Source organism: Candidatus Pseudothioglobus sp. Uisw_041 (genome assembly GCF_048087625.1).
Lineage (GTDB): Bacteria > Pseudomonadota > Gammaproteobacteria > PS1 > Pseudothioglobaceae > Pseudothioglobus.
In genome coordinates, this window is the sequence record NZ_CP159805.1 from 921,716 (window position 1) to 1,037,058 (window position 115,343).

Sequence of the window (115,343 nt, forward strand, 5' to 3'; positions counted from 1 at the left end):
TCTTAGGCGTTTTGATTGCAATGATTTTATTTAACAGAAAATCAAAGTTTTCTTTTTTTCAAACGACTGATTTTATTGCGCCACTTATACCACTAGGGCTTGCTTTTGGGAGGATAGGAAACTACATTAATGGAGAACTTTGGGGAAAAATAACAGAGAGCTCATGGGGGGTTTATGCGCCTGACCAAAGCGGCGTTTGGGCTCAAAGATATCCTACTCAATTATATGAAGCATTGCTAGAGGGAGTTGTTTTGTTTGTCATATTATGGTTTTTTAGCAAAAAAAATCCACCTATTAGATCCACTTCAGCTTTATTTTTGATTTTTTATGGCGCCTTTAGATTTATAATTGAATTTATAAGAGTGCCTGACTCGCATCTTGGCTACTTAGCTTTTGAGTGGTTGACAATGGGGCAAGCATTGAGCCTTCCGATGATTCTCATTGGCCTGTATATATTTTATAAATCCTATTATGTAAAAGGGAGAACATGAAACAATATCTAGATTTTTTAAGGCTTGTAAGAGATACTGGCGCTGACAAAACTGACAGGACTGGTACTGGAACTAAAAGTATTTTTGGTTATCAAATGCGATTTAATTTAAATGATGGATTTCCAATTGTTACCACTAAGAGGGTGCATGTTCCTTCAGTCATTCATGAGCTTTTATGGTTTTTAAAGGGTGATACAAATATCAAATACCTAAAAGAAAATAAAGTAAATATTTGGAATGAATGGGCAGATGAAAATGGCGACTTAGGGCCAGTATATGGCGCTCAATGGCGAAAATGGAAAAACTCTGAAGGTAAAGAAATTGATCAAATCAAAGAGGCAATTAATCTTATTAAAAGCTCTTCAGACTCAAGGCGAATTATTGTTTCAAGTTGGAATGTTGGAGAGTTAGACAAAATGGCGCTTGCCCCATGCCATGCGTTGTTTCAGTTTTATGTGGCGAATGGGAGGCTATCATGTCAGCTTTACCAACGAAGTGCTGACATATTTCTAGGAGTCCCTTTCAACATTGCCTCTTATGCATTACTTACTCATATAGTAGCTCAGCAGTGTGATCTTGAAGTTGGAGACTTTGTATGGAGTGGTGGAGATTGCCACGTTTATTCAAATCATTTTGAGCAAGTAGAAACTCAGCTAAAGCGCACTCCAAAAAAACTTCCAAAGATCTTAATTCATAGAAATCCAGATAGTATTTTTGACTATAAATATGAAGATTTTGAACTCTCTGAATATGAACATGATGATCCAATTAAAGCTCCAGTTGCAATCTAGCATATGCAAAAATTACAAAAAAATATTTCTTATCAATTTAAAGACATTAATCTCCTTAAGCAAGCCTTAACTCATCGAAGTGTTAGTAAAAAAAATAATGAAAGATTGGAGTTTCTGGGTGACAGCGTCTTAGGGTGTGTAATCTCTCTAGAGATTTATCAGCGCTTCCCATTAATTGATGAAGGACAACTATCAAGACTTCGATCTAATCTTGTCAGAGGTCAGACTTTAGCTAAGCTTGCCAAAACACTCAATATTTCTGAAAGCTTGTTGTTGGGTCAAGGAGAGTTAAAAAGTGGCGGATTTCGACGGGAATCAATCCAGGCAGATGCATTTGAAGCTATTTTAGGGGCTGTCTTCCTAGATTCTGATTATTCAACGGTTAGTGGGATCATTTTAAAACTCTATGATGACCTTTTAAATGAATCGGGACCAAAAGATTCATTGAAGGATTTTAAAACTCAACTTCAAGAGCTATTGCAAAAAAAAGGATACGCTTTGCCAGTTTACGAGCTTATTAAAACAGAAGGCAAAGATCATAACGCCATTTTTTACGTCAACTGCTCTATTAAGGAATATAGTCTTGGCGTTGAAGAGAGTGCAAAAAGTATTAAAAGAGCAGAACAGGCCTGTGCTGAATCAATTTTAAAAGGTATCTTAAATAAATGAATTTTCAATCAGGCTTCATTGCAGTAGTAGGGCGACCAAATGTTGGTAAATCAACCCTGGTTAATGAATTAATTGGGCAAAAGCTTTCAATCACATCACACCGTCCTCAAACAACTAGGCACCGAATTAACGCTATTGATACTCAGGAAAACTATCAGATGGTTTTTGTAGATACTCCTGGAATTCATATTGGAAACAATAAAGCAATCAATTCATATATGAATAAAGCTGCTAGTTCAAGCTTTGCTGATGTGGATATGATAATTTGGCTTGTTGAAATATTTAAATGGACAAAAGAGGATGCTCGCGTGTTAGAGCACCTAAGTAAGGTTGATTTACCCGTTATAATCTGCGTGAATAAGATTGATAAATCAAGCTCAGTGGATAAGATACTTCCTTACCTTGAAATGCTTGGTGAAAAATTTCAAGCTAATGAGGTCTATCCTTTGTCTGCCTTTGACCGGTCCCACACAAAGCAACTTAGAAGCTTGATTCTTAAATATTTGCCTGAGCAAGATCCTATTTATGATGATGATTACATAACAGATCGCTCTCAAAAATTTGTTGTATCCGAGTTCATTCGTGAGAAACTTATGAGAAACTTATCGAATGAGCTTCCATATGACATTACAGTAGAAATTGAGAAGTTTGAGCTTGATGGCAAAATGTATAGAATTGCTGCACGCATCTTTGTTGATAAGGCCTCTCAAAAAAGTATTGTAATAGGTCATAAAGGTGAAATGTTGAAAAAAATTGGGCAAGATTCACGTATAACAATTGAGGGTTTTTTAGAGGCAAAAGTATTCTTAGAGCTGTGGGTTAAGGTTAGACAAGGCTGGTCGGATGATAAAAGAGCCTTAGCATCTCTAGGCTATGACTAGGATTGAGAATTCTCCAGCATTTTTGATTCACAGAAGAATGTACCAAGGAAGCTCTCTGTTACTCGATTTCTTTACTAAAAACCATGGTAGAGTGCGCTTAATAGCCAGAGGTGCTAGAAGCAGTAAAACATCACTTCAAATGTTTCAATGCTTAAGTATTTCATTTAAGGGAAAGAGTGACCTAAAAAGCCTCTCCCAGTGGGAAATTTCTGATGAACCACGCAGGCTACTTGGTGATGATCTAATATTAGCTATCTATGTCAATGAGCTTCTTATTAGGCTTCTACCTGAAGGAGATGAATACAGTGAGGTTTTTAGTGCTTACTGGAATTTCATCAAAAAAATGGATCAAAAGTCTAGCTCTGAAAAAGAATACTCACTACGCATATTTGAAAATCAGTTGTTGCAAGAATTAGGTTATGGGCTTGACTTTAATGATGATATTGAGGGCAACCCAATCAAAACCAATGGCCTGTATGATTTTATTGAAGATCAGGGTTTTAGTGCGCAAACTGAAGGTAAAATTTTGGGTGAAATTCTATTGAATATTGTCAATCCTAATCAAGTAACTCCAAATTCAGAAGGGTTGAACACTTTAAAAAAATTGAATCGAAAAAGATTAAAACCTCTTTTAGGTGATAAACCACTTAAAAGTAAAGAGTTATTTTTTGTTAATTAGGCGTAATTATGAGTATTTTTCTTGGCGTTAATATAGACCATATAGCTACATTAAGACAGGCCAGAGGCACAAAATACCCCAGCTTGATTGATGCAGCGCTTATCTGTGAAAATTCTGGCGCTGATAGCATTACGCTTCATCTTAGAGAAGATAGGCGCCATATTCAAGACAATGATGTTATTGAGTTAAAGTCCAGGTTAAAAACTAAAATGAATTTAGAGATGGCAGCAACTGATGAAATGCTCAAAATTGCCTCTAATGTTTTGCCTGAAGACTGCTGCCTCGTCCCCGAAAAGAGACAGGAGCTGACAACAGAAGGTGGCCTAGATGTTGCTTCACAAATAGTTAGAATGAAAGAGGTTTGTTCTCAACTCAGTTCAAATAATATTAAAACATCTCTTTTCATTGATGCAGACAAAAGACAAATAGATGCCGCTGCTGAATGCGGCGTACCAATAATTGAGATTCATACAGGTCACTATGCAGATGCAGCCTCTAAAGCTGAGTCTGAATTAGAGCTTAAAAGAATATCTGATGCTTGCGAATATGCTGTAAGTCTTGGAATTCAAGTTAATGCAGGGCATGGTTTGACACTTTTAAATACTACTGCTGTAGCTAAAATTGAATCAATTGTTGAGCTAAATATTGGCCACTCAATTATTTCAAGAGCGCTATTTGTTGGTCTTGCTAATGCAACATCTGAAATGAAAGCTTTATTATTAGAAGCGAGGGCTATATGATCTATGGAATTGGAACTGACATAGTGAACATAGAAAGAGTCCAGACAATTATATTAAAAAATCGTGACGGCTTTATAAAGAGAATATTAACTGAACATGAGCAGGCTTTATTTGCGAATAAAGCTGATAGTGCTGCTTTTCTTGCTAAGCGTTTTGCTGCAAAAGAGGCTTTTTCAAAGGCTTTAGGCACAGGAATTGGAAGAGTAGTTAGCTTTCAAGATCTAACTATTCGAAACAATGAAAATGGAAAGCCTTATTTTTTACCTAGTGAAAAGCTAAGGCTATATTTATTAGAAAAAGGAATTAAGCAAGGGCACCTAAGCATATCAGATGAAAGTCAAAATGCAGTCGCTTTTGTAGTCCTTGAAAAACTAGATTCTGAGAGTCTAAGTTAAAAAAAAACTTAGGACGACTCTAGAAAGGAATATCATCCTCAAATTCATCTTGAGCAACCGGAGTAATACTTGGTGCTTGTTGAGTATTTTGAGCAGGCTGCGGCGTTGATTGAGGTTGTGATTGCATTGGAGAGTTGGAGTCATCACGGCGATCAAGCATCTGTAAGGTTCCACTAAATCCACTTATTACAACTTCAGTCGTATAGCGGTCCTGTCCACTTTGATCTTGCCATTTTCTAGTTTGCAATTTGCCCTCAACATAAACCTTAGAGCCTTTATCTAAATACTGGCCAGCTATTTCAGCAACTTTTCCAAACAAACTAACTCGATGCCATTCAGTTCTTTCTTGTTTTTGGCCAGTATTTTTATCAGTCCAAGACTCACTAGTTGCAACTGATAAATTACTTATTGCGTTTCCATTTGAAGCGTATTTAATTTCAGGTTTTGCGCCTAGATTACCAACCAATATTACTTTATTTATTCCGGCCATGCTAATATTTACTCCTGTTAAGTTTTAGTTTTAAGTGGTGAAAAAAGAACCATAAACCACCAGATAATTGCTACAAATATGGTGAATAAGAATACACTATTTAAATCGTAAATGTCATAAATCAAACCACCAATTGCACCGCCAATAAACGTTCCTAAAAACTGTGATGTTGAAAAAATACCCATAGCAAGACCCCTCTTAGAGGCGCTCGCAGTTTTAGATAATAAAGAAGGTAAAATTGCTTCAATAGTATTAAAGGCGACAAAGAATATGGTTAAAGTAATGAGAAAAACTGAGAAATTTAAGTTTGAAATATAAAAAATAATTTGACTAATAATTAGTAGAAAAATACTAAGCAACAATATGTACTTTGTTTTTTTAAATTTCTCTGAAATAATTATAAGAGGAATCATTCCAATGAATGATAGCAATACTGCTGGAAGGTAAAGCTGCCAGTTATCAATCATACTGACTATTTGGTTTTCCATAATAAGAAGTGGCATCACTATAAAACCGCTTGCAAGGATTAAATGTAATGAAAATACACTAAAATCTAAAGCAATTAACTCTCTACTTAAAGTTTCTCTAAAGGCACCAAAAGATAGCCGATAATAATTGATTGGCTTGGAGTGCTCAAGAGACAATACTATTAGCATAGCAATAATTGAGAGTAGGCCTATAACCCAAAACAATCCTGAAAGCCCAATCCTTGAGGTTATTATTGGCCCAATAATTAATGAAAGCATAAATGCCACACCAATTTGAAAGCCTACAAATGCATTAGCCTTTGCTCGATTATCTTCAGATATAGAGTCAGCTAAAAACGCCATTAAGACAGCTGATATTGCGCCGCCGCCTTGTAAAGCCCTCCCAATAACTACAAATATAATATTAGAAGCATTTGCTGCAACAACACTTCCTATCAAAAAAATTAAAAGCCCTATAATCAGGATAGGTTTTCTTCCAAATCGATCAGAAAGATAGCCAAAAGGTATTTGAAGTAGGGCTTGAGTAAGACCATAAATCCCAATTGCCATACCAATCAAGAAAGGGGTCGAGCGATCATAATCACCTGCATAAACACTCATGACAGGAAAAAGCATGAATAAACCCAGCATTCTAACAGACATAATTAGCGAAACTTTTAAAGCAAATAGCCTTTCAGTTGAGTTCATAACTAAAGATATTATATTTTGACGCTAATCAATTGAATAGTTTTTAGAGTAACCAGGATAACTAGAAGATAAAACTATTCTTATATCACTTGCGAGCTTTGTAGCATTTATTTGGTCATAATTGTATGCCATTAGATCAAGACTATCAGGAATAGAAGAGCTATTTGGATAATTCTCAATAATAAATTTTGAGCGATTTATTGCGGCAATGTGTGAGCCAATTTTGGTATAGTATATGGCAACATAAAGCTCATGCCTTGCAAGAGTATTCATAAGTTTAGCTAGCTTTTTACCCGCATCATTTGCGTATTTAGAGTTAGGAAAGGTATCAATTAAATCAACAAAGTAAGAATAAGCTTCAAGAATACTGTCAACATCTCTCTGTGCACTATCCGTTACAAAATCATCTAAAATTGAGCTAGATTTATCTTCTGCAACTACACCTTTTAAGTAGTAAGCATATGGGGTAGAAGGGAGGTCAGGATATTTTTCAATGAATTTATTTAATTCAACTATAGCTCTTGTGTATTTTTTACGCTTATATAGATTGAATGCAATATCAAGCCTAGCTTGAATAGCATATTTTGAGCCTGGATATGATGAAAGAATAATTTGATATTGATCAATAGCTTGATCTAAAGAGCCAGCATCAACCATATCTTCCGCCTTCTCATACAAAGTCTTAGGTGTCAGGCCATTTGCGACTAATTTCCTTGTTTCTTTACCTCCCCCAAAAGGGGAGCATCCAGCCAAAAAAATGAAAGATGTAAGTATAAGAATTAAGGATTTAGTCATTGTATGAGCTTGATATTTACTTTTAATCAGTAAATTATACTTATGTGCGTTTTTGAATGGAAAGGTTTACATAAAGAACTTCTAGTGAATAGTAACCTGCTTATAATTATACTAACCTTATTTTATTTCTATATTGATGGCAACAACTCTTTTTCAAAAGCATACTAAAATTGATGACTTGTGCTTAGTTTTAAATAGTTACTTACCTCATTCCGAGATCGAGCTAGTAAAGCTTGCTTATAGGACGGCTAATAAAGCACATTCTGGTCAATTTAGAAAGTCAGGTGAACCTTATATTCACCACCCACTTTCTGTTGCTTTAATACTTGCTGATCTAAAACTTGATTATTTTTGTGTTGTTGCCGCAATTCTCCATGACTGTATCGAAGATACTTCAGTAACTAAAGAAGATGTCCAAGCTCAATTTGGAGAGCAAGTAGCTCATATTGTTGAAGGAGTATCAAAGCTGACTAGCTTAGAATTCACTTCAAGCTCACAAAAACAAGCTGAAAACTTTCAAAAACTAATATTGGCGATGTCTAAAGATATGCGAGTTATGGTTATTAAATTAGCTGACAGACTTCATAATATGCGTACTTTAGACTCAATGAGTGACGAAAAAAAAATACAAAAAGCAAAGGAAACTTTTGAGCTTCACGCTCCAATTGCAAGGCGACTTGGACTCCATAGTATAAGGGTAGAGCTTGATGATTTATGCTTTAAGACACTGCACCCAAGAAAGTACTTAATAATTAAAAAGAAAATCAGTAAGCAGTATGGAAACCACAAGAAAACAATAAATCTAATTAAAACCGAAATTGAAAATAGGCTAAAGTTTGAAGGCATAAATGCAACTATAGAAGGGCGTCAAAAACAACCTTCTAGTGTTTACAATAAAATGAAATTTAAATCAAGAAAATTTTCAGAGGTTCTTGATATGCATGCCTTTAGAATTGTAGTAGAAAATACAAATACTTGCTATCAGGTATTAGGTCACATTCATAGCCTTTACAAACCTATTCCGCTTCAATTTAAAGATTATATCTCAGCTCCAAAACCTAATGGTTACCAGTCTATTCATACTGTAGTGCTTGGTCCTAGAAAAATGTTCATTGAAGTTCAAATTAGATCTCAGGAGATGGAATTCATATCTGAGTATGGAATCGCTGCACACTGGCACTATAAAAATACAGATAAGCCTACTGATAAATTAGCTCGGAACTGGATTGGATCTTTACTAGATATTCAACAAAATACTGATACATCAGCTGACTTCCTAGAGAACACAAAAGCCGACTTATTTTTTGATGAGGTATTTGTGTTTACTCCAGCTGGTAAGATAATTCAACTTCCTCTTAGAGCTACAGTGCTTGATTTTGCATATGCTGTTCATACAAATATTGGAAAAAAATCTCAAAAAGCCACTATTAATGGAACTGAAGCTGAGCTGTCAACAGGTCTTAAATCTGGCCAAACTGTTGAAATAATTACAAGTCGGTTTGTTAAGCCCAAGCCAAGCTGGCTAGACTTTGTTGTAACCTCAAAAGCTAAAACTGCTATTAAGGCTCATCTTAAAGACAACTCAAAGACTGAGCTGGCAAGACTAGGAAAACTTTTGATTTCTGATGCGCTTAATTATCAAAAAATTAAAATTAATGATGTACCTAAAGATAAATGGGATAAATGCTTAAAAGAACTCAATTGCTTTGATTTTCAAGACCTGTACATAAAGGTAGGATTGTCCGAAATATTTGTAGCTGTTGTTATTAATAAACTTCTCCAAGATATTAATAATGAAACAATTAATACAATTTCTATAAATAAAACAAAAGGAATGGCAATAAACTTTGCTCATTGTTGCTACCCAATACCTGGAGATGAAGTTACAGGGGTTTTAACAACACAAAAAGGACTGGTTATGCACCGCTCAATCTGTTCAAATCTGGAACATATTAAAGAAAAAAATGCACAATGGATGGAAATTGAATGGAACTCGAATGATGATGAAGTGTTTGAAGTTGCAATAAGCGCATTAGTTGAAAATAGAAGTGGCCGCTTAGCAGCAATAGCAAATACTATAGCTAATCTAGGTGTTAATATTGAAAATATTGAACAACAAGAGAGCCAGCATTCCACAAGGTTATTTCATATTGTTGTTGTCATTAAAAACATCATTCAACTAAATGACGTATTGGAACAACTTAACAAGCTCCCACATCTTGTTTCTGCTGAAAGAGTTTAATATTTATTAAAATGTACTAAGTTAACAATTGAATTGATTAAAATTACACCTTTATTAATTATTAATACTATTACATAATGCTTTGCTGGACTGACTCACTTGAAATAGCTATTTCATTGGAAGAAACCTCTCCTGATACTGATCCCAAAACTATTAACTTTGTTGATTTACGTCAGCTTGTTATGGATCTTGAGGATTTTGAAGAAGGACAAAGTAAGTGTGGTGAAAGGGTTCTTGAAGCTATTCAAATGAACTGGATTGAGGAGAAAGAGTGAAATATTTAAAGTTTATATTGTTATTCAATCTATTATTGTCATTTTCAGCTAATGCACTTTTAGAAGTAAATATTTTAAAATCTAAAGAGGCTGCTTTTCCTATAGTTATTGCTCCTTTTGAAATAATTGGCGATTCAAAAGAAAATGTAGACATCGCTAAAATTATTAGAGATAATTTAAATAGATCAGGCCAATTTAGTGCCTTAAGTACTGATGCATTGGTAACAAATCAAATTGATTTTAACTTTTGGAAAGAACGTAAAAAAGATGCTGTTGTTTTTGGAAAAGTTGAGCAAATAAGCCCAAAGGTTTACAACATATATATTTATATTTATGATGTCTTTTCTGAAAAAAGCTTATATCAAAAAAAGATTACTGTTAGTAACTCTGGCTTTAGAAGAATGGCTCATTTCCTAAGTGATAAAATTTATTATGTCCTTCTTGGACAAAAAGGCTCTTTTAACACTAGGCTGTCATATGTTACTGTGACTGATAATAATAGTGGTGGCCGAACATACAGGCTTCAAATATCCGATTCTGATGGAGAAAATCCTCAAACAATTGTAAGGCAATCAAATCCGATTTTATCTCCAGCCTGGTCAAAAGATCAGCAAAAACTTGCTTATGTTTCTTTTAAAAATAATAGATCTGAAGTTTTTGTTATGACTCCTTTTTTAAAAACAATTCCTATCAAGCTACCAAAATTTGATGGAATTGCATCTTCACCTACATTCCACCCAAGCGGAGATAGTATTGCGCTAACAATCTCGAAACAAGGCAATAAAGATATATATTTATACAACTTTAAATCAAAAAACCTTAAGAGGCTAACTAAAAACATATCAATTGATACAGAAGCTAGCTTTTCACCAGATGGCAATAGCATTGCGTTTACTTCAAATAGAACAGGGCAAGTTCAAGTTTATATAAAAGACCTTAACTCTGGCAAAATATCCCGAGCTACTTTTGAAGGTCGATACAATGCAAAACCAGTTTTTTCACCTGATGGCAAAGATTTGGCACTCATTCACAGAGTTGATAAAGATTACAGGGTAGCCCTATTAGATATCAAATCTAGAGATTTAACTGTAATGACTCGAAACAAATCAGATGAATCTCCTTACTTTTCTCCAAACGGCGGAATGATTATTTTTTCAACTAATAGAGACAACAAGGGAATTTTGTCTATAATTTCACTTCACAACAATCAAATTGTTGAATTAATGCAAAAAACCGGCGAAGTAAGGGAACCTACTTGGTCAAATTATTCAAACTAAGGAAAAAAAAATGTCAAAAAAAATTCTTCTTTTATCAAGTGTTATCTTTTTAAGTTCTTGTGGTGCTAATAGTATTTCTGAATTGGGCGATAAGTTTCTTGATTTAATTAACCCAAGTGATGCTGCAACTGAGCAAGCAGATCTTGGAGGTGATGCAACCCTAGTTGCTATGGATGAAGATGGTGGATTTACAATTGATGAACTTGAGCAATTATCTAATGATGAATTAATTGCAATTGCTAAAGAGAAGGGATTGGGAGATCTTATAGTTCTTGATGCAGATGGTAATCTTCAAAATAGAGATCAAATCATAAATGCTATTGTTGAAAGTGGAGACTTACTTGACGGAAAGACTGCAGAACTTGAATCACTGTCTGATGATGCACTTATCGAAATGATCAATTCTAAGGGTCTAAGTGACTTGATTGTACTTGATGCAGATGGAAATTTAGCTAATAGAGATGAGCTTATTCAGGCGTTAATGGATGATGCAGCAGCAATGTTAGCAATTATTGAAAATTTCAAAAATTCTAGTGACTCTTTTATTCTTTATTTTGATTATGACGATACTGAGATAGATGAAGTATCTACAAGAAAGATTATTGAGCATGCTAACTTTATGCAAGACAATCCTTCACTAAGCTTGAGATTAGAAGGTCATGCAGATGAGCGTGGAACCCGTGAATATAACCTAGCACTTGGTGAAAATCGTGCCTTAAGTGTAAAAGAGGTCTTAAGCCTTTACAACCTTGATGACAGAATTTTAGTTGTAAGCTATGGTGAAGAGTCTCCAATTCTAGTTGGAAGCAATGAAATGGCGTGGGAAGAGAACCGAAGAGTAGAATTCTCTTACTACTAGAGGTAAAGTTTTCTCAAATTTTTTTTAAGTAAATAGTTTTTGTCACTTGATGAAAAAGAATATTCTTCTATTTATGCTTTTCATAAACCCTATGTTATTTCAGCATGGGGTTTATGCTAACGAAGGCCTTGATTTAGACCTTGCAATCTTAAAAATCAACAAAGAAGTTAAATCCCTAAACAATGAAATCCTTTCATTAAAAGATGAGATTGAACTGATTAAAGAAGAACAAAGAATCAGCTCTGCCAAGATTGCAGAACTTCGTCAAATCATTGAATTAAATCTCTCTAATACTAAACAAGAAAAAAAATCAACAAAAAAAATTCAGTCTAACAGCGCTGAAAAGCTTTATTCAGATGGGAAAAATGAATTTCTTCTTGGGAATTATGAGAAAGCAATTACTCTATTCATAAGTTTTGCAAAAAGCTCTCCTAATTCATCAAGTATAAAAGATTCAAAGTTGTGGCTTGCAAGAGCTTATTTTGAACGTGAAAAATATTTAAAAGCCAAAGATTCATTATTAGATTATCAATCTAATAATAAAGGGCACCAAAAATATGCCGACTCTATGTTTGAATTAACAAGGGTCTTAATTAAGCTAAATGAAGTCAATGAAGCTAAGCTATTGTTATTAGATATGATTAAGCAATATCCAGACCACTCTTTGATAAACAAAGCAAACCAATTACTTTTAGACCTATAAGTTAGTGGAAATACTAGAAATACAAAAAGTTGATTTAACTTCTTTTTGTTATCTCAATAAAGAACGTTATCCTTTCTTACTTGAAAGCGTTAATCACAACGAAAACAATAGATACTCAATATTATTTGCCTTTCCTGGTGAGAATATTGTTCTTAAGAACTTTTCTGACTTTGATTTTTTAAAAGAACTTCAAGATAAAAGTAAATCAACTATGTTAGATTCTGATCTACCTTTTATTGGTGGTTGGTTTGTTTATTTTTCATATGAGCTGATAGGTCAAATTGAGCCAACTTTGACTTCTAAACTTCATAAATCAAAACTTCCAATTGCTTATGCAGTTCAAATTCCATCAGCAATAATTGTAGATCACAAACTAGACAAAACTTTCATTATTGATCAAGATAATAATCAATCCCGCATTAAGTCAATATTATCTGATATTAAGCTCCTAGATAAGACTCCAACACAAATAATCAAAGGTAGCCAATCTGAAGAGGTTGAAAATAAATTTATTGATGGCGTTAAAAGTAGCTTAGATTATATTGTTGCAGGTGATGTCTTTCAGGTCAACCTGTCAAGAAAATGGCAATATCAACTAATAGAAACTATAGATTCAGCAATAATCTATAATGCTCTAAAAAAGGCTAATCCAGCGCCTTTTTCTGCTCTCATTCAATATGAAAATTTCAGCATAATTTCCTCTTCTCCAGAAAGGCTTTTTAGTATTAATGACAAAACCCTTGAGACAAGGCCTATTGCAGGAACTCATCCTAGGGGAAAGGGTGATTTAGATAAAACTCAAAAAGATAACCTAATAAATCATCCTAAAGAAATTGCAGAGCATGTAATGCTTCTTGATTTAGAGAGAAATGACATGGGAAGGGTGTGTGAGTATGGAAGCGTTTTTGTTAACGAAATAATGACTCTAGAGACTTATCCATTTGTTCATCATATTGTCTCTAATATAAAAGGAAAACTTCGTGATAATGTTGGTATTAAAGGCATTGTTAGAGCTCTATTTCCAGGAGGGACTATTACAGGGTGTCCAAAAGTGCGTTGCATGGAAATCATCAATGAACTAGAGCAGATGCCGAGAGAGGCCTATACTGGTTCAGTAGGATATATAAGCCAGAATGGTAAGATGGATTTCAACATCCTTATTCGTAGCTTCATCCATGAAGGAGGTACTTTAAGTTTTAGAGCAGGGGCTGGAATAGTATATGACTCGATACCTGAAAAAGAATTAGCTGAAACAAGACACAAGGCAGCAGGGCTTTTAAAAGTTTTTGAGAATTAGAAAATTAAGGCTTAAACTTTGATGTCATTGGATACCTTCTTTCTTTACCAAATGCATTCCCACTTATCTTAGGTCCAGGAGCAGATTGACGCCTTTTGTATTCGTTTCTAAGAATCATCGAAGTGACCTTATTGACAACCTCAAAACTATGGCCTTGCTCTGTAATTTGAGCTACAGAATGCTTTAATTCAACAAATCTCTTTAAAATATCATCTAAAACATCATACGAAGGAAGTGTATCTTGATCAACTTGATTAGGCGCAAGCTCAGCAGAAGGGGGTCTTGTTATTACGCGATCAGGAATAACTTGAGAAATTGTATTTCTATATCTAGAAAGCTTATATACCATTGTTTTGGGAATATCTTTAAGTGGAGCAAAGCCACCACACATATCGCCATACAAAGTTGCATAACCAACTGCCATCTCTGATTTATTCCCAGTTGCAAGCACAATTTTATGATATTTGTTTGAAAGCGCCATTAGAAGAGTACCTCGAACTCGAGCTTGAATGTTTTCTTCAGTCGAATCTGGAGAAGTATTTTCAAAAAAATCATTAAGAGAAAAATTAAAAGAATCAACCATCGAATGAATATCAATATTTGAGAACTGAACTCCCTGGGCTTGCGCCTGAAGTTCAGAGTCCTGAAGGCTCATATCAGAAGTAAACTGATAGGGCATCATTACTGCATGAACATTCTCTGGACCAATAGCGTCAACTGCAACTGCAAGAGTTAAAGCGGAATCAATACCACCTGATAGGCCAATTAAAGCTCCTTCAAAGGAATTTTTTTGAATATAATCCCTAGTTGCTAAAACAAGTGCAGAGTATATTGACTCCTCCTCACTTAAAACTGAAGACAAATAATTAGTGCTGTTATGAAGTACCGACATCTCTTTAAATGCTGGCAGCTGAAGAGTAAGCTCTCCGAGATTATTTATAACAAAAGAGTTGCCATCAAAAACAACTTCATCTTGTCCTCCAACCATGTTCACGTAGATAAATGAAAGATCAAACTTCAGCGCATAATGTTTACAAATATCAATACGCTCATTTTGTTTATTTAATTGAAAGGGTGATGCATTAAGGGAAACCACTACATCAACATTAGACTGACATAACTTATCAATTGGACCGTCGATCCATTGATCTTCACAAATTAAAACGCCAACTTTAGTTTGCTGACATTCAAATACAAATGATTCGTCACCAGAAGCAAAGTAGCGCTTTTCATCAAAAACGCCGTAGTTTGGTAATTCTTGCTTGTTGTAAACATGAGTGACTCGATTACTTTGAATGCAAAAAGCACTATTGAAAAGAGAATCATTTAATTGGCTTGGCGCACCAAATAAAATAGTTATAGCTGAAGGAACTAAATTACATAGGCTATTAATTTCTTCGTTAACTTGATTAATAAAACCATCTCTAAATAAAAGATCCTCTGGAGGGTAACCAGTAATAGCTAACTCTGGAAAAACAATTAAGTGTGCTCCAATTTCATGAGCCTCATTAATCAAATCTAACATTCTTAAGGCGTTAGCCTTAATATCTCCAACAATAGGGTTAAATTGAGCGATTTGGATTTTTATTGACTCTGATTCAGAAAATATCTTATTAAGCTGTTCTTGCCAAAATATAGCCTTCAAATTATTTCCAGTATTTATTGCATGTTCATACTTAGTATTTGCAACCACTTCAGATGGATCTAATTCAAGGATATTAGCAAATAACCAGGCGTGCGTCTCACTAAGAGCGGCCTTACCAGAGCTATATTTACTAAGGTTAGATTGATTTATATCATACTCCTTAGCAATTTTATAATCAGAAAAACCAGTTTTCTCCCGCACTAGAGCTAGGTATTCAGTTGTTTTTTTATTCACTATGATTCGTTAGTTAAAGTATATATTAGTTATTTTATACCACTACAGTTATTAAATAACTATAATTCATAAATAAAGATATAAAAAACAAATGTATTTATTAACTAAAATGTACTTAAACTACTGTTTTGTATACATAAATTGAAAATTATAAATTTATTACTTTAACGTCATAATTATTAATTCAGAACTAATTTCATTAAAGAATAAACCATAAGATGGTCTATAAAAGTTGAATTAAATTCACTAATTTTTTAATAGTATTTCTACATATTATTGAATAAAATTTTTTGAAATATCCCTATATCATTAGCCTTAGAGACGTAAATTGATTTTAAAAATAACTAGCATTGTGTTGCTTAGTAGTGATAAAATTCTTTAATCCTCACGCAATTGTGATGGATTGTTATACTTTGAAACTCATTAAGGAGATATATATGAAACAATTACTAAAATTGACTGCTGCTTCGTTGTTAGTTGTTGGTGCACTTGGTGTACAAGCTTCTACATTAAGCGACGTTCAAGCTAAAGGCCACGTTTCTTGTGGCGTATCTAAAGGTCTTGCAGGATTCTCTTCAGCTGACTCTTCAGGTACTTGGACAGGTGTTGACGTTGATGTTTGTCGTGCTGTTGCAGCTGCAACGCTTGGCGACGCAACTAAAGTTAAATTTGTACCACTAACTGCTAAAGAAAGATTCACTGCACTTCAGTCTGGTGAGATCGATATGTTGTCTAGAAATACTACTTGGACAATTACTCGTGACGCTTCACTAGGTCTTAACTTTGCCGGTGTTAACTACTATGATGGACAAGGCTTTATGGTTAAGTCTTCTCTAGGTGTTTCTAGTGCTATGGAATTAGGTGGAGCTGCGATTTGTATTCAAGCAGGTACAACTACTGAATTAAACTTAGCTGACTGGGGTAAAGCAAACGGTATCGATTACAACTCTGTTGTTTCAGACACGAATGCTCAAACTCTAAGTAACTATGACGCTGGTCGTTGTGACGTTCTAACAACTGACGCATCTGGATTATATTCAATGCGTGCTGGTGCGAACGATCCTTCTGAGCACGTTGTACTTCCAGAAATCATTTCTAAAGAGCCTTTAGGCCCTGTTGTTCGTCAAGGTGACGACCAGTGGTTTAACATCGTAAGATGGTCTCTTAACGCTATGATCACTGCTGAAGAGATTGGTGTTACTAGTGCTACTGTTGATATGGTTTCTAACAACCCTGAGCGCGAGCGCTTAATGGGTCGTTCTGGAAGCACTCATGAGTACGTTGGTTTGACTTCAGACTGGACTTACCAGATCATTAAGCAAGTAGGTAACTACTCTGAAAGCTTTGAGCGCAACATTGGTGTAAATACTCCAATTGGTATTGCTCGTGGTGTTAATGCACTATGGTCACAAGGTGGTATCCTTTATTCACCTCCATTTAGATAAGCAATTATCTAGATTGAACTTAAACCAGCCTGCTATACTTTAGCAGGCTGGTTTTTTTTTACTTTTTTTATCAATTCAAAGCTCATTTTTTAGTAAAATTTCTCAATTAATATTTATTGCTCTATATGAAAAAACTTATTCTCGACTCCCTTGGTAAATCAAAACATAGAGGGTCAAACTTCCGTGATTTACTTTATAACAATGAGGCAAGAGCTTTTTTCTTCCAGGTAATTACATTTGTTTTAGTAGTAGGACTCTTTTACACGGCAATAGGAAACCTCTTTCAAAATATTGAAGCGAGAGGAATACAAACAGGGTTTTCTTTTCTTAATAATAGGGCGGGTTTTGATATCTTACCTTTCCTTGGTAATATTGTAGTTGACTACACCCCAGAATCTTCAAATTTAACTGTTTTTTATGTAGGACTTGTAAATACCCTAGTTGTTGCCTTTATTGGCATAATTCTATCTACACTAATTGGGCTGCTAATTGGTATTGCAAGGCTTTCTAATAACTATCTAATTGCAAAACTTGCAGGGGGCTATATTGAGCTCTTTAGAAATATACCTATTCTGTTACAAATTCTTTTTTGGTACAACCTATTTATTAATGTTTTCCCTCACCCTAAACAAAGCTTGGCATTTTTTGATATTGCCTTCTTGAATCAGCGAGGCTTATACCTTCCAAAACCAATTGCCGAAGATGGCTTTATATTTGTTGCCTTAGCATTCATTATTGGAATCATTGCTGCTTATCTTATTAAAAAATTTTATAAGAAGAGACATGAGCTCACAGGAACACACACCAGTACTTGGATGTACACACTTGGTTTAATAGTCGGCTTACCAGTAATAGTTTACTTTTTAGTCGGCTCACCACTTCAATTTGATTATGCAGTTCTAGGAAAATTTAATCTGAAAGGCGGCATGGCTGTTGTTCCAGAATTTTTAGCATTAACTTTTGCATTGAGTGTCTACACTGCAACTTATATTGCTGAAGCAATAAGATCCGGAATAGAGGCAGTTGACAAAGGCCAAAAAGAGGCTGCTGCTGCAATAGGTTTGTCGCCAGTTCAGTCTCTTAAGCTGATTGTTTTGCCGCAAGCATTAAGAGTGGCAATTCCACCCACCATCAATCAATACCTAAATTTAACAAAGAACTCTTCATTAGCCACAGTAATTGGCTACCCAGAATTAATGAGTACATTTGGAGGCACCGTCCTAAACCAGGTTGGTCAAGCAGTTGAAATTCTAGCTATGGCGATGTTGGTTTATCTTGTAATTTCGCTGTTTATTTCTTTATTGCTTAATTATGTCAATAAAAAAATGGAAATCCAAGGAAGATAGTTATGTCAGTATTTGATCAACAATCAACCAGGAAGCCACCAATTTCTCAAATTGGGGCGGTTTTATGGCTTAGGACTAACCTTTTCTCATCTTGGATTAATAGCGCCCTTACACTTGCCTCACTCTATTTGCTATATATCATGATTCCCCCCTTAATGGATTGGATGATATTTAATGCAAGTTTTAGCTTTGGCACTGTAAACCTTTTTGGTTTTGATATCAAGTTTAGTGAAGCCATGGCAACAAATCAGAACTGTGGTCGTGAAGGAGCATGCTGGCCTTATATCTATGAAAAACTATATATGTATACCTATGGCTTCTATCCTCGTACAGAAACATGGAGACCTAATATTGTATTTGGATTAACAGCACTTCTTTTTGTTATCGTGCCATTAGTAAAGCACTATAAGCATAAGAATAGAGTTACATTATCGTTAATTATTCTTTATCCAATTGTTTCATATATTTTAATTGCTGGGATGTTTAATGAGCCAAAACTAGCAGATAGTCCATTAGCCTCAGGTAGTTATTTTGAACAACTAGCTTGGAACATTAATGTTATTGGATATGAATTTTTACCAAATGTATCTACTGATCAATGGGGTGGGCTATTATTGACTCTAATTATCGCATCAGTTGGTATCCTTGTTTCATTTCCAATAGGTGTATTGCTTGCACTTGGAAGGCAGTCAGACCTAAAAGTAATAAAGCTATTTTGCACACTTTTTATTGAATTTATACGTGCAGTTCCTTTAATAACGATTCTCTTTATGGCTTCTTTTGTACTTCCATTGTTTTTAGAATCAGGGAACTATTTTGATAAGCTTTTAAGAGCTCTTATAGGTATTGCTTTATTCCAAGCTGCATATTTTGCAGAGGTTGTAAGAGGAGGGCTTCAAGCTATCCCAAGAGGGCAATATGAAGCTGCTGACGCAATTGGACTAAGCTATTTTCAAAAAAATCTATTAATTATCTTGCCGCAAGCATTAAAAATCTCAATACCTAATATAGTAGGATCTTCAATATCACTATTTAAAGATACGACACTTGTTCTTATAATAGGGCTATTTGATATGCTAGCAATGGTCAACCTAACAAGTAATGATCCTTACTGGCTTGGAAGGGAGACAGAGGGCTTTGTTTTCGTTACAATTGTTATGTGGGCTATACTATATACCATGTCTCGCTATTCAAGAAAACTAGAGCTACGCTTCAATACTGAAAATACAAATTAAAAAGGCTAACAAAGATGAGTACTGACAAAACTAAAACTAAAAAAGAAAACATCATAGAAATATCAAAATTAAATAAGTGGTATGGTGACTTCCATGCACTAAAAAATATTGATTTAAATGTAAAAGAAGGTGAAATAATAGTGGTATGTGGCCCATCAGGCAGTGGGAAGTCAACACTAATAAGATGTGTGAACTTTCTTGAAAAATTTCAAGAAGGAAGCATCCTGGTCTCAGGAACTGAGCTTACTGATGATGCGCAAAAAATTAGAAAAATTAGAAGTGAAGTGGCAATGGTGTTTCAGCACTTCAATCTATTCCCACACTTAACAATTGTTGATAACCTAACACTTGCACCAATATGGGTCCACAATGAAACAAAGCAAGAGGCGAGAGATAAAGCGCTTAAATTACTGGATCGAGTAGGGATAAGGGACCAAGCTGAAAAGTATCCAAATCAACTTAGTGGTGGACAGCAACAGCGTGTTGCTATTGCAAGGTCTTTATGCACTTCACCAAAAATAATGCTATTTGATGAGCCAACATCGGCTCTAGATCCGGAAATGATCTCTGAAGTCTTAGACGTAATGGTTGAACTAGCTAAAGAGGGCATTACTATGATCTGTGTAACCCATGAAATGGGCTTTGCACGCAAAGTTGCAAATAGAATTATCTTTATGGATGATGGTCAAATAGTCGAAGAAAACGATCCTGAAAACTTCTTTAATAATGCAGAATCTGATAGATTACAGCTATTTTTAGATCAAATACTAACTCATTAATATTAGAATTAAAAGGCTAGTTAACAGATTTAATGAGCCCTAATTAAGAATAAAGCAACACACGCGCAACCTTCTAGTTATATAATTCGACTAAGAAGACTATTAATTAACTAACTTACTAATTGATAAATGTTTGGTTTCCTAAAAAAAGAACAATTGCCCGAGGCCTCAGAAATTACGCAAACTGTGGACTGGACTAAGGATATAAAGAGAAACAAAAAAATTGGTGAGGAGGTTGAGCAATTATCGTTTTTATATAGCTCTGAAAGCAATAATGAGATAATAGGGACTAAGAAGGGACTAAGTAGGGACCATCTGCAAATTCTAAAAAAATGTAAAATAGAAAGCAGTGCATTAGACTTGATGAAAATATTAAAGAGATCAAATAAATCAAAGTTTAAAACAGCAATCATTAATCCACTTCTTGATCAAAACTTCCTAGAACTAACAATTCCAGATAGTCCTAAAAGTCCTAGTCAAAAATACAGACTTACAGGTAAGTTTGTTAAAAAAAGAACAAAGGAATAATAGATTTTCAACCTTTTGAGTAGCCTGGTTACTTAATTTGCGATATTTTTACCCCCTAATCCCATACCTTCTATATTATAGACTTTCACTATTTTTCTAGATAAGTTACTGTATAAGTGATAGATATGCCGTATATGGGCAAATTTCGAGTCCAGTATATAACTCTTTGATTTTTATATGTTTAATTCAATATTTACCATTATTTAGTCATTTTTCCTAACTTAAGTTCCATTTAACTTCGTATAATTTATATTATGTTAAATAACTAATATTAAACATAAATTACCCTAAATAGAGTTACTGTGGATAATAACAATCTTAGTCCCCCTGCTATTTCAGGTTTTTCACATTTTTTTTTCTTGGTCCCTTTATCTTTGATATGTCCGTAAACAAAAGAAATTATTCACTTTTAGGATTACTCGTGCTAATGTGGGGATCATCATTTCTTCTAATTGATCGCTCACTAGTATTTTTTTCTCCTGAGCAAGTCGTTGGCTATAGATTATTTATTGGTGCGATTACTATGATGTTAGTTGCCTTTTTTTATGGAAAGAAATTTCCTAGATCTATTACGCCTTGGCTTCATTTTATTGTTTATGCTGTAATTGGTAATATTTTGCCTTACCTTCTAATTGCTAAGGGACAAGTAACAATTACTTCTGGGATGGCTGGATTGTTGATGGCTATAATGCCGTTAGTTACACTTGTTCTTGCGCATTTCTTTCTACCTAACGATAAACTAAATAGATATAAGGCATTTGGATTTGTTATTGGAATATCTGGTGTGTTATTTATATTAAGTCCTTCACTTAGAGATGGCTCTAATACATTGATTGGAATCTTACTAGTATTATCTGCTGCATGTGCATATGGAGTTAATACTATAATTGCTTCTCGGCTTCCCTCTTATGACCCTATTGTATCCAGTGCATGTGTATTATTAATTGCTAGCACGCTTTCATTTTTCATATGGCCAGGTGTATTTTTTATTGATTTTTCTGGTGTTCCATTATTGAGTGGTGCCAGTCTTATTCTTCTTGGAATACTACCCACTGGTCTTGCAGCTCTCGTTTATTTTATTATTATCAACTCTGCTGGTGCAACATTTCTTTCTAATATTAATTATTTAATCCCTGTTGTTGCTTTTTTCCTTGGAGCATTGCTACTTGGTGAAGATATTCTTTTAAGTAATTTATTGGCATTAGTTCTAATTATCTCTGGAATTTTTGTATCAAGATTTAAATCTTAATATTTATTTTTTTTATTATTTTATAGTGAAATTTCTCCCTTTCTTTCAATTACTTAGCCCTTTTTTATCCTAAATCCATTTAATAATCTTATATCTATATTATTTATATTCTATATTTAGTGTATATTTATCTCCGTAAGCACTAAATGTAGTACATCTTTCAGGAGTAGGGTTTGAGTCAAGAAATACAGGCTGTAAAAGACAATGCAGTCGATCAAGAAATATTAGTTACTAAAAGAGACGGCTCAAAAGAGTCAATTGACCTTGAAAAAATCCACCGTGTTGTTCATTGGGCATCTCAAGACCTCGATAATATTTCTGTTTCACAAGTTGAAATTAATGCTCAATTAGCCTTTTTTGATGGTATCCGTACTGAAGATATCCATGAAACAATTATTAAATCTGCAGCAGACTTAATCTCTACTGACGTTCCTGATTATCAATATTTAGCTGCTCGATTAGCAATTTTTCATTTGAGAAAAAAGGCTTACAAATCTTTTACGCCTCCCTCTCTAATTGATCATGTTACAAAACTGACTAAATTAGGTATATACGATAAAGATATTCTCGATAAATATAACGTGTCTGAATTTGAAGAGTTTAATAATTATATTGATCACTGGCGTGATATGAAGTTTTCTTATGCTGCTGTTAAGCAATTAGAAGGTAAATATTTAGTTCAAAATCGAGTGACTGGTGATATTCATGAATCACCGCAAATGTTATACATGCTCGTTGGAATGTGCTTATTCCAAGAGTATAAAGGTAAAGCAAGAATTGATATTGTAAAGCGCTTTTATGATGCCTCATCTAACTTTAAAATTTCTCTTCCTACGCCGATTATGGCTGGTGTTAGAACTCCAACGCGTCAATTTTCATCTTGCGTTTTAATTGAAACTGATGATGATTTAGACTCAATTAGTGCTGCGTCTGGTGCAATTGTTAAATACGTTTCTCAGCGTGCTGGAATTGGAATAAATGCTGGAAAAATTAGAGCTATTGGAAGTCCAATTAGAGGCGGGGAAGCAACTCATACTGGATGTATACCTTTCTTTAAACACTTCCATACTGCTGTTAAATCCTGCTCCCAAGGTGGTGTTAGAGGTGGTGCCGCAACTTTATTTTATCCACTATGGCACCTTGAAGTTGAAAGCCTATTAGTGCTTAAAAATAACACTGGTACCGATGAAAACAGAATTAGGCATCTTGATTATGGTGTTCAATTTAATGGATTAATGTATGAGCGCTTTTTAAAAGACTCTGATATCACACTATTCTCACCAAATGATGTTCCTGGTTTATATGACTCTTTTTTTGCTGATCAGAAAAAATTTAAAAAACTCTATGAGAAATACGAGAGTGATGATTCAATCCGAAAGGAGACCATTAAAGCGCGTGACTTATTTGCAATGTTCATGAAAGAAAGGGCAAATACTGGTCGCATTTACCTTCAAAATGTTGATCATTGTAATACTCATGGTGCTTTTAACCCAGAGTATGCTCCAATCAGACAATCGAACCTTTGTATGGAGATCACGCTTCCAACGAAGCCCCTGTTTTCAGTCCAAGATGAAAAAGGTGAGGTTGCACTTTGTACTCTTTCTGCAGTTAATCTAGGCGCATTAGATAGCCTTGATGAGCTTGAAGACATTACTGAAATTATTGTCCGCTCTTTAGATTCATTACTAGATTATCAGGACTATCCTCTCAAATCAGCTGAGATTGCTAGTAACAACCGACGTACACTTGGTATTGGAGTAACAAACTTAGCGTATTACTTGGCTAAAAATGATGCCAAATATTCAGATGGTTCAGGAAATGACTTAATTCATAAGACCTTTGAAGCACTGCAATACTACTCTTTAAAAGCTTCAAATAAGCTTGCAGAAGAACTTGGTCCCTGCCCTCTTTTTTCTGAAACTCAATACGCAAAAGGCATAATGCCCATTGATAGTTACAAAAAAGATATTGATGCATTTTGCTCCACAAAGCTAGAGTTAGATTGGGATACACTTAGAAAAAATATTAAATCTAAAGGTATAAGAAACTCAACTCTAACAGCATTAATGCCTTGTGAAAGTTCTTCTCAAATCTCGAATTCAACGAACGGAATTGAGCCTCCTAGAGGCTTTATATCAGTAAAACAATCAAAAGATGGAATATTAAAACAAGTTGTTCCTGAATATGAAAAACTTCATAAAAAATATGAGCTTCTTTGGGATATAAAGGATAACGAAGGTTATCTTCAGTTATGTGCGATTATGCAAAAATTCGTGGATCAATCAATCTCAACAAATACCCATTATGACCCTTCTCAATTCGAAGGAAGTAGAGTTCCTATGAAGTTATTTTTAATGGACTTACTTAAAGCTTATAAGTATGGAATTAAAACGCTTTATTACCATACGACAAGAGATGGCTCTGGTGATGACCAAAATAACACTAAACAAGGAGATGATGATTGTGAAGATGGTGTTTGCAAACTCTAAAATATAATTATGTCTTATAGTATTTTTAATCAAGAAATAAATGACACCTTAAAAGAGCCAATGTTCTTTGGGGATTCTGTTAATGTCGCCCGATTTGATCAACAAAAATTTGAAATATTTGAAAAGCTAACTGAAAAACAACTTTCTTTCTTTTGGCGCCCTGAAGAAATAGATGTCTCAAAGGATAAAATTGACTTTAGTAAGTTATTGCCCAATGAAAAACACATTTTTATTTCCAATCTTCAGTACCAAATCTTGCTAGATTCGGTTCAAGGACGCTCACCTAATATAGCCTTCTTGCCAATTGTCTCACTGCCCGAGCTAGAGAATTGGATTGAAACCTGGGCATTCTCTGAAACGATTCATTCTCGCTCTTATACTCATATTATTAGAGCAATTATGAATGAACCTGGTGTTGTTTTTGATGAAATAATGAAGACAGACGAAATTATCCAGAGAGCAACCAGTGTCTCTAAGTACTATGACAAGTTAATTAAGCATACTCAAGCTTACTTACTTCATGGTGAGGGTGAGCACCTAATTAATGGCGAGTCAATTAATATCAACTTATACTCACTTAAACGCCTAGTTTATTTAACTATTATGTCAGTTAATATTTTAGAAGCGATTCGTTTTTATGTAAGTTTTGCGTGCTCTTTTGCTTTTGCAGAAAGAAAGGTAATGGAGGGTAATGCTAAAATTATCAAACTAATTGCCCGTGATGAAGCGCTTCATCTTACTGGAACTCAGCATATGTTAAATTTAATGCGTGACGGTAAAGATGATCCAGATATGCAAGCAATTGCTATTGAGTGCGAAGCAGAAGTCATTGAGATGTTTAAAGATGGCGCAAACCAAGAAAAAGAGTGGGCAGAATACTTATTTCGTGATGGCTCAATGATTGGTCTTAATGCCGAAATCCTTAAACAATATCTTGAATATATTACTAATAATCGTATGGCAGCATTAAATATGCAGCCTATCTTTGAGCAAACAACGAACCCCCTTCCATGGCTCAACCATTGGTTAGATTCAGACAATGTTCAAGTTGCTCCTCAAGAAACTGAAATTACCTCATATTTGGTTAGTGCTATTGACAACACAATTGATGCAGAAGATCAAGATTTTGATGATTTTAAGCTCTAAATGTTACCCATTAAATGTTTAAAATTGATGTTGATAATATAAATGGAAAAACAGAGTCACTCTATGTATATGGTGATGAATCAATATTAACTGAGCTTGAAACTAACAACGTTTTAATAAATTTTAATTGCAGACAAGGTCACTGCGGAAGCTGCATATTAAGACTTGTAAAGGGTGATGTCATTCATAAAGACTGCCTTGTTCCATTATCCCCAGGAGAAATCCTTGCATGTCGATCAAGACCAATAACTGATATAAAAATTACCTCTAAATCTTAACTTTCTTTAAGATAACTAGAGACTTCTTCATAATTGCCTCGAAAAATGATTCTTTGTTTTTTCTGTTCAATTTGATAGTTATACATTGGGTCATAGTAATCAACTAAAAGCGACTCAATAAGAGGTAAATAGTCATTTAAATCTTCATTTATTTGATGATTAATTAGCGCTAAATTTAATTGCTTCAAAAGAATTTTATATCTATCTCCACCTAATCTTTTTTGAATTTTGGAGAGAGAATTTAGCCAATAATTTGAATACAGCTCAAAACCAAAATCACCATGTAAAGCTATAAATTTTTGAGCCATATCAATGACATAAGATTTTAAACTAATACTTAATCTCTCTTCAAGACTTGCATTTAAGATAATAATATCAGACTGACGTGCTTTAATTTTTATAGCATCTGGCATGTGTATCATGCCAATATTATTACCCTCATCTTCTATTAAAAATACATTATAAATTTCCTTCTTAATTAACTCTACAGTCAGCTGGTTTTCAAAGTCAATTTGTCTGGGCTGCGGAGTTACGTCATTACCAAAAGCAGAGCCCCTATGATTCGCAAATCCTTCAAGGTCTATACTGTTATCAAGCTCATTTAATAACAATGTTTTACCACAACCCGTTTGGCCTCCTAAAACTAAGAGCTTCTTTTCATTTATAATTCGACTCATCTCATCCGTAAGAAATGACCTGATCGCTTTATAGCCTCCTTTTATTCGAGGAAATGAAATTCCTGATTGTTCATAAATCCACTCTTGAGCTATTTTAGAGCGCAATCCCCCTCTAAAACAAAAAAGTGCACCTGTTGGATGTTTATTAGCAAAATCAAGCCAATTGCCTATTCTTTGATCTTTTAATGACCCTTTTACAAGCTCATGTCCGAGTTTAATTGCAGACTCTTGGCCTTTATCTTTATAGCAAATACCAATTTGATGTCTTTCTTCATTAGTCATCAGAGGAAGATTTAAAGCGCCTGGAAAAGACCCCTCAGCAAATTCAATGGGGGCTCTGATGTCGAGTAAGGGCTTGTTATCTTTAAAAATTTGCGAAAAATTATTAATTACTTCGAGGCTGCTCATCTTAAGAAAATAGATTCAGAATTAACACTTGTTTTAATAATTTTTCCTATTGGATTAATATTCATATTGTTAGAAGCTAGTAGCTTATTAAATTCTGACATGGCTTCTTTTGAAACTGTAATCAATAGACCTCCACTGGTTTGCGGGTCACAAATAATTGATTTCTCCAAATCAGAGAGTTTACAAATAGATTCTCCATAACTATCAAAATTTCTCTCAGTGCCTCCTGGAACGCATCCCCCATCAATATATTTTAAAATATTTGGTAATAATGGTAATTTATCAAAATATATTTCTGCAGAAACATTACTGCCTCTGCAAACCTCTAGCAAATGCCCTGCTAAACCAAAACCAGTAACATCAGTCACTGCATTAACACCTGAAATTTTAGCTACTTTAGAGCCAATGTCATTTAGTGCGCACATTTGCTTTACAGCCATAATGTGATCATCTGAGCTTACTACTTTCTTTTTTTGCGCCGTTGATAAAACTCCAATTCCTAGAGGTTTTGTTAAAAAAATAGTATCACCAGCTTGTGCACTTGTATTTTTTTTAAGCTTATCAATATCAACAATTCCAGAAACAGAGAGGCCAAATATTGGTTCAGGAGAGTCAATACTATGACCACCTGCCAATGTAATTCCCGCGCGGCTACAAATTTCACGGCCACCTTCTATGACCCTTGCACCAATATCTGCAGAGAGTTTATTAATAGGCCAGCCAAATATTGCTATTGCCATTAGTGGCCTACCACCCATTGCATAGACATCACTTAAAGCATTGCTTCCAGCAATCATTCCAAAGTCAAAAGGATCATCTACAATTGGCATAAAAAAGTCTGTGGTACTAATAAGCGCCCTTCCATCACCTAAGTCATAGACTGCAGCATCATCACTCGACTCATTACCTACTAATAAGCCTGGATCTACAAAGCTACTAATATTTGTACCTATAATTTCTTTAAGAAGCTTAGGTGAAATTTTACAGCCACAACCAGCGCCATGACTGAATTCAGTAAGCCTAACTGAAGATGAATTAGTTTTCATATTTGTTTGATTAAAGAATATTTTGAATCTAACTTTTTATAAAGATCAGACGGCGTAATTGATGGGTTTGAATCCATAATTTCAAATGCAACAACATTATCTTCAACACCATCCCAATTTTTTATATATGAACCATCTTTGTAGCCATTTTGCTGCCTAAAAGTATTCAGTTGATTTTTAACAACATAACGCTTGTATAAATTCTCAATATCAATATCTAAATGGGAAATTATTGTAAAAAATAAGTCGGTAATCTTACGGATATTATTAGTCTCTGACTGAATACTTGAAGCCACAGATAAGCTCAACATTTCTTCTAAAGAGTCAACCAAAATATCAACATCAAAACTACCCTTAGGCTCAAGCATTAAAAATTTGTTTGCATACTCTTGATCACTAATACGTATAGATTCAGACATTACAAAATGCCAAATATCAACTAACTCGACTCTAATATTGTCCCAGTCTGGCTGGTCATCAATATTTTTCCAGTGTTTCCAATTAAAAGAGTCAATTGCCTCTGCTACCTCCATATAAATTCCTCGATACCATGAAATTTCTCTATTCTCTCGAGTAACCCCAGTTAGCCATATCTCACCATTTGTCTCATCATTTAATTGCTTTTGAAGGGTAAACATTTGTTCAATTTGATTCATAATTTTTGCTGTATTAAGGAATAAATAAATTATAGATAGTTAATTACTAATAACTTGGAATAAGTCCCTAATATCTATCAACTGAAGGGTCAATTTCTCTAGACCATGCATCAATTCCACCTTGAAGATTTATTAGAGATTGAAAGTCTTTCGAAATCAGAAAGTTTGCAACCTGCATTGATCTCATTCCATGATGACAATAAACTGCAATAGTGTCATCAGGATTAAGATCAGAAAATGACTCAGCAATAGTACTCATGGGGCAGTGAATTGCTCCCTCAATCTTGCACAAATCCAACTCCCATTTTTCTCTAACATCAATAAGAACAGTGTCATTATTACTCAGATAATTTTGAAATTCTTTGGGATTTAAGTCATCTATCATTTCAAGCCTCTTGTTATTTTTAATATTAGAATTATATTTTATTCTTAACAATTAAGTACGAGTAACTTTAATGGGTAAAATTTCATTTGTGAGTAAAAATAATGATGATATTTTTAAATTCCCCTGTGACTACCCTATTAAGATTTTTGGGTTAAATCAGCCTGACCTAAAGCAAACTATTTGCGCTATAGTTGAAAGCCATATCGGACAGCTTCATGACAATCAAATTACTACCAAAAAAAGCTCTAAGGGGAAATATGTTTCAATAACTGTAAGGATTATTGCAACAAGTAGAAAGCAACTTGATGCTATCAATCATGAATTACAAGCTTCCCCTTTGGTTTCCTATCTTTTATAAAATCTGATGTTTGAAATACGAGATAAAGGTTTTACAGATTACATCCAAACATGGGATGAAATGAAATCTTTTACCGAATCTAGGAATATCGAAACTCCCGATGAATTATGGCTACTAGAACATAATAGCGTATTCACTCAAGGATTGTCTGGAAAACCAGAGCATCTTCTCAAAGAAACTGAGATACTAGTAGTGCAGTCTGATAGAGGCGGTCAAATAACCTATCACGGTCCTGGTCAATTAATAATTTACTGCCTAATTGACATCAAGAGACTAGGAATTGGAATTAAAAAAATGGTATCTCTTATTGAACAATCGATAATAGACTTATTAGCTGATTATTCCATTGAGGCTCATAAAGTTTCAGGAGCACCTGGAGTTTATGTTGATGGCTCAAAAATTGCAGCACTAGGCCTCAAAGTTAAACAAGGTAGAACTTATCACGGCTTAAGCCTAAATATTGATATGGATCTCGCGCCTTATAAGCTAATTAACCCTTGCGGTTATAGTGATTTAAATGTTACCCAAATGTCCAATCTAACGGATAATGCACTCAATATTTACGACATCAAACTAAACTTATCTAATTATCTAAAGAACTATGTCACAAGAACTTGAAATTAAAGCACTTAAAGGTGAATCTAAAATTAGCAGACTTAAGATTAAGCCCGATTCCGAGAGAAAGCCATTAAAAAAACCAAGCTGGATAAGAATCAGGCACTCGGGCTCCAAAAAAGTTAATGAACTTAAAAAAACATTACGGAGTCAAGAGTTATTTACAGTTTGTGAGGAGGCTCAATGTCCCAACCTTAGTGAATGCTTTAACCATGGCACCGCTACATTTATGATTATGGGTCAAATATGTACTAGAAGATGCCCTTTTTGTGATGTTGCTCATGGGAGGCCAAAAGCTTTAGATACAAATGAGCCGCTTCATTTAGCCGAAACTATTTCTAAAATGTCACTAAAGTATGTTGTTATTACCTCGGTTGATCGAGATGACTTAAGGGATGGAGGTGCTGGTCACTTCAAAGAGTGTATAGATGCTATTAGAAGTAAAACTCCTCAAGTAAAAATTGAAATTTTAACGCCTGATTTTAGAGGAAGGGTTGAAAAAGCTCTGGATATTTTCACAGACTGTCCGCCTGATGTTTTTAATCATAACTTGGAAACGGTGCCCAGCCTTTATCCCAAAGTCCGTCCTGGCTCAGACTATGAACAGTCACTCGACCTCCTTAAAAGCTTTAAAGAAAAACATCCTTATGTTAAAACAAAATCAGGCCTTATGCTTGGTGTAGGTGAAACTGAAAGGCAAGTGATTGATGTTCTAATGGACCTAAGATCTCATGATGTTGATATGTTAACGTTAGGTCAATATCTTCAGCCAAGCAAGCACCACCTTGCAGTTGAGGAATATATTACGCCTGAACAGTTTAAAAAATATAAAAAAATAGCAGATGACCTTGGCTTTAATCAAGTTGCAAGCGGCCCTATGGTTAGGTCCTCTTACCACGCAGACCTTCAAGCAAAAGGCGAGCTTGTTTCATAAAAACTTGTAAATTTAAGCACTCATTCATTGATTCTTATAACTATTTAATTTGATAAAAAGTATAATAATAATATGATTAAAACATTCTTTATAGCTCTAGCATTTTTCTGCATCATTGATGTGTTCTGGATATATTTTATTGCAACGCCAATGTACAAACAAGAGGTTGCATCTCTTATGGAGCTTAAAGTTGCTCCTGCAATCATGTTTTATATAATCTTCTTATTAGGCTTAATTTTCTTTGTTATTAATCCCAATCTTAGTAATACACTTTTAAATGTTTTTATGATTGGTGCTTTTTATGGGCTAGTAACTTATGGAACTTACGATCTTACTGTTTACGCAACTATGAATATCTTTAGCCTCAAACTAGTGGTCGCAGATATTCTATGGGGAATGATTCTATCTGGCTCAGTAGCAACCCTTACTGTATTTACTTCAGCTAAATTAAACTAGCTTAATTATGTCTATTGCATTTACTTCTGGCGAGCCCTCTGGAATTGGTCCTGATATAGCTCTCATATACGCTCAAAAAGAAAGGAATGAAGATCTCCTGGTTTATGGTGACCCTGATGTATTAATCAATCGAGCAAAACTTCTTAATTTACCTATCTCCTTGAAGGAACATAAAACAAGAAAAGCAAATGAATTAAGTATTTATCCAATAAAAACAAAGTCAAGAGTTGAGCCAGGGAAGTTAAACCCTGATAATTCAGATTACGTACTATCTTTGATTAGGCTTGCAACTAATGATTGTGTTAATAAGAATTGTGGCGGCATGTTGACTGGCCCTATCAATAAGGCTGTCATTAATCAATCGGGAATTGAGTTTATTGGTCACACTGAGTATCTTGCTGACTTAACTCAAACCCCTAAAACTGTAATGCTTCTTGCAACAGATCAACTTAAAGTTGCCTTTGCTACTACTCATCTTGCCTTAAAAGACGTATCTAAAAATATTACAACAGAATCTCTTATAAAGGTTATTACCATAATTAATAATGATTTTAAATACTTAGGAGTCGAAGACCCGTCAATTCTTGTATGCGGTCTTAACCCACATGCAGGTGAAAATGGATATCTTGGGGATGAAGAGTTAATAACTATCATTCCTGCTTTAAAATCACTTAAGAAGAGTGGTATTAATCTAATTGGACCAGTTCCAGCAGATACTGCCTTTACTCCAGACTCATTAAAAAATATTGATGTAGTTTTAGCAATGTATCATGATCAGGGTTTGCCTGTATTAAAAGCAAAAGGTTTTAAAAATGCAGCTAATATAACTTTAGGTCTCCCTTTTATTCGTACTTCTGTTGATCACGGCACCGCTTTAGATTTAGCAGGTACTGGTAATATTAGTCTAGGTAGCTTTAATACAGCTCTATCCTACTTTAAGACTTTAACTAATAATGCGACACCAGCCTAGAAAAAGATTTGGACAAAACTTTTTAGTTGATTATCAAATTATCAACCAAATTATTTCAACAATATCTCCAAAAAATGATGACAGTATTGTAGAAATTGGCCCGGGAAAAGGAGCGATTACTTTTCCATTACTTGAACATTTAGATCATCTAAGTGTTATTGAAATTGATCGAGATTTAGTTTCTATGCTTGAATTAGAGGGACAAGAAAAACTAACCATCTTCCAGTCAGATGCATTAACATTTGATTTCAGTCAAATTCCTAATAAAATTAGGGTGATTGGAAATCTCCCATATAATATCTCTTCCCCTTTATTGTTTCATCTTCTTGACTATAGAGATCAAATTGTCGATATGACTTTTATGCTTCAAAAAGAAGTGGTTGATAGAATAGTTGCTCCTCCAGGAAATAAGACTTATGGACGTCTTAGCGTTATGATGCAAGCTTTTTATGAAGTTGAGTTAATGTTTATTGTTCCAAAAGAATCTTTCGAGCCTCAGCCAAAAATTGAATCTGCTATACTTTATCTGAAAACTAAAGAGCGGCCACTAGTTAAAAACTCAAAACCCTTAGAGGAAATAGTAAAACTTGCCTTCTCTCAGCGAAGAAAAACACTAAAAAACTGTTTAAAATCTGTATTAAATCAATCACAAACTGAAATTGACTTATCACAAAGAGCTGAAATGCTTAGCACTGAAAACTTTGCAACCTTAATGAAAGACTATGAAAAACAAAATTGAAATAAATGTAGAGGTAACTTACCTACCAGAGCAATCAAATCTAGTGAATAGTCAATATGCTTATGCTTACACCATTACCATTAAGAATAACGGAGAAACTGGAGTACAACTAAGAACAAGACGCTGGCTAATACAAGATGAATTTGGAGAAACTGAAGAGGTTATTGGTGAAGGTGTAATTGGGCAACAACCCCACCTTTCTCCTGGTGAAAGCTTTAAGTACAGCTCTGGTGCAGTAATTAGTACTGAAACGGGAACCATGAAAGGCTCTTATGGGATGATTAGTGATCAAGGACAAAGATTTGACGCGGTCATTCCAGAGTTTACATTAAGTGAACCTTATACTCTTCATTAGGCAAAGCACATGGACTATGCCATTGGTGACGTTCAAGGCTGTTTTAAAAGCCTTAAAGGGCTCTTAAATAAAATTAATTATAATATTGATAGAGATCGATTGTACTTTCTAGGTGATGTTGTTAATCGAGGGAATAACTCACTTGAAACGCTCCGCTTTATTCAATCAAATCAAGATAACATGGACATGGTTCTTGGTAACCATGATTTTCATCTACTAGTTTGTGCACTAACTGAGCGCCAACCTAACAAGAATGACACGTTCTTAGACATATTGTCTGCTTCTAATAAAAATGTTCTACTTGACTATCTGCTTACTAGGCGACTTTTAATTGAACATAAAGATTCGCTCTTTGTTCACGCAGGAGTCCCACCTCAATGGAGCAAGTCAGATGCAATCAAAAATGCAGAGGTAGTTCATAAGAGCCTTCAATCAAAAAATGTGAGTGAATTTTTATCCAAAATGTATGGTAATTATCCCAATAAATGGTCTAGTAACCTTTCTAATGAAGAAGGCTCTCGTTATACAATAAACGCCTTAATGAGAATGCGTTTTTGCAAAGAAGATGGTGAGCTTGAATTTGAGCATAAGTTAAACGTTGATCAAAACCCAGAAAACTTTGAAGCTTGGTTTTTGCATTCAAACCGACTGATGGCTGATGAAGAAATATTTTTTGGGCACTGGTCATCTCTTAAAGATGTCGACTCTGAAAATATTTACCCTCTAGATCATGGGTGCGTGTGGGGTGACAGGCTTACAGCCTATGATTTAACAAACCATAATTATATTTCACAAAAATCATTAGAGATTAATTAGGATGGTGCACTTCTCAGATTAATCGAGCCTTCATAAACAAACTCTCCAGGACCAGTAAGATAAACTTTTTTACCATCATACTCAACCATTGCATTGCCGCCATTTAAGCGCACTTTTACCTTTGAATTAAGCATTCCAAGCCTAATACCATGAATCACAGCTGCACAGGCTCCTGAGCCACAAGCAAGTGTCTCGCCAACCCCTCTCTCAAAAACCCTTAACTGAACTTTATCTTTACTTAATACCTTCATAAACCCAACATTGACACCCTCAGGAAAGTCATCAGAGGATTGAATTTTTAATGCAGTAGAGTTTATATCAGATATGTCATCCAAAATCAAAATAGCATGAGGATTTCCAATAGATAAAGATCCAACTTTAAAGCCTTCAACAAAATACTCAAAACTCTCTTCAATAGCATTAAGAGGAATTATGGATGGAAGAAAGTTTGGCTCACCCATCTCAACTCTAACAGATTCATCACTGTTGACTCTTAAAACCATAATGCCAGTATTAGTTTCAACAGAAAGTGGGTTCTTATAAGATAAATTTTTCTTCTGAATATAAAGAGCAAAGCACCTTGCGCCATTTCCACATTGGTTAACTTCAGAGCCATCAGCATTAAATATCACATAACGAAAGTCAACATCTTTTGATGATGAACTCTCAACCATTAGTAATTGATCAAAGCCAATCCCAAAACGACGATCAGATAATTTTCGAATCTCTTCAGTTGATAAACTAACATCCCCATCAATATTATCGATTATTACGAAGTCATTTCCTAGACCATGCATTTTTGTAAAATATATCATGATTAATATTTTAACCTTTTGTATCATGATTTATTTAGATACTGCTATGCTAAAATCTAAAGATAATTAAAAACACATAATAATAATGAATACACCAAGCAATATTACTCTTAGTAAAGATAAAAAGGTTCTCACTGTAAGATTTGATGGTACTGATTACACTATGACAAGTGAGTATCTCAGAGTTTATTCTCCATCAGCAGAAGTTCAGGGCCATGGTCCTGGGCAAGAAACTCTTCAGCTTGATAAGCAAGATGTTTTTATTCAAACACTTGTTCCAATGGGAAATTATGCAATAGCAATTCATTTCAGTGATGGCCATACTACTGGGATATACTCGTGGAGTAATTTGTATAATCTTGGTAGCAAAAAAGATGAGCTTTGGCTAGATTACATCAACCGAGTTGAAAATAAAAATAACAGCAACAATTTCCATGAAGTTCAAATCTAGCCTCCAAATACTAGCAATAGAATTTTTAGCTTTACTTTGACAATATGATTGGTAATTTTGTTAAAATTACAGTTAAGCCTATTTATGTTTATTATTACAATTAAAACAAATAAAAAATTAATTAATTCAGGTAAAAAAAAATGAAAAATAAATTTATTCAGTCTTTAGCTCTTCTTTTATTATTTTTTACAACACAAGCCTTCGCCAATCCAATTAATAAAATTAATTTTATTGGGCTGAACAATTCCTCTGAAAGCACTTTATTGTCCTTAATGCCTTTTAAGACTGGTCAAAACTTTTCACCTTATGTCAGTGATCAAATCATTGAATCTCTATTTAAAACTGGGTTATTTGAAAATATTAGTATTGTTAAAAATGAAAAATCACTTGACATTACGTTAAAAGAAAATTCAACAATAAAGTATTTAGAGATTGAATTAGACTCAAGCTCAGCCTTTTCCACCTGGCTCAAAGGTGAAAAAATACACTTTACTTCTGAAATATTAAATGAGCAGATTACTGAAAACCAGCTTTCAACAGGAAATATTTTTACAGAAAAAAAACTAGAAGATTTTTTATTACTCCTTAAATCTAAATACTCTCAAGCTGGATATTTCAACTCAAAAATTATTCAAAATATTGAAATAGACACCCAAAATAGAGCTGGAATTGAGCTAATTGTATCTCAAGGAAATCGAGCCACTATAGATTCATTTGTTATCACTGGCTCAGATAAGATTTCTGAAAAGAAACTTTTGAAATTATTTACGATAGGTGAGCCTGATATGGCTCTAATAAACTACTTTACAAATAAAGATGATTTCACCGATTTTAAATTAAGAAATGGAATTGAAACAATGACACAAACATATTTTGACTCAGGCTATTTAGATTTCAAGGTTCTTGATGTTCAGTCTGACCTTAATGAAAACAAAGAGAGGCTATCCATTACTATTGATGTAACTGAAGGTATCCAATACAAACTTGGGGATGTTTCATTTAAAGGAGAGCTTGGTAATATAAGTGAAAGCGAACTTAATAATACTATTTCTATGTCAAAAGGTGATGTATTTAACCGAAACCTCATTATCAATGACATCCAGACACTTACTGACCTATATGCCAATCAGGGTTATGCTTTTGTAGAAATTAATCCTATTACGTCAGATTTATTGGACTCTGTTGATATTAATTTTGAGATCTCTTTAAACAAAAAAACTTACCTCAATAGAATAACTATTACAGGAAATACTCGCACTCAAGATGAAGTCATTAGAAGAGAAATTGGAATCTCAGAAGGCGGCTTATATTCTAGAAGCATACTTAAGAAATCTTTACTCAACTTAAGGCGACTAGGTTATTTTTCAGATGTTCAAATCTCTACTTCTGAAGTTAAAGGGATGAGTGATAAGATTGATATTAACTTTAATGTAGAAGAGACTCAAACTGGATCGGTAAGCTTTTCAATGAGTCATAGTAATAATTATGGTGTCTCTTTTGGTGCTGGAATTCAAGAAAAAAATATATTTGGATCTGGAAATACTCTTAATGCCAACCTGAAAATTGCAAAATCATTTAACAAAGTTAGTTTTTATTTCATGAATCCAAACTTTAACGATGAAGGCCATAGTTTAAGTATCGGTGCATTCAAAAGTGAAATTGATAATGATGAAGTAGCGGCAAACTCTTATGAGATTGATTCAACTGGCATTAGTTTTGGATATGGCCTTCCTCTTAGTGATAATACTAGAATTAATGCCGACCTAGAATACTCAAAAAATGATATCAAGTGTAGCACTCTTTTTGCAGGAACGGGATATGAGTCAAGTCAGTGCGCTTCAAAAAGTAATGATGAATTTAAGACAAATATTAGTTGGAGTGAAAATACACTAAATAATTATATGTACCCAACAGAAGGTGTTAATAATTCTTTGAATTTGGGAATATCTCTCCCTCTTGGTGATTATAAGTACTTCAACATAAGTGCTGATCATACGAGTTATGCTCCTATTAATTCAACAACAACGCTAAAACTTACTGGTAATTTGAACCTTTCAAAGGGCTATGGTGGTAAAGAACTGCCTTTCTATAAGCGACATTTTGGAGGAGGGTCAGGATCTATTAGAGGTTTTGGAAATAAAACGCTTGGACCGCTTTATCCAAATGGAAAAGCAAAAGGTGGTGAAATTTCAATACTTGGTAGTGCAAACTTAATAACACCTGCTTTTTTCTTTGAAGATAATGAAAAAATGAGGATGAGTGTGTTTATAGATACAGGAAATATCTATGAAAAAAGTTCAAACATTAAACTTGGCGACATAAGAATGTCTGCAGGATTTGGATTTGCATACTTAAGCCCAATTGGATCAATTGGAGGCTTCATTTCAACTCCAATTCTGAAAAAATCAGGTGATATTACTGAAGACTTTGGGTTATCTATAGGTACTGGCTTCTAAAATTTTCATGAGGATTTTAGCTATATCTTGCTTAGTATTACTGTCTTTTTCTGCATGGACTGACACAGTTAAGATTGGCTATATTGATACGCAAAAAGTTATTAATAACTTACCTCAATATCAACAAAGTGTAGGCCAAATATCTGAAGAGTTTGAGCCAAAAAAACTAGAATTACTAAGCTTATTCAAACACATTGAACTTCTTAGAGCAAAAGTTAACGCTATAAATAATACTGAAAAAAAAGAGAATCTTCAAATAGAATTATCTAAACTTACTTTACTTGAAGAAAGTTTTAAGAAAGAAACAGAGTATTGGCAAGAAACGATGAATACTAAAAAAATCGAATTACTTCAAAAAATTGAACTCCTAATCAACAACACAATTAATGACCTGGCGATTTCTGAAAGCTATGATTTAATTCTTTATGAAAATGCCGCCTTTGTAAGTGATGAAGTTAACATTACTAATAAAGTAATTCAAAGAATTCTAAATAATTCATTATGATGTTTACTCTTAAAGAAATTGCTAAACTAATAGATGCCAAAGTTTATGGAAATTCTTCTAAAGAAATTATAGGAATGAATACTTTAGACAATGCTACTTCAGATCAAATTTCTCATGCAGTAAGTCAGAAGTATCAAAAATCTCTAATTAGCTCAAATGCTGGTGCTATAATTGTTGATAAAAAACTTATTGAGCATTGTTCTTCTAATGCTTTATTAGTTGAAAATGTTTCTTTAGCTTATGCGTTATTAACGCATGAATTTAAGAATTATCAAAACATTAATCATCTTCAAACAACTTCACAAGTAATAAATTCCTACAGTAAAGTTGATTTTGCTCCAGGTTGTATTATTGGTAAAAATGTAACTATTGGTAAAAATACCTCTATCGGAGCAAATTGTGTAATTGAAGATGACGTAACTATTGGCATGAATTCACTAATTGAATCAAATGTAACAATCCACAAAGGGTGTGAAATTGGTAAAAAATGTGTAATTTCATCTGGCGCAGTTATCGGCTCTGAAGGCTTTGGAAATGCAAGAGATCAAAACAACCGGTGGCATGCAATTGCTCACCTTGGAGATGTGATTATTGGTGATGAAGTATCTATCGGCGCTAATACAACTATTGACAGAGGCTCTATCGATAATACTGAAGTTCATAGTGGAGTAAAAATTGACAATCTTGTTCACATAGCTCATAACGTAATTATTGGAAGTGATACTGCTATTGCAGCAAAAACGGGTATTGCTGGAACTACTGTTATTGGAAAAAGATGCATGATTGGCGGCATGGTTGGCATTGTTGACCATCTAACAATAACTGATGATGTTATAGTTAATGCGACAAGCACAGTCAATAGAAATATAATAAAACCAGGAATTTATACTGGTTTTGTTCCTCTTATGCTTCATTCAGAGTGGAAAAAGGCAGGAGTATGGCTCACAAAACTTGATAAAATTGCTACTCTACTAAAAATTAAATTAAAAGATATTAAATAATTCTATGAAAATGAATATTAATGAGGTTAAAAATTTTCTACCTCACCGCTACCCTTTCTTGCTTATTGATAGGGTTACTAACCTTGAAGTGGGAAAAAGTCTTACAGCTATAAAAAATGTTACCTTTAATGAGCCACATTTTACTGGCCACTTTCCCGACCAGCCTATTATGCCTGGAGTCCTAATAATTGAGGCTTTGGCACAAGCAACTGGAATATTAGCTTTTAAATCTGAGGTTGGAAAACCACAAACTGGTCAAATTTACATGTTAGTAGGTGTTGATAAAGTTCGCTTTAAAAGGATGGTAGAGCCAGGTGATCAACTAGAAATTTATGCTGAAATTATTACTGTTAAACGCGGCATATGGAAATTCAGCTGCAAGGCCTCAGTTGAGGGTAAATTAGTTACTTCTGCTGAAATTTTATGTACTCAAAAATCTGCTGAATAATAATTATGTCTATTGATCCTTCTGCCATTATTCATGAAAGCGCTAAAATTCATAAAAGTGCCATAATCTCAGCTTACGCTGTTATCGGGGCTAACGTTGAAATAGGCGCTGGTACAGTAATAGATTCTCATGCTGTAATTGCTGGCCCTACGAAAATTGGTAAAAATAATCATATTTACTCCTTTGCTTCTATTGGTGGTGATCCTCAAGACATTACTTATCAAGATGGGCAAGAAAGCAATCTAGTAATAGGAGATGATAATATGATTAGAGAGTTTTGCACAATTAACAGAGGCACTGAAAAAGAGAACTCTTTAACAAGAATTGGCTCAAATAATATGCTCATGTCGTATGTTCATATTGCACATGACTGTCAACTCGGTGATCATATCATTATGTCTAATAACGCCTCACTAGCTGGTCATGTTAGAATTTCAGACTGGGCCATACTTGGTGGCTTTGTTTTAGTTAAACAGTTTTGTGGCATTGGAAGACATTCTTACGCTGGAATGGGTAGTCAAATTAATAAAGATATCCCTGACTACATGGTTGCAGCTGGCATCCATCCAAAAATAAGAAGCATTAACTCTGTTGGAATGAAGAGAAGAGGTTTTAGTGCAAGCTCAATTTCATCTATAAAACGTGCCTTTAAGGTCGTTTATCGTGACTCTCAAGGCAGACTTCTTGACCATGCACTAAGTGAGCTTGAAGCATCAGAATCTGACAGTCACGAAGTTATGCAATTTGTAGAATGTATACGAAACTCAAGAGTGGGCATCATGCGCGGCCCAGTTGATGAATAGATAGCATTTTCTGTTATGTCTAAGTCTTTCATAAAGTCCAGCAGCATTGTCGCTGCAATGATCTTTATTTCAAGAATCTTAGGGCTAGTTCGAGATTTTATTATTGCAAGGCTCTTTGGAGCTAATGAGCTAACTGATGCATTCTTAGTAGCGTTTAGAATACCTAACTTTTTTAGGCGTCTATTTGCCGAAGGCGCTTTTTCACAAGCCTTTTTGCCAATTTTGGCAGAGTCAAAAGCTAATCAATCTGATGAAGAGGTTCAATTAGTAATTAATCATATTGCTACTAAATTACTTAGCATACTTATGATCATTACCCTTATTGCAATTGTAATTGCGCCAATCATAATACTTTTATTTGCATGGGGGTTCTACTTTAAAGCTGATGCAACTCAGTTTAATTTAGCCTCTGATATGCTTCGAATTACTTTTCCTTATTTGCTTTTAATATCTCTTACTGCCTTATCTGGATCCATCCTTAATACTTATGATAATTTTATAATTCCAGCATTTACTCCAGTATTACTAAATGTTTCATTAATCCTTAGCGCTGTATTTTTATCTAAATACTTGTCCACGCCAATTATGGCACTAGCCTGGGGTGTTCTTATTGGAGGATTTATACAGCTTGGCTTTCAAATTCCATTTTTAAGAAAAATAAAACGACTACCTAAATTACAGTTTGGTCATCATAAGGCACTTTCAATACTTAGAAAGAGAATGCTTCCAGCTTTGTTTGGCGTATCAGTATCTCAAATTAATTTATTGGTTGACACAATGATTGCATCAACCCTTATAGCTGGAAGTGTCTCATGGCTATATTATTCAGATAGGTTGCTAGAGCTTCCTTTAGCTTTAATTGGAATAGCTTTAGCAACTGTTGCATTGGCAAAACTGAGTAACTATCATGCAAAAAATGACACTAAAAACTTTATAAATACAATTGATAAAGCTCTTTTATATGCAATTTTATTTGGACTTCCTGCATGTGCTGGATTAGTTCTGCTTGCAGAAGAACTAATAATTACGCTTTTTCAATATAATGCATTTGATGCCTTATCTGCTAAAAAAACATCTTTAAGTCTTCAGGCATATGGCTCTGGCTTAATGGCTTTCATTGCAATAAAAATCTTTGCGCCAATTTTTCTATCAAGAGGAGACACTAAAACTCCTGTTAAAGCTGGCGTAGTTGCAATGGTTTCAAATATAGTTTTAAATTTAATATTAGTTCAGTACTTTGATCATGTTGGCTTAGCAGCCGCAACATCAATCTCAGCGCTAATTAATGCTGCAATTCTATATTTTTTCTTAATAAAGCAGTCAATATTTAGGTTTCATATTGCTTTTTATAAAATGCTAGTTAAAGTAATATTTGCAGTCACTATAATGTCGCTGTATATTTATTACTTTGATTCAAGTATAAGTCTTTATCTTGAATCCTCTCTAATAGAGAGGACTATACTTATTTCAAAAACTATTACCATTTCAATAGCTATATATTTTTTAACGCTTTATACACTTGGAGTTAGATTAAAACAATTATGAAAGAAGTTCACTGCATTAAATTAGATACAAAGCTAGAAGGACTAGAAAGACCTCCCTACCCTGGTGATCTTGGTAGAAGGATTCTGGATTCAGTCTCTAAAGAGGCTTGGCAAATGTGGCTTGATCACCAAACTATGTTAATTAATGAAAATAATTTAAACTTATTTGATGAGTCATCACAGAGCTACCTAAAAGAACAAATGGAAAATTACTTTTTTTCAGAGCAAGACATTGATCAAATTGAGGGTTATATACCAAAATAATTATATGGAAATTTGATTAAAAGATGTCTAATCTATTTATAGTAGCAGCTCCCTCAGGATGCGGAAAAACATCTCTTGTTGAGTCATTAATTAATAATACTAAAAACTTGCGCGTCTCAATATCTCATACGACACGAAAGCCTAGAGCCGGTGAGGTTAATGGAACTAATTATCATTTTGTTTCAGTTGCTGAATTTCAAAAAATGGTGAGTGATGATGCATTTATTGAGCATGCTGAAGTCTTTGAAAACTTCTATGGGACTTCTAAAAAACTAATTAATGACAATCTGAACAATAACATAGATGTCATCCTGGAAATTGACTGGCAAGGCGCTCATCAAGTTAAGCAGAACTTACCTAGTGCAATTAGTATATTTATTTTACCACCTTCAAAAGAAGCACTAGAATTAAGGCTTAAGAATAGGGCTCAAGATGATGAGCTAATCATCAAAAAAAGAATGCTGGATGCAGAAAATCAAATGAGTCATTATAGTGAGTTTGATTATCTAGTCATTAATGACAATTTTAATGCTGCTTTAGCTGATTTAGAGTCAATAATATCCTCTTCAAATAATCTATCTCAGCGCGCTCACCTGTCTTTAGAAGAGCAGTCAATCAAACACAAAAAACTACTTAAAAAATTGATATAACTGAAAAATTTGGTATAATTTAGCCCTAAATTATCATTTTAAGTAAATTTATGAGTGATTTTGCATTATCGATAAAAAACACATCTAGAGATCTAGAGGTACAAAAGTACCCGCCAATTCTAACTCCAGAGCAAGAATATGAGTTGGCTATTGAACTCTATGAGAATGGCAGTTTATCGGCCGCACAAAGACTTGTTCTTGCTCATATGAGATTCGTTGCCTTTATTGCGCATAGCTATAAAGGGTATGGCCTTGAAAATGCTGACCTAATTCAAGAAGGCACGATTGGTTTAATGAAAGCGGTTAAACGCTTTAACCCTCATAAAAAAGTTAGGTTATCTTCTTTTGCTGTTTATTGGATTCGTGCAGAGATTCATGAATACATCTTTAAAAACTGGAAAATTGTTAAAGTAGCAACAACTAAAGCACAAAGAAAGCTTTTCTTTAAACTCAGAAAAGCAAAGGCAAATATTTTTCAATCTCTTACAAGTGAGCAAGCCAAAATAATTGCAGAAGATCTTGGCGTTAAAGAAAAAGATGTTATTGAAATGGAATCTAGGCTTCAGCTCAACGATGTTGCTTTTGAGGTTAATGATGACGATGATACTTATACTCCAGAGCACTACATCTCAGATCCTGGTAAAAATCCTGAACAATTAGTATTAAATGATAAAAACCAAGAAGATCAACATAATAAGCTTTATCAAGCACTTTCTTCTTTAGATGAAAGAAGTATCGATATTTTACAAGCAAGGTACTTGAAAGAAGAAAAATTGACCTTACATACTTTAGCAGACAAGTATGGTGTTTCTGCTGAAAGGGTTCGTCAACTTGAAAACAAAGCTATTAAAAAGCTTAAAGAACGTCTAGAAGGCCAAGTAAACCTTTAACGACAAATTTTGTAGTTCAACACCAGGAGAGAATATGGAAATCCGTCCCTTACATGACCGTGTCATTGTACGAAGAGTAGAAGAAAAGAAAACAACAGCAAGTGGTTTAATTATCCCTGATTCATCAACTGAAAAGCCTTCTAGAGGTGAAGTTGTTGCAGCTGGAAATGGTAGAATTAGTACCCAAGGAGATTTAATTCCTTTGGATGTGAAGGTTGGCGATATAGTAATGTTTGGTCAATACTCAGGTGCGGAAATCACTGTAGCAGAAGAAAAGCTTCTAGTGATGAGCGAAGATGAAATTGTTGCAGTAATTGAAGAATAAAGGAGAAATATAATGTCAGCAAAAGACGTAAAATTCGGCTCAGAAGCTAGAGATTTAATGATGTCAGGTGTTAATACACTTGCAAATGCAGTTAAAGTAACGCTTGGACCAAAAGGAAGAAATGTAGTTATTGATAAATCATTTGGTGCTCCATCAATTACTAAAGATGGTGTCTCAGTTGCTCAAGAAATCGAACTTGAAGGTAAGTTTGAAAATATGGGCGCTCAAATGGTTAAAGAAGTAGCATCTAAAACAAATGATATTGCTGGTGACGGAACTACTACAGCAACTGTTCTAGCTCAGTCTTTAATCTCAGAAGGGGTTAAGTCAGTCGCAGCAGGAATGAACCCTATGGACCTAAAAAGAGGCATTGATAAGGCTACCGAAGTTGTTGTTGCAGCGTTACAAAAAGCATCTCAACCTTGTAAAGATAGCGAAGCAATTGCTCAGGTTGCAACTATTTCAGCAAATTCAGACACATCTGTTGGTGAAATTATTGCTAAGGCAATGGAAAAAGTTGGAAAAGAAGGTGTAATTACTGTTGAAGAAGGCTCAACACTTGAAAATGAACTTGATGTTGTTGAAGGAATGCAGTTTGATCGTGGATATCTTTCTCCATACTTCATAAACAATCAAGAATCTATGACTTCTGATTTAGAGCATCCATATATTTTACTTCATGATTCTAAAATTGCAAACATTCGTGACTTACTGCCAGCACTTGAAGCAGTTCAAAAAGCTGGCAAACCACTTCTAATAATTGCCGAAGATATTGAAGGTGAAGCGCTTGCAACTCTTGTTGTTAATAACATGCGTGGCATTGTCAAAGTAGCTGCCGTTAAAGCACCTGGATTTGGTGATCGCCGTAAAGCTATATTAGAAGATATAGCGGTTCTTACTGGAGCTACAGTTATTTCTGAAGAAGTTGGCTTATCACTTGAAGGTGTTACTGAAGAGCATCTTGGAACTGTAAAACGTATTGAAATTGGTAAGGATAATACAACTTTGATTGATGGATCAGGAGCTAAAAAAGCTATTGTAAGCCGTGTTGGCCAAATTAAAACTCAAATAGAAGCTACTAGCTCTGATTATGATAAAGAAAAGCTTCAAGAGCGCTTAGCTAAACTTTCTGGTGGTGTTGCAGTAATTAAAGTTGGTGCAGCGACAGAAGTTGAAATGAAAGAGAAAAAAGACCGTGTTGATGATGCGCTTCATGCTACACGCGCTGCAGTTGAAGAAGGTGTTGTTCCAGGCGGTGGCGTTGCTTTTGTTCGCGCTATCTCATCACTGAGCTCACTTAAGGGTGATAACAGTGACCAGGACGTTGGAATTGGTATTTGCAGGCGCGCTTTAGAAGAGCCTCTTAGACAAATCGTTTCTAATGGTGGAGGCGAAGCTTCTGTCGTTTTAAATGAAGTCTTAAAAGGTAAAGGAAACTTTGGCTATAACGCGGCATCTGAAGAATATGGCGACATGCTTAAGATGGGTATCTTAGATCCAACTAAGGTTTCTCGCGCAGCGCTTCAGCATGCAGCAAGCATCTCTGGTTTAATGATAACTACTGAAGCAATGATTACTGATAAGCCTCAAGATTCTGGACCTGCAATGCCTGATATGGGCGGCATGGGTGGTGGAATGCCAGGCATGATGTAAAACTATTTGTCTTTATAAAAAAAGCCCCATTTTTTGGGGCTTTTTTTGGTATTATGTCAGCCAATTACAACCAATACATCATATGTCTAATTACGACGCGTCATCAATAGAAGTACTAACTGGCCTGGAGCCAGTCAAAAAACGCCCAGGAATGTATACCGATACTGAAAGTCCAAATCATCTCGCTCAAGAAGTAGTTGATAACAGTGTTGATGAAGCTGTCTCAGGCTATGCAACTCAAATCAACGTAACTCTTCATAAAGATAATTCTATGTCTGTTGAAGACAATGGCAGAGGAATACCTGTAGATATTCATCCAAAAGAAGGAACACCTGCTGTTGAGGTTATCCTTACAAAACTTCATGCTGGCGGCAAGTTCTCAAATGATTCTTATCAATTCTCTGGTGGACTTCATGGAGTAGGAATTTCTGTTGTGAACGCCCTATCGACTTCAATTGAAATCTGGATAAAAAGAGATTCAAAGCAATACTATATGCAATTTGAATCAGGCGCTAAATCAAAAGATTTAGAGGAAATAGAAGAGGTTGGTAAGCGAAATACTGGAACTTTAATAAAGTTCTCGCCAGATCCTCAATATTTTGATACCGTAAAGTTTTCTATCAAAAACTTAAGGCATAATCTTCGCTCTAAAGCAGTACTTTGCCCTGGGCTTGAAGTTAACTTTGTAAACGAAATTGATGAAACAACAGATAAATGGCTTTTTGAAGATGGCATTAAAGACTACCTTCAAGCTTCTCTAGATGGGCTAGATTGCATTCCCGCAATACCTTTTTTAATCTCTAGTAAAACAAAAGAGGAGCAGCTTAATTGTGCACTAACTTGGACTGAAAATACTACAAATACTACGGCTGAAAGCTTTGTAAACTTGATTCCTACAATTGGCGGAGGAACTCACGTTAATGGACTCCGATCTGGATTAACAGATGCGTTAAAAGAGTTTTGTGAGTTCAGAAGCCTTATACCAAAAAATATTAAATTAACGCCTGATGATGTTTGGCAAAATATTGCCTTTGTATTGTCAATTAAAATTCTTGATCCGCAGTTTTCAGGCCAGACAAAGGAAAGACTATCTTCACGTGAGTGCGCCTCTTTTGTTTCAGGAGTAGTTAAAGATTCATTTAGTTTATGGCTAAATCAGCATACTGATATAGCTGAAAAAATTGCTGAACTAGCTATCCTTAATGCTCAAATCAGATTAAAAACTGCTAAGAAAGTTATTCGAAAAAAAATCGTAAGTGGGCCAGCGCTTCCTGGAAAGCTATCTGACTGCACCAGTGTTGATCTCGATCAAACTGAAGTTTTTTTAGTTGAAGGAGACTCTGCTGGAGGCTCAGCAAAACAGGCTAGAGACAAAGAGTATCAAGCCATATTACCACTTAGAGGTAAAATTCTTAATACATGGGAAGTTGACTCTTCTCAAGTTCTTGCCTCAAATGAAATTCATGATATAAGTGTTGCAATTGGCTTAGAGCCTGATAATAGTGATCTTTCTGGACTTCGATATGGAAAGGTTTGTATCTTAGCTGATGCTGACTCAGATGGACTTCATATTGCTACCCTTATTTGCGCTTTATTTGTTAAGCACTTTCCTAAGCTAGTTAAAGAAGGTCATGTCTATGTGGCAATGCCGCCTCTATATAGGATTGATGCAGGAAAGCAGGTATTCTACGCCCTAGATGATAAAGAGAAAGATGCATTTGAAGCCAAACTTGCAAAGGAAAATAGTCGTCAAAAAATTCAAGTTCAAAGATTTAAAGGATTAGGTGAGATGAATCCAAAGCAGCTTAGAGAAACAACCATGCAGCCAGATACTAGAAGATTAATTCAGTTGACTCTTAATCACCCACTTCAGGTTGCAGAAACTATGGACATGCTGCTTTCTAAAAAAAGAGCTTCAGACCGTAAATCTTGGTTAGAGACCAAAGGTAATCTGGCAAATGTCTAAAGCGATTGTTTTGTTATCTGGCGGCTTAGACTCAACAACCGTACTTGCAATTGCAAAAGCTCATGATTTTGAATGTTATGCGCTAAGTTTTGATTATGGTCAAAAGCAACGCTCTGAGCTAGAATCTGCAAAAACTATTGCCAAGCAATCTAAAGTGGTAGAGCATCGCATTATGAAAATCTCCCTTGCTGATATTGGAGGCTCTGCTTTAACAGATGACAAAATAGATGTTCCAAAGTACTCTAAAAGTGATGAAATCCCTGTCACTTATGTTCCAGCCCGAAATACTATTTTCTTATCTTTTGCACTAGCATGGGCTGAAGTAATTGACTGTCAAAAAATTTATATTGGTGTTAATGCTCTTGATTACTCTGGCTATCCTGATTGCAGGCCTGAATTTATTAAAGCATTTGAAGATATGGCAAATCTGGCAACAAAGCAATCTGTTGAAGGTGAAAAAATTGAAATTAAAACGCCTTTAATTAGTATGACTAAAGCAGAGATCATCCAAAAAGGATTAAGTCTTGGTGTTGACTACTCACAAACTATTAGCTGTTACCTAGCTAACTCAAATGGAGAGGCTTGTGGCGAGTGTGATGCATGCGTACTTAGGATAAATGGCTTTAACAATGCAAACATTAAGGATCCAACTTTTTATCAATAAATATTTAAAATTTAGCGCTATTTAAATGTTTTTTGAAGATAAAATATAAACTTTTAAACAATTTAAGGATTTAACTCAAAATGAGTATTGAAGATAGAGTACGTAAAGTTGTGAGTGAGCAGTTAGATGTTAGTGGTGAAATTGACAATAATGCTTCATTTATCGATGATTTAGGGGCTGATTCATTAGATACTGTAGAACTTGTAATGTCTCTTGAAGAAGAGTTTGATTGTGAAATTGCAGACGAAGAAGCAGAAAATATTACTACTATTCAACAAGCAATAGATTATATCAACGCAAACACTTAATAAACTTCAATAAATCTTATAAGGCGTTTACTTTAAAAAGTAATACGCCTTTTTTTACGCAACATTTATCTCTCAAATTAAATAACTTATATAAATTTACTTTGTTAACTTTAAAAGAAAATCTACTATGAATAAAAGAAGAGTTGTAATTACTGGATTAGGTATTGTAAGCCCAGTTGGGAACAATGTTAATCATGCTTGGGCTAATATTATTAATGGCGTTTCTGGTATAGCGCCAATAACAAATATAGATACTGAAATTCAAGCTGTTAAATTTGGAGGCGCTGTTAAAGAGTTCGATGTGTCTCAATACTTGAGCCCTAAAGAGGCTAAAAAAATGGATATATTTATTCATTACGGTATGGCGGCTGGAATACAAGCTTTTGAAGATAGCGGCATTGAAGTAACAGACGAAAATGCTGAGAGAATTGGAGTTGCAATTGGTGCTGGCATTGGCGGACTAACTACAATTGAAAAAACAGCAGATCTTTTTAGAGAGAAAGGGCCCAAGAGAATTTCCCCATTCTTTGTACCCTCTTCCATTATCAACATGGTCTCTGGGAACATGTCTATCAAATTTGGTCTTAAGGGTCCAAATTTTGCAATTGTAACTGCGTGCACAACTGGAACTCATAATATTGGTGACGCCTCAAGAATAATTGAATATGGTGATGCTGACGTTATGATTGCTGGAGGAACTGAAATGTCAACAACTAACTGTGGCCTTGGGGGCTTTGCTGCAGCTCGAGCACTCTCCACTAGAAACGATGACCCAGAAACTGCTTCAAGACCTTGGGACGTTGATAGAGATGGCTTTGTTCTTGGTGACGGTGCAGGCGTTGTCGTTCTTGAGGAGTATGAGCACGCTAAAAAACGTGGGGCACACATTTATGGAGAACTTACAGGATACGGCATGAGTAGTGATGCATATCATATGACGCTTCCATCAGAAGGCGGCGAAGGTGCTGCAAGATGTATGAGAAATGCTATGAATAATGCCGGTATTAATCCGAATCAGCTAGATTATATTAATGCTCATGGAACCTCGACTCCAGCTGGTGACGCCGCTGAAACAGAGGCCGCTAAACTAGCTTTAGGCACACATTCAAAAAATATTATTATGAGCTCAACTAAATCAATGACTGGCCATCTTTTGGGCGCTGCAGGAGGAATTGAGGCAGTATTTACAACTCTTGCAATTAGAGATCAAGTAGCGCCTCCCACAATAAATATATTTAATCAGGACCCACAATGTGACTTAGACTATGCTGCGAATGAAGCAAGAGAAATGAAGATTAATCATGCAATTTCAAACTCTTTTGGGTTTGGCGGTACCAATGGCTCACTTGTTATATCTAAGGCACCTTAAAAGAACTCTAGTCCTCTAGTATTATTTCTTTAGTATCGGCTAAATCTGAATCTGAAAATAGTGATTTAATGTCTGGAAATAGCTTGTAAATTCTTATCGCCCCGTTAGTTACACTATTTAAAGCCTCTTTCTTAAGAATAATTAATTGCCAACTAGTGTCATTAGATTCATATTTGAAGGCACCGCCAATAACAGCCAAAGCAAGAATTGCACCTAACAAATACTTAATCATCAGTTTTTTCCACTAGCGAAAACAAATAAATCATATTTTACCAAGTTTATATCTCTTAAATTGAAATTCCAGAAGACTTTAAGAGGCCTTCCATTTTAGGCTTGCCGCCACGAAATTTGACATATTGGTCCATAAAGTCAAGACTGCCGCCAACTTCAAGAATAAATCTTCGGAAATCATCAGCAGATTTAGACTCAATTCCGCCATTATCTTTAACAAATTCATAAGCATCTGCAGCCAACACCTCAGCCCATTTATAGCTGAAATATCCAGCTGCATACCCACCACTAAAAATATGGGAAAAAGAATTAAGGAATCTATTCTCATCAATAACTGGAACTAAAGCAGTTTTCTCTCTAACGCTATCTAAAACTTTATATGTATCTATGTTCGAAATATGAGTATTTATATCCCATAGCGAAAATTCACACTGCCTAAGCATCTGAAGTCCTGATTGAAAGTTTTTAGAGTCAATTACTTTATTAAATAATTCTTCAGGTAATTTTTCACCTGTTTCCCAGTGACCCGAAATTAAATCAATTACCCCTCTTTCATAACAAAAATTTTCCATATATTGACTAGGAAGCTCAACACCATCCCATGGAACACCACTAATTCCAGCTGCACATGGAAAAGTAACTTTAGTTAATAAATGATGAAGTGCGTGACCAAACTCATGAAAAATAGTCACAATCTCATCAAAATCAAATAACGCTGGCTTGCCATCTTTTGGTGAGTTTAAATTACAAACAACAAACGCAACTGGCAAGGAGTCTTTATACAATCCTTGGAAATCTGACATCCAAGCCCCACCTCGCTTATTTTCTCTTGCATAAACGTCAAAATATATTTTTCCAATTGGCCCATCTTCATCCTCTAACATTATTACTCTAACGTCAGGATGATAGCAATCCTCTTCTACCTCAGTAAGCGTAACACTATAAAGATTTTGAATCGTTTCAAATAAACCGCTTAGAACACTACTCTCTGGAAAATATGGCTTTAAATCAGCACTCTTAAAGTTAAATACTTTTTGCTTTAATTTCTCTGAGTAGAACATTAAGTCCCATGGCATTAAATCATGTCCAGCAAAAGCCTCCAGATCTTTCAATTCTGTCTTTGCTTGCAGATGAGATAGATTTACTAACCTCTCTAGAAAATCTATGACGGATTCGGGTGAGTCTACCATTTTGGATTGAACTGAATATTCTGCATAGTTTGATAAGCCCAGAAGGATAGACATTTCTGAGCGTAATTTTAAGATCTCATCCATAACCTTGCGGTTATCAAATTTAACTGGAGTAATCCCAACATCAGACGCTCTTGAAATATATGCTCTATAAACCTCTTCTCTTAAGCCTCTATTCTCAGCATAAGTCATAAGATCAATGTAGACTGGTATTTGAAGGCTTACGATGTAGTCATCTCCTTCTCTAACCTTGGAAAGCTCTGCCTCACTATATCCATTCAAATCATCAATAGAGACTGACTTTTTCCAGGAGTTGGTTGCTTGTAAAACATTTTTAGAAAACTGATTACTTAAAACGCTTAATCTTTCTTGAATCTCTTTAAATCTTTTAGAGTCACTCCCCTTAAGGGCAACGCCTGAAAGCTCAAAACCCTTAATTGAGTCTTTAACAATGTGCTTTTGTTGATCATTAAGGCTTGTATTCTTAACTCTTTTAAATGCTTCATATAAGTCTTCATTAGCACCAAGATCACTATAGTAGTTAGAGATTATTGGTAAGGTTTTTTCGTAGTCCTTGTTAAACTTTTCAGAAAACATAACTGCATTAAGATGAGAGTTAACACTCATCTCTTTGCCAATAAGATGTTCATTATTATCAAGCACACCCACCACACTCTCCCAATCATTACCTTTACTTGCAAGTACCGATTGCTTAATACCATCTTTTACAACCTGGGAAATATTAAGAACGATATCTTTTGGCTTAAAGTCTGGGGTTTGATTGCTATTCATAATAGGGCTAATTTAAAAAAAAGTTAATGAATTTTAATATATTTAGATGACTTTATAGAGCTTGCTGAAAATATTAATTTTTAAGCTTTAATTACTAAAAAAAATAAATATCTTTTCGGCCTTTAATTATTACTTCATAGCCTTTTTCTTCTGGCTCATCATCAATCATTTCAGCTGGAAAACCATCGCCCAACACTTCAACATTGGCCCTTTCTTCAAGCCTCCTAATGATGTTTGGAGAAAGCTCACGTGGCCCGTATCTCTTCTCACCATCTTTAAAAATCTCAACAATTAAAGGGGCAATTTCTAAATCCAGCCCTTTTCTCTGAGCAAGCTCATTAAAAATTCCAATATCCTTAGAAACCAAATCCATTGTAAAGCTTATATCTCTGCTACCATTAAGAATAACCTGAGATTCAGTTTCATGGACAAATGAAGTTCCAGAAGATGCTTTGATCGCCTCATAAGTTACGTTCATATCCATTCCAAGCATCTTCATTGTTGTTAGCGCTTCTGCTATCGAAGCAAGGTTAACCGTAGCTAAGTAATTGGTCATAACTTTTAGAGTTGAGGCTGTTCCTAGGTCACCAGTATGAAGCACTCGTCTTCCCATGGTGGTTAGTATTGGCAAAGCTATTTCAAAAGCCTCTCTTGAGCATCCAGCAAAGATTGAAATATTACCTGTATCAGCCCTATGGCAGCCACCTGAAACAGGGCAATCAATTGGTAATGCACCAATTGCTTCAACTAAAGCACCAATTCTTCGAATTTCAGCCTCATCTGTAGTGCTCATCTCAAGCCAAATTTTCCCTTTGCTTAATCCCGATAAGATCCCATCAGAAGACTCCATAACTTCAGAGCAGGCTTTTGGAGACGGTAAACAAGTAATAACCACATCACATTTCTTTGCCATTTCTTGAGGCGAGCCAACACTCTTTGCTCCTCTTTCTATAAACTCATTAACAAGAGAAGATTTAAGATCATGAACTGTAAGGTCAAAACCATTTCTTAAAATACTGCCTGCAAGTTTGCCACCTGCATTCCCTAAACCAATAAAACCTACTTTCATCTAAATCTCCAAAAAACTACAAATTTTTAATCGTCATCAACATAGTAAGGTTTTGTATCCATCGAAAGGTGGAGCTTTTTTCCTTTATAAGGTGAATTCGCTTCAATAACTTTAAGGTTAAGATCTATCCCTAATCCTGGTTTATCTGAAGGAATAATATTTCCTTTACTCCAATCAAGAGGCTCCATTAGTACATCTGAGTGAAAGCCATCCCAAGTCCCAATACTTTCAATAATTAGGAAGTTTGGTGTTGCAGTAGCGAGCTGTATACTAGCTGCTGCTCCTACTGGGCCATTATAAATATGTGGGGCAATCTGAGCATAAAAAACTTCAGAAAGGCTCGCAATTTTCTTGGCCTCTAAAATACCGCCAACTCGCCCTAAATTCATTTGAATTATTGACGCAGAGTTATTTTTTAAAATATCAAAAAACTCATACTTTGTTGTTAAGCGCTCTCCAGTAGCAACTGGAATACTTGTCTTACTTGCAACTTCTGCCATTGCACTTGACTGGCCCGGAGGAACAGGCTCTTCAAACCACAAAGGGTCAAACTTTTCAAGCCTCTTAGCTAGCCGCACAGCTGAAGCGGGAGTTAACTGTCCATGAGTTCCAATAAGAAGGTCACAGTTATCTCCAACAGCCTCCCTTACTTTTTGGCAATAATTTTCGCAGTGCTTTAAGCGGCTCAGTGATATTTGATGTCCAGAGTATATTGAATAAGGGCCTGCTGGATCAAACTTAACTGCACTAAAGCCCTGCTCCATAAAATTTATAGCAGACTCAGCGCCTAAGTCTGGATCATCGTAATTAAGCACTCCATTTTTGTCTTTTGGGTATAGATATGTATATGACCTTAGCTTGTCATGAACCTTGCCTCCTATAAGCTCATATATTGGCTTATTTGCAGCTTTTCCAATAATATCCCAACAAGACATCTCTAGCCCACTTAATACCCCCATCATTGTCAAATCTGGCCTTTGAGTAAAGCCACTTGAAAAACACTCTCTGAAAAAGCGCTCAATATGATGTGGGTCATGGCCCTTTAGGTATCGCTCAAAGACATCTTGAGTTGCCTTAACAACAACTTCAGGATGAAAGGAGGCTGAATATATCTCTCCAATCCCAACGATGCCACACTTAGTTTCAATAGAAAGGAAGATCCAATACATTCCACCAATATGAGGCTTTGGGGTACCAACTATATAAGTATTTAATTTTACGACTTCCATGCCATATTTTTAGTAATTTATATTGATGTAATTTTTATACGGGTTTATAAGAATAAGCAAGTTATTTTGTTTACGAAAAATTATTTACTTTACGACGCCCTATAAAGTTGGCCTGATCGTTGGGTTTTTTGCCAATCTGAATCAATCCATACATCGGCTTCAGAAGCTTTGAGTGGCTCATTTCCTAATACGATATCCGCCATTTTTTCAGCTAACATAATTGTTGGTCCATTAAGATTTCCATTTGGAATTGTTGGAAATATAGAAGAATCAATTACTCTTAACTTTTCAATACCATTTACTTTACCTTGATTATCAACAACGGTCATAGGGTCACTTAAGTCACCCATTTTGCAAGAACAAGATGGGTGGTAAGCGCTTTCAACATTTGCCCTAACCCAAGAATCTATTTGATCATCACTACTTACCTCTAATCCTGGGCTTGCTTCACCCGCATTATATTCGTCCAGTGCTGGTTGACTTAAAACCTCACGAGTCAATCGAATACAATCACGCCAATCTTGTCTATCCTGCTCGCTTTCCAAATAGTTAAATAGGATTGTTGGCTTAGCTTGTGGGTCTGAGCTATTAATCTTAATGCTGCCCCGACTGCTAACTTTATTGACGCCTGCATGAACTTGATACCCATGCCCCTTCATTGCTGCATTTCCGTCATATCTCATTGCAGCTGGGAGAAAATGATACTGAATATTAGGCCATTCAAGGCCTGCACGAGAACGAATAAAACCACAAGATTCAAAATGATTTGTTGCGCCGAGTCCTGACTTAGATAGAATCCAGCGCACACCAATAAGACCCTTACTAAATAAGTTTAATTTACTGTTAAGTGTAATTGGCTTTTTACAATGATATTGAAAATATACCTCAAGATGGTCCTGAAGATTCTCGCCAACACCTGGCAATTCATGTTGCAGCTCAACTCCAGCATCTTTTAGAACATTTTTTGGACCAATCCCAGATAACTGAAGTAGCTGAGGTGAACCAATTGACCCAGCACAAAGTATCACCTCTGTATTCGCATTCAATATTTTAGTTTGACCGTTAATTGAATACTCAACTCCAGTTGCAACTTTATTCTTTAGAATTACTCGCTGAACAAGTACTCCAGTTAGTATTGTAAGGTTTGACCTATTTTTAACTGGCTTAATATAGGCATTTGATGTAGAAGAGCGAACACCACTTCCAACGGTCATGTGCATTGGACCGAAGCCCTCCTGTTGCTGACCATTATAATCCGCAGTTTCAGGATAACCAGCCTCCACTCCAGCATTAATAAAGGCTCGATAAAGAGGATTTAATTTCATGTTATTACCATTTGATGTCGCAACAGGACCACTACCTCCACGGTAGTTATCTTCCCCCAAATGCCATTTTTCAGAGCGCTTAAAATATGGCAGACAATTTTTGTACGACCAACCCTCTGCCCCTTGCTCCTCCCATTGGTCAAAATCACGCGCATGGCCTCGCACATAAACCATTCCATTTATGGAGGAAGAACCTCCCATCACTTTACCTCTAGGACAGTGCATTTTTCGATTATCAAGAAAAGGCTCTGGCTGAGTATGAAATTGCCATGCATACTTATCAGTGTTCATAGGGTATGACAGTGCAGTTGGCATTTGAATCATTATGTTTTTATCACTACCTCCATTTTCTAGAAGTAATACTCTATTTTCACCTGACTCAGTCAAACGATTTGCCAAAACGCAGCCCGCCGAACCGGCACCTACAACAATATAATCAAACTCATTACTCATATATTTCTTAGCCTATATTAATAAGGACTCTCAACGTCATCCAACCGAACAAAAATACTTTTAATTTGTGTATAGCTCTTCAAAGTTTCGGGGCCATTTTCACGGCCTATTCCAGACTCTTTATAGCCTCCAACTGGCATTTCAGCAGGAGAATCTCCCCAACTATTAATCCAGCAAATTCCTGCCTCTAATTGATTAATAACTCGGTGCGCCCGATTAATGTTTTGCGTAAAAACGCCAGCCGCTAAACCAAACTTAGTATCGTTTGCCCTGCCAATTACTTCTGCCTCATCATCAAAGCGCAGAATGGACATTACTGGCCCAAAAATTTCATCAGTAACGTGCTCAGAATCGTCTTTACAATCTGCAAAAATTGTTGGCTCTACAAAAAATCCATTTTCTGTTTCTTTGGATTTATGACGATTTCCACCAAGAACAAGTCGAGCGCCTGATTTTTTAGCTTTATCAATATAATCCATAACCTTATCAAGATGCTTTGAGCTTATTAAAGCCCCCATCTGAGTATCTAAATCCATTGGATCACCTAGTTTTATTTTTTTACTTCTCTGACAGACTTTTTCTATAAATTTATCGTAAATACCAGATTGCACAAACACCCTTGTTCCGTTGGTACAAACCTCACCTTGAGTATAGAAGTTTGCAAGAAGCGCTCCAGAGATTGCATTATCAATATCAGCGTCATTAAAAATAATTAATGGCGACTTACCCCCAAGCTCCAAAGTTACCTCTTTAAGGCTTCCAGCTGCATCTGCCATTATCTTCTTTCCCGTTCCACTTTCTCCAGTAAAAGAAATTTTAGCAACTCTTGGATGTCGAGTTAAGTACTGGCCTACGCGATAGTCACCTTGGACGACATTAAATACTCCTGGAGGCATCCCTGCTTCTGTATATATTTCAGCAAGTTTTAAAACGCTAAGTGGAGTTTCTTCAGAAGGTTTAAATACCATTGAATTCCCAGCAGCCAAACAAGCAGCAGATTTCCAGCAAGCAATTTGAATAGGATAGTTCCAAGCACCAATACCAGCACAAACCCCTAAAGGCTCTCTTTTTGAAATGTAAAAGGTACTCGATTTTAAATCTTGCTGAGCGCCCTGCAAACCCGGGGCAATGCCCGCATAATATTCAATTACATCTGCACCAGAATGGATATCAACACAATTAGCTTCCTGTAATGGCTTGCCGCAATCAGCAACCTCTAATGCAGCAAGTTCATTGTTTCTTTCACGCAAAATAGAAACTGCTTTTAGTAAGATTCGGCCTCTTTCAACGGCCTTCATCTTGCTCCACACAGCAAAACCCTTCTCAGCTGATTTAATAGCTACCTCAACATCACTCTCACTAGCTTGGTCTATAAGAGCTATAACTTGCCCATTTGCAGGGTTAATAGACTCAAAAGTTTCACTAGAATTAGATTTTAAATAGGCGCCATGAATATATAAATGTTCTATCATAAACCTTAATAAGTATCAAATTGTAAAAAACAATGATACATTCTATGAACTCACTATAAGTAAATTAATTAATCAAAATATTAAGGCATTACAATGTTTTGAAGCTGATCGTTAAGCAGCTGAAGAAGAATTGATTTTTGGTCATCGTCAAATCGGCTAATAGGGCCTGATACTACAATAGCACCAACAAATTTATTACTATTAGAAATAACAGGTACGGCGAGTGCAAAGAGCGCAGCATTGTGTTCATTTATTGACAAGTAATAGCCTTTATCACGAATATCTTTATAAAAACCCTGCTTGTCATTTTTACGCTTACCAAAAGCTAAGATAATTCGCCCAGAGGCACCACGATTGAGCTCTAAACGAGAGCCCTGCTCAATGTTATGTCTGATCTCATCTCTTGAGTGCGCTCTATATAAACATATACGCATATTATCTTCTTCAACAAAGAAAGATGCAGTTTCATCAGATATATCTCTGATCCTATCAACTATAGGACGTATCTGCTCAAGATGATTACTTTGCGTATATATAGCGCTTAAATAAAGAGCCTGAGTTCCCACAACATACTTCTTATTCTTAAGTCTTGAAACGTAGCCATAATCTTCAAGCGTACTTAGAATTCGATATGCAGTTGAGACATTAAAATTTAACTGATCACAGATCTCCTTTATTGAGAATTGAGATTTATCCAATGAAAACATTGACAAGATTTGTAAGCACTTTTCGATTGCGTTGTAACTTTTATCAATAGACCTAGGTTTCATTTTATTTCATATTATGAAAAAATTATATTATATAGTGAAATTATTTGATCATATTATCTTTTAATTGGTATTATTCAAATATAAGTAAATAGTAGCTATTTCAGAAGCTTGAGTAGATAAAAGAAATATAAACACAACCAAATTAAAAGGAGATACTAATGAATAGAGAAGAGCAAATTAAAGCCCTAGAAAAAGATTGGAAAGAAAACCCTCGATGGTCGAATGTAAAGCGTACTTATTCTGCAGAAGATGTTGTTAGGCTCCGTGGATCTGTTCAACCAGAATGCACTTATGCCAGAAGAGGCGCTGAAAAGCTATGGGATCTTGTTAATGGTTCAGCTAAGAAAGGCTATGTAAACTCTATGGGCGCTATTACTGCAGGACAGGCTATGCAGCAGGCTAAAGCTGGAATTGAAGCAGTCTACCTTTCAGGCTGGCAAGTTGCTGCAGATGGAAATACATCTGAAACAATGTATCCAGATCAATCACTCTACGCATATGACTCTGTCCCTACCATGGTTAGACGAATTAACAACACTTTTAAAAGAGCGGATGAGATTCAATGGGCTCAAGGAATTAATCCTGGTGATGATAAATTTATTGATTTCTTTTTGCCAATTGTGGCAGATGCAGAAGCTGGATTTGGAGGTGTATTAAATTCATTTGAATTAATGAAAAATATGATTACTAGTGGCGCTGCTGGCGCTCACTTTGAAGATCAATTAGCTGCAGTTAAAAAATGTGGCCATATGGGTGGTAAAGTTTTAGTTCCAACTCAAGAGGCAGTTCAAAAATTAATATCTGCTCGCCTAGCTTCAGATGTTATGGGCGTCCCTACACTTCTTCTTGCAAGAACTGATGCAGAAGCCGCGAATCTTCTAACTTCAGATGTAGATCCTTATGACGCTCCATTTGTTACCGGGAAAAGAACTGCTGAAGGGTTCTATATCGTTAAAAATGGATTAGAGCAATCAATATCAAGAGGAGTAGCTTACGCCCCTTATGCTGACCTGGTTTGGTGTGAAACTGGGAAGCCAGATCTTGGCTTTGCGCGTGAATTTGCTGAAGCTGTTTTAGCTGAAAACCCTAATCAGTTGCTTGCATACAATTGTTCGCCATCATTTAACTGGAAAAAGAATCTAAGTGACAGTCAAATTGCATCTTTCCAAGAAGATATTTCAGCGATGGGATATAAGTATCAATTTATCACTTTGGCTGGAATCCATAACATGTGGTATAACATGTTTGACCTTGCATATGATTACGCAAAAGGTGAAGGCATGAAGCATTATGTTAATAAGGTCCAAGAGCCTGAGTTTGATGCTGCTAAGAAAGGTTATACTTTTGCATCTCATCAGCAAGAAGTTGGTGCAGGATATTTTGATGATGTTACAACTGTAATACAGGGTGGTGAGTCATCGGTTACTGCATTAAAAGGTTCAACTGAAGAAGAGCAGTTTAGCTAAGTTTTGAGCTGCTACGTATCAAACCTTCTTGATTAAAGAAGGCTTTTAACTGGTAACTATTTATTATGCTTAGTAACTCATCTCAAAAGCTCTCTTTATCAATTGCTAAAAAGATTTTAATTGGCTTTGAGTATCATTACCAAAATATTAAGAGTGCTTCTATAGAGGCAAAAAGGTGTTTTGAGGAGAGAGAATGGCAAAAAATAGAAGACGATTCAAAATTAAGACTTAATTTCTATGATGAACAAGTTGATTACTTTTGTAAAAAACTATCTTTAGAGTTAAAAAAACAAACTCTCTATGGCGCAAAGGCTGAATTCAATGAATCACCCAGTATGGAGAAGTTTAACTCTGAATTTTGGAAAAATACAAAGCATGTCTATATTGAACTAATAACGGAACACAAGCAGCCTGAGCTAGCTGAAACCTTCTATAACTCGGTATTTTGTAGAATCTTTTCAAGAAGTTTTTATAATAACCAGTTTATTTTTACAAGGCCATGCGTGTCACTGAATTATATTGACATGGATGAACCAGTAATTGACAGCTACTTTGTTGAAGACGGTCAGTTGAGCGAAGCCTTTACAACTATTCTTGATAGCTACAATTTTAAATGTGAGTTTGGTAATCTCAGTCAAGATATCCAAAGATTAAAAGAGCAGCTTTATAATCAGACGCCACGACTAGACTCTGAAGTTTTCGAGATTCAAGTCATTAGTACCCCTTTTATCAGAGGAAAATGCGCCTACATTGTGGGCAAAATTGTCTCTCAGCTCCATTCAGATAGGCCTCTCCTTATTGCTCTATTAAATGATGAAAAGAAAGGTTTATACGTCGACAGCCTTCTCACTGAAGTTGGAGGAATATCCATTGTTTTTAGCTTTTCAAGATCTTACTTTTTTATTACAACAGACTACCCTTCTGCAATTGTTGAATATTTAAAAGAGATTTTGCCAGGAAAAACTAGGGCGGTTCTCTATAGCGCAATTGGGCTTCATAAGCAAGGCAAAACTTTGTTATACCGACATTTTCTCAAGTACTCAAAAATTACTAGTGAAAAGTTAATAATTGCACCCGGTATCAAGGGCATGGTTATGTCTGTCTTTACTTTTCCAATGTACCCCTATGTATTCAAAATTATCAACGACCGCTTTGCACCTCCTAAAATGGGCACCAAAGAGATGGTTAAGGATAGATACTACTTTGTTAAAAACCACGTAAGAATAGGTAGATTAGCAGATACATGGGAGTTTTCAAATGTTGCCTTTCCGTTAAAAGATATCGATGATGCATTATTAGAAGAGTTGAAGAGAAAAGCAGGCTCAAATATTGAAATTGAGGGGGACCTGTTAATCATTAAGCATATGTACATTGAAAATAAAATGACGCCACTCAATATGTATCTTGAAACTGCTACTAAAGAACAGCAAACAAACATAATTAATGATTATGGAAAAGCGATAGATGAGCTAATTAACTCAAATATTTTTCCAGGCGACATGCTTACAAAAAACTTTGGAGTAACTCGCCAAAATAGAGTCGTCTTTTATGACTATGACGAAATTACCTTAATGAGCACGCCCGTCTTTAAAAAGATTCCTGAATCCAAGACATACGAGCAAGAGCTTGCCTCTGAGCCCTGGTATTACGTTGGTCAGAATGACGTCTTTCCAGAAGAATTTAGATATTTCATGCTTCCAAATCCATATATGAAAGAAGTATTTAATAGAAATTATAAAAAACTTCTCGATGCAAATTACTGGATTTCAATACAAGAAAAAATTAAGAACAACGGGGTCATGGATTATTATCCATATGGATCAGAAAAACGTATGAGTGAAATATATGGAGAAACGGATGACTCTATCGACATGTGATATTTCGGATAAGCTTCACCCTAATGTCCAGTATTTAGAGCCCGTATATAAAAGTTATGGATTAAAAAAATCATTTTCAGGTCGCATTGTTACTGTTAAGTGCTTTGATGACAACTCCCTAGTTGAGCAGGTTTTAAATACTCATGGCAAGGGATCTGTATTAGTAATCGATGCAGGTGGCTCTATGAAGTGCGCAATGCTAGGTGATAAAAGGGCATCTGATGCAATCAGGAATGGCTGGGAAGGAATTATTATCTATGGATTGATTAGGGATTTAGTAGCCATAAATTTAATGCCAATTGGCATAAGAGCTCTTGGCGTTTACCCATTAAAAAGTGTTAAAAAAGGAATTGGAAAAAGAAATATAAATGTCTCTTTTTCAAATGTAAAATTTAATCCAAATGAATATATTTATGCTGATGAAGACGGCGTAATAGTTACTGAAAATAAGGTCAATTAATGAGCAGTGATAGTCAAATAATTAATAAGATTCGAGTAGATAATACTTTTTTTAGCTTCATTGAAGAAGAGGTTTGTGATGGATTAGATATTTCAGCCAAAGACTTCTTTAAATCCCTCTCTCAAATTTTAAATGAGCTACAGGAAAAGAACACGTCCCTTCTTGAAAAGAGAGACTTATTGCAATCTAAAATTGACCAATGGCATGCTGAAAATAAAAGAATTGATCTTCAGAGCTATAAGAAATTTTTAGAGGGCATTGAATATATCACTCCAATGCCTGATAAATTCTCTATTGATGTTGAGGAAGTAGATGATGAAATATCTCAAATTGCCGGCCCTCAGCTCGTTGTTCCTATTACAAATCAGCGCTTTGTTCTTAATGCTGTGAACGCTCGCTGGGGAAGTTTATTTGACTCCCTTTATGGTACGAATGTAATTCCAAACAAAGGCAGTATGAGCACCTCTTTTGCACACAACCTACAGCGTGTTAATCTTACTGCAGAACTTGCCTGTGACTTTCTAGATGAAATTGCGCCTCTTAAAGGCGCTTCTTATAGACAGATTACCTCTCAAGTTAAATACTCTGGTGCATTAATTTTCAACCTAAATGATGGTGAATTAGCAACCTTAATTAATCCAGAGAAATATATAGGATTAACTGACGATGGGCATATATTACTTAAGAATAACAACCTTCACCTAGAAGTAGTTTGTGACCAAGAAAGAAGTTTACATAAGAGCGGTATTTTTGATGTCATTCTTGAGTCCGCAATAACAACTATTGTCGATTTTGAAGACTCAGCGTCAACTGTTTCTAATGCGGAAAAAATTCACGCATATCGGAACTACTTAGGCCTCATGAAGCGTGAACTAAGCTCCACGTTTACTAAGGGTGGTGAAACCATTACTCGCTCATTAAATGAAGATAAAGCTTGTACTGATATACATGGAGAGAAATTTAACTTAGCTGGAACAAGCTTGACTCTCGTTCGTAATGTTGGCATTCATATGACGACAGGAATTGTTAGTAACCTTGATGACTCACCAATTCCTGAGGGAATACTAGACGCAATGGTGACTTCACTTATTGCGCTTCATGATATTAAACTTAAAGCGAATTCAAAAAAAGGAAGCATCTATATTGTTAAGCCTAAATTACATGGCCCTGAAGAAGTAAAATTTACAATGGAGTTATTTGGGCTTGTTGAAAAAGCCTTATCTCTAAAAACTAATACGCTCAAAATAGGCGTAATGGATGAAGAAAGAAGAACGACTCTTAACCTTAAGTCTTGTATTCATGAGGCTAAAAGCCGTATTATTTTTATAAATACAGGCTTTTTAGATCGCACAGGTGATGAAATTCATACGTCTATGATGGCTGGTGCAATGCGCTGTAAAGACCTCATTAAGGAAGAGGCTTGGTATTCAGCCTATGAGCCAAACAATGTAAGCACTGGTCTTGATTGTGGACTATTTAAAAAAGCTCAAATTGGAAAAGGAATGTGGGCTCAGCCAGATCAAATGCGTCAAATGCTTGATAACAAAATGGTTCATTTAGAGGCAGGTGCAAGCTGTTCATGGGTTCCATCCCCAACCGCAGCCACTTTGCATGCAACGCATTATCATCGCTTTGATGTTTTTAAGAAGCAAAAAGAGCTACTAGCAAACCAACAACACCCAAACCAAGATGACTTGCTTGTAATTCCTTTCTTGAGGATTGAAGAGCAGATGCCTAAAGAGAAAATTATCAATGAAATAAACAATAATGCCCAAAGTATATTGGGTTATGTTGTTAAGTGGATTAACCAAGGAATTGGTTGCTCTAAGGTCCAAGATATTAATCATGTTGGGCTTATGGAAGACCGCGCAACCCTTAGGATATCCTCGCAACATATGGCTAACTGGCTTCACCATGGAGTGTGCTCAAAAGAAGAGGTAAATAAAGCATTTAAAGAAATGGCTGTTATCGTTGATGATCAAAATAAGTATGATCCAAGCTATCTCTCACTTGCACCAAATTACGACAGTTTTGCCTACAAAGCATCAATAGCTCTGGCTTTTGAAGGAATGAGTCAGCCTAATGGCTATACGGAAGCAATTTTAATAAAATACAGACGTAAGTTTCTTGAGGCTAATTAGTCATCAAATTCTTTGCTATGTTTTCTTAATTTATCTATAAGAGAGATAATTTTTTTATCACCTCTTAAGGACTCATGAATATAGTCAAAGTATTCGAACTTATTGTCTTTAAATTGCCTTGAAATATTTGGGTAATACCACTGCTTATCTAGCGCATTAAGAATGAATTCTCTATTGGTCCATAAAGACACGTTTGCAGATGCAAAAACCTGGTCGATAATGTGTTCTGCCTTTAAACAACTAAAGATAATATCTACATCTTTCCAGAGTTCAGCGGGAAACTGATCATAGTGCTCTTCATCTATATTAAATTTATTAATCCCATCTAATATTTCCTCCTTACTTGTTTCAATGAATTCACCATCATGGCACTCAATTTTATTATCTTGCATTGATGGACTCCTGTGTATTATTTGTAATCATTATGAAATTTAACCTCTAAAAGCGTTATCTGACAGAAGATAGTCAAGCTCCTCCATAGTACTCATTCGCCCAAATATTTCATTTCTATGAGGAAAACGACCAAACTTTTTAACAATATCTCTATGATGTTTAGAATACTCTAAGTTAAAGTTATATTTTTGAAATAAATACACTTGTAGATTTTGATGGTCTATATTCTCACTATGCATAAGAGGCATAAAAAGAAAAAGCAATTTTTCATCACTTAGCTTTTCATCGTAGCCATTATTAATTGCGTTTAAGGCAACCTCAACAGCCATATCTTCCGATTTAAAGCTTTTTGCCTGATCTCTAAACATGTTCAAAGGAAACTGGTCTAGAATAATTACTAGGGCTACTGAGCCTTCAGCAGTGTCACGCCACTCGACAAACCCACCAGAAGATATACTCTCCCATAGATTTTCATAGCGCTGCTTGATTTCATTGTCTACTTCAGGGGTTGATGAAAACCAATGTTGTTTACTTTTTTCTGAGAACCAATATTGATGAATATCGGATGGGGTTATCGCTTTTTCGCTCATAGTATTTAATAAATATTTCCTTCAGAGCGGGGTAATATACCACCCTGAAGGATTAATAGCTAGTACTTAGCGATGAGGTGATTTTTCACCAAAGTCTTTATACTTTTCTAGATGTCTAACTGGCTTACTTAGTGCGTCTTTTCTGAACGGGTCACCCAACTCTCTAGAGCACATAATTTCTATGATTGTTGTTTTTCTCTCGTTCATCTGCATATCAATCGCTTTTTTAAGTGCAGGGCCAACGTCTTCAAGTTTGTCAACACGAATACCCTCAGCGCCCATTGATTCTGCAATATTAACAAAATGCTGGTCCGTAAGCTCTGCAGCTATAAAGCGTCTGTCATAAAAATCAACTTGGTTTTTCTTTTCAGCGCCCCAATGACGATTATGAAATACAACAGCTGTAACAGGAATATCATGACGAACACATGTCATTGTTTCAACCATACTCATTGCCCAAGCACCATCTCCCGCATAAGAAACTGCAGGCCTGTGCTGGGCAGCTGCCTTAGCACCAATGATCGTTGGAAAGGCGTAACCACAGTTTCCAAAACTCATTGCTGCAAAAAAGCTTCGAGGCTTTTCAAAGCGAAGATAGCTGTTAGCAACCGAGTTAATATTACCAATATCAGTCGACACCATAACGTCTTCAGGCATTGCTTTTTCAAGTTCACGAAGTACTTGTCTAGGATGGAGCCACCCTTCTTCTTTATCTGCAAGCATGTCCATGCTATATGAGTCAGTCTCATGAATCCATTCATCAAGCTCTAACTCCCAAGAAGCTTTTTCGTCTGCAATGATTGAAGCTCTATCGGCTTTAGAAGAATCACAACTAAGTGTTTCAGATGCCAACTTTTGACAAAGAATACTTGCGACTGCTTTAGCGTCACCACAAATACCAACATTAATTGGTTTGACCAATCCAAGCATTTTGTGATCTGCATCAATTTGAATAATTTGAGCATCTTTAGGCCAGTAATCCATTCCATGTTGAGGTAGTGTTCCAAAAGGACCTAAACGCGTACCTAATGCAATAACTACATCTGCTTTTGCTATTAGCTTCATTGCAGCTTTTGAGCCTTGATATCCCAGAGGGCCACACCAAAGATTATGACTTGCAGGAAACGAATCATTATGGAGGTAGCTATTTACTACTGGTGCTCCTAAACGTTCAGCCAAAGCTGCACATTCATCAACACCATCGGCCATAACTACGCCGCCGCCAGAAACAATAACTGGAAACTTAGCTTTACCAATTAATGCAACAGCTTCATTTAAACTATCTTCACCACCTGAGCCTCTATCTACACGACGTGGAGTGGGAATAGTAAATTCACCTTCTGCATAAAAATAATCTCTAGGAATATTTAACTGAGTTGGGGCCATCTCACTCATCGCTCTATCAAAACAGCGACCAGTAAATTCTGCCATTCTCATTGGGTTAACAACATGGCCTTGATATTTAGTAAATTCTTGAAACATTGGCAGCTGATTTGCTTCTTGAAATCCACCTAAGCCCATCCCCATTGTTCCAGCTTCAGGCGTAACAATTACAACAGGGCTGTGCGCCCAATATGCTGCTGCAATTGCTGTTACGCAATTAGAAATACCGGGGCCATTTTGACCAATGACCACTCCATGTCTTCCACTTACTCTTGAATATCCATCTGCCATGTGTGCAGCGCCTTGCTCATGAACAACAGGTATAAATCTAATGCCAGCTGGCTCGAAGATATCCATTGCATCCATAAATGCAGAGCCCATAATACCAAAGATATCGGTTACATCATTTGCGACCATTGTTTCAACAAAAGCCTCACTCGAAGTCATTTTTGCCATTTTATAGTTCTCCTTTATAATTTATTTATTAAGCATGTCAAGCGCTGAAACGTAATCATAACCTAAGTCATGAGCCACTTCAGGACATGTTACTTGACCACTATGTACATTTAATCCGGCTCTTAGATGTTCGTCATCTAATAGAGCTTGTTTAACACCTTTATTTGCAATACTAAGTCCAAACGGAAGTGTTACATTATTTAGGGCATAGGTTGATGTTTTTGGAACTCCACCCGGCATATTAGCAACGCAGTAGTGAACTACCTCATCAATGATGTATGTAGGCTCTGCGTGAGTTGTTGCCTTTGAAGTTTCGAAGCAACCGCCTTGATCAATCGCAACGTCAACAATAACTGATCCAGGCTTCATGGCCTTAATCATTTCTCTGGTTACTAGTTTTGGGGCTTCAGCGCCAGGAATCAATACGCCTCCAATAACTAAGTCAGCTTGTAATACATACTCTTCTACTGAACTTTTAGTTGAGAATACAGTATTTGTGCTTCTGCCAAATTGTTGCCAATGCTGCTCTAATGTATCAGGATTGTTATCCAAAACCCAAACATCTGCACCCATTCCAACTGCCACATGGGCAGCATGAACGCCAACGACGCCTCCACCTAAAATAACGACATTTAAAGGGTCTACTCCTGGAACACCTCCAAGCAAAGCTCCCATTCCACCATTTGGTTGCTCTAAAAAGTGAGCACCTGCTTGAACAGCCATTCTTCCTGCAACTTTTGACATAGGAGCCAATAATGGTAATCCACCTCTTGGAGAAGTAACCGTTTCATAAGCAATACAAATAGCGCCACTCTCTACAAGCCCCTTCGTTTGCTCAGGGTCTGGTGCAAGATGAAGATATGTATAAAGAATTTGACCTTCTCTGAGCATTGCAATTTCTATAGCTTGAGGCTCTTTAACTTTAACAATCATATCCGCAGTTGCAAAAACTTCTTTAGCTGAAGATATAATTTCAGCGCCACAACTAGAATAATCATCATCGCTTGCCCCAATACCAATACCAGCATTAGTTTCAACTAAAACCTTGTGGCCATGATTAACAAACTCCTTAACACTTTTAGGCGTCAAACCAACTCTATATTCATGGTTTTTAATTTCTTTTGGCACTCCAATTATCATCTCAATATTCCTATATTAAATTAATTAAACTTTTTCTATTTATTTGCTTCTAAGGCATTGTCAACAGATTCAACGATTAAATCTATGTCAGTCTTAGTACATATGAATGCAGGACTAAATAGCAAAACATTATTATTAGTTTCAAAACTTCTATTAGTTCTTCCAATCATCACTTTATTTTTAAAGCAATGCGCTGCAACGCTAGCTGCAACTGTTTCATCAACAGGCTCTTTAGTTGCCCTATCTTTTACAAGCTCAACACCGCAAAACAACCCTTTGCCTCGAACTTCACCAATCATTTCATGCTTTTCTTGTAGTTCAAGCAATTTATTTTTAAGATGCTCTCCAACCTCATTAACATTCTCTAAAAGTTTTTCACGTTTAATAATCTTTAAAACTTCAAGTGCAGCTGCAGGGCCAGCAGTGCTTCCACCAAAGGTAGAAATATCTCGGAAGTAGCTATCAACATTAGTTGGATCCTCTTTAAACATGTTAAAAAGTTTTTCAGTAGTAACCGTAATTGATACAGCAGCATATCCAGCAGCTAGACCTTTAGCTGTAGTGACAATATCAGGCTGAACATCATAGTGCTGGTAACCAAACCATTTTCCTGTTCTACCAAGGCCACAAACCACTTCATCTATGTGAAGAAGGACGTCATATTTTCTACATATTGACTCAATAATTGGGAAATACTCAGGAACAGGAGGAATAACTCCACCACCTGCAGTAATCGGCTCTAAAACAACAGAACCTACGGTATCTGGCCCTTCCTTTTTAATAATATCTTCAAGGACAGTAGCGCACTCGATATTGCACTCTCCATATTTTTTTCCATATGGGCATCGATAACAACAGCAGTGAGGCATTTCAACAAATCCTGGAGCAAACGGACCATATTGTTTTTTTCTTTGAATTTGGCCAGATGAGCTCATAGCTCCGATTGTTGTGCCATGATAATCACGGTCACGATAAATAATTTTATGTTTTTTCCCATCATTATGAAAATGGGCAAGCTGACGAACCATTTTGTAGCCTTTTTCATTAGCTTCTGAACCAGAGTTTGAGTAATAAACGCGGTCTAAACCTGGCATAAGTGAGGTAACTTCTTTTGCATATTCAGCAGCAGGCTCGTTACCAAAAGAACCCGCAAAGTATGGAATTTTTGTCAGTTGATTACTGACAGCTTGAACCATATCATCTCTTCCAAATCCTAAATTTACTGTCCATACACCGCCAGATGTTCCATCAAGATACTCATTACCGTTGGTATCGGTTACAACCATTCCTTTCGCTTTAGCAACCATCATGGGGTCAGTCGATTCAAAGCCCTTATGTTGCGTTAAATGATGCCAAACATGGTCTTTATCATTTTGTATAAGTGTATTATTAGACATACTTACCCCGATTTAAGTAAAAATTGATAGTAATTCAAAAGAATGAATTATAAAATATAAGGGGTCCTAAATTTAAATACATATAGAACCAGAATTCTTAAAATTAATAGGCCAGATAAATGGATGAAATGTGGAACCAATTTTTTTCTCTAAGACATGACAAGCCTAGGACCTTGCAGTTGCAGATTCGTCAGCAATTAATTGATGCTATTACTAATGGCTTAATTGGCCCAAACGAACCCCTACCATCATCTAGAAACCTTGCAGCAGCCCTTAAAGTTGCAAGAAATACAGTGATTGCTGCCTATAAAGAATTAGAGTTTGATGGCTACATTACCCCAAAAGAAAGAAGAGGTTATTTTGTTAATGAGCAATTTTATGAGAATTTTACAAATAGTAATGAGGATCAAGTTAAAAATATTAGCCCTCCATTATGGCTAGATGCTTTAATAACAAAGAAGCCATCTATTAAAACTAATATTCGTAATCCTGAGAATTGGCAAAGTCTTCCGTATTCATTTACAATTGGCCAACTTGATAAAAGTTTAATTCCCTATTACGAATGGCGTGAGGTTGTTAGGCATTCGTCAACTCTTCCTGAAATACAAAAATGGAATATTGATCATGTTGATAGCGATGACCCATCTTTAATTAAGCAGATTCAATCTAAAGTACTTCCAAAGCGGGGTATTTGGGCAAATAAAGATCAAATTTTAATTACTTCAGGCAGCCAGAATGCGATCTACATTATTGCCAGTCTTTTAGCTAAGCAAGGAACAGTTATTGCTATGGAGAATCCAGGATACCCAGATGTAAGAAATATTTTTAGCTTTCGAACTGACACCATTGTTCCTATAGGCATTGATAAAGACGGAATTTTAGTTGATGAAATTAAACCCGAGATTGATATTATTTTTACCACTCCAAGCCATCAATACCCAACAGGTGTAACAATGAGTATGGAGAGAAGAAATAAGCTTTTATCTATTGCTAAAGAAAATCAAATGGTAATTATTGAAGATGACTATGAGGCTGAAGTTAATTTTCTCAGAAAACCTAATCCATCATTAAAAAGTCTTGATAAGGATAACAATGTTATTTATGTTGGAAGCTTTTCGAAAGCCTTTGCTCCTGGTTTAAGGCTTGGTTACATGGTTGCTCCAGAGGCCTTTGTAAAAGAGGCAAGAGCTTTAAGGCGATTAATGATAAGACATATACCTGCAAATAATCAACGCTCAGTAGCCTTATTTATAGGCCTGGGTCATTATCATAATATGTTTACTAAAATTCAAAAAACAAACAAAGAGCGTTGGGGCTTGATAAATGAAAAAATAAATCAAGAGCCTCTCTTATCTTGCACTCCAACTCTTGGAGGCTCAACATTTTGGGTAAAAATTCCAGAGTCAATCGATACTGAAAAACTTTGTCAAAAACTCCTAGACAAAGGCGTAGCAGTTAGACCAGGAAACGCATCATTCTCTGAAGAGAAGCCGCCATCAAACTATTTGCATCTTGGATATTCTGCTATTGATACTAATAAGATAAATAAAGGTATAGATATAATAGTAAAAGAAATTAAATCGATGATGCATTGAGTCATTTGGAAAATTTTAGATGAAAAAACTACTCCTTAATTTTTTGCTAGTTACGAACCTCATGGGGATATCTTCTATAGGAGCTGATGAAGCAAATTTAAAGATTTATGAAGATCAACAGTCTGACCCTTTTGTAAGATACATTGATGTTCAGAATTTAAGACTTTATTCGCTAGATGAAGTTTCTAATAAGTTTCTAAAAAATGTAGCAAAAACGTATCTACTAATGTTAAAAACTAACAGTCAAATAGATCCAGAAATGAGGGCTGAATATTTAAAAATTACTAAAAATAACTATGTTTATCAAAGAATTGGCCTAGAAGGAACAGATTATTATGAAAAAAAATTTAATACTAGTTTTAATAACTTACCTCAATCAAGGATTGTTGAGAATGGACCTTTCAGAGAGAATATTACTGACTATATTTGGGAATACAGGCGAGAAAATATAAAATCAGAGCAAATAACTGAAGTCATTGAACACTTACTCCATACTATAACTAATGTAGCTTTTTCAATTCAATACTCAGATTGGGATTGGAGAAACCCCTCTTCCATGATTAACCTCGCTACACAAGAAGCTATTGATAAAGGAATTTTTAATGTTTTAGGCTATAAAGAGATTCTTGATAGAGGCGATGAGGATGGTTTTAATAAGGCTATTACAACAGAGTTTGCATATTGGTTAATTGCTGTTGAATGGGGCTTGGGAGATTTCATAGGAATCCCAAATGATGAGTTTAGAATTGGTAATCGCAAAGAAATTTCTGAAAAGCTTCCACTTGGACATAGAATGTATAAATGCTATGTTGAAAAAATCTTAAGCCCACCTGATTTAAAAAGTCTTCTCTCAATTTTTCCAACAAATGGAAAGACTAATAATCAAGATTTGACTAATAAAATTGAAGATTATAACTGTAATCAAAATATAAACCTCAATCAAGAAATTAACTTAAATATTAATGAAAATAATAGCCTCAATCAAGAAATCAACTTAAATATTGAAGGAACATGTAATCGTCAAATCAAAGGGTTTTGGAAAGATTATTTAGAGCTAAATAAAAGTGAGTTTAATTCTAGAGGATATTTATTTATAGTAGAAGGTGAGGATGGCAGATGTGAATATGGAGTAGGTATTAATGAAAATGATGCCTTTATAGATTGTACTAAATGGAAAGAAGAGAATAATATAATCGGAAAATGTATGCCATATGCGAAAGATGGCAAAGTTCTGTTGGATAAGTACTCAAATAATGATGAGGCTAAACCAACTAATAATATATTTAAGAGTAAAGAATCAAAAGACTTAAGTAGCTGGGAATGTATGAGAGGAAGCTTTGATAAATTTGTCGAAGTATATGGAGTTTATGTTGTGGGCTCACCTGGAGCACCAATGAATAAAGTCATGCATACTGCTGGAGTATTAGCACAATATTTAGATAATGATGAGAACGGTCTGCCAGATGATCCTAGAGTTGCATCTTATCTTTCAAATAACAACTATATTGTGCCAGTTTGGAGTGTTAGTGATAGAGAAAATTTTTGGGAAAATGCAAGAGGTAGCTATTGTGAAGATAATATTGGAATGGCTGCAAGTATGTATTATGATGAAGACCAGTGGGCCATAGGTGGTATTCAAAAAACTGGTCAATGGGATACAAATCTAGAAGAGGTATGGCACGTTGTTTCTGCAGGATGGTATGAAGTTTATCCAAAATATTTTGGCAATAAGGAATCTATGCTTCATGAAGCAATGGATAAAGCTCGGGGTGGTAAGTTTGTAGAAGTTCCGTCAAAATACCCAAAAAGTGCGTGGTACACCTATAATGACAAGGGTTGCAGTTATGAATGTCAAGCACATGAATATTTTTACTGGATTTTGATGGCCAATATTAATGCTCTTAATTTATCCTACACTGACAAATGTTCGCCAAATGATGAATGGAATATCTGCAATAGATTTGATCTTAAGAAAATGGATATCTTAGCATATGAATTATTGAATAATTATGATTTTATATTTCCTACCAAAATACCAAATGGTGAATACAAGCCTAATATAATTAATGTTTACTAATTAAGAAAATCTTTTTGATATATATGAAACAAATACTTCTTTTTATAATACTAGTATTAAGTCTAATTTCCGCTTCTCATGCAGATCCTAATGTTTTGCAATGCAAGCAAAATTGTGGCACCTATGACTCACAAAATTCCTATAGCTTTCAAGCAAGAATGGCTCAGGGTGAAGATATGTGGGGCGCCAATGTAACATTTATAGAAGATGACATTATTATTAGTTCAGCACATATATTAGGATTTGAACCTAATAAAAAGCAGACTTTATCATGTGGACAAGAGGCGGCAAAAATAAGGAACACAGACTGGAGCCAGCATAAGGGAAATATGTACGTTGTTGATGGAAAAAATTACCCTAATAAAAAAATTATCATTGCAAAGGTATTAGATATTTCCGCAAGATCAACAGGTGAGCCACCTGGTTATGATATCTTAGTTGCTCATGTTGATCGAAATTGCAATAGATGCAATAAAGATATTACAATTATTCCAATTCCAATTGCAAACAATCTTCCTGCAATAAATACAAAAGCTTTACATATTGCCGTTCCTGGAGATAGTGCAATGAATAAAGGGAGATTCTTTGATAATCATCTACTTAATGGAAGAATATGGGGTGGCAAAAATAATGCTTGCTCAAGACAAACACTTAAGCATGATGGTAAACTTAACCCTCCAATGCTATTTGACACATCAGGTAGCCCAGTAATTTTTAAAGAATGTGGAAAGTATGCCCTTCATGGTCTTCATGGAAATGGAATGGATTATGATGGCCATATGTATGAATTTCTTCAACTAATTCAAACACAAAAAAAATGGATTCAATCAGAAATCTATAGGTGGACTGGAAGAACAGAGATGATTGACTCTTGCTCAAGCAATGGAAAAAGATCTTTTATGCCAAGTAGCGATTTTGATGTTCCTCAAAATGACTGTGTTAAAGAAACGTTTCAAGATCATCCAGCTAATTTTCCAACATGCAGGCTAACCCCTCAAAATAATGCAGTTGCAATGCCCTGGTAATTAAATTAGGAAATATTAGTTTCTGATTTTTTTATTTAAAGGGTCATACATTGGCTTAAGTGATGTACTAGCTTTCTCAATAATACCTTCAACCTCAATAGTATATTCAGCACTTAAAATATCTTCATGACTTTCATTAGGGAGGCATGTAACATATCCAAGGCCCACAGCAGCACCAAGAGTATGACTATAGGTTCCACTTGTTAAATGACCCACAATTTCACCATTTTTCAGAATAGGTTCATTATGATAAAGCATAGGTTCAGGATTACTTAGTAGAAACTGCATTACTCTCATTTCATAACCGGCAGCCTTTTTAGCTTTAACAGAGTCATAACCAATAAAGTTACCAAATTTTGAAGGGCTCTTATCGAGTTTAACAGCAAAACCAAGCCCTGCATCAATGACGTGATCTTCATCAGTAATGTCATGTCCAAAGTGTCTATATGCTTTTTCAATTCGACAACTGTCGACAGTATGCATCCCAATCTGTCTTAAAGAAAACTCCTCACCTTTTGAATCAATAAGCTCAGCCACATAACTTGAAAACTCAATTGGAAAGTATAACTCCCAGCCTAATTCACCAACATATGTTATTCGGTGTGCACGTACATTTGCCATACCAACCTCAATATTGCGAACATTTGCAAAAGGGAAGCTTTCGTTACTCATATCAGTATCTGTAAGGGATTGTAGTAAATCTCTCGAATTTGGCCCCATAATGGCGATACAGCCCTCAGCACTAGTTGCATCAAATAGTGAACAATTGGCCCCTTCAGGCAAATTCTTTTTAAGCCAATGCATATCTCGATTCAGACACATTGTGCCGCTGACTATTAAATAATCATCAATTTCAAGACGAGTAACTGTTACGTCAGCTTCAATACCGCCTTTCCGATTAAGCCACTGCGTATAAACCATTTTACCGACACCAACATCAACATCATTTGCACAGATCATCTGCATAAAGTCCATAGCATCAGAACCTTTGACTCGAATTTTTGCATATGACGACATTTCATACATACCAACAGTCTCTCTGATTGCTTGCTGCTCTAATCTATGAAAATCAAACCAATTTTGCCTTCCCCATGAATATTCATACTTAGCTTCAACCTTTCCAATCAAATCCTTTGGAACAAACCAATTAGGCCTCTCCCAGCCAGCAACCTCACCAAAACAAGCACCACGCTCTTTGAAAAACTCATACAAAGGAGTTTTTCTTAAGCCTCTAGCTGTTTCGTATTGATGGTATGGAAAATGATTTTCATAAAGATAGCCTAAAGTTTCAGTAACTCTATTTGCTAAGTAAATTTTATTATTTTGAAATGGCTCATTTCTTCGTATATCTACATCCCATAAATCACAGGGAGGTTCTTTTCCTACAATCCATTCAGCTAAATATTTTCCCGCTCCACCAGCCGCCTGAATACCAATTGAATTGAATCCTGCAGCAACATAAAAGTTACCTAATTCTGGAGACTCTCCGATTTGAAAATTATCATCCGGCGTAAAACTTTCAGGTCCATTAAACAAAGTCTCAATACCTAAACTTTCCATGATAGGCACACGGTTCATTGCAAGCTCTAAATAAGGCATACAGTGATCTAAGTCATCCTGTATCTGATCAAAGCAAAAATCTTCTGGAATACCATTTTGCGCCCATGGCTTTGCGTTTGGCTCAAATAGCCCAACAAGTATTTTTCCAGCATCCTCTTTATAATATGCAGACTCATCTGGAACTCTCACTACGGGCATATCTCCCATATTTGGAACGGCTGAAGTTAGGAAGTAAAAGTGCTCACAAGCATGAAGAGGGACTGAAACACCAGCCATTTTGCCAACCTCTCTTGCCCACATTCCACCGCAATTTACAACAGCATCAGATTGTATGTCACCATACTCAGTTTGAACTCCTACAGCCTTTCCATCTTTTTTAAGTATTCCAGTAACCTTAACGTCTTCAAAAATCTTAACACCATTGTTCTTTGCGCCTTTTGCAAGAGCCATGGCAACGTTTGCTGGATCAGCCTTACCATCCTTAGGTATCCAAGCACCGCCAACAACATCATCGAGATTAAAGAGGTTGACCTTATCTCTTAACTCGTCGGTAGTTAGTATCTGCACATCAACTCCATGAACTTTTGCAAGTGATGCATTGCGTTTATATTCTGTTAACCTTTCTTGGTTTGTTGCGAGACTAATTGAGCCAGTTCGGCGATAACCAGTAGCCATTCCTGTTTCAGCCTCTAATGTTTCGTAAAGGTTTCCAGAGTATTTAACCATTTGAGTGAGATTAAGCGATGAGCGCATCTGTCCTACAAGTCCTGCTGCATGCCATGTAGTTCCAGAGGTTAGCTTTTTACGCTCCAGAAGAACTACATCTGTGTAACCAAGTTTTGCAAGATGATAAGCAACTGAGCAGCCTACTACTCCTCCACCAATAATTACAGCTTGGGCATTTTTAGGTAATATTACTGACATGGGCTAACCTTAAATAAAGAATAAAAAAACAGAATTATAAATCTATTTTCCCTTCCATGGTACAAGATAATTTTCTGAAATTCTCATAAGTATATCGATTGCATAACCAATAACACCAATCAGCACAATTCCCATGATTACAAGGTCAGTCATCTGGAACTTAGAGGCGGTAATAATCATCATTCCAGCACCTTTCTGAGCCGCTACAAGTTCGGCTGCTACAACTGTGCCCCAACAAACCCCCATAGAGACTCTTGCACCTGTAAATATTTCAGGCAAACTGTTTGGAACAATAACAAGCCTCATAATTTGCCATTTAGAGGCGCCTAGTGAATATGCAGCATGAATTTTTGCAATATTAACCCCTGAAACTCCGGCTCTCGCAGAAATAGTCATAATCCAAAGCGAAGCTAAGAATAGTAAAATAATCTTTCCTTGTTCGCCAATACCAAACCAAATAATAACTAATGGAATTAGAGCAAGTGGAGGCACTGGTCTCATAAATTCTACAATAGGATCAAACCAGCCACGAAACCAGCCAGAAAGACCCATTGCGTATCCTAAAGGTATGCCTATTAGAGCGCCAGCAAAAAAACCAACAACAACTCTAAGGAGTGACCAGCCTAAATGCTCAAATAAACTAAAATTTTTATATCCTTCTGAAGCAATCTTAGTTAGCCTTGACCAGACAGCTTCTGGCGAGGGTAGCCACACTGGTTGCATCTGCCAGCCTTTATATGGAGTAAGACTCAGGGTTCCTTTAGCGGTCATATAAACGCGTGCATTATCAATAAAGAGCTCACTGCTTGGTAAAATGGACTCCCCATTAATTGCAATAACTTTATATTTTTTATCCTTACCGCCAACATCATTTTTCTTAACTTTAACCAAAGCACTTCTATATGTAATAATTTGAGCTGTGTCATTAAGAGCAAAACCTAATCCTGGCTCTATATCTATTTTGTCAGGTATTTCACCAGTCTGAACATCGTAAACAGAAATTCTTACTTCAGCATCATCAGTTTCACCTGAAGAGTTAACAGCAGTATAGGTAAATGAAAGTTCACCTATAAATGGTCCAGGAACATGGATAGGGGTTAATTTAGAGCCCGTAAATGAGCCCCAGATAGCGAATATTGCTATAACTGATATAATTGAAGCAGCCCTATTAGGCGTAACAGCACTCTCATCACCAAATGTTACAGTTTTAAGACTCGTGAAATCATCTCGTGATTTTGACATTGAGCTCACTGCTTTAACAATATAGAAAGCAGCAATAAAAATTAAAATATAGATAATTAAAATAGTCATGAGCTTTCGTCCGTCCTTCCCATTATCTCTTCTTCCATTTCCCAGATAATTGAGAGAATTTCATCACGAGTCGCTGAATATCCCTCAGATTTTTTAACTTCTCGAAGATCCATATTAACGCCCATTTCAGCAAATGGGAGATTGTACTCCTTGTAAACCCTTCCTGGCCTTGGAGCAAGAACCAATAATCTTTCACCAAGAAGAACAGCCTCTTCTACAGAATGGGTAATTAATAAAATTGTTTTTCCAGTCTCTTTCCAGAGCTTTAAAACTAACCCCTGCATCTTTTCACGAGTCAAGGCATCTAATGCACCCAGAGGCTCATCCATTAAGATTACATCAGGTTCATTTGCAAGGCAACGCGCTAGAGCCACTCTTTGCTGCATACCTCCAGATAATTCGTATACGGCTTTATCCTCAAATTCAGCTAGTCCAACTACTTCAAGTAAATGTTTTACTTTTTCATTTTGTTCAGCTTTTGGCATTCCTTTCATTCGAGGTCCAAATGCAACATTTTGTTGAACATTCATCCACTCAAATAAAGCACCTTGCTGAAAAACCATTCCTCGTTCAGCGCCAGGGCCTAAAACAATTTTGTCATTAAGAACAACTTTTCCTTCTGTTGGAGCTAAAAAGCCAGCAACAATATTTAGAAGTGTCGTTTTACCGCAACCTGAAGGTCCAAGTACAGTGATAATTTCACCTTCTTTTATGTCTAAAGATACATCTTTAAGAGCTTGAACTGAAGAGCCATTCTTCAAATCAAAACGCATTGAGATATTTTCAATTGATAAACCTTTCAAACCAAACTCCGAATTTATTTTTAAAAAAAAGGTGGCGCACTAAGTGCGCCACCTTGAATCTAACAAATACTTTAAGACTTTTATTAAGTCTAATAAATCAGTATTTTATTGCGCTGCTAATCCTTGAAGACCATCAGTATTAATCGCATTTGCATACGAACCACGAGCGCTAGGAATACTTCCAGCGTCAACAAATACATCTGCTACACCTTTAAGGAAAGATTCACCAGAACCACCAAGCCAGCTATCACCTAACTGTGAGCTAACTGATGGGAATACAAATGTAGACATTGTTTCAGCAGTTGCTGCTTCATCCATACCAGCATCTTTTGCGATATGAGGAAGCATTAGTGAATGGAAACCACCTGAGTTCCACATTGCATTTGCAGCAGCAGTAACACCTAAGAACGTTTGAAGAACTTCAGCATTTTCATCAGCAAAACCTGCTGGAACTGAAGTTACGTCCCAAACTAGAATACCTAGAGCTGTTTTTTCATCACCAGTCAAAAGAACATTACCATGATCTAGTGCACGACGAAGTGATCCACCCCATCCACAGAACATATCAATACTTCCTTGAGCTAATGCAGCTGATCCTTCTGGTGGAGCCATGTCAACTACCTGCATTGAATCTACAGAAACACCAAAGTGAGCCATCTGCTTCAAGAAACCAAAGTGAGCAGCAGTTCCAAGTGGAACAGAAACTTTCTTTCCAGCCAATTCAGATGCATTACTTGCATCAATTTCAAGACCTGAAGCTACAACACAGTTATCATTGTCAGCATAACTTACAGCAACGTCAACAATTTGAATATCTTGGCCTGTAGAAGCGGCAACAATAAATGGAGGCACACCTTGACTTACTGAAATATGAATATCACCAGAAGCCATAGCTGCAGACATCGCTGTACCTGTACCAAAAGCTTTCCAGTTAACCTTCATACCCAAAGCCTCATCATACGCACCAATTTGCTTTGCATACTCGAACGGCATTGGCCATTCTTCAAAATAAGCTACATTAAGCTCATCAAGAGCCATTACATTAACAGTAGCTATTGCACTGATAAATGTTGCTCCAATTTTTTTATAAATACTTTTCATTATTTCTCCTTTAATAAATATTAAACTTCCTCTTCTTTCAGCTAAAAAAAATATTTTACTAAGGGCTCTTTGAAGAACCAAATTAATAAAACAATAATTTTTTAAATCTGAAAACGAGATATTACCATGAAAAAGGGTTAGTTGAAACAATTTCACTTGTTATTGGATAATTAACGACTTAACTAAAAAAATAATTTTATTTAGCTAATTCCATTGATCTTAAGGATGGGGCAATTTTATCTAGTGATTTATTTATAAGTTTAAAGGCGCCTTCTGCACCATAAAGCTTTGATAATTCCACAGCCTCATTGATAACTACCTTATAAGGAACTTCAAGTTGAAACTTTAGCTCATAGACTCCCAGATACAAGATGGCTTTTTCAGTTGGGCCAAGCTCACTAATATCTCTTTCGAGTGAAGGATTAATAATTTCATCGAGTACTGAAATATTTTTAGGAATATTTATAAATAAATTTGAAAAGAATGCTTTAGAAATCTTACCTTCTTTTTGAGTAAGGAATTGCTGCTCAATTTGAGGAATATCACCACCAGAAACGAGCCATTGATACAATGCTTGAACCACTCTTGCTCTTGAACGTTGTTTTGATGTCACAGCTTTTCGAGTAAATTTATCATTCTAATTGTGCTCTCTGCTGCTTCTGCACCTTTATTTTCAGAGTTTGAGCCTGATCTCTCAATCGCTTGCTCAACTGTATCAACAGTTAAAACGCCAAAGGCGATAGGAATTTCGGAGTCTAATGCAACCTTTGAAATGCCTTTTACGCACTCACCAGCTACAAACTCAAAATGAGGAGTTCCACCACGTATTACAGCTCCTAATGCCACAATACCATCGTATTTGCCAGTATTAGCAGTCTTTTTAAGAGCTAAAGGGATTTCAAAAGCTCCTGGCACATAAAGAAGATCAATATCTGAATCATCAGCTCCATGCTTTAATAAAGCTCCTTTAGCGCCACTGATTAAATGCTCAACTACAAACGAGTTAAATCGACCTGCAATAAGTGCAATCTTTTTGTTCTTAATAGTTAAGTCACCTTCGATAGTTTTCATCACCTACTCCTTCATGTTTACATATTCACTAATGGTTATTCCAAAACCCTCTAATCCAGGCCACTTTTTTGGCTTGCCTAGAGACTTCATAGAAGTTACTCCTAAATCAGATAGTATTTGAGCACCAATTCCAAACGTTTTTCCATCATCACTACTTCTGTAATCTTGATTATCAATATTTTCAAGAATAGCTTGATTATCTTGCTTACGTAAAAGTAAAAAAACGCCACTTTCAACATCTGAAATCATACTTAAAGCACTATTTATACTAAATCCACGATTAACTTCTTGCATAACATCTTTAAAGATATTTTCCATATGGACTCTAACATAAGGCTCATTTGATTTACTAATTGACCCTTTTACTAAAGCAATATGAATGTCGTTATGAATAGTATCTAAATAAGAATAAAGTTCAAATTCACCATATTTCGTATTAAAAGGCCTCTGACTTATTCTTTCTACGGTTTTTTCATTCTCAACTCTATAATGAATTAAGTCAGCAATATTTCCTAGCTTTATGCCATGCTTCTTCCCAAATTTTTGTAAATCAGCACTGCGCGCCATTGATCCATCATCATTTAATATTTCAACAATTACGGAGGCGGGCTCAAAGCCAGCTAATCTAGCTAAATCACAACCAGCTTCAGTGTGGCCAGCACGAATTAGAACGCCGCCCTGCTGAGCCATCAATGGAAAAATATGGCCAGGCTGAACAATATCTAAAGGTTTTGCATTCTTTGCTACAGCATCAAGAATAGTTTTGGCTCTATCAGCTGCAGATATGCCCGTAGTTACTCCTGTAGCAGCTTCTATAGAAACTGTAAAGTTTGTTGAATGGAGGTCACTATTTTTTGAAACCATCAATGGAAGGTTTAGCTGTTGACAGCGCTGCTGAGTCAAAGTTAAGCAAATTAATCCACGGCCATGCGTCGCCATAAAGTTAACATCTTCTTTAGTAACTTTTTCTGCTGCAATTAACAAATCACCCTCATTTTCACGATTCTCATCGTCCATAAGAATAATCATTTTTCCTTGCTTGTAGTCTTCTAAGAGCTCTTTAATTGATGCTTTCATACTTATTTACTTTTTAGTTACAAGTGTCTTTTTTTTGCTAAGAGCAGATAGTTCATCTCCAATATCAACCCTATGGCTGATAAGTTGCTCAACGTGTCTAGCAATTATATCAATCTCTAAATTAACCTTTGATTTTTCACTCAAACCACTCAGCGTAGTTGCTGAAAAGGTATGAGGAACAATATTAACATCAAAAATATTACCAACCACGCTATTGACTGTAAGACTTACTCCGTCAATACAAATAGACCCTTTTTTAGCAATATACTTCATCAAGTCAGTCATAGCTTTAATTTTTAATCTTGTGCTCACGCCTTCAGTATAAACAGAGTCAACTTCTCCAATACCATCAACATGCCCACTCACCAAATGTCCATCAATTCCCTGATTAAGTCTTAATGACTTTTCTAAATTAACGTGCTGACCCTTTATTAGTTCTGAAAAAGTAGTACAGCCTAAAGTTTCTTGAGAAGCATCAGCAGTGAAAGAGTTTCTCTTTAACGCAGTAACAGTTAAACATACACCATTGACTGCAATACTATCTCCCACATTAGAATCAGTTAAATCAAGGTCATCTGCATTAATAATAAGCACAGCTCCTTTTTCAGAAGATTGAACCTCGTGAATGCTGCCTTTTGCTTGGATAATCCCTGTAAACATTTACAAAATAATTTTATTAGTTAAATTAAATTTTACGCTTAAATATTTTTGTTGCCTTATTTAACCATCAAACAAAAAGTTTTGGAATCAATAGATTTCGAGGTAATCTTTAATTAAATTCACACTTGAGTTAACAAGTAGTCTTCATAGTTACCTGAATAATATTCAACACCGTCTTCCTTGAGCTCAATTATCTTAGTAGACAAAGAAGAGACAAACTCCCTATCATGACTTACAAATATTAATGTCCCTTCATAGTTATCAAGAGCTAAGTTTAAAGCTTCAATCGATTCCATATCCAAGTGGTTTGTTGGCTCATCCATTAACAAAATGTTTGGTTTTTGGAGCATTAATCTTCCAAAAATCATTCTGCCTTTCTCTCCACCAGATAATGACTTTACAGATTTTTCAACATCTTCTTTTCCAAACAGCATTTTGCCCAACACAGAGCGCATCATCTGAATATCATCTTTTTCATTTTTAAACTGAGTCATCCACTCTAGAACGTTCATATCTTTATCAAACTCATCGCTATGATCTTGCGCATAATAACCAATATTTGCATTCTCGCTCCATTTAGTTTTTCCACTATCTGAGCCGATTTCACCTAATAAAGTTTTTAAAAGAGTTGTTTTTCCAGATCCATTTTGTCCGATGACTGCAACTCGCTGTCCCTTTTCAATTAATAAATTAATATCCTTAAAAACTGGCTCATCATCAAAGCTTTTGGTAAGACTTTGAACCTCTAATATGTTTCTAAACAATTCTTTAGTCTGATTAAAAATAATATAAGGGCTTACTCGTGATGATGGCTTAATGTCATCAAGCTCGATCTTATTTAGTTCTTTTTGGCGTGAGGTTGCTTGTTTTGCTTTAGAGGCATTAGCTGAAAATCGAGATACAAAATGCTTTAAGTCTTTAATTTTTACTTCTTTTTTGGCATTCTCTGATCGCATTCTTTCCTGAATTGCAGTTGCTGCAATCATAAAGTCGTCATAGTTTCCTGGAAACACGTTTAGAGCACCATAATCCAGATCAGCCATATGCGTACAAACACCGTTTAAAAAGTGTCGATCATGGGAAATTATTACCATTGTAGATTTTCTTGTGCTTAAAACGCCTTCTAGCCAACGTATTGAATTAATGTCAAGGTTATTGGTAGGTTCGTCTAATAAAAGAACTTCAGGGTCTGAAAAAAGTGCCTGCGCTAAAAGAACTCTGAGCTTCCAGCCTGGTGCAATTTCACTCATAAGACCATAATGCTGATCTAAAGGAATATCAAGGCCTTGCAAAAGCTCGCTCGCTGATGATTCTGCTGAGTACCCATCCATTTCAGCAAACTCCATTTCTAGCTCTGCAACCTTGATTCCATCTTCCTCAGACATTTCAGGCAAACCATAAATCCTTTCTCTCTCCGCTTTGATTTTCCAAAGCTCTTTGTGTCCCATAATTACTGCGTCAACAACACGGTAATTCTCAAATGCAAATTGATCCTGAGAGAGCACACCAAGTCTTTGACCATCGCCAACCGTTACTGAGCCTTGGCTAGGTTTTAAATCTCCAGTCAATATTTTCATTAACGTAGACTTACCACAGCCATTAGCACCAATCAAACCATAACGATTACCACCCTGAAATTTAACAGAGATATTTTCAAATAGGGGCTTTTCACCAAATTGCATGGTGATGTTGGCAGTTGATATCATTATCTTATAAAGATTTATAAAAAAAAATATTATCCCATAATGCCTCATAAAAAGCATAACTATTATGCATTTGGATAACTAACAAAACTTTTCTCCAAAAAGTATAAAATATATTTGCCTATGAAATTAAATCCCTCCATGAGAACCAATCAGATGCCCGACAAGGTGTTATTGTCGACAATCTTATTGTTGATAATCTTTGGGTGGGTAATGATGCTATCAGCCTCTTTAGCTCATTTTGATAGCTACACGTTTTTTTTAAAGCAGACACTATTTATTTTTATGGGGCTTAGTGCTGGACTGATAACGTTGAATACGCCTATTTCAGTTCTTCAAAAGTACTCAATTCCTCTTTTTATTCTTACGATTATCTTATTGGCAATTGTATTTCTTCCAAGCCCAATAGGACACACAGCGAATGGCTCTACCAGATGGATAAACTTTGTTTATTTTAAATTTCAACCGTCAGAACTCATGAAGCTTTCAATGGTTTTATTCATGGCGGGCTTCTTAATAAGACAAGAAAAAGATCTAAGAAAACCATGGATGGGCTTCCTTAAAACAGTTCTTATTATAGGAATAGCAGATTTATTAATTTTATTTGAAACGGATTTAGGAGCGACACTAATTATTTCATTAACAGCCCTAGCAATGCTTTATGCAGCGGGCTCATATCTCAAGCAACTTAGCATTGTTACATTTGCTCTGCTTGGTCTTATTGGAGTTATTATTATTAATTATCCGAATCGTCTTGATCGCTTAGTGTCATTTTGGTCAGAAGACCTATGGCGAAGTGATGCTAAAATTTATCAAACTCAGCAAGCATTGATTGGAATTGCAAGGGGGGATTGGCTTGGAACAGGACTTGGGGCTGGTATTCAGAAATACTATCTACTCCCTGAAAGGCATACCGATATGATCTTTGCAGTTATTGGAGAGGAGCTTGGCGTCCTTGGAATGCTGTTCGTGCTTTTATCATTTTTATACATTCTCCTTAAGGGGTTTTCAATCGCCAAACTTGCACTTCAAAAAGGAAGGCACTATAGCTCTTATGTTGCTTTTGGAATTTGCACTTGGTTTGCGATGCAGATAACTGTAAATATTGGTATGAATCTTGGACTTCTTCCACCAAAAGGATTTACTTTACCATTATTAAGTTATGGTGGCACTTCTATGATTTTTTCCATCATTGCACTAGCTATTGTATTAAGAATAGATATGGAAAATAGAACAAAGTACTCTAAACAGCGTGACTATGTCTAAAAAAATTCTTATTATGGCTGGAGGAACAGGTGGTCACATTTTTCCAGCTCTTGCTATAGCAAAAGAACTTGAATCAAAAGGAGCAGTTGTAGAGTGGCTTGGAGGAATCAAAGGAATGGAGAGCACCCTAGTTCCTGATCATGGGTATCGATTTAATGGAGTTTATACTAGTGGCCTAAGAGGAAAAAATCTTACAACCCTATTCAAAGCTGTTTTTTTACTTAGTTATGGGTTTATTCAAACAATTCTAATTTTTATCAGATTTAGACCACACAAAGTAATTGGAATGGGAGGTTACGCTTCAGGAGTTGGCGGGATAGTTTCTAAAATATTTTTCACCTCATTAATCATTCATGAGCAAAATACTATTCCTGGAACAACCAATAAATTATTAAGCAGAATTGCTGAAAAATGTTTTCAGGCTTTTGATAATACTTTTCATAAAGATATAAATGCTGTAACAACAGGCAATCCTATTCTTTTTGCTCCAAGCTCGAAATCAACTCCTAATGCAATTAAAAATATACTTATCCTAGGAGGCTCTCTTGGCGCCAAAAAAATTAATCAAACCATACCCACCATCAAAACACACCTAAATATATGGCATCAAACTGGAGAAAAGCATCTTACCGAGGTAAAAGCTTTGTATGCAGACTCTATGCACTCTGATGTTAAGATTGATGCTTTCATTGATAATATGGCTGAAGCTTATGCATGGGCAGATCTAGTTATCTCTAGAGCTGGAGCTATGACAGTATCAGAGCTTATTGCTTCAAAAACAATTGCAATACTTGTTCCATTTCCTTATGCAATAGACAACCATCAAACAGTTAATGCTGAACATTTATCTAAAAATGGGGCAGGGATAATTATTCAAGAGGATTCTTTTAGTGGCGAAATTATTGATAAAGAGTTACTTGCGCTAGACTCTCCAAAAATTCACGAAATGACTAAGAAGTTAAAGTTACTTTCAGTTCCGAGTCCTGAGAAGATAATTGCTGATTATCTACTTTGTTAATTCCAAGGCGGCTGAAAAGTAGTTGATCATTTGCAGAAGTTGGATTATCAGTAGTTAATAACTGCTCACCATAGAAAATAGAATTGGCTCCAGCAAAGAAGCAAAGCGCCTGCATCCCCTCACCCATCTCCAGTCTTCCAGCTGAAAGTCTTACTACTGAGTTAGGCATTAAAATTCTTGCGACTGCAATAGCCCTTACAAATTCACTTTCACTTGGTGGCTTAACGTTTTCAAAAGGTGTTCCTGGAATAGGAACAAGTAAATTAATTGGAACGCTATCAGGGTGCTTTTCGAGATTAGATAAGGATTGAAGCATTGATGCTCGGTCTGTTTCCGTCTCACCCATTCCTAGGATTCCGCCACTACAAACATTAATATTTGCATTTTTGACTGCTTCTAAGGTATCAAGTCTATCTTGAAAATTACGCGTCGATACAACATTAGGGTAATGCTCTTTTGAAGTATCAATATTATGGTTATAGTAATCTAACCCAGCTTCTTTAAGAGTAGAGGCTTGGCTTGGCGTAATCATCCCCAGAGTAACACATGTCTCCATTCCCATCGCCTTAACGCCCTTGATCATTGGAATGACTTTATCAAGGCTTTTATCAGTAGGGTTTCTCCAGGCAGCTCCCATACAAAACCTAGACGCGCCCTTATCTTTTGCTTTTTTTGCCTGATGCAATACCTGATCAATCTCCATTAATTTTTCACGCTCAAGGCCAGTATCATATTTTGAACTTTGAGAACAATAAGAACAATCTTCTGGGCATGCGCCAGTTTTAATATTTAATAAAGAACTTACTTGGACCTTATTTGGGTCAAAAGTTTCTCTATGAATGCTGTGCGCCTTAAAAAGAAGATCGTTAAAAGGAAGCTCAAATAAAGCCTTTATTTCATCTAATTCCCAATCATTTTTTACTTCAATCATCTGATTTTCTGTATTTAAGTTAATTAATTTTACCGCAACAAATAGTTCTAAAAAGAACAATAAAAAGCCGCGCATTGTGCGCGGCTTTTTATTAACTAGTAAATATCTTAGCAGCTATAGTATAAATCAAACTCTAGCGGCTGAGGGGAAGCTCTCATTGCTGTAACTTCTTTCATCTTAAGTTCAATAAATGAGTCAATAACCTCGTCTGTAAAGACTCCACCTTGCTTAAGGAATTCACGGTCATCATCAAGTGCTTCTAAGGCGATGTGAAGCATTCCAGCAACTTTAGGAATAGAGCCATCACTATCTTCATAAAGATCTTGATCTGCTGGCTTACCAGGATGGATTTTATTTTTTATACCATCAAGGCCTGCCATTAGTAGTGCTGAGAAAGCAAGGTAAGGGTTAGCAGTCGAATCTGGAAAACGCACTTCAATACGACGTCCCTTAGGGTTTTTAACGAAAGGTATTCTAATTGCTGCTGAACGATTCTTAGCAGAGTAAGCTAGCATTTCTGGTGCTTCAAATCCAGGAACTAATCTCTTATATGAGTTTGTAGAAGGATTAGTAAAAGCATTCAATGCTTTTGCATGCTTGATAATACCACCAATATAAAAGAGCGCCATTTCGCTTAAGTTTCCGTATTGGTCTCCATCAAATAAGTTAACTCCATCCTTTGCAATAGACATATGCACGTGCATTCCATTACCATTATCAACCGCAATTGGTTTAGGCATAAATGTAGCTGTTTTGCCATATAGGTGAGCAACATTATGAACGCAGTATTTAAAGATTTGAGTCTCATCAGCCTTTTTAACTAATGTGTTAAATAACGCGCCAATTTCACACTGCCCTGCAGTTCCAACCTCATGATGATGAACCTCAGTAGTAACGCCCATTTCCTCAATTGCTAGACACATTTGAGAACGAAGATCATGCAATGAATCAACTGGAGGAACCGGGAAGTAGCCACCTTTAATACCTGGACGATGACCTTTGTTTCCACCTTCCATGTCGACTCCAGAATTCCAAGCTGCCTCTTCTGAGTTAATTTCATAAAATGCCTTACCCATGCCGTGACCGGTGTCCCACTTAACACTATCAAAAACAAAAAATTCAGGTTCATTTCCAAAATATGCTGTATCACCAACACCAGAAGCTTTCATGAATTCTTCGGCGCGATATGCAATAGATCTTGAATCTTTAACATAGCCTTTTAAATCACTTGGCTCAATAATATTACAGCGAATGTTTAAAGTCACTTCCTCAGTAAACGGGTCAAGCACTGCTGTTTCAGTATCTGGGGAAAGAATCATATCAGAATCATTAATAGTTTTCCAACCAGCAATAGAGGAGCCATCAAACATCTGACCATCTTCTAGTTTTTCAACATTAATTGTATGAGCTGGAACACTCACGTGTTGCTCTTTTCCTATTGTATCGGTGAAACGAAAATCTATAAACTTTATGTTTTCATCTTCGATCATTTTCATTACTTTTTTTGCAGACATAGATGTACTCCTAAAAATATTAATAAATAACAAAATTGACAGGCATTGTCAGGAAGTCTGCGCCGTTGCAAACGGTGTTGCGAGCTCATTGAGAACATAGCAAGGGTATTTCAAGTTTTAATTATATCCTAAATTAATTAAAATTACTCCAGAAATATATTCAACTTAAGTTTACTTTAATGAAACCCAATCCCTAGGTTTTAAAAAATAACTGGTTAACTTTTCTTCTTCGCTATTAGGTTTAGTTTTAAATTGGTAAGACCACTTAACTGTTGGTGGCAGTGACATTAAAATTGACTCAGTCCTGCCGCCGCTCTGCAAGCCAAATAACGTCCCTCTATCATGTATCAAGTTAAATTCTACGTATCGACCACGTCGATACAATTGGAAGTCTTTCTCATTTCCAGTATACGGGGTACTCATTCTCTTTCTGACGATGGGTAAATAAGCCTCACTAAAATGATTGCCAACACTTTTCATGAAGTCAAAGCATTCATCAAAACTGCCACTATTCAAATCATCAAAAAACAACCCGCCAATGCCGCGTTGCTCGCCTCGATGACCTAAATAAAAATAATCATCACACCATTTTTTATATTTTGGATAAACATCTTCTCCAAAAGGCATGCACGCTTTCTTAGCAGTTTGATGCCAATGAACCGCATCTTCATCGAATCCATAACAAGGGGTTAAATCAAAGCCGCCACCAAACCACCAAATTGGATTCTTTCCTTGCTCTTCTGCAATAAAGAATCGAACGTTAGCATGCGCCGTTGGAATAAAAGGATTTTCGGGATGAAGAACTAGTGAAACCCCCAAAGCTGTATATTTCCTTCCTTCAAGCTCAGGCCTTAGTGCAGTGGCAGATTTTGGCATTTTATCACCAGTAATTATTGAATAATTAATGCCACCTTTTTCAAATATATTACCATTTGAAAGAATATTAGTTAGGCCTGAACCTCTTTTATCATCACGTGTCCAGCTATCTTGAGCAAATTTAGCTCCACCTTCAATTAGCTCAACTTCAGAGCAAATAGATTGCTGGAGTTCAATCAAATACTTTTTTACTAGATCTATCATCGATGACGCACGCCTGTTAATAAATTAACGATCCTTGAAGGCTCAGAATTATACTTATTTGGGGGTAAAGCGTAAGAAAGCTCATTACCAAAATACTTTTTAAGCTCTATTAAAGAAGTGGCAACCTTTCCACCTTGAGTATTAGCACTTGAGGAAATTAATGCAGAGCCCGTGTTTTCACAAAAATATGAAATTAAAGGACTAGAGGTAATTCTAACTGCTAAAAACTCATGCTCTCCAGTTATAAGGCGTGAAGTATTTTTTGATTTTGGCACCAAATAAGTTGTTGCAATTTCTGTCGGAGTAGAAAGTTTTGTTAATAAATCAATATCTAGGTTTGGATCAATATAGGGCAATAAGTAATTTATATCAGAGGCTAATAATATAAAGCCTTTTTTAATATCTCTATGCTTCAAACTAGCTAATGTTTTAATTGCTTCTGGGTTATTTGCCATACAAGCTAATCCGTATATAGTATCTGTTGGATGAGCTATAACTCCAGTGCGGAGATGATTAAGAGCTAATTGGGTTTTTGTAGTTATTTTCATTTTTTTGCTCTAGGATGAAACTCATCATAAACCTTTGATAATTCTAAAAAATCTAGGTGCGTATAAACCTGCGTACTTTTAATGCTCTTATGTCCTAGAAATTCTTGAACAGCTCGTAGATCATGACTAGACTGAAGGAAGTGAGTTGCCGCTGCATGCCTAAGCATATGCGGGTGTACATTAATTGAAATGCCCACTTCAAGCGCCCTTTTTTTAATAATATTTTGAACAGATCTAGCGCTCATTCTAAGGTGCTTCTGATTTAAAAATAACGCATCAGAATTGCAATCGGGTCTTTTCTCTATGTACTTTTTAAGCACACTTATTGCTGACGCTCCTATCGGAGAGAAACGAGCTTTACTTCCTTTACCCATAACTTTAACAAAACCCTCATTGAGATCAAAATCAAGCACATCAATCCCAACAAGTTCAGAAACTCTCAGGCCGCATGAATATAGTAATTCAATCATCAGGACTGCTCTAAGTTCTTTGAAATGGCCTGCCTTTAAATTCATCATTCTACTCAAATCATCAAAATCAATAGTTTTTGGAAGGGCTCGATCGATTTTAGGAGTTTGAATAGATAAGGCTGGATTTGAAGAGGCTGCTTCGTTATCAATAAGGTAATTATAAAAAACTCGTATTGAAGATAAGTAGCGCCTAATGGATTTATTTGAAATATCACCATGCCTTAAACCCATCACAAATAAATTAACTGTATCGCCATCTACTTCTGCCCAATCAGAGATATTTTTATTACCTAAAAAAGATAAAAACTTCAATAGATCTCTCTTATATGCTGAAACAGTATTTAGTGCATAATTTTTTTCAACGCTTAAATGAGCTACAAATTCTTCAATTTGTTTAATTAATATTTCATCTTGATACTTGTTTTTTTCCTGATTGGCCATATCTTTACATTTTACGTTAAACGATTAAGGATTTTCAATGAGTCAAAAACAAACACATGAATTTCAAACTGAAGTATCTCAGCTACTTGACCTAATGATTCACTCTCTTTATTCCAATAAAGAGATTTTTCTAAGAGAACTTGTCTCAAATGCATCAGATGCAATAGATAAGCTGAAATTCGAATCTTTATCAAATGACAAACTTATTGAGGCAAAAGAAGAGCCAAGTATCCATATTGATATTGATAAAGATGCGGGAACTATTACTATTAAAGATAATGGAATAGGAATGACTCATGACGAGGTCATGGAAAATATTGGAACAATCGCTAACTCTGGAACCAAAAAATACTTAGAGGGTCTTGATAAAAATCAAACCCAAGATTCTAATTTAATTGGTCAATTTGGTGTTGGATTCTACTCCGCTTTTATTGTTTCTAATACAGTTACTCTTCTGAGCAGAAAAGCTGGTGATGATAAGGCAAGTGGAACAAAGTGGATTTCAAAAGGTAAGGGAGATTACTCCATTGAAACTGTTGAGCTAGAGGACTATGGCACAACAATTATTCTTGATGTTAAAAAAGCTGAAAAAGAATTTATTGATGACTTTCGAATTCGAGGTGTCATATCAAAATACTCTGATCATATTACTGTCCCTATTATGATGCTCAAGCCTTCAGAAGAAGATAAAGATGTGATTGAATACGAAAAAATAAATGAAGCGACTGCATTTTGGATGAAAGATAAGAAAGAACTCTCTCAAGCTGATTATGATGAATTTTACAAAGCCTTAACGTATGACTTTGAAGGGCCATTGACTCAAATACATAATAGAGTTGAAGGAAAACTTGATTATTCATCACTCTTATATATTCCTAAAAAAGCTCCATTTGACATGTGGGAACCTAAAAGAAAAAGTGGCGTAAAGCTTTACGCTAAAAGAGTTTTTATAATGGAAGGAAATGAAGAATTGCTCCCTCAGTACCTTCGATTTATAAAAGGTGTAATAGATACCGCAGACCTTTCATTAAACGTCTCTAGAGAGATCCTTCAGGGCAGTAAAGTAGTTGATACAATTAAAAAAGCATCGGTAAAAAGAATTCTGTCTGAGCTCGATAAAATGTCTAAAAATAAACCTGAAGACTATGCCACATTCTGGAAAGAGTTTGGAATGGTTATTAAAGAAGGCGTTGTAGAAGACTTTGCAAACAAAGACAAAATTTCAAATCTTTTAAGGTTTACCTCAACATCCGCTGACAGTTCAGATCAAACAATTTCTCTTAAAGACTATATTGGCCGAATGAAAGAGGGACAAAAAAATATTTATTATGTCACTGCAGACACATATGCTGCAGCCAAAGGCTCTCCTCATCTAGAAATTTTTAAACAAAAAGATATTGAGGTTCTATTACTATCAGATAGAGTTGATGAGTGGTTAGTCGCTAACTTTGGAGACTTTGAAGAGCTATCACTTAAATCAATTGCAAAAGGTGACCTTGAAGATCTTGATTCAAAAGAAGACAAGAAAAAGAAAGAAAAAACAGTGAAAGATTTTGAAAGTGTTATTACTAAAGCTCAAGAAATCCTCAGCAATCAGGTCAAAGAGGTTAAGGTTTCAAGTCGACTAAGTGAGTCGCCTTCATGCCTAGTTGCCGATGAAAATGAGTTAGGCGGAAACATGGAGCGAATCATGAAGTCTTTAGGTCAGGACATTCCTGATACCAAGCCTATTCTTGAGATAAATCCTGATCATCCACTTGTCATTAAACTTAAAACAAAAGTTGATGAAGATCTAGTGAAAGTATTATTTGATCAAGCTGTTCTTAGTGAAGGCGGACAAATAAAAGAGCCTGCTGAGTTTGTAAAAAGAATGAACAAACTAATGTTAGGTTGATAGAATAATCTAAGTCAAAAAAAAGCCCGATTTTTCGGGCTTTTTTTTTGCTATAAATCAAGGCTTATAAGGATTAATTTTATTAAGAATACCTCTTAATATTGCCATCTCTTCTTTTTCAAGACTACTTCTACCAAAAAGCCTTCGAAGCCGCCTCATCAAGAGAACTTTTGGTTTTTTTGTATCAAAGTAATCAATGTGCTCGAGCGCCTGCTCCAGATGATTATAAAAGCTATTTAATTCATCAAAGCTGACAATTTCACCACCTGAATTATCAAACTTACCTTCTACAGTGCTGACGTAGTTCTGATAAGCAAAAACTTGAATCGCAGATGCAACATTTAATGAAAAGTACTTGGGGTTCCCAGGAATTGTCATTAAGATAGAACATAAATCTAGTTCTTCATTTGTAAGGCCAGAATTTTCAGTGCCAAAAACAACTGCAACTTCTTGCTCATTTGAAGCAACTGTTGATTGAATTTCACTACACGCTTCAATGACATCTAGCTGCCTCCATTTAATATTTCTTTGGCGCGCACTAGCACCAATAACAAGATGCACTCCAATCAAAGCTTCCTCTAAAGTACTGCATACTTTTGCATTTGAAAGAACGTCATCTGCTCCACTTGCTCTTGCGGTTGCAACAGCGGAGGGATAATTAGAGGGTGTTACTAGATATAACTGAGTTAAAAGCATATTTTTCATAGCTCTAGCCGCCGCGCCAATATTACCTGGCTCAGTGGTATTCACCATAACAATCCTCACTTTATTAAAACTCGTCAAGGTATAATTCGATTCTTTATTTATTTGGCTCATTTACCATGCATCCTACCGTTAATATTGCAGTTAGAGCTGCCAGAGCAGCTGGTGATGTTATCTTAAGGTACCATAACCAGGTCGATTTACTAACTATAGAAAATAAGTCACTTAATGACTTCGTTTCTGAGGTTGATAAAACGGCTGAAAAAGCCATTATAAACGAGATTAAAAAAGCCTTCCCAAAACATTCTATTTTGGCTGAAGAGAGCGGAAAAACTCTTGGTGATGATAATTTTCTTTGGATAATAGATCCATTAGATGGAACGACTAACTTTTTACATGGCTTTCCGCAATATGCAGTGTCAATTGCCCTTTTAGAAAAAGGAGTTACAACGCATGCGGTCATTTATGATCCATTTAAAGAGGAACTCTTTACTTCATCTAAAGGCGAAGGTGCTTATTTAAATGATGAGAGAATGCGGGTTACTATGTCTCTTGGGCTTAAAGATACTCTTATTGGAACTGGCTTCCCATTTAAGCAGCCTCAACACTTAGACTGTTATCTTGAGACTTTTAAAGCAATTCATCCTCATGTTTCTGGAATTCGCAGAGCTGGAGCCGCTGCTCTAGATTTAGCTTATCTTGCAGCTGGAAGGCTGGATGGGTTTTGGGAAATTGGTCTTAACTCATGGGATATAGCTGCAGGTTCCCTTATGGTTAAAGAGGCAGGCGGTTTTATTGGAGATTTCTCTGGAAGAGACCAATACATGGAAACTGGAAATATAGTTGCGGGAAATGCAGAGGTCTATAAAGAGCTTCTAAAAAAAATTCACCCCCACCTAACCGAAGACCTACAGCGATAACTCTAATCAGCTATCGTTAATTGCTCACCATTCATTTTTGGACTCAAGTTAGATAGTAAATAAACGATTGCAGCGCTCTTCTCCTCTGGCATTGGAACAGTTGACGAGTCCTCTGCTGGGTAGGCTGTTCTTCTCATTTCAGTCCTTAGTTTCCCAGGGTCAACAGTATTAACACTAATGTTAGTTTTTTCAAGCTCCTCAGAGAGGGTCTTAGCAAAGCCTTCTATTCCAAACTTACTTACACTATAAGCACCCCAATAAGCTCTAGCCTCCCTTCCAACAGAAGAAGACAAGAAAAGAATTCTAGCATCCTCAGACTTTACTAGCACAGGTATTAAAAATTGAGTTAGCATAAATGGAGCGCTCAGGTTAATCTGGAGCGTAGAGTACCAAAGCTTGATATCATACTGCTCGATTGGCATTTGCGCTCCAAGTATTGCAGCATTATGAATCAACCCATCAAGCTTATCAAATTTCTCTAAAACATTGTCTTGGAGCTCTTGATAATTCTCAGGAGTAGCCCCTTCAAGATCTAGTGGGTAAAGTATAGGTTCATTGTAACCAGCATCCACAACAGCGTCATAAGCATACTCAAGGGAGCCTAAGTCTCTTCCAAGCATAATAACAGTAGCACCAGCCTTAGAAAGGTCCATAGTAATCGCTAGGCCAAAGCCTCTATTAGCACCTGTAACTAAAATAACTTTATCTTTAAGCTCACCGTCTTTAAAAATATGATCTCTAGATACAATCATTCATTAATTTCCTTGTTCGATTTAACTCCGAGTGCTTTTAACTTCTCAGCACGGCCAATTAGATTACCTGGACCAGTTTGAAGTTTTTTACGAACGTCGGAAAAGCCTTCCTTAGTCTTGTCTAATTGATTTTCAATCTTGTCCAAGTCATTAAAAAATCCAGCAAGCTTATCGTACATTTTTCCTGCCTGCCTGGCAATCTCATCTGCGTTTTTGTTTTGTTTATCAGTTTGCCACATAAAATTTACTGTCTTCAGGCTCATACTAAGCATTGAAGGCGAGACAAGCATAATATTTTTCTTTAATGCGTCATCAAACAAGTTAGGTCTGTACTGAAGAGCCAATAATAAAGCTCCTTCTATAGGAATAAAAACAAATATAAAATCAAGACTTTTGACTCCCTCGAGATTTTCATACTCTTTAATGCTAATATTCTTAATTTGGTTCTCAATTGAAGCAATGTGTTTTTTTAAGGCAGCCTCATTAGCTTGATCTGCAATATAATCGGCATAATCCTTAAGGGAAACTTTTGAATCGATAACAACATCCTTTCCTTCAGGCAAATGGAGAATCACATCAGGCTTGAACCTTTCACCCATTTCATTTTTATATTGTTTTTGAAGGTCAAACTCAACACCCTCTCGAAATCCATAGCTTAACAAGAGAGAGTTTAAAATTTCTTCGCCCCAATCACCTTGCTGTTTATTGTCATAGGTCAATGCATTTGTTAGGTTTTGAGCAGATTGACGCGTTTCAATGTTTGCTTCATGTAATGACTTAATTTGCTCTTTGAGAGACGTTCTTTCTTCAACCTGCTCTTTAGTTATAGTTTCAATTCTTTCTCTAAAACTTTTAAGCTGGGTCTGAAGAGGATTTAGGAGGTCGGAGTTATCAACCTTAAGCTTGTCTCGGTCAGTCTTTAGTATTTCAGATGCAATATTTTTAAATTCACTATTAACTTGACTCTTGAGCTGATCAACAAGCTGTAATTTTTCTGAAAAATTTTTTTCTTTTTCATTAAGCGTGGTCTCAAGTTGGATATTTTTTTGATTTGAAGCAGTCAGCTTTTTATTAAGAATAAAATAGCTTATGAAAGCACCAAACAATAAAGAAATTAATACGATCAAAATGTCCATAAATTCCTACCAAGATGAAAAAGAATTAAAAGTTTTTTTTTACTTTCAGAAAAACATAAACTTAATGTTTGTAATGTTAGTAAAATTTTATATAGAATTATAACGCTAAGACCTACTATATCCTATGTTACTTTTAAGATCACTATTGTACTTTGTTGGCTCAATTATTAGTTTAATTTTGATCACTTTATGTGGATTATTTTTGGTTTTTGCAAACTATTCTATACGATATAAATTTCTCTCACAGTGGGCTATTTTTTGCATCTGGTGGCTAAAAATAACTTTAAATATCACAACGAATATTATTGGCCAGGAGAACTTAAAAAAAGCACCATATATAATTATCTCTAACCACCAATCAACATGGGAAACTCTTGCTTTTCAATCCATCTTTCCAGCTCACACATGGGTCTTAAAGAAGGAGCTTTTATGGCTTCCAATATTTGGCTGGAGCCTTACTCTTCTTAAGCCAATTATTATTAATCGAGGTGACAAACTTAAAGCAATTAAAAAAGTTATAAAGCAAGGCACTGATAGATTAAATAAAGGAATCTCCATTGTTATCTTTCCGGAAGGAACTCGCCAACCTTATAAACAAATAGGAGAGTATCAAAATGGTGGCTCTGCTATTGCAAAAAAATCTGGATATAAAATAGTTCCTGTGTACCATAATGCTGGAAATCTATGGCCTAAAGGAGCTTTTATTAAGAAGCCTGGTGTAATTACTGTCGTTATTGGAGAGCCCATTTCAGATTTAAACTTATCAGTATCTGAGATAACCGAAAAAATTAGAGATTGGACCTTAGAGCAAGAAAAAACTTTTGAATAACTAGCCCCTTGACATTATGAGTGAAATTACCTATAAAATTTTTCATGAAAGAACTGCAGAAAACATCAAATTTGAAATAAAGAGACTTTATGATTTACTTCTCTTTGATAACAATAAAAACCTATATAAAGCTGATGTAAATGATAAACAGTCAGTCAAGGAGATTCTTTCAGACAATATTTTAGACTTTAAAACGCCAAATATTTCTGATAAGCAGCTTAAAACTAGATCTGAATGGCACAGTTTTTTAACAGAAAAAAATCATTTAAACTTTAATGAATGTCTATTAATTCTTCTTGGAATTAATCCAACTCTTTCTGGCTCATTAGAGCCTAACTTATATAAAACAGAATTAAATGAAGTTGGAAGACTTAAAGAAAACTATTTGAGTTTAATATTTTTTCAAAGAGTAGAGAACCACCTTCTAAGAGAAAGATTTAGAGGCAACAAAATTAATACGTGTGAGTTCATTAAATGGGCAATGGATTATAAATACTTGAGAGAAGTCAAAGCTTAAAGTAAGGGTTGAGAATTGAAAATTTTACAAAATAGCTCTGAGGTCTTTTTAGTATCATAAAGCGCTGAATGTGCTTGCTCGTTATCCCATTCGATTCCAGACTTCACAGCTGCTTTTGCAAGAACAGTTTCACCGCAATAAAGAGCAGACAAACTAACAGTATCAAGAGTTGAAAATTGATGAAATGGGCTCTTAAGCTTAGAGCGATTTGTAGCAGCCTTCACAAACCCAAGATCAAAAAATGCATTGTGGCCTACTAGTATTGCCCGGGTGCACTCCTCTATAACTAAATCATCACTAACGCACTGAAAAATTTCACTAAGCGCTTCCTTTTCAGGCACTGCAAGCCTGAATGGGTTATCGATATCAATCCCATTAAACTTTAATGCTGAAGGCTCAATATTAGCCCCCTTAAATGGCTCTACATGAAAATGTAGTGTCTTTTTGGGAAAGAAGTTACCGTTATCATCAAAGCCTAAAATTATTGCACAAATTTCCAATAATGCATCTGTATTTTCGTTAAAGCCAGCAGTTTCAACGTCTATTACAACTGGAAGATATCCACGAATTCTATCTTTAAGTGTCATTAATTATTTGTTGCTCAAAAAAAGTAAGTAGTCAAAGCTTAAAAGTTTCTTAGGTAGATAATTGAATTTCTTTGATAATCATAACTCTTTTGTCGAATCAAAGGGAGGGAACTGATCTCACTCTCAATAAAGTCATGTCTAAAAAAGAACCTACCTCCAAACTTTGAAAGCGCAAAAATAGAAGATAAATTATGACTCAAGGCTTTTTTAATTAGTAAATCCATTAAATTAGATGAGGCATCAGTATTGTGAAAATCTTTATTAACTACTAATCCATAAATTTCACCCATATTTTCTTTTTCATAAAGCTTTAGGGCTGCACAAGCAATAATTTCACCATCACTTTCAATAGATATAAAGTTTTCTATTTCATTATTAATGCTTTCATAACTTCTTTCTAACAATCTACCCTCATCAATAAAAGGTTGCATTAATCTAATAATTTGTTTAGCTTTACTCAACTTCTAACCTTAAATTGCCAATAGAACCGCACTATTTTAGTCTAAAATTTGTATTTTTTGCTAATTTAAAATAGATGTCAAACTCAAGAAAATACTCGTCAGCTGTAGTCGATGGTTATGAACGCGCCGCTTCAAGAGCGATGCTCTATCCGGTAGGCTTTAAAAAAGAAGATTTCAAAAAACCTCAAGTAGGAATTGCATCAACCTGGTCTATGGTTACTCCCTGCAATATGCATATCAATGATTTAGCTGACGAAGCTGAAATTGGCGTCAATTCTGCTGGTGGAAAAGCTGTAATATTTAATACAATTACAATTTCAGATGGAATTTCAATGGGCTCAGAAGGAATGAAGTATTCCCTAGTCTCTAGAGAGGTTATTGCTGATTCGATTGAAACTGTAGTTGCTTGCCAAGGATTTGATGGCGTTGTTGCCATTGGTGGTTGTGATAAAAATATGCCTGGATGCCTTATGGGTCTTGCCAGACTCAATCGACCTTCGGTCTTTGTTTATGGAGGAACTATTCAGCCTGGTAAAAATCATACCGATGTTGTTAGTGTTTTTGAAGCTGTCGGTAAGAGAGCAAATAATGATATTACTGATATTGAGCTTGAGCAAATTGAATCAACTGCGATTCCAGGACCTGGCTCTTGCGGCGGAATGTATACTGCAAACACAATGGCATCAGCAATTGAAGCCCTAGGAATGAGCCTTCCTAACTCTTCATCTCAAGATGCAATATCAGCTGATAAGAATAGTGACTCATCAAGAGCTGGTGAAGCTGTATTAAATCTATTAGATAAAGACATTAAACCAAGTGATATTATGACTAAAGAGGCATTTGAAAATGCAATTACTTTAATCATCACGCTTGGTGGCTCAACCAACGCAGTACTTCATTTAATTGCAATGGCTGATGCCATTAATGTAGACCTAACAATTGATGACTTCACTCGAATTGGCGCTAATGTGCCTGTTCTAGCTGATCTTAAGCCTTCAGGCAAATATATGATGAGTGAGCTTGTGCAGATAGGAGGCACTCTACCCTTAATGAAGATGCTATTAGATGCAGGAATGCTTCATGGTGACTGCATAACAGTAACTGGCAAAACCTTAGCTGAAAACTTGAAAGACGTTAAGCCTTATGCTGATGGTCAAGAAATCATTATGTCATTAGAGAATCCAATCAAAAAAGACTCCCACTTAAGAATTCTAAGAGGCAATCTTGCTCTTGACGGTGCGGTTGCTAAAATCACTGGGAAAGAAGGTCTTAAGTTTCAAGGAAGGGCCAAAACTTTTGCTTGTGAAGAAGACGCTCTTCAAGCAGTTTTAAAAGATAAGATTGTGGAAGGTGACGTCATTGTAATTCGTTATGAAGGCCCAAAAGGTGGCCCAGGAATGCGTGAAATGTTAGCACCTACCTCAGCAGTTATGGGCAAAGGATTGGGCGGAAAGGTTGCTCTAATAACTGACGGAAGGTTTTCAGGTGGAACTCATGGTTTTGTAGTGGGACATATAACTCCTGAGGCTTTTGTTGGAGGAGCTCTTGCAATTATTGAAGATGGCGATGAAATATTGATTGATGCTGAAAATAATCGCCTCGAACTTCTTGTTGATGACTCAGTCATTGAAGACAGACTCTCAAAGTGGATAAAGCCAGCTCCAAAATACACCAAGGGCGTATTAGCGAAGTATGCGAAACTCGCTCAGTCGGCCTCAAGAGGCGCAATAACTGAATAGCTAAGATTTAATTGACTGGAATAAAGTCAATTTTTCTATCATCAAGGTTAACTGCAGCAATCTTCACTTTAATCATGTCGCCTAAGCGATAAATTTTTCCATTCCTTTCGCCCTTTAATTGGTGATGAACATCATCAAAAATAAAGTAGTCATCCCTTAAGTCGCGAACTGAAATCAAGCCTTCAACAAATACGTCAGAAAGCTCTACAAAAAGGCCAAAACCTGCAACCCCAGAAATAACGCCATTAAAGTTATCGCCCACCTTGTCACTCATATATTCACATTTGAGCCACTGCTCAACATCTCTTGATGCATCATCAGCCCTCCTTTCAGTCATTGATAGGTGAGCCCCAAGCTCTGACATTCTAGCTGATGGATCCCTAACTTTACCTGATAAAGCGCGCTTTATAGCCCGATGAACTAGAAGATCTGGATACCTACGAATTGGAGAGGTAAAGTGGGTGTAATCCTCAAAAGCTAAACCAAAGTGGCCCTCATTATTCGGAGTATAGGTAGCCTGCTTCATTGTTCGTAGCACCACAGTTTTGATAATGTTCTCGTCATCCCTTCCGTGCGCATTTTTTAATACCTTGGCAAAATCCTTAGACTCTGGTTGATGACCACCTTCTAAAGTCAAACCAACCGCAGATAAAAACTTTTTAGTGACCTCAACTTTTTCAGCTGTAGGCTTAGGATGAACTCTGAACAAGAAGTCTTCATTTTTTTTCTGTAGGAATTTTGCAGTCGCCTGATTTGCCATCAACATGCATTCTTCAATTAACTTATGGGCATCATTTCTTTTTCTAGCGACAATGTCTTTAATCTTGCCTTTGCCATCAAATAATATTTGACTTTCAATTCGATCAAAATCCATTACGCCTCTTTTTTGCCTAGAAATTCGAAGCGTTTTGTAAAGGCTATAAAGATAGTCTACATTTTCAACTACATTGCTATACTCTTTTCTTAAAGGACTCTTTTTATCCTCAAGCATTTCATTGACCTGCCCATAGGTAAGGCGAGCATGAGATAGCATAACAGCTGGATAAAATTTATAGTCTAAGAACTCTCCCAATGAATCAATTTCCATCTCACACACCATACAGAGCCTTTCAACTTTAGGATTAAGCGAGCAAAGGCCATTTGATATAGCTTCAGGAAGCATTGGCACAACTCTATGCGGGAAATAAACTGAATTCCCTCGCTCTAAAGACTCAATATCTAAATCAGACTCTTCCTTAACGTAGTGAGAGACATCAGCAATCGCAACAATTAGTTTCCAGCCATTTTTGGATGGTTTGGCATAAACGGCATCATCAAAATCTCTGGAGTCGTCTCCATCAATTGTTATGAGCTCTAACTTTGTTATATCCGCCCTGTCTTTCTTATCTTTTGGGAGGACTTTAGTGGGTAATTTAGATGCCTCTTCAAGCGCTATTTCTCCAAAGACAGAGGGTATTTGATGGCGGTAAATCGCAGAATCTACTTCGACGCCTTCGTCTAAGTAATTTCCAAGAATTGAGGTAATTTTTCCAGTTGCATTTCTATCTAGTGTCGGAGAAGAGAGTATTTCAACCACTACCACTTGATTATCAGAGCAGCCCTCCATCAGCTCTTCAATATCAATGTTATTCTTAATTCTTCTATCATCAACAACTACATAGTAATCACCATCATCAAGATGAAGCCTTCCAACAAGATTTTTAGCTGTTTCGATAACTTCAACAACTTCAGCATCTAGTCTCCGATTAAGAAGTCTAACTTTAATCTTATCACCATGAAAAACCAACTTCATTTGTTGATTTGAAAGTCTAAGATCTTTTCCGCCCTTATCTAAAGCAACGAAGCCAAATCCCTTAGGATTCGCAATGACAGTTCCAGTGATTAGGCCTCTATTAGAGTATGGTCGATACACTCCATTCTTATTGCAGCTGAGTTGTTTGTCTCGAACCATTGCCCTTAAACGCCTTTCAAAAGCCTTTTTTTGTTCATCTTCTAATGCAAGAAGCTCAAAAAGCTGGCTCTTGGTTTTGGGTTTTTGCTGAATAAAACTTAAAATATGCTCGCGAGATGGAATCGGGCTCTCATATTTTTCCGCTTCACGATCATAGTGAGGGTCTGACATAATGTGCTTAGTATAAAGTAAGCTTAGAAACGTTTAGAACTAATCAAAAGGATTCTTTAGAATTAGAGTTTCCTCCCTATCAGGTCCTGTTGATAAGATATGAACTGGAATCTGGCTTAGCTCTTCTATTTTTCGTATATAGTTTTTCGCCTCTTGAGGCAAGTCATCAAACGAATGCGTTCCAATTGTAGAACACTTCCATCCTGGCATCTCTATGTATACAGGAGTTGCCGCACTATAGCCTTCAGCTGAAAATGGAGGGATAGTGGTTGTTTGGCCATCAACCTCATAAGCAATACATATTTTTATTAAATCTAATTCATCCATAACGTCTAGCTTTGTCAGGCATATTCCACTTACAGCATTTAGTTTAAAAGAGCGATTTAAGATAACTAAATCAAGCCAGCCACATCGCCTTTGACGACCAGTAGTGGCGCCAAATTCATGCCCTCTAGAACAAAGCTCTCTTCCAATTGGGTCGCCCTCATCAGTATTCACATCATAATCAAGCTCAGTTGGGAATGGACCACCACCAACTCGAGTGGTATAGGCTTTTACAATGCCTAAAACATAATCAATATCACGAACGCCAACACCAGAACCAGTAACCGCGCCACCAGAAGTAGTATTTGAAGAGGTTACAAATGGATAGGTTCCTTGATCAATATCTAGAAGTGCTCCTTGAGCACCCTCAAATAGGATATTTTCATCATTTGCCATTTGTTTATGTAATTCATCAGCAACGTCGATTATCATTGATTTAACGATCTTAGCTTGGCTTAAGGCTTGCTCTAAAGTTTTTTTATAATCTACTGCTGGCTGCTTGTAATAATTTTGCAAACTAAAGTTGTGATAATCAACCACTTCTTTAAGTTTTACTGCAAAAAGTTCCTCATCTAAAAGATCACCAACTCTAAGACCTCTTCTGGCGACCTTGTCTTCATAAGCCGGTCCAATTCCATTTCCAGTCGTTCCAATTGCCGCTTTTCCTCTGTGCGCCTCACGCGCATTATCAAGCTCAATATGATATGGAAGAATTAATGGACATCCTGGGCTTATCTTTAGTCGAGATTTAACTTCAACCCCTGACTCTTCGAGCTCATTCATTTCTTTTAAAAGCGCAGTCATTGAAAGAACAACCCCATGACCTATAAAACAATTAACACTGCTTCTAAGTATTCCAGAAGGAATTAGATGCAATACAGTCTTCTTACCATCTATGACTAAAGTATGGCCAGCATTATGGCCTCCTTGGAAACGGACAACAGAACTTACTTTATCTGTAATAAGATCAACTATTTTTCCTTTACCCTCATCACCCCATTGAGTCCCAATGATTACTACATTCTTACCCATATTATTCCTTTAGCTTCCATTCATTATTTTTATTTACAAAATCAACATCATCTGATCCTGTCAAATCTACTTTAATATTATGTCCCTGTGATCGAAGCTCATTAATTAAGAGTGTTAATTTTGAATCATTAGAGTTTGGCGCAACCAGTGTTTTTTGTTTTTTTACTGCTTTTAATTGCTGCTGAACTAGAAACTTAAGATCAAAAGAAAATCCTGTTGCATCTCTTGAAGAGCCAAAAGATTTTGTTAAGCCACTGTATCTTCCTCCTTGGGCTAAGGCCTTAGAAAAGCTATCATGGTATGCTGCAAATACAACTCCATCATGATATTCATAAGCCTTAACTTCACCAAGGTCAAACATTAAGTTAATATTACGTTCTTTAAAAAAAACATGAAGTTTTCTAAGGTCATCAATCGCACTTAAAGCCGAAGGAATGGCTTTAAATACTGAATTTGCTTTATCTAGAACAGCTTCAGAGCCATCCAAAGAAATTAATGCTTTAAACTTATCACCATCTTGAATTTGGTTATTTTCAAGAAAGTTATTTAAATCTGGGATTGACTTTCGCCTAAAAATATCTCTTAGTTTTGCTGACTCTTTAGGATTAAGATTTGCAGAATCACAAAGAGCATTAAATATTGAAGTATTGCCCAGACTAAGAGTTACCCCATCAAGTCCCAAAAGCGTCAATGACTCAATCATTAGGGTAATAATTTCTATGTCAGCATCTATTCCTTTAAACCCATAAAGCTCTGCACCAGCTTGAATTGGAGACCTAGAGGCATAAAAGTCATCCGCCTTAGTTTGTAATATTGCATTTATATAGCAATACCGGTCTACACGCTCAGATTTAACACGCTTAGAGTCTATCCTTGCTATTTGAGGAGTTATGTCAGAGTGAACACCCAGCATTTTTCCAGAAATCGAATCAAGAAATTTAAACGTCTTCTCATCAATTGACTTGGAGTTTAATACTAGCGTTTCTGCAAACTCTATCATTGGGGGCACAACAACTTCGTACCCCCAACTTTGATATAGGTCTAATAAATCTCTTCTACTTTGTTCGAAAGTTATTGCCTGATCACCAGTGAGCTCATCTATGCCCTCAGGTAATTGCCAATTACTCACAGCCCTTGTTTAGTTTGAAGGGTTAAAGTAGCGGAAAAACTCTGAATCAGGACTAAGTATTAAGATATCGCCTTGCTGATTAAAAGACTTTTTGTATGACTCCAAAGAGCGATAAAAAGAATAAAAATCAACATCTTGACTGTAAGCTTCAGCATAATTACTTGCTGAGATTGCATCTCCATTTCCTCGAATCTTTTCAGAATCTCTGTAGGCATTTGCCAGGATAATTGTTCTTTCTTTATCTGCAAAAGCCTGGATTTTTTCAGCTTCTTCAGCACCTTCTGAGCGGAATTTATTGGCGATACTTTTTCTTTCTGTCTCCATTCGACTATAGACTGAATTTCTAACTTCCTGAGCAAGCTCAATTCGCTTAATACGAACGTCTATAACCTCAATACCAAACTCATCTTCAGCAATTGCCTTAAGCTTGCTTTTCACACTTGCCATAATTGCATCACGCTGAGAGGAGACAACTTCAATAATAGTTCGCTTAGAAAATTCACTTCTAAGAGCATCCTGATTATTTTGAGCAAGCCTTAAGTTTGCCGATGACATCGCACCACCCGTTGATATATAAAACTTTTCTGTATCAACAATTCGCCACTTAACATAAGAGTCAACTGTTAAATTTTTCTTTTCAACAGTCAAAAATGATTCTGCTTGAGCATCTAATGTCTGAATACGCTGATCAAATGTAACCACATTATTCACAAAAGGAGTTTTAAACTTTAGACCTGGTTTATTTTCAACTGAAACAATTTCTCCCAGCCTTAGTTTAATTGCTACTTGCGTTTCATTAACAGTATACAAGCTTGAACTTATTAAGATTGCTACCAATACAGCTACTACTATAATAATTCTATTCATTATCTGTTCTCCCTTGAGCGTAATACACTTTCATCACTTTGACCCGATGGAGTTTGATTATAAGTACTTGTATTTGAACCAGATCTTTTAACCCTGTTGGAGTTAATTAACTGATCAATTGGCAGATACATAAGAGAATTAGAGTTTGAATCTACAATAACTTTGTTCGTATTACTTAGAACATCCTCTAAAGTCTCTCTATATAGCCTCTCCTTAGTAACACCAGGAGCCTTTGTATATTCAGTTAAGATCTGAGAGAAACGATAAGCCTCACCCTCTGACTTAGAAACCACTTCTGATTTATAGGCTTCAGCTTCTGCAAGAAGCCTCTGACTTGCACCACGAGCCTTAGGAACAATATCATTTGCATAAGCCCGAGCTTCATTAATATATCTCTGCTCATCTTCCCTCGCCTTTACAACATCATCAAAGGCAGCTTTAAGTTGAACTGGTGGCTGAGCATCCTGCATAGTTACAGCTGTAATCTGTATACCAAGTCCATAATCATTAATGAGTGCCTGAGAGGCTGTTTTAACCTCTTGCGCAACTTGATCACGACCAGTAGTTAAAACGAAGTCCATTGTATTATCACCAACAACTTGCCTAATAATACTTTGAACGACATGACTTAAAGTCAGCTCTGGATTCGAAACATTAAATAAGTAATCTTGAGCGTTTGCAATTTTATATTGAACTGCAAGCTTAACATCAACCATGTTCTCATCACGAGTAAGCATTAATGACTCTGAACTTACTCCGCCACTATAAGAATTTTGAGCATTTCTAAAACCAATTTCTGCAGAACGAACTTGCTCAACATTTACTTTGTAGACTGACTCAACTGGGTAAGGGATATGCCAATGAGGACCCTGGGTAGTTGAAGTTTGAAAAGCGCCAAAACGCAATACAACGCCTCTTTCAGCTGGATCAATAATATAAATACCAGATGCCATCCATACAATAAAGGCTAGTATAAATATATATTTAAAACTACCTTTCGCAGCCTTACTCGCACCAGAATTTCCTGATGATTTGCCACCAAATGTAGAATTAAATTTATTTTTAAAATCCTTAATAACCTCATCAAGCTCTGGAGGAGTTTGATTATTATTATCATTCCAAGCCATTGTGGCTCCATTTTGTTTTTTACTCACGTAATTTCCTTATAAATAAAAGTTAAAATAAAGATATGGTCAAAATACAAAAAAACAAGTACTTTGTAATTTATTTCGATAAAGAAAAAATATAATTTATTTCGAAATCAGGGGTTATTTTACCCAATAAATAATAACTAAAGTTTAATTTGAATTTGTTAAAGTTTAAAAATCTGGCTGAGTTTATAATTATATATAATGATAAAATGTTTTTTTTTAATTAACTCTTTCATTTCATGAAAAAATACTTAATTTTTCTTGTTTTAATTTTAAGCCATTTTTCGATTTATGCCGAGGGAGTCAAGCTAAGCTGCATTCCTAATGAGCCAGCTTGTATTAATTGTGCAGAACATCAAACCCTTTTCCCTCTTGAGAAGTTCTCGTCAAATACTGGAAGTCTTGATATTGAAGCAGATAACAGTGAAATACTCAGTGATAAATACCTTTTAAATGGAAATGTTGAAGTTAATTCTGATAAATTATTTCTTGCAGCTGATGATGTCCAAGTTTCTACAGTAAATAAATCTTTGTTGGCAACTGGTGATGTTAGGTTTCAAGACGAATCTTACTTAATCACTGGTGATTTATTAACTGCAACCAGAGATGAAAATGATAATCTAATAGCAACAGCTACAAATGCAAACTACCAAGATTTTGGAGCTGGCCTAGGGGGTGCAAATGGCTATACAGAATACATTTCAAAAGCTTCAACTAGCGTTCTACTCACCAACTCAACATACAGTCTTTGTCCTGTTAATGAGAATGATTGGCTAATTGAAGCAGATCAAATAAATCTAAATTTAACCAAAAATAGAGGCATTGCCGATAACGCGTTAATTAAATTTTATGGGATTCCTATTTTTTACATGCCAAAATACAGCTGGGTGCTTTCTGGAAGAGGTTCAGGCTTCTTAACCCCTAATTATTCATCCTATTCTGAACCTGAAGCAGTTGACTATTCCTCTAGCCTCAGAGTCCCTTTCTATTTTAATTTAGCGCCTGACCGTGACTTACTAGTTGCTTTAACTACTATGTCAAGTAGAGGATTAATCTATGAAGGAAAGTATCGCCAATTAATTGCTCCTAAAATCTCACCTGACCATGAAGACTCAATGTGGTCGATTGAAGCAAAGTATCTCCCAGAAGATAAAATTACTAACTTAAAAAGATGGCTTGTAAATTTTTCAGATGAAATTGATATAAGTAATGAGATGCACTTTAGCGCTAAATACTCCAGAGTGTCCGACTCAAAATATTTTGAAGAAATTGCTAGAACTAATATAGATGCAAAAACTCTCAAATCCCATATAAAACTTTCTTATGATGACGAGGAAAACAATCTATCTGCAGCCTTATTAACTGAAGATGAGCAAGTCATTAATGCTGGCGTTCCAGTCTATACTAGAGCGCTTGAAGCAAGTCTGTCTAAAACTTTTATTATAGATACTAATCAGAAGGAAAAAAATGATGCAGAAATAGATGCAGAAATAGAAAGACAATTATATGAACAGGCCAAAGGAACCAGTGGAGAGATAGCTGCTGAAAAAATATATAATAAAGTAAAAATTGAAAGTTGGGAATACCCAAGCACATCTTTATCTGTCAATCTTTCAAGCACTAAATTTAACCATGATGATGTCACTAAAGAATCTGGGGTAAGGACGAATGGAAATTTTGAAATTTCAAGACCTTTTGCAGTAAAGTTTCCTAAAATTACTCCAAAAGCAAATGTCAACATCACTAATTACAGCCTAAAAAATAGTAACAACATAAATCGAACAATTTTAGGCTCTGGCTTAGATGTTGATTTTACTATTAACATCCCTACCAGTATTTTTGGCTATCAAGCTAATCACCGTATTACTCCATTGATATCTTACAACTATCGAGCAAAAAAAGTTCAAGGAAACATTCCAATTTTTGATACTGAAGATAAATACACTGACATTATTACTTTTGCTGACCTTACTTCTGGTGAAAGATACACTGGACTTGACAGAATTACCAATGCGAATGACATTACTCTAAGCCTTGAGTCAAGTTACAGTGCCATAGATGCAATAGATGATGACAAAGATCTTTTAAATATGAGAATTGCGCAAAGTTTTTTCACTGATGATGAGGTCGTAAGTGACACAGCTAGAACCAACTACGAAACTAGAAAATCTTATTCAGACATTGCTGCCTCTATTGATTTTGCACTAGGCAAGTATGTAATTAGTAGCTCGGCTCAATTTAATCCCGACACCTCTAAACTTGTCAAAAAAGAAAATAGCTTAACGTACACCTCTAACTCACGAAAATTTATTACTTTAAGTGTCAGTGACGATGGAATAAAAGAAACAGATAAGTTTTATGGCGCCTACCCACTAACAGATTCAATACACTTATTTGGCGGTCGTGATAAAACAACCTCTACTGGAATTACAAATTCAGAGACGACCGGTATAGCCTATGAATCCTGTTGTTGGGCGTTTAGGGTAGCTCACTTTAAAACAAATCATGGTGATGTTGGCTACGATTACAGCACTGGTTTTGAATTAGTCCTTACAGGACTTGGTTCAACTTCATCTCCGCTAAAGAGAAAAATAGAAGGAAATATTCCAGGATATACAGCCAAACTTAGATAATGAAAAGAGTTCTAGCTCTTCTTTTTATATTAAGCACTGGCTCTGTTTTTGGAGAAAATGTTATTCTTGCTGTTGTTAACAATAGTGTAATCACATCCAACTTACTTGAAGCCTCTCTCTTTAATTTAAAATCTAAAGAGAGTAAAGTTGACTTTATTAACCAGAGAATAAACAACATCCTTCAGCTACAAAAAGCAAAAGAGTTTAATATAGAAGCATCTTTAAATGATGTCAATTTAGCACTACTGGAAATTTCAAAAAGTAACAATACTTCATTAGAGCAGCTTCAAGCTTATCCTGAATTTTTATCATTAAAAACTGAAGTTTCAGAAAAAATTTCAATTCTTAACTTACAAAGATACATAACAAAAGACGTCACTATTGATGAAAATGAAGCTATCAATGTTTGCTCAAAAAAAACCTCTGGGAAAATTAAACAAATCAAAATTGCGCAAATCATTATTTCTGAGATAGAAGCTGAAATGCAAATTGATAAAGATATTGCTATTAAATCATTCTTAAATAAACTTTCTAAACATATTAGCAAAGGTGCATCTTTTGAAAATTTTGCAAAGCTTCATTCACAGCACTCGAGCTACGCAAAGGGAGGCATAACTGACTGGATTGAGGTCAATAACGCGACTGTCAAAATGCTAGACTCACTTAAAAACAATGAAGTTTCACAAATATATATGAATAATTTTGGCTTTGCAATTGGTATTAAGCTAGATGAGCGCTTTGTTAGTAGTAATATAAAACAATGCAAAGAAAAATTAATCTTCCTGAAAGCAGAAAAATTCTACTCTAATTGGGTTAATGGGCTCCAAGAAGAAGCATTTATAAAAATTTATCATGATGCACTATAATATTAAATATGTCTAAATCTATCTACATATTTGGCTTTCACAGCATTGAAAGCCTTTTAAATACTAACCCTGAATCCGTCTTAAAGGTTTTTATTCAAACTGGCAGAAAAGATATAAGAGTCAATAATTTAAATGAAATACTATCTGACTTAAAAATACCATTTTCAGAAGTAGATAAGAATGACCTTGACCGTATTGCAAAGGGTGAGGCTCATCAAGGTGTAATATCAGAAGTTATTTTGCCCCCTCTTTTAACGGAAGATGCTCTTTTAAGTTCTATTGAGAGTTCATCAGAAAAACCTCTAATTCTAATATTAGACTCCATTCAAGATCCAAGAAATTTAGGAGCGTGTCTTAGAAGTGCAAATGCTGCAGGTGTCAGTCATGTCATTATCAACAAAGATGGCTCTGCTCCAATCAACGCCTTAGTTCATAAAACCTCAGCAGGAGCAATCAATAGTCTTCAGATTTTTCATGTCACAAATCTATCAAGAACAATAAAATCAATCCAAGAAAAAGGCATATGGGTGATTGGTCTTGATGGTGATTCTTCATCAAAAATATATGATGTTAATTTATCTGACTCAACAGCTATTGTTATGGGCACTGAAGGCAAAGGAATTAGGCAGTTAATTAAAAAAACATGTGATCAGCTTGTTACTATTCCAATGTCGGGAAATATTGAAAGTCTTAATGTTTCGGTAGCAACCGGAATTGCTTTATTCGAAAGTAAAAGACAAAGAGAAAGTGGTTAACACTCTCAGAAGTTTCGGGTAAAATATACACGCTTTAGAAATCAGATTATGGAAACAGTTAAACAGCTTCCTAAAACGATTAAATTATTTAAGTTTGCTAGAAAAGAGGCGAGCTTGCATGGTGACTATAAAATTGCCGCAATGCCTAGAATTTCTGAGATAGCGAGAAATATTGAAGACAGGATAAAGGTTGATTTATCATTCTATTTAGAAAATGATAAAACGCCATGTATAAAGGGGATAATTAACGCAAACATTATTTTAGATTGCCAGCGCTGTTTAGAGGCATTCCCCGTTGAGTTAAAAGTAAATTTTAATTTAGCATTTGTAAGGTACGAAGATCAAGCTGAAGGACTAGATTCTAGTTTTGAAGTCTATATTATCGGAGAAGAAGAAGATTTAGATTCAATAGATTTAATTACAGATGAGATTCTGTTATCTATTCCTATGGCCCCTTCTCATGATTTTGATTGTAGTTTAAAGATAGACAAAGAAGAGATAGTTGAAGAGATTCGTAAAAATCCCTTTGATGTTCTAAAAAATATTAAAATGACCGATTTCGGCAAGGAGTAAAAAATGGCAGTACAAAAAAGCAGAAAAACACCATCAAAAAGAGGGATGCGTCGCTCACATAATGCGTTGAAAAACCCTGCATTATCTGAAGATCAAGAAACTGGTGAAACTCATCTAAGACATCATATTACTGCAGATGGATACTATCGTGGCAAGCAAGTTATTAAGTCAGCCGCTGATGATATCGAAGAAGTAGAAGCTTAAATCTAATCCATGTCAATAAAGGTATCAATCGATGCCTCAGGTGGTGACTTTGGAATTCCTATCACCATTAATGCTGGTATCATCGCTTTAAAAACTTTTAGTGATCTTGCGGTTGCTTTTGTGGGTGATGAAAAAGCCATAAAGAATGAAATTAATAATACCTCAATTCCTCAAAAAATTTTAGAAAGAATAGAGATAAAGCATGCATCTCAAGTCATCAATATGGACGACTCACCTTCTACGGCTCTAAGGCACAAAAAGGACTCCTCTATGAGAGTTGCCATTAATCTTGTAAAAGATGGAGACGCTCATGCTTGTGTAAGTGCTGGAAATACAGGCGCTCTTCTATCAATTGCAAAGTTTGTACTTAAAACTATAGAAGGGGTTGATAGGCCAGCAATTATGTCTGCAGTGCCAACATTAACAGGTCGACCTACTCACATTCTTGATCTAGGCGCCAATGTTGATTCAAAACCTGAAACATTATTGCAATTTGCAATTATGGGCTCCATTGCTGTTCAAAATACAGAAAATATCAAACAGCCTTCTGTTGGTCTTCTAAATGTTGGCTCTGAAGAGCTAAAAGGTCATTGGAAAATTCAAGAAACTGCAGAATTATTAAAAAATTCCTCTCTGAACTATATTGGCTTTGTAGAGGGAGATGATATTTATAAAGGAAGTGTTGATGTTATTGTCTGTGATGGCTTTGAGGGAAATATTGCGCTGAAAGCCAGTGAGGGAGTTGCGCACATGTTTTCACATTTCATCAAAAAATCTTTCAACAAGAATATTTTTACAAAAATAGCAGCTATCATATCTAGCTCAGTTATGAGGGATTTTAAATCCAGAGTTGACCCTGGAAAATATAATGGTGCAAGTTTACTTGGCTTAAAAGGTGTTGTAGTTAAAAGTCATGGCAAAGCAGATGTTGATTCTTTCTTTCAAGCAATTAAAGAGGCATATCTAGAGGCACATGCTAAGATTACTGATAAGATTTCAGTTCAATTGACTCGTGAACTAGAAGAACACAAGTAGTTACTCAATAATTAATAAATTAGTAATTAGAATCGCATCCAACTTAAAGTTACTATAAATGCAAATCTTCAAAATAAAAACTATAATACTTAATTTATATATTACTAGCTCTTGTAATATGGAATTTTTGATTAAGCTATGAGTGGCCAAAGACGTTGGCTTAAAGTATGGGCTAGAACTGTCGGAATGCCAGTAGGTATTTCAGATGAAGATAAGCCAGAGTTCTTACCAATAACACAAACAGATGTAAAAAAAGCCCTAGTCTTCCGGACTTTTTGGATCATACTACACGTACTAACTTGCCTTATGATTATAGTGGGAAATGGAAGGTCACTTGGTTGGTGGTAAAATAATGGTACAAAGAGATTTAATGTAAATGAAAATAGGTTCAATCAAAAGAATAATAGAAGCTCAATAATGAAAAAATTTGCAAGAATTATTGGTAC

At 35.7% G+C, this 115,343-nt stretch carries 113 protein-coding genes (2 of these 113 running past the window's edge); 68 read left to right on the plus strand and 45 right to left on the minus strand.

What is annotated here, in order from left to right:
• The 7 genes in view from lgt to acpS are tightly spaced (at most 8 nt apart) and all read left to right on the plus strand, a layout consistent with a single transcriptional unit that may run on beyond the window.
• On the plus strand, positions 1–491 hold the 3' portion of the coding sequence (gene lgt / locus ABXT44_RS04670) for a prolipoprotein diacylglyceryl transferase (protein ID WP_416686114.1). Its footprint begins 298 nt before the window's first position; the window shows 491 of its 789 coding nt (coding positions 299–789); its start codon lies off the left edge, out of view; the stop codon is at positions 489–491.
• Positions 488–1,282, plus strand: coding sequence for a thymidylate synthase (gene thyA, locus ABXT44_RS04675; RefSeq protein WP_416686115.1), 795 nt, complete (start codon positions 488–490; stop codon positions 1,280–1,282). The genes lgt and thyA overlap by 4 nt, the downstream gene beginning before the upstream one ends.
• Positions 1,283–1,285: 3 nt before the next feature.
• Complete coding sequence (rnc, locus tag ABXT44_RS04680) at positions 1,286–1,951, plus strand: ribonuclease III (RefSeq protein WP_416686116.1); 666 nt, start codon at positions 1,286–1,288, stop codon at positions 1,949–1,951.
• Positions 1,948–2,832 (plus strand): GTPase Era, encoded by an 885-nt coding sequence (era, locus tag ABXT44_RS04685; protein WP_416686117.1) that lies wholly within the window; start codon positions 1,948–1,950, stop codon positions 2,830–2,832. The genes rnc and era overlap by 4 nt, the downstream gene beginning before the upstream one ends.
• On the plus strand, positions 2,825–3,511 hold the full coding sequence (gene recO, locus ABXT44_RS04690) for a DNA repair protein RecO (RefSeq protein WP_416686118.1): 687 nt from the start codon (positions 2,825–2,827) through the stop codon (positions 3,509–3,511). Before era ends, recO begins: the two co-directional genes overlap by 8 nt.
• A gap of 8 nt (positions 3,512–3,519) precedes the next feature.
• Positions 3,520–4,251, plus strand: coding sequence for a pyridoxine 5'-phosphate synthase (gene pdxJ / locus ABXT44_RS04695; protein ID WP_416686119.1), 732 nt, complete (start codon positions 3,520–3,522; stop codon positions 4,249–4,251).
• Positions 4,248–4,646 (plus strand): holo-ACP synthase, encoded by a 399-nt coding sequence (gene acpS / locus ABXT44_RS04700; protein ID WP_416686120.1) that lies wholly within the window; start codon positions 4,248–4,250, stop codon positions 4,644–4,646. Before pdxJ ends, acpS begins: the two co-directional genes overlap by 4 nt.
• A gap of 19 nt (positions 4,647–4,665) precedes the next feature.
• On the opposite strand, the gene ssb is transcribed toward acpS, so the two are convergent.
• Genes ssb through ABXT44_RS04715 form a run of 3 tightly spaced genes read right to left on the minus strand, consistent with a single transcriptional unit; the run spans position 4,666 to position 7,106 of the window.
• Positions 4,666–5,136 (minus strand): single-stranded DNA-binding protein, encoded by a 471-nt coding sequence (gene ssb, locus ABXT44_RS04705; RefSeq protein WP_416686121.1) that lies wholly within the window; start codon positions 5,134–5,136, stop codon positions 4,666–4,668.
• 17 nt (positions 5,137–5,153) lie between these two features.
• A complete protein-coding gene (locus tag ABXT44_RS04710) occupies positions 5,154–6,311 on the minus strand; it encodes an MFS transporter (protein ID WP_416686122.1) in 1,158 nt (385 codons plus the stop codon).
• A 24-nt stretch (positions 6,312–6,335) separates the two neighbouring features.
• The gene (locus ABXT44_RS04715) at positions 6,336–7,106 is read right to left on the minus strand and encodes an outer membrane protein assembly factor BamD (RefSeq protein ID WP_416686123.1); all 771 of its coding nucleotides are present in this window, start codon (positions 7,104–7,106) and stop codon (positions 6,336–6,338) included.
• A gap of 136 nt (positions 7,107–7,242) precedes the next feature.
• Here ABXT44_RS04715 and ABXT44_RS04720 point away from each other — a divergent pair, with 136 nt between their 5' ends.
• The 6 genes from ABXT44_RS04720 (at position 7,243) to ABXT44_RS04745 (ending at position 13,759) form a co-directional block, all read left to right on the plus strand.
• Positions 7,243–9,348: a RelA/SpoT family protein gene (locus ABXT44_RS04720; protein ID WP_416686124.1), complete on the plus strand. Its 2,106-nt coding sequence runs from the start codon at positions 7,243–7,245 to the stop codon at positions 9,346–9,348.
• A 77-nt stretch (positions 9,349–9,425) separates the two neighbouring features.
• Positions 9,426–9,623 carry a Fe-S cluster assembly protein IscX gene (iscX, locus tag ABXT44_RS04725; RefSeq protein ID WP_416677047.1) on the plus strand — a complete coding sequence of 66 codons (198 nt, stop codon included), beginning with the start codon at positions 9,426–9,428 and terminating at the stop codon, positions 9,621–9,623.
• On the plus strand, positions 9,620–10,900 hold the full coding sequence (gene tolB / locus ABXT44_RS04730) for a Tol-Pal system beta propeller repeat protein TolB (RefSeq protein WP_416686125.1): 1,281 nt from the start codon (positions 9,620–9,622) through the stop codon (positions 10,898–10,900). Before iscX ends, tolB begins: the two co-directional genes overlap by 4 nt.
• 10 nt (positions 10,901–10,910) lie before the next feature.
• A complete protein-coding gene (locus ABXT44_RS04735; RefSeq protein WP_416686126.1) occupies positions 10,911–11,759 on the plus strand; it encodes an OmpA family protein in 849 nt (282 codons plus the stop codon).
• Positions 11,760–11,808: 49 nt separating this feature from the next.
• On the plus strand, positions 11,809–12,462 hold the full coding sequence (locus ABXT44_RS04740; protein ID WP_416686127.1) for a tetratricopeptide repeat protein: 654 nt from the start codon (positions 11,809–11,811) through the stop codon (positions 12,460–12,462).
• A 4-nt stretch (positions 12,463–12,466) separates the two neighbouring features.
• Positions 12,467–13,759, plus strand: coding sequence for an aminodeoxychorismate synthase component I (locus ABXT44_RS04745; protein WP_416686128.1), 1,293 nt, complete (start codon positions 12,467–12,469; stop codon positions 13,757–13,759).
• Positions 13,760–13,763: 4 nt separating this feature from the next.
• Here ABXT44_RS04745 and ABXT44_RS04750 read toward each other — a convergent pair whose 3' ends face one another.
• Positions 13,764–15,368, minus strand: a complete 1,605-nt coding sequence (locus ABXT44_RS04750; protein WP_416688431.1) for an NAD+ synthase — start codon at positions 15,366–15,368, stop codon at positions 13,764–13,766.
• A gap of 707 nt (positions 15,369–16,075) precedes the next feature.
• On the opposite strand from ABXT44_RS04750, the gene ABXT44_RS04755 reads away from it, so the two are divergent.
• The 9 genes from ABXT44_RS04755 to ABXT44_RS04795 all read left to right on the plus strand — a co-directional run bounded on the left by ABXT44_RS04755 (position 16,076) and on the right by ABXT44_RS04795 (position 26,133).
• The gene (locus ABXT44_RS04755; RefSeq protein WP_271558607.1) at positions 16,076–17,083 is read left to right on the plus strand and encodes an amino acid ABC transporter substrate-binding protein; all 1,008 of its coding nucleotides are present in this window, start codon (positions 16,076–16,078) and stop codon (positions 17,081–17,083) included.
• A gap of 125 nt (positions 17,084–17,208) precedes the next feature.
• Positions 17,209–18,429: an amino acid ABC transporter permease gene (locus tag ABXT44_RS04760; protein WP_416686129.1), complete on the plus strand. Its 1,221-nt coding sequence runs from the start codon at positions 17,209–17,211 to the stop codon at positions 18,427–18,429.
• Between the two features lie 2 nt (positions 18,430–18,431).
• Positions 18,432–19,664, plus strand: a complete 1,233-nt coding sequence (locus tag ABXT44_RS04765; RefSeq protein WP_416686130.1) for an amino acid ABC transporter permease — start codon at positions 18,432–18,434, stop codon at positions 19,662–19,664.
• Between the two features lie 14 nt (positions 19,665–19,678).
• On the plus strand, positions 19,679–20,443 hold the full coding sequence (locus ABXT44_RS04770; protein WP_416686131.1) for an amino acid ABC transporter ATP-binding protein: 765 nt from the start codon (positions 19,679–19,681) through the stop codon (positions 20,441–20,443).
• A gap of 129 nt (positions 20,444–20,572) precedes the next feature.
• The gene (locus tag ABXT44_RS04775; RefSeq protein WP_416686132.1) at positions 20,573–20,971 is read left to right on the plus strand and encodes a Fic family protein; all 399 of its coding nucleotides are present in this window, start codon (positions 20,573–20,575) and stop codon (positions 20,969–20,971) included.
• Between the two features lie 379 nt (positions 20,972–21,350).
• The gene (locus ABXT44_RS04780; protein WP_416686133.1) at positions 21,351–22,220 is read left to right on the plus strand and encodes a DMT family transporter; all 870 of its coding nucleotides are present in this window, start codon (positions 21,351–21,353) and stop codon (positions 22,218–22,220) included.
• Positions 22,221–22,393: 173 nt separating this feature from the next.
• Positions 22,394–24,709, plus strand: a complete 2,316-nt coding sequence (gene nrdA, locus ABXT44_RS04785) for a class 1a ribonucleoside-diphosphate reductase subunit alpha (RefSeq protein WP_416686134.1) — start codon at positions 22,394–22,396, stop codon at positions 24,707–24,709.
• 9 nt (positions 24,710–24,718) lie between these two features.
• Positions 24,719–25,855: a class Ia ribonucleoside-diphosphate reductase subunit beta gene (nrdB, locus tag ABXT44_RS04790; protein ID WP_416650764.1), complete on the plus strand. Its 1,137-nt coding sequence runs from the start codon at positions 24,719–24,721 to the stop codon at positions 25,853–25,855.
• Between the two features lie 14 nt (positions 25,856–25,869).
• Positions 25,870–26,133 carry a 2Fe-2S iron-sulfur cluster-binding protein gene (locus ABXT44_RS04795; protein WP_416650766.1) on the plus strand — a complete coding sequence of 88 codons (264 nt, stop codon included), beginning with the start codon at positions 25,870–25,872 and terminating at the stop codon, positions 26,131–26,133.
• On the opposite strand, the gene mnmH is transcribed toward ABXT44_RS04795, so the two are convergent.
• The 4 genes from mnmH to ABXT44_RS04815 all read right to left on the minus strand — a co-directional run bounded on the left by mnmH (position 26,130) and on the right by ABXT44_RS04815 (position 29,305).
• Positions 26,130–27,218 (minus strand): tRNA 2-selenouridine(34) synthase MnmH, encoded by a 1,089-nt coding sequence (gene mnmH, locus ABXT44_RS04800; protein WP_416686135.1) that lies wholly within the window; start codon positions 27,216–27,218, stop codon positions 26,130–26,132. The two genes, ABXT44_RS04795 and mnmH, sit on opposite strands and share 4 nt — an antisense overlap.
• Positions 27,215–28,264, minus strand: a complete 1,050-nt coding sequence (selD, locus tag ABXT44_RS04805) for a selenide, water dikinase SelD (protein WP_416686136.1) — start codon at positions 28,262–28,264, stop codon at positions 27,215–27,217. Before selD ends, mnmH begins: the two co-directional genes overlap by 4 nt.
• Positions 28,261–28,920: a dUTP diphosphatase gene (locus ABXT44_RS04810; RefSeq protein WP_416686137.1), complete on the minus strand. Its 660-nt coding sequence runs from the start codon at positions 28,918–28,920 to the stop codon at positions 28,261–28,263. The genes selD and ABXT44_RS04810 overlap by 4 nt, the downstream gene beginning before the upstream one ends.
• Before the next feature lie 67 nt (positions 28,921–28,987).
• The gene (locus tag ABXT44_RS04815; protein WP_416686138.1) at positions 28,988–29,305 is read right to left on the minus strand and encodes a rhodanese-like domain-containing protein; all 318 of its coding nucleotides are present in this window, start codon (positions 29,303–29,305) and stop codon (positions 28,988–28,990) included.
• A gap of 70 nt (positions 29,306–29,375) precedes the next feature.
• Here ABXT44_RS04815 and ABXT44_RS04820 point away from each other — a divergent pair, with 70 nt between their 5' ends.
• The 8 genes from ABXT44_RS04820 (at position 29,376) to ABXT44_RS04855 (ending at position 34,548) form a co-directional block, all read left to right on the plus strand.
• Positions 29,376–29,663, plus strand: a complete 288-nt coding sequence (locus ABXT44_RS04820) for a YbeD family protein (protein WP_416686139.1) — start codon at positions 29,376–29,378, stop codon at positions 29,661–29,663.
• A gap of 6 nt (positions 29,664–29,669) precedes the next feature.
• Positions 29,670–30,281, plus strand: coding sequence for a lipoyl(octanoyl) transferase LipB (lipB, locus tag ABXT44_RS04825; protein WP_416686140.1), 612 nt, complete (start codon positions 29,670–29,672; stop codon positions 30,279–30,281).
• Complete coding sequence (gene lipA / locus ABXT44_RS04830) at positions 30,265–31,212, plus strand: lipoyl synthase (RefSeq protein WP_416686141.1); 948 nt, start codon at positions 30,265–30,267, stop codon at positions 31,210–31,212. The genes lipB and lipA overlap by 17 nt, the downstream gene beginning before the upstream one ends.
• A 72-nt stretch (positions 31,213–31,284) precedes the next feature.
• Positions 31,285–31,668 (plus strand): DUF2177 family protein, encoded by a 384-nt coding sequence (locus ABXT44_RS04835; RefSeq protein WP_416686142.1) that lies wholly within the window; start codon positions 31,285–31,287, stop codon positions 31,666–31,668.
• Positions 31,669–31,675: 7 nt separating this feature from the next.
• Entirely contained in the window at positions 31,676–32,638 is a 963-nt protein-coding gene (pdxA, locus tag ABXT44_RS04840) for a 4-hydroxythreonine-4-phosphate dehydrogenase PdxA (protein WP_416686143.1), read from the plus strand.
• On the plus strand, positions 32,622–33,377 hold the full coding sequence (gene rsmA / locus ABXT44_RS04845; RefSeq protein WP_416686144.1) for a 16S rRNA (adenine(1518)-N(6)/adenine(1519)-N(6))-dimethyltransferase RsmA: 756 nt from the start codon (positions 32,622–32,624) through the stop codon (positions 33,375–33,377). The genes pdxA and rsmA overlap by 17 nt, the downstream gene beginning before the upstream one ends.
• Positions 33,361–33,732: a Co2+/Mg2+ efflux protein ApaG gene (gene apaG / locus ABXT44_RS04850; protein WP_416686145.1), complete on the plus strand. Its 372-nt coding sequence runs from the start codon at positions 33,361–33,363 to the stop codon at positions 33,730–33,732. Before rsmA ends, apaG begins: the two co-directional genes overlap by 17 nt.
• A 9-nt stretch (positions 33,733–33,741) precedes the next feature.
• A complete protein-coding gene (locus ABXT44_RS04855) occupies positions 33,742–34,548 on the plus strand; it encodes a symmetrical bis(5'-nucleosyl)-tetraphosphatase (RefSeq protein ID WP_416686146.1) in 807 nt (268 codons plus the stop codon).
• On the opposite strand, the gene dapF is transcribed toward ABXT44_RS04855, so the two are convergent.
• Positions 34,545–35,366: a diaminopimelate epimerase gene (dapF, locus tag ABXT44_RS04860; RefSeq protein ID WP_416688434.1), complete on the minus strand. Its 822-nt coding sequence runs from the start codon at positions 35,364–35,366 to the stop codon at positions 34,545–34,547. The two genes, ABXT44_RS04855 and dapF, sit on opposite strands and share 4 nt — an antisense overlap.
• A gap of 82 nt (positions 35,367–35,448) precedes the next feature.
• Between dapF and ABXT44_RS04865 the strand changes: the two genes are divergently transcribed.
• From ABXT44_RS04865 to fabF, 16 genes are all read left to right on the plus strand, one after another.
• A complete protein-coding gene (locus ABXT44_RS04865; protein WP_416686147.1) occupies positions 35,449–35,814 on the plus strand; it encodes a gamma-butyrobetaine hydroxylase-like domain-containing protein in 366 nt (121 codons plus the stop codon).
• A 140-nt stretch (positions 35,815–35,954) separates the two neighbouring features.
• Positions 35,955–38,270: an outer membrane protein assembly factor BamA gene (bamA, locus tag ABXT44_RS04870; protein ID WP_416686148.1), complete on the plus strand. Its 2,316-nt coding sequence runs from the start codon at positions 35,955–35,957 to the stop codon at positions 38,268–38,270.
• Between the two features lie 7 nt (positions 38,271–38,277).
• Positions 38,278–38,775 carry an OmpH family outer membrane protein gene (locus ABXT44_RS04875; protein ID WP_416686149.1) on the plus strand — a complete coding sequence of 166 codons (498 nt, stop codon included), beginning with the start codon at positions 38,278–38,280 and terminating at the stop codon, positions 38,773–38,775.
• Positions 38,772–39,776, plus strand: coding sequence for a UDP-3-O-(3-hydroxymyristoyl)glucosamine N-acyltransferase (gene lpxD, locus ABXT44_RS04880; protein ID WP_416686150.1), 1,005 nt, complete (start codon positions 38,772–38,774; stop codon positions 39,774–39,776). The genes ABXT44_RS04875 and lpxD overlap by 4 nt, the downstream gene beginning before the upstream one ends.
• A 4-nt stretch (positions 39,777–39,780) precedes the next feature.
• Positions 39,781–40,224 carry a 3-hydroxyacyl-ACP dehydratase FabZ gene (fabZ, locus tag ABXT44_RS04885; protein WP_416686151.1) on the plus strand — a complete coding sequence of 148 codons (444 nt, stop codon included), beginning with the start codon at positions 39,781–39,783 and terminating at the stop codon, positions 40,222–40,224.
• 5 nt (positions 40,225–40,229) lie between these two features.
• The gene (gene lpxA, locus ABXT44_RS04890; RefSeq protein WP_416686152.1) at positions 40,230–41,027 is read left to right on the plus strand and encodes an acyl-ACP--UDP-N-acetylglucosamine O-acyltransferase; all 798 of its coding nucleotides are present in this window, start codon (positions 40,230–40,232) and stop codon (positions 41,025–41,027) included.
• 15 nt (positions 41,028–41,042) lie between these two features.
• Positions 41,043–42,572: a murein biosynthesis integral membrane protein MurJ gene (gene murJ / locus ABXT44_RS04895; protein WP_416686153.1), complete on the plus strand. Its 1,530-nt coding sequence runs from the start codon at positions 41,043–41,045 to the stop codon at positions 42,570–42,572.
• On the plus strand, positions 42,569–42,835 hold the full coding sequence (locus ABXT44_RS04900) for an oxidative damage protection protein (protein ID WP_416686154.1): 267 nt from the start codon (positions 42,569–42,571) through the stop codon (positions 42,833–42,835). Before murJ ends, ABXT44_RS04900 begins: the two co-directional genes overlap by 4 nt.
• 23 nt (positions 42,836–42,858) lie before the next feature.
• Positions 42,859–43,485 (plus strand): guanylate kinase, encoded by a 627-nt coding sequence (gene gmk / locus ABXT44_RS04905; RefSeq protein ID WP_416686155.1) that lies wholly within the window; start codon positions 42,859–42,861, stop codon positions 43,483–43,485.
• 50 nt (positions 43,486–43,535) lie between these two features.
• Positions 43,536–44,375 (plus strand): RNA polymerase sigma factor RpoH, encoded by an 840-nt coding sequence (gene rpoH, locus ABXT44_RS04910; protein ID WP_416686156.1) that lies wholly within the window; start codon positions 43,536–43,538, stop codon positions 44,373–44,375.
• Between the two features lie 34 nt (positions 44,376–44,409).
• Positions 44,410–44,700, plus strand: a complete 291-nt coding sequence (locus ABXT44_RS04915) for a co-chaperone GroES (protein WP_416650812.1) — start codon at positions 44,410–44,412, stop codon at positions 44,698–44,700.
• Between the two features lie 12 nt (positions 44,701–44,712).
• Positions 44,713–46,353, plus strand: a complete 1,641-nt coding sequence (gene groL, locus ABXT44_RS04920; protein ID WP_416686157.1) for a chaperonin GroEL — start codon at positions 44,713–44,715, stop codon at positions 46,351–46,353.
• 82 nt (positions 46,354–46,435) lie between these two features.
• Complete coding sequence (gene parE, locus ABXT44_RS04925) at positions 46,436–48,319, plus strand: DNA topoisomerase IV subunit B (protein WP_416686158.1); 1,884 nt, start codon at positions 46,436–46,438, stop codon at positions 48,317–48,319.
• Positions 48,312–48,983, plus strand: a complete 672-nt coding sequence (gene queC, locus ABXT44_RS04930) for a 7-cyano-7-deazaguanine synthase QueC (protein WP_416686159.1) — start codon at positions 48,312–48,314, stop codon at positions 48,981–48,983. Before parE ends, queC begins: the two co-directional genes overlap by 8 nt.
• 80 nt (positions 48,984–49,063) lie before the next feature.
• Positions 49,064–49,291, plus strand: coding sequence for an acyl carrier protein (gene acpP, locus ABXT44_RS04935; protein WP_020024381.1), 228 nt, complete (start codon positions 49,064–49,066; stop codon positions 49,289–49,291).
• 127 nt (positions 49,292–49,418) lie between these two features.
• Positions 49,419–50,660 carry a beta-ketoacyl-ACP synthase II gene (gene fabF, locus ABXT44_RS04940; RefSeq protein ID WP_416686160.1) on the plus strand — a complete coding sequence of 414 codons (1,242 nt, stop codon included), beginning with the start codon at positions 49,419–49,421 and terminating at the stop codon, positions 50,658–50,660.
• A 7-nt stretch (positions 50,661–50,667) separates the two neighbouring features.
• Here fabF and ABXT44_RS04945 read toward each other — a convergent pair whose 3' ends face one another.
• From ABXT44_RS04945 to ABXT44_RS04975, 7 genes are all read right to left on the minus strand, one after another.
• Entirely contained in the window at positions 50,668–50,892 is a 225-nt protein-coding gene (locus tag ABXT44_RS04945; protein ID WP_416686161.1) for a hypothetical protein, read from the minus strand.
• Between the two features lie 55 nt (positions 50,893–50,947).
• The gene (locus ABXT44_RS04950) at positions 50,948–52,873 is read right to left on the minus strand and encodes a M3 family metallopeptidase (RefSeq protein WP_416686162.1); all 1,926 of its coding nucleotides are present in this window, start codon (positions 52,871–52,873) and stop codon (positions 50,948–50,950) included.
• A gap of 94 nt (positions 52,874–52,967) precedes the next feature.
• Positions 52,968–53,942, minus strand: a complete 975-nt coding sequence (locus ABXT44_RS04955) for an NAD(P)-dependent oxidoreductase (RefSeq protein ID WP_416686163.1) — start codon at positions 53,940–53,942, stop codon at positions 52,968–52,970.
• Positions 53,943–53,968: 26 nt separating this feature from the next.
• Positions 53,969–55,171 carry a mandelate racemase/muconate lactonizing enzyme family protein gene (locus ABXT44_RS04960; RefSeq protein ID WP_416686164.1) on the minus strand — a complete coding sequence of 401 codons (1,203 nt, stop codon included), beginning with the start codon at positions 55,169–55,171 and terminating at the stop codon, positions 53,969–53,971.
• Between the two features lie 89 nt (positions 55,172–55,260).
• Positions 55,261–56,949 (minus strand): choline dehydrogenase, encoded by a 1,689-nt coding sequence (gene betA / locus ABXT44_RS04965; RefSeq protein WP_416686165.1) that lies wholly within the window; start codon positions 56,947–56,949, stop codon positions 55,261–55,263.
• A 17-nt stretch (positions 56,950–56,966) separates the two neighbouring features.
• Positions 56,967–58,421, minus strand: coding sequence for a betaine-aldehyde dehydrogenase (gene betB, locus ABXT44_RS04970; RefSeq protein ID WP_416686166.1), 1,455 nt, complete (start codon positions 58,419–58,421; stop codon positions 56,967–56,969).
• Positions 58,422–58,501: 80 nt separating this feature from the next.
• Complete coding sequence (locus ABXT44_RS04975; protein WP_271541373.1) at positions 58,502–59,191, minus strand: IclR family transcriptional regulator; 690 nt, start codon at positions 59,189–59,191, stop codon at positions 58,502–58,504.
• Between the two features lie 158 nt (positions 59,192–59,349).
• Between ABXT44_RS04975 and aceA the strand changes: the two genes are divergently transcribed.
• The 4 genes from aceA to ABXT44_RS04995 all read left to right on the plus strand — a co-directional run bounded on the left by aceA (position 59,350) and on the right by ABXT44_RS04995 (position 65,135).
• Positions 59,350–60,657, plus strand: a complete 1,308-nt coding sequence (aceA, locus tag ABXT44_RS04980; RefSeq protein WP_416686167.1) for an isocitrate lyase — start codon at positions 59,350–59,352, stop codon at positions 60,655–60,657.
• Positions 60,658–60,722: 65 nt separating this feature from the next.
• The gene (aceK, locus tag ABXT44_RS04985) at positions 60,723–62,534 is read left to right on the plus strand and encodes a bifunctional isocitrate dehydrogenase kinase/phosphatase (RefSeq protein ID WP_416686168.1); all 1,812 of its coding nucleotides are present in this window, start codon (positions 60,723–60,725) and stop codon (positions 62,532–62,534) included.
• Entirely contained in the window at positions 62,515–62,994 is a 480-nt protein-coding gene (rraA, locus tag ABXT44_RS04990) for a ribonuclease E activity regulator RraA (protein ID WP_416686169.1), read from the plus strand. The genes aceK and rraA overlap by 20 nt, the downstream gene beginning before the upstream one ends.
• The gene (locus tag ABXT44_RS04995; RefSeq protein WP_416686170.1) at positions 62,994–65,135 is read left to right on the plus strand and encodes a malate synthase G; all 2,142 of its coding nucleotides are present in this window, start codon (positions 62,994–62,996) and stop codon (positions 65,133–65,135) included. Before rraA ends, ABXT44_RS04995 begins: the two co-directional genes overlap by 1 nt.
• On the opposite strand, the gene ABXT44_RS05000 is transcribed toward ABXT44_RS04995, so the two are convergent.
• The 5 genes from ABXT44_RS05000 to ABXT44_RS05020 form a co-directional block, all read right to left on the minus strand.
• A complete protein-coding gene (locus ABXT44_RS05000; protein WP_416686171.1) occupies positions 65,132–65,527 on the minus strand; it encodes a hypothetical protein in 396 nt (131 codons plus the stop codon). The two genes, ABXT44_RS04995 and ABXT44_RS05000, sit on opposite strands and share 4 nt — an antisense overlap.
• Before the next feature lie 39 nt (positions 65,528–65,566).
• On the minus strand, positions 65,567–66,118 hold the full coding sequence (locus ABXT44_RS05005; protein WP_416686172.1) for a DUF924 family protein: 552 nt from the start codon (positions 66,116–66,118) through the stop codon (positions 65,567–65,569).
• Positions 66,119–66,184: 66 nt separating this feature from the next.
• Positions 66,185–67,957, minus strand: a complete 1,773-nt coding sequence (gene xsc, locus ABXT44_RS05010; protein ID WP_416686173.1) for a sulfoacetaldehyde acetyltransferase — start codon at positions 67,955–67,957, stop codon at positions 66,185–66,187.
• Between the two features lie 21 nt (positions 67,958–67,978).
• Entirely contained in the window at positions 67,979–69,097 is a 1,119-nt protein-coding gene (gene ald, locus ABXT44_RS05015; protein WP_416686174.1) for an alanine dehydrogenase, read from the minus strand.
• Positions 69,098–69,132: 35 nt separating this feature from the next.
• Entirely contained in the window at positions 69,133–70,494 is a 1,362-nt protein-coding gene (locus tag ABXT44_RS05020) for an aspartate aminotransferase family protein (RefSeq protein WP_416686175.1), read from the minus strand.
• 119 nt (positions 70,495–70,613) lie between these two features.
• Here ABXT44_RS05020 and ABXT44_RS05025 point away from each other — a divergent pair, with 119 nt between their 5' ends.
• Genes ABXT44_RS05025 through ABXT44_RS05035 form a run of 3 tightly spaced genes read left to right on the plus strand, consistent with a single transcriptional unit; the run spans position 70,614 to position 75,191 of the window.
• The gene (locus ABXT44_RS05025) at positions 70,614–72,089 is read left to right on the plus strand and encodes a PLP-dependent aminotransferase family protein (protein WP_416686176.1); all 1,476 of its coding nucleotides are present in this window, start codon (positions 70,614–70,616) and stop codon (positions 72,087–72,089) included.
• Positions 72,090–72,108: 19 nt separating this feature from the next.
• Positions 72,109–74,166 (plus strand): hypothetical protein, encoded by a 2,058-nt coding sequence (locus ABXT44_RS05030; RefSeq protein WP_416686177.1) that lies wholly within the window; start codon positions 72,109–72,111, stop codon positions 74,164–74,166.
• Between the two features lie 23 nt (positions 74,167–74,189).
• The gene (locus ABXT44_RS05035; RefSeq protein WP_416686178.1) at positions 74,190–75,191 is read left to right on the plus strand and encodes a hypothetical protein; all 1,002 of its coding nucleotides are present in this window, start codon (positions 74,190–74,192) and stop codon (positions 75,189–75,191) included.
• A 15-nt stretch (positions 75,192–75,206) separates the two neighbouring features.
• Here ABXT44_RS05035 and ABXT44_RS05040 read toward each other — a convergent pair whose 3' ends face one another.
• From ABXT44_RS05040 to ABXT44_RS05080, 9 genes are all read right to left on the minus strand, one after another.
• Positions 75,207–77,675, minus strand: coding sequence for a GcvT family protein (locus ABXT44_RS05040; RefSeq protein WP_416686179.1), 2,469 nt, complete (start codon positions 77,673–77,675; stop codon positions 75,207–75,209).
• 42 nt (positions 77,676–77,717) lie between these two features.
• Positions 77,718–78,986: an ABC transporter permease gene (locus tag ABXT44_RS05045; protein ID WP_416686180.1), complete on the minus strand. Its 1,269-nt coding sequence runs from the start codon at positions 78,984–78,986 to the stop codon at positions 77,718–77,720.
• Positions 78,983–79,789 (minus strand): ABC transporter ATP-binding protein, encoded by an 807-nt coding sequence (locus ABXT44_RS05050; protein WP_416686181.1) that lies wholly within the window; start codon positions 79,787–79,789, stop codon positions 78,983–78,985. Before ABXT44_RS05050 ends, ABXT44_RS05045 begins: the two co-directional genes overlap by 4 nt.
• 105 nt (positions 79,790–79,894) lie before the next feature.
• A complete protein-coding gene (locus tag ABXT44_RS05055) occupies positions 79,895–80,890 on the minus strand; it encodes an ABC transporter substrate-binding protein (protein WP_271537631.1) in 996 nt (331 codons plus the stop codon).
• Positions 80,891–81,086: 196 nt separating this feature from the next.
• Complete coding sequence (nusB, locus tag ABXT44_RS05060; RefSeq protein ID WP_416650868.1) at positions 81,087–81,503, minus strand: transcription antitermination factor NusB; 417 nt, start codon at positions 81,501–81,503, stop codon at positions 81,087–81,089.
• Positions 81,500–81,961: a 6,7-dimethyl-8-ribityllumazine synthase gene (gene ribE, locus ABXT44_RS05065; protein WP_271541321.1), complete on the minus strand. Its 462-nt coding sequence runs from the start codon at positions 81,959–81,961 to the stop codon at positions 81,500–81,502. The genes nusB and ribE overlap by 4 nt, the downstream gene beginning before the upstream one ends.
• Positions 81,962–81,964: 3 nt before the next feature.
• Positions 81,965–83,038 (minus strand): 3,4-dihydroxy-2-butanone-4-phosphate synthase, encoded by a 1,074-nt coding sequence (gene ribB, locus ABXT44_RS05070; protein ID WP_416677116.1) that lies wholly within the window; start codon positions 83,036–83,038, stop codon positions 81,965–81,967.
• A gap of 6 nt (positions 83,039–83,044) precedes the next feature.
• Positions 83,045–83,698: a riboflavin synthase gene (locus ABXT44_RS05075; RefSeq protein WP_416686182.1), complete on the minus strand. Its 654-nt coding sequence runs from the start codon at positions 83,696–83,698 to the stop codon at positions 83,045–83,047.
• Between the two features lie 119 nt (positions 83,699–83,817).
• Entirely contained in the window at positions 83,818–85,404 is a 1,587-nt protein-coding gene (locus ABXT44_RS05080; protein WP_416686183.1) for an ABC-F family ATPase, read from the minus strand.
• A gap of 120 nt (positions 85,405–85,524) precedes the next feature.
• Here ABXT44_RS05080 and ABXT44_RS05085 point away from each other — a divergent pair, with 120 nt between their 5' ends.
• Positions 85,525–86,667, plus strand: coding sequence for an FtsW/RodA/SpoVE family cell cycle protein (locus ABXT44_RS05085; protein ID WP_416686184.1), 1,143 nt, complete (start codon positions 85,525–85,527; stop codon positions 86,665–86,667).
• A complete protein-coding gene (gene murG / locus ABXT44_RS05090; RefSeq protein WP_416686185.1) occupies positions 86,660–87,685 on the plus strand; it encodes an undecaprenyldiphospho-muramoylpentapeptide beta-N-acetylglucosaminyltransferase in 1,026 nt (341 codons plus the stop codon). Before ABXT44_RS05085 ends, murG begins: the two co-directional genes overlap by 8 nt.
• Here the strand turns inward: murG and bioB are convergent.
• The 5 genes from bioB to xerA form a co-directional block, all read right to left on the minus strand.
• Positions 87,618–88,616: a biotin synthase BioB gene (gene bioB / locus ABXT44_RS05095; protein ID WP_416688437.1), complete on the minus strand. Its 999-nt coding sequence runs from the start codon at positions 88,614–88,616 to the stop codon at positions 87,618–87,620. The genes murG and bioB overlap by 68 nt on opposite strands.
• A 107-nt stretch (positions 88,617–88,723) precedes the next feature.
• Positions 88,724–90,130: a type I glutamate--ammonia ligase gene (gene glnA / locus ABXT44_RS05100; protein WP_416686186.1), complete on the minus strand. Its 1,407-nt coding sequence runs from the start codon at positions 90,128–90,130 to the stop codon at positions 88,724–88,726.
• A gap of 171 nt (positions 90,131–90,301) precedes the next feature.
• Positions 90,302–91,210, minus strand: coding sequence for an oxygen-dependent coproporphyrinogen oxidase (hemF, locus tag ABXT44_RS05105; protein WP_416686187.1), 909 nt, complete (start codon positions 91,208–91,210; stop codon positions 90,302–90,304).
• Complete coding sequence (locus ABXT44_RS05110; protein ID WP_416686188.1) at positions 91,207–91,758, minus strand: L-threonylcarbamoyladenylate synthase; 552 nt, start codon at positions 91,756–91,758, stop codon at positions 91,207–91,209. Before ABXT44_RS05110 ends, hemF begins: the two co-directional genes overlap by 4 nt.
• Positions 91,755–92,669, minus strand: a complete 915-nt coding sequence (gene xerA, locus ABXT44_RS05115; RefSeq protein ID WP_416686189.1) for a site-specific tyrosine recombinase/integron integrase — start codon at positions 92,667–92,669, stop codon at positions 91,755–91,757. The genes ABXT44_RS05110 and xerA overlap by 4 nt, the downstream gene beginning before the upstream one ends.
• Positions 92,670–92,706: 37 nt before the next feature.
• On the opposite strand from xerA, the gene htpG reads away from it, so the two are divergent.
• The gene (htpG, locus tag ABXT44_RS05120) at positions 92,707–94,563 is read left to right on the plus strand and encodes a molecular chaperone HtpG (RefSeq protein ID WP_416686190.1); all 1,857 of its coding nucleotides are present in this window, start codon (positions 92,707–92,709) and stop codon (positions 94,561–94,563) included.
• Between the two features lie 57 nt (positions 94,564–94,620).
• Here htpG and ABXT44_RS05125 read toward each other — a convergent pair whose 3' ends face one another.
• Positions 94,621–95,379 (minus strand): RNA methyltransferase, encoded by a 759-nt coding sequence (locus tag ABXT44_RS05125; protein WP_416677132.1) that lies wholly within the window; start codon positions 95,377–95,379, stop codon positions 94,621–94,623.
• A 5-nt stretch (positions 95,380–95,384) separates the two neighbouring features.
• On the opposite strand from ABXT44_RS05125, the gene ABXT44_RS05130 reads away from it, so the two are divergent.
• Positions 95,385–96,185: an inositol monophosphatase family protein gene (locus ABXT44_RS05130; RefSeq protein WP_416677134.1), complete on the plus strand. Its 801-nt coding sequence runs from the start codon at positions 95,385–95,387 to the stop codon at positions 96,183–96,185.
• Between the two features lie 2 nt (positions 96,186–96,187).
• Here ABXT44_RS05130 and ABXT44_RS05135 read toward each other — a convergent pair whose 3' ends face one another.
• Positions 96,188–96,937 carry an SDR family NAD(P)-dependent oxidoreductase gene (locus ABXT44_RS05135; RefSeq protein WP_416686191.1) on the minus strand — a complete coding sequence of 250 codons (750 nt, stop codon included), beginning with the start codon at positions 96,935–96,937 and terminating at the stop codon, positions 96,188–96,190.
• Positions 96,934–98,073 carry a DNA recombination protein RmuC gene (locus ABXT44_RS05140; RefSeq protein ID WP_416686192.1) on the minus strand — a complete coding sequence of 380 codons (1,140 nt, stop codon included), beginning with the start codon at positions 98,071–98,073 and terminating at the stop codon, positions 96,934–96,936. Before ABXT44_RS05140 ends, ABXT44_RS05135 begins: the two co-directional genes overlap by 4 nt.
• 124 nt (positions 98,074–98,197) lie before the next feature.
• On the opposite strand from ABXT44_RS05140, the gene ABXT44_RS05145 reads away from it, so the two are divergent.
• Together ABXT44_RS05145 and ABXT44_RS05150 are read left to right on the plus strand one after the other, a co-directional pair.
• Positions 98,198–98,902 carry a lysophospholipid acyltransferase family protein gene (locus tag ABXT44_RS05145; RefSeq protein ID WP_416686193.1) on the plus strand — a complete coding sequence of 235 codons (705 nt, stop codon included), beginning with the start codon at positions 98,198–98,200 and terminating at the stop codon, positions 98,900–98,902.
• 16 nt (positions 98,903–98,918) lie between these two features.
• Positions 98,919–99,419, plus strand: coding sequence for a hypothetical protein (locus tag ABXT44_RS05150; RefSeq protein ID WP_416686194.1), 501 nt, complete (start codon positions 98,919–98,921; stop codon positions 99,417–99,419).
• On the opposite strand, the gene rnt is transcribed toward ABXT44_RS05150, so the two are convergent.
• Together rnt and ABXT44_RS05160 are read right to left on the minus strand one after the other, a co-directional pair.
• Positions 99,416–100,006, minus strand: a complete 591-nt coding sequence (rnt, locus tag ABXT44_RS05155; RefSeq protein WP_271558666.1) for a ribonuclease T — start codon at positions 100,004–100,006, stop codon at positions 99,416–99,418. The two genes, ABXT44_RS05150 and rnt, sit on opposite strands and share 4 nt — an antisense overlap.
• 38 nt (positions 100,007–100,044) lie before the next feature.
• On the minus strand, positions 100,045–100,467 hold the full coding sequence (locus ABXT44_RS05160; protein WP_416686195.1) for a GNAT family N-acetyltransferase: 423 nt from the start codon (positions 100,465–100,467) through the stop codon (positions 100,045–100,047).
• A 74-nt stretch (positions 100,468–100,541) separates the two neighbouring features.
• Between ABXT44_RS05160 and ilvD the strand changes: the two genes are divergently transcribed.
• Positions 100,542–102,206, plus strand: a complete 1,665-nt coding sequence (gene ilvD / locus ABXT44_RS05165) for a dihydroxy-acid dehydratase (protein WP_416686196.1) — start codon at positions 100,542–100,544, stop codon at positions 102,204–102,206.
• Between the two features lie 7 nt (positions 102,207–102,213).
• Here the strand turns inward: ilvD and rnr are convergent, their stop codons facing one another.
• The 5 genes from rnr to hflK are packed head-to-tail and all read right to left on the minus strand — an operon-like array spanning position 102,214 to position 108,807.
• Positions 102,214–104,328, minus strand: coding sequence for a ribonuclease R (gene rnr / locus ABXT44_RS05170; RefSeq protein ID WP_416686197.1), 2,115 nt, complete (start codon positions 104,326–104,328; stop codon positions 102,214–102,216).
• A gap of 39 nt (positions 104,329–104,367) precedes the next feature.
• Positions 104,368–105,684 (minus strand): adenylosuccinate synthase, encoded by a 1,317-nt coding sequence (locus tag ABXT44_RS05175; RefSeq protein ID WP_416686198.1) that lies wholly within the window; start codon positions 105,682–105,684, stop codon positions 104,368–104,370.
• Position 105,685: 1 nt separating this feature from the next.
• Positions 105,686–106,813 carry an ATP phosphoribosyltransferase regulatory subunit gene (locus ABXT44_RS05180; RefSeq protein ID WP_416686199.1) on the minus strand — a complete coding sequence of 376 codons (1,128 nt, stop codon included), beginning with the start codon at positions 106,811–106,813 and terminating at the stop codon, positions 105,686–105,688.
• A gap of 9 nt (positions 106,814–106,822) precedes the next feature.
• Positions 106,823–107,680, minus strand: a complete 858-nt coding sequence (gene hflC / locus ABXT44_RS05185) for a protease modulator HflC (protein ID WP_271558671.1) — start codon at positions 107,678–107,680, stop codon at positions 106,823–106,825.
• Positions 107,680–108,807 (minus strand): FtsH protease activity modulator HflK, encoded by a 1,128-nt coding sequence (hflK, locus tag ABXT44_RS05190; RefSeq protein ID WP_416688440.1) that lies wholly within the window; start codon positions 108,805–108,807, stop codon positions 107,680–107,682. The genes hflC and hflK overlap by 1 nt, the downstream gene beginning before the upstream one ends.
• A gap of 263 nt (positions 108,808–109,070) precedes the next feature.
• Between hflK and ABXT44_RS05195 the strand changes: the two genes are divergently transcribed.
• The 8 genes from ABXT44_RS05195 to ABXT44_RS05230 all read left to right on the plus strand — a co-directional run.
• Positions 109,071–111,464 (plus strand): LPS-assembly protein LptD, encoded by a 2,394-nt coding sequence (locus tag ABXT44_RS05195; protein ID WP_416686200.1) that lies wholly within the window; start codon positions 109,071–109,073, stop codon positions 111,462–111,464.
• Positions 111,464–112,330, plus strand: coding sequence for a peptidylprolyl isomerase (locus ABXT44_RS05200; RefSeq protein WP_416686201.1), 867 nt, complete (start codon positions 111,464–111,466; stop codon positions 112,328–112,330). Before ABXT44_RS05195 ends, ABXT44_RS05200 begins: the two co-directional genes overlap by 1 nt.
• Positions 112,331–112,338: 8 nt before the next feature.
• Complete coding sequence (gene rlmB / locus ABXT44_RS05205) at positions 112,339–113,085, plus strand: 23S rRNA (guanosine(2251)-2'-O)-methyltransferase RlmB (RefSeq protein ID WP_416686202.1); 747 nt, start codon at positions 112,339–112,341, stop codon at positions 113,083–113,085.
• A gap of 48 nt (positions 113,086–113,133) precedes the next feature.
• The gene (locus tag ABXT44_RS05210; RefSeq protein WP_416686203.1) at positions 113,134–113,658 is read left to right on the plus strand and encodes a YceD family protein; all 525 of its coding nucleotides are present in this window, start codon (positions 113,134–113,136) and stop codon (positions 113,656–113,658) included.
• A gap of 3 nt (positions 113,659–113,661) precedes the next feature.
• Positions 113,662–113,862: a 50S ribosomal protein L32 gene (gene rpmF, locus ABXT44_RS05215; RefSeq protein ID WP_020024645.1), complete on the plus strand. Its 201-nt coding sequence runs from the start codon at positions 113,662–113,664 to the stop codon at positions 113,860–113,862.
• A gap of 9 nt (positions 113,863–113,871) precedes the next feature.
• Entirely contained in the window at positions 113,872–114,897 is a 1,026-nt protein-coding gene (gene plsX, locus ABXT44_RS05220; protein ID WP_416686204.1) for a phosphate acyltransferase PlsX, read from the plus strand.
• Positions 114,898–115,035: 138 nt separating this feature from the next.
• On the plus strand, positions 115,036–115,245 hold the full coding sequence (locus ABXT44_RS05225) for a hypothetical protein (protein WP_416686205.1): 210 nt from the start codon (positions 115,036–115,038) through the stop codon (positions 115,243–115,245).
• A gap of 69 nt (positions 115,246–115,314) precedes the next feature.
• Positions 115,315–115,343, plus strand: the beginning of a protein-coding gene (locus tag ABXT44_RS05230) for a beta-ketoacyl-ACP synthase III (RefSeq protein WP_416686206.1). 916 nt of this gene lie beyond the right edge of the window; only the first 29 of its 945 coding nucleotides appear in the window; it begins with the start codon at positions 115,315–115,317; its stop codon lies off the right edge, out of view.

Excerpts from the sequence above, each read along its gene's own strand:
- thyA (WP_416686115.1), top strand. The coding sequence starts at position 488 with ATGAAACAATATCTAGATTTTTTAAGGCTTGTAAGAGATACTGGCGCT.
- rnc (WP_416686116.1), top strand. The coding sequence starts at position 1,286 with ATGCAAAAATTACAAAAAAATATTTCTTATCAATTTAAAGACATTAAT.
- era (WP_416686117.1), top strand. The coding sequence starts at position 1,948 with ATGAATTTTCAATCAGGCTTCATTGCAGTAGTAGGGCGACCAAATGTT.
- recO (WP_416686118.1), top strand. The coding sequence starts at position 2,825 with ATGACTAGGATTGAGAATTCTCCAGCATTTTTGATTCACAGAAGAATG.
- pdxJ (WP_416686119.1), top strand. The coding sequence starts at position 3,520 with ATGAGTATTTTTCTTGGCGTTAATATAGACCATATAGCTACATTAAGA.
- acpS (WP_416686120.1), top strand. The coding sequence starts at position 4,248 with ATGATCTATGGAATTGGAACTGACATAGTGAACATAGAAAGAGTCCAG.
- ssb (WP_416686121.1), bottom strand. The coding sequence starts at position 5,136 with ATGGCCGGAATAAATAAAGTAATATTGGTTGGTAATCTAGGCGCAAAA.
- ABXT44_RS04710 (WP_416686122.1), bottom strand. The coding sequence starts at position 6,311 with ATGAACTCAACTGAAAGGCTATTTGCTTTAAAAGTTTCGCTAATTATG.
- ABXT44_RS04715 (WP_416686123.1), bottom strand. The coding sequence starts at position 7,106 with ATGACTAAATCCTTAATTCTTATACTTACATCTTTCATTTTTTTGGCT.
- ABXT44_RS04720 (WP_416686124.1), top strand. The coding sequence starts at position 7,243 with ATGGCAACAACTCTTTTTCAAAAGCATACTAAAATTGATGACTTGTGC.
- iscX (WP_416677047.1), top strand. The coding sequence starts at position 9,426 with ATGCTTTGCTGGACTGACTCACTTGAAATAGCTATTTCATTGGAAGAA.
- ABXT44_RS04735 (WP_416686126.1), top strand. The coding sequence starts at position 10,911 with ATGTCAAAAAAAATTCTTCTTTTATCAAGTGTTATCTTTTTAAGTTCT.
- ABXT44_RS04740 (WP_416686127.1), top strand. The coding sequence starts at position 11,809 with ATGAAAAAGAATATTCTTCTATTTATGCTTTTCATAAACCCTATGTTA.
- ABXT44_RS04755 (WP_271558607.1), top strand. The coding sequence starts at position 16,076 with ATGAAACAATTACTAAAATTGACTGCTGCTTCGTTGTTAGTTGTTGGT.
- ABXT44_RS04760 (WP_416686129.1), top strand. The coding sequence starts at position 17,209 with ATGAAAAAACTTATTCTCGACTCCCTTGGTAAATCAAAACATAGAGGG.
- ABXT44_RS04765 (WP_416686130.1), top strand. The coding sequence starts at position 18,432 with ATGTCAGTATTTGATCAACAATCAACCAGGAAGCCACCAATTTCTCAA.
- ABXT44_RS04770 (WP_416686131.1), top strand. The coding sequence starts at position 19,679 with ATGAGTACTGACAAAACTAAAACTAAAAAAGAAAACATCATAGAAATA.
- ABXT44_RS04775 (WP_416686132.1), top strand. The coding sequence starts at position 20,573 with ATGTTTGGTTTCCTAAAAAAAGAACAATTGCCCGAGGCCTCAGAAATT.
- ABXT44_RS04780 (WP_416686133.1), top strand. The coding sequence starts at position 21,351 with ATGTCCGTAAACAAAAGAAATTATTCACTTTTAGGATTACTCGTGCTA.
- nrdB (WP_416650764.1), top strand. The coding sequence starts at position 24,719 with ATGTCTTATAGTATTTTTAATCAAGAAATAAATGACACCTTAAAAGAG.
- ABXT44_RS04795 (WP_416650766.1), top strand. The coding sequence starts at position 25,870 with ATGTTTAAAATTGATGTTGATAATATAAATGGAAAAACAGAGTCACTC.
- mnmH (WP_416686135.1), bottom strand. The coding sequence starts at position 27,218 with ATGAGCAGCCTCGAAGTAATTAATAATTTTTCGCAAATTTTTAAAGAT.
- selD (WP_416686136.1), bottom strand. The coding sequence starts at position 28,264 with ATGAAAACTAATTCATCTTCAGTTAGGCTTACTGAATTCAGTCATGGC.
- ABXT44_RS04810 (WP_416686137.1), bottom strand. The coding sequence starts at position 28,920 with ATGAATCAAATTGAACAAATGTTTACCCTTCAAAAGCAATTAAATGAT.
- ABXT44_RS04815 (WP_416686138.1), bottom strand. The coding sequence starts at position 29,305 with ATGATAGATGACTTAAATCCCAAAGAATTTCAAAATTATCTGAGTAAT.
- ABXT44_RS04820 (WP_416686139.1), top strand. The coding sequence starts at position 29,376 with ATGGGTAAAATTTCATTTGTGAGTAAAAATAATGATGATATTTTTAAA.
- lipB (WP_416686140.1), top strand. The coding sequence starts at position 29,670 with ATGTTTGAAATACGAGATAAAGGTTTTACAGATTACATCCAAACATGG.
- lipA (WP_416686141.1), top strand. The coding sequence starts at position 30,265 with ATGTCACAAGAACTTGAAATTAAAGCACTTAAAGGTGAATCTAAAATT.
- ABXT44_RS04835 (WP_416686142.1), top strand. The coding sequence starts at position 31,285 with ATGATTAAAACATTCTTTATAGCTCTAGCATTTTTCTGCATCATTGAT.
- pdxA (WP_416686143.1), top strand. The coding sequence starts at position 31,676 with ATGTCTATTGCATTTACTTCTGGCGAGCCCTCTGGAATTGGTCCTGAT.
- rsmA (WP_416686144.1), top strand. The coding sequence starts at position 32,622 with ATGCGACACCAGCCTAGAAAAAGATTTGGACAAAACTTTTTAGTTGAT.
- apaG (WP_416686145.1), top strand. The coding sequence starts at position 33,361 with ATGAAAAACAAAATTGAAATAAATGTAGAGGTAACTTACCTACCAGAG.
- ABXT44_RS04855 (WP_416686146.1), top strand. The coding sequence starts at position 33,742 with ATGGACTATGCCATTGGTGACGTTCAAGGCTGTTTTAAAAGCCTTAAA.
- ABXT44_RS04865 (WP_416686147.1), top strand. The coding sequence starts at position 35,449 with ATGAATACACCAAGCAATATTACTCTTAGTAAAGATAAAAAGGTTCTC.
- bamA (WP_416686148.1), top strand. The coding sequence starts at position 35,955 with ATGAAAAATAAATTTATTCAGTCTTTAGCTCTTCTTTTATTATTTTTT.
- ABXT44_RS04875 (WP_416686149.1), top strand. The coding sequence starts at position 38,278 with ATGAGGATTTTAGCTATATCTTGCTTAGTATTACTGTCTTTTTCTGCA.
- lpxD (WP_416686150.1), top strand. The coding sequence starts at position 38,772 with ATGATGTTTACTCTTAAAGAAATTGCTAAACTAATAGATGCCAAAGTT.
- fabZ (WP_416686151.1), top strand. The coding sequence starts at position 39,781 with ATGAAAATGAATATTAATGAGGTTAAAAATTTTCTACCTCACCGCTAC.
- lpxA (WP_416686152.1), top strand. The coding sequence starts at position 40,230 with ATGTCTATTGATCCTTCTGCCATTATTCATGAAAGCGCTAAAATTCAT.
- murJ (WP_416686153.1), top strand. The coding sequence starts at position 41,043 with ATGTCTAAGTCTTTCATAAAGTCCAGCAGCATTGTCGCTGCAATGATC.
- ABXT44_RS04900 (WP_416686154.1), top strand. The coding sequence starts at position 42,569 with ATGAAAGAAGTTCACTGCATTAAATTAGATACAAAGCTAGAAGGACTA.
- gmk (WP_416686155.1), top strand. The coding sequence starts at position 42,859 with ATGTCTAATCTATTTATAGTAGCAGCTCCCTCAGGATGCGGAAAAACA.
- rpoH (WP_416686156.1), top strand. The coding sequence starts at position 43,536 with ATGAGTGATTTTGCATTATCGATAAAAAACACATCTAGAGATCTAGAG.
- ABXT44_RS04915 (WP_416650812.1), top strand. The coding sequence starts at position 44,410 with ATGGAAATCCGTCCCTTACATGACCGTGTCATTGTACGAAGAGTAGAA.
- groL (WP_416686157.1), top strand. The coding sequence starts at position 44,713 with ATGTCAGCAAAAGACGTAAAATTCGGCTCAGAAGCTAGAGATTTAATG.
- parE (WP_416686158.1), top strand. The coding sequence starts at position 46,436 with ATGTCTAATTACGACGCGTCATCAATAGAAGTACTAACTGGCCTGGAG.
- queC (WP_416686159.1), top strand. The coding sequence starts at position 48,312 with ATGTCTAAAGCGATTGTTTTGTTATCTGGCGGCTTAGACTCAACAACC.
- acpP (WP_020024381.1), top strand. The coding sequence starts at position 49,064 with ATGAGTATTGAAGATAGAGTACGTAAAGTTGTGAGTGAGCAGTTAGAT.
- fabF (WP_416686160.1), top strand. The coding sequence starts at position 49,419 with ATGAATAAAAGAAGAGTTGTAATTACTGGATTAGGTATTGTAAGCCCA.
- ABXT44_RS04945 (WP_416686161.1), bottom strand. The coding sequence starts at position 50,892 with ATGATTAAGTATTTGTTAGGTGCAATTCTTGCTTTGGCTGTTATTGGC.
- ABXT44_RS04950 (WP_416686162.1), bottom strand. The coding sequence starts at position 52,873 with ATGAATAGCAATCAAACCCCAGACTTTAAGCCAAAAGATATCGTTCTT.
- ABXT44_RS04955 (WP_416686163.1), bottom strand. The coding sequence starts at position 53,942 with ATGAAAGTAGGTTTTATTGGTTTAGGGAATGCAGGTGGCAAACTTGCA.
- ABXT44_RS04960 (WP_416686164.1), bottom strand. The coding sequence starts at position 55,171 with ATGGAAGTCGTAAAATTAAATACTTATATAGTTGGTACCCCAAAGCCT.
- betA (WP_416686165.1), bottom strand. The coding sequence starts at position 56,949 with ATGAGTAATGAGTTTGATTATATTGTTGTAGGTGCCGGTTCGGCGGGC.
- betB (WP_416686166.1), bottom strand. The coding sequence starts at position 58,421 with ATGATAGAACATTTATATATTCATGGCGCCTATTTAAAATCTAATTCT.
- ABXT44_RS04975 (WP_271541373.1), bottom strand. The coding sequence starts at position 59,191 with ATGAAACCTAGGTCTATTGATAAAAGTTACAACGCAATCGAAAAGTGC.
- aceA (WP_416686167.1), top strand. The coding sequence starts at position 59,350 with ATGAATAGAGAAGAGCAAATTAAAGCCCTAGAAAAAGATTGGAAAGAA.
- aceK (WP_416686168.1), top strand. The coding sequence starts at position 60,723 with ATGCTTAGTAACTCATCTCAAAAGCTCTCTTTATCAATTGCTAAAAAG.
- rraA (WP_416686169.1), top strand. The coding sequence starts at position 62,515 with ATGACTCTATCGACATGTGATATTTCGGATAAGCTTCACCCTAATGTC.
- ABXT44_RS04995 (WP_416686170.1), top strand. The coding sequence starts at position 62,994 with ATGAGCAGTGATAGTCAAATAATTAATAAGATTCGAGTAGATAATACT.
- ABXT44_RS05000 (WP_416686171.1), bottom strand. The coding sequence starts at position 65,527 with ATGCAAGATAATAAAATTGAGTGCCATGATGGTGAATTCATTGAAACA.
- ABXT44_RS05005 (WP_416686172.1), bottom strand. The coding sequence starts at position 66,118 with ATGAGCGAAAAAGCGATAACCCCATCCGATATTCATCAATATTGGTTC.
- xsc (WP_416686173.1), bottom strand. The coding sequence starts at position 67,957 with ATGGCAAAAATGACTTCGAGTGAGGCTTTTGTTGAAACAATGGTCGCA.
- ald (WP_416686174.1), bottom strand. The coding sequence starts at position 69,097 with ATGATAATTGGAGTGCCAAAAGAAATTAAAAACCATGAATATAGAGTT.
- ABXT44_RS05020 (WP_416686175.1), bottom strand. The coding sequence starts at position 70,494 with ATGTCTAATAATACACTTATACAAAATGATAAAGACCATGTTTGGCAT.
- ABXT44_RS05025 (WP_416686176.1), top strand. The coding sequence starts at position 70,614 with ATGGATGAAATGTGGAACCAATTTTTTTCTCTAAGACATGACAAGCCT.
- ABXT44_RS05030 (WP_416686177.1), top strand. The coding sequence starts at position 72,109 with ATGAAAAAACTACTCCTTAATTTTTTGCTAGTTACGAACCTCATGGGG.
- ABXT44_RS05035 (WP_416686178.1), top strand. The coding sequence starts at position 74,190 with ATGAAACAAATACTTCTTTTTATAATACTAGTATTAAGTCTAATTTCC.
- ABXT44_RS05040 (WP_416686179.1), bottom strand. The coding sequence starts at position 77,675 with ATGTCAGTAATATTACCTAAAAATGCCCAAGCTGTAATTATTGGTGGA.
- ABXT44_RS05045 (WP_416686180.1), bottom strand. The coding sequence starts at position 78,986 with ATGACTATTTTAATTATCTATATTTTAATTTTTATTGCTGCTTTCTAT.
- ABXT44_RS05055 (WP_271537631.1), bottom strand. The coding sequence starts at position 80,890 with ATGAAAAGTATTTATAAAAAAATTGGAGCAACATTTATCAGTGCAATA.
- ribE (WP_271541321.1), bottom strand. The coding sequence starts at position 81,961 with ATGAAAACTATCGAAGGTGACTTAACTATTAAGAACAAAAAGATTGCA.
- ribB (WP_416677116.1), bottom strand. The coding sequence starts at position 83,038 with ATGAAAGCATCAATTAAAGAGCTCTTAGAAGACTACAAGCAAGGAAAA.
- ABXT44_RS05075 (WP_416686182.1), bottom strand. The coding sequence starts at position 83,698 with ATGTTTACAGGGATTATCCAAGCAAAAGGCAGCATTCACGAGGTTCAA.
- ABXT44_RS05080 (WP_416686183.1), bottom strand. The coding sequence starts at position 85,404 with ATGATATCAACTGCCAACATCACCATGCAATTTGGTGAAAAGCCCCTA.
- ABXT44_RS05085 (WP_416686184.1), top strand. The coding sequence starts at position 85,525 with ATGAAATTAAATCCCTCCATGAGAACCAATCAGATGCCCGACAAGGTG.
- murG (WP_416686185.1), top strand. The coding sequence starts at position 86,660 with ATGTCTAAAAAAATTCTTATTATGGCTGGAGGAACAGGTGGTCACATT.
- bioB (WP_416688437.1), bottom strand. The coding sequence starts at position 88,616 with ATGATTGAAGTAAAAAATGATTGGGAATTAGATGAAATAAAGGCTTTA.
- glnA (WP_416686186.1), bottom strand. The coding sequence starts at position 90,130 with ATGTCTGCAAAAAAAGTAATGAAAATGATCGAAGATGAAAACATAAAG.
- hemF (WP_416686187.1), bottom strand. The coding sequence starts at position 91,210 with ATGATAGATCTAGTAAAAAAGTATTTGATTGAACTCCAGCAATCTATT.
- ABXT44_RS05110 (WP_416686188.1), bottom strand. The coding sequence starts at position 91,758 with ATGAAAATAACTACAAAAACCCAATTAGCTCTTAATCATCTCCGCACT.
- xerA (WP_416686189.1), bottom strand. The coding sequence starts at position 92,669 with ATGGCCAATCAGGAAAAAAACAAGTATCAAGATGAAATATTAATTAAA.
- htpG (WP_416686190.1), top strand. The coding sequence starts at position 92,707 with ATGAGTCAAAAACAAACACATGAATTTCAAACTGAAGTATCTCAGCTA.
- ABXT44_RS05125 (WP_416677132.1), bottom strand. The coding sequence starts at position 95,379 with ATGAGCCAAATAAATAAAGAATCGAATTATACCTTGACGAGTTTTAAT.
- ABXT44_RS05130 (WP_416677134.1), top strand. The coding sequence starts at position 95,385 with ATGCATCCTACCGTTAATATTGCAGTTAGAGCTGCCAGAGCAGCTGGT.
- ABXT44_RS05135 (WP_416686191.1), bottom strand. The coding sequence starts at position 96,937 with ATGATTGTATCTAGAGATCATATTTTTAAAGACGGTGAGCTTAAAGAT.
- ABXT44_RS05140 (WP_416686192.1), bottom strand. The coding sequence starts at position 98,073 with ATGGACATTTTGATCGTATTAATTTCTTTATTGTTTGGTGCTTTCATA.
- ABXT44_RS05145 (WP_416686193.1), top strand. The coding sequence starts at position 98,198 with ATGTTACTTTTAAGATCACTATTGTACTTTGTTGGCTCAATTATTAGT.
- ABXT44_RS05150 (WP_416686194.1), top strand. The coding sequence starts at position 98,919 with ATGAGTGAAATTACCTATAAAATTTTTCATGAAAGAACTGCAGAAAAC.
- rnt (WP_271558666.1), bottom strand. The coding sequence starts at position 100,006 with ATGACACTTAAAGATAGAATTCGTGGATATCTTCCAGTTGTAATAGAC.
- ilvD (WP_416686196.1), top strand. The coding sequence starts at position 100,542 with ATGTCAAACTCAAGAAAATACTCGTCAGCTGTAGTCGATGGTTATGAA.
- rnr (WP_416686197.1), bottom strand. The coding sequence starts at position 104,328 with ATGTCAGACCCTCACTATGATCGTGAAGCGGAAAAATATGAGAGCCCG.
- ABXT44_RS05175 (WP_416686198.1), bottom strand. The coding sequence starts at position 105,684 with ATGGGTAAGAATGTAGTAATCATTGGGACTCAATGGGGTGATGAGGGT.
- hflC (WP_271558671.1), bottom strand. The coding sequence starts at position 107,680 with ATGAATAGAATTATTATAGTAGTAGCTGTATTGGTAGCAATCTTAATA.
- hflK (WP_416688440.1), bottom strand. The coding sequence starts at position 108,807 with ATGGCTTGGAATGATAATAATAATCAAACTCCTCCAGAGCTTGATGAG.
- ABXT44_RS05195 (WP_416686200.1), top strand. The coding sequence starts at position 109,071 with ATGAAAAAATACTTAATTTTTCTTGTTTTAATTTTAAGCCATTTTTCG.
- ABXT44_RS05200 (WP_416686201.1), top strand. The coding sequence starts at position 111,464 with ATGAAAAGAGTTCTAGCTCTTCTTTTTATATTAAGCACTGGCTCTGTT.
- rlmB (WP_416686202.1), top strand. The coding sequence starts at position 112,339 with ATGTCTAAATCTATCTACATATTTGGCTTTCACAGCATTGAAAGCCTT.
- ABXT44_RS05210 (WP_416686203.1), top strand. The coding sequence starts at position 113,134 with ATGGAAACAGTTAAACAGCTTCCTAAAACGATTAAATTATTTAAGTTT.
- rpmF (WP_020024645.1), top strand. The coding sequence starts at position 113,662 with ATGGCAGTACAAAAAAGCAGAAAAACACCATCAAAAAGAGGGATGCGT.
- plsX (WP_416686204.1), top strand. The coding sequence starts at position 113,872 with ATGTCAATAAAGGTATCAATCGATGCCTCAGGTGGTGACTTTGGAATT.
- ABXT44_RS05225 (WP_416686205.1), top strand. The coding sequence starts at position 115,036 with ATGAGTGGCCAAAGACGTTGGCTTAAAGTATGGGCTAGAACTGTCGGA.